108 protein-coding genes (1 of these 108 running past the window's edge) are annotated in these 109306 nt (G+C 70.8%); 65 read left to right on the plus strand and 43 right to left on the minus strand.

The annotated features are described in order from the left end of the window. Both BMZ47_RS02975 and BMZ47_RS02980 read right to left on the minus strand, forming a co-directional pair. On the minus strand, window positions 1-129 hold the 5' portion of the coding sequence (locus BMZ47_RS02975; RefSeq protein ID WP_091858458.1) for a prephenate dehydratase. 729 nt of this gene lie to the left of the window's left edge; 129 of the gene's 858 nt are visible here — the first part of the coding sequence; its start codon is at window positions 127-129; its stop codon lies off the left edge, out of view. Between the two features lie 12 nt (window positions 130-141). Beyond that, a complete protein-coding gene (locus BMZ47_RS02980; RefSeq protein ID WP_091858462.1) occupies window positions 142-885 on the minus strand; it encodes a 3-deoxy-manno-octulosonate cytidylyltransferase in 744 nt (247 codons plus the stop codon). Between the two features lie 293 nt (window positions 886-1178). Here BMZ47_RS02980 and BMZ47_RS02985 point away from each other — a divergent pair, with 293 nt between their 5' ends. After that, window positions 1179-2153 carry a c-type cytochrome gene (locus BMZ47_RS02985; protein WP_091858465.1) on the plus strand — a complete coding sequence of 325 codons (975 nt, stop codon included), beginning with the start codon at window positions 1179-1181 and terminating at the stop codon, window positions 2151-2153. Between the two features lie 58 nt (window positions 2154-2211). Next, on the plus strand, window positions 2212-3429 hold the full coding sequence (locus BMZ47_RS02990) for a multidrug effflux MFS transporter (RefSeq protein ID WP_091858468.1): 1218 nt from the start codon (window positions 2212-2214) through the stop codon (window positions 3427-3429). A gap of 87 nt (window positions 3430-3516) precedes the next feature. Here the strand turns inward: BMZ47_RS02990 and BMZ47_RS02995 are convergent, their stop codons facing one another. Further along, window positions 3517-3726 (minus strand): hypothetical protein, encoded by a 210-nt coding sequence (locus tag BMZ47_RS02995; RefSeq protein WP_091858471.1) that lies wholly within the window; start codon window positions 3724-3726, stop codon window positions 3517-3519. A gap of 172 nt (window positions 3727-3898) precedes the next feature. Between BMZ47_RS02995 and BMZ47_RS03000 the strand changes: the two genes are divergently transcribed. Both BMZ47_RS03000 and BMZ47_RS03005 read left to right on the plus strand, forming a co-directional pair. Beyond that, window positions 3899-4153, plus strand: a complete 255-nt coding sequence (locus tag BMZ47_RS03000) for a hypothetical protein (protein WP_091858474.1) — start codon at window positions 3899-3901, stop codon at window positions 4151-4153. A gap of 199 nt (window positions 4154-4352) precedes the next feature. Beyond that, the gene (locus BMZ47_RS03005) at window positions 4353-5081 is read left to right on the plus strand and encodes a Crp/Fnr family transcriptional regulator (RefSeq protein WP_007559527.1); all 729 of its coding nucleotides are present in this window, start codon (window positions 4353-4355) and stop codon (window positions 5079-5081) included. A 16-nt stretch (window positions 5082-5097) separates the two neighbouring features. Here the strand turns inward: BMZ47_RS03005 and BMZ47_RS03010 are convergent, their stop codons facing one another. Continuing rightward, window positions 5098-5601 (minus strand): GNAT family N-acetyltransferase, encoded by a 504-nt coding sequence (locus BMZ47_RS03010; RefSeq protein ID WP_091858477.1) that lies wholly within the window; start codon window positions 5599-5601, stop codon window positions 5098-5100. 251 nt (window positions 5602-5852) lie between these two features. Here BMZ47_RS03010 and BMZ47_RS03015 point away from each other — a divergent pair, with 251 nt between their 5' ends. Then, window positions 5853-6356, plus strand: coding sequence for a MarR family winged helix-turn-helix transcriptional regulator (locus tag BMZ47_RS03015; protein WP_091858481.1), 504 nt, complete (start codon window positions 5853-5855; stop codon window positions 6354-6356). A 1-nt stretch (window position 6357) separates the two neighbouring features. Further along, window positions 6358-6732 (plus strand): antibiotic biosynthesis monooxygenase family protein, encoded by a 375-nt coding sequence (locus tag BMZ47_RS03020; protein WP_091858485.1) that lies wholly within the window; start codon window positions 6358-6360, stop codon window positions 6730-6732. 14 nt (window positions 6733-6746) lie between these two features. Here the strand turns inward: BMZ47_RS03020 and BMZ47_RS03025 are convergent, their stop codons facing one another. Beyond that, window positions 6747-7943: an MFS transporter gene (locus tag BMZ47_RS03025; protein ID WP_091858487.1), complete on the minus strand. Its 1197-nt coding sequence runs from the start codon at window positions 7941-7943 to the stop codon at window positions 6747-6749. A gap of 62 nt (window positions 7944-8005) precedes the next feature. Here BMZ47_RS03025 and BMZ47_RS03030 point away from each other — a divergent pair, with 62 nt between their 5' ends. Further along, window positions 8006-8794 (plus strand): helix-turn-helix domain-containing protein, encoded by a 789-nt coding sequence (locus tag BMZ47_RS03030; protein WP_091858491.1) that lies wholly within the window; start codon window positions 8006-8008, stop codon window positions 8792-8794. A gap of 38 nt (window positions 8795-8832) precedes the next feature. Here the strand turns inward: BMZ47_RS03030 and BMZ47_RS03035 are convergent, their stop codons facing one another. The 8 genes from BMZ47_RS03035 to BMZ47_RS03075 all read right to left on the minus strand — a co-directional run bounded on the left by BMZ47_RS03035 (window position 8833) and on the right by BMZ47_RS03075 (window position 22063). Further along, window positions 8833-9369, minus strand: coding sequence for a DUF2059 domain-containing protein (locus BMZ47_RS03035; protein WP_091858492.1), 537 nt, complete (start codon window positions 9367-9369; stop codon window positions 8833-8835). A 429-nt stretch (window positions 9370-9798) separates the two neighbouring features. Next, window positions 9799-10902 (minus strand): microcin C ABC transporter permease YejB, encoded by a 1104-nt coding sequence (locus BMZ47_RS03040; RefSeq protein WP_091858495.1) that lies wholly within the window; start codon window positions 10900-10902, stop codon window positions 9799-9801. Between the two features lie 4 nt (window positions 10903-10906). Beyond that, window positions 10907-12721, minus strand: coding sequence for an extracellular solute-binding protein (locus tag BMZ47_RS03045; RefSeq protein WP_167368991.1), 1815 nt, complete (start codon window positions 12719-12721; stop codon window positions 10907-10909). Between the two features lie 35 nt (window positions 12722-12756). Then, complete coding sequence (locus BMZ47_RS03050) at window positions 12757-14658, minus strand: extracellular solute-binding protein (RefSeq protein ID WP_091858501.1); 1902 nt, start codon at window positions 14656-14658, stop codon at window positions 12757-12759. A gap of 264 nt (window positions 14659-14922) precedes the next feature. Next, window positions 14923-17007, minus strand: coding sequence for a hypothetical protein (locus BMZ47_RS03055; RefSeq protein WP_091858504.1), 2085 nt, complete (start codon window positions 17005-17007; stop codon window positions 14923-14925). A 310-nt stretch (window positions 17008-17317) separates the two neighbouring features. Beyond that, a complete protein-coding gene (locus tag BMZ47_RS03065) occupies window positions 17318-20137 on the minus strand; it encodes a DUF4159 domain-containing protein (RefSeq protein WP_091858511.1) in 2820 nt (939 codons plus the stop codon). Between the two features lie 7 nt (window positions 20138-20144). Then, on the minus strand, window positions 20145-21056 hold the full coding sequence (locus BMZ47_RS03070; protein WP_091858514.1) for a DUF58 domain-containing protein: 912 nt from the start codon (window positions 21054-21056) through the stop codon (window positions 20145-20147). Between the two features lie 2 nt (window positions 21057-21058). Continuing rightward, window positions 21059-22063 carry an AAA family ATPase gene (locus BMZ47_RS03075; RefSeq protein ID WP_039902257.1) on the minus strand — a complete coding sequence of 335 codons (1005 nt, stop codon included), beginning with the start codon at window positions 22061-22063 and terminating at the stop codon, window positions 21059-21061. Between the two features lie 291 nt (window positions 22064-22354). On the opposite strand from BMZ47_RS03075, the gene BMZ47_RS03080 reads away from it, so the two are divergent. Further along, window positions 22355-25462, plus strand: a complete 3108-nt coding sequence (locus tag BMZ47_RS03080) for a rhamnan synthesis F family protein (protein ID WP_091858517.1) — start codon at window positions 22355-22357, stop codon at window positions 25460-25462. Between the two features lie 19 nt (window positions 25463-25481). Next, a complete protein-coding gene (locus BMZ47_RS03085) occupies window positions 25482-27008 on the plus strand; it encodes a glycosyltransferase family 2 protein (protein ID WP_091858520.1) in 1527 nt (508 codons plus the stop codon). A gap of 1 nt (window position 27009) precedes the next feature. On the opposite strand, the gene BMZ47_RS03090 is transcribed toward BMZ47_RS03085, so the two are convergent. After that, complete coding sequence (locus BMZ47_RS03090; protein ID WP_091858523.1) at window positions 27010-28281, minus strand: FAD-dependent monooxygenase; 1272 nt, start codon at window positions 28279-28281, stop codon at window positions 27010-27012. Between the two features lie 95 nt (window positions 28282-28376). On the opposite strand from BMZ47_RS03090, the gene tesB reads away from it, so the two are divergent. The 3 genes from tesB (at window position 28377) to BMZ47_RS03105 (ending at window position 31728) form a co-directional block, all read left to right on the plus strand. Further along, on the plus strand, window positions 28377-29276 hold the full coding sequence (gene tesB / locus BMZ47_RS03095) for an acyl-CoA thioesterase II (protein ID WP_091858526.1): 900 nt from the start codon (window positions 28377-28379) through the stop codon (window positions 29274-29276). 535 nt (window positions 29277-29811) lie between these two features. Beyond that, entirely contained in the window at window positions 29812-30150 is a 339-nt protein-coding gene (locus BMZ47_RS03100; RefSeq protein WP_007559495.1) for a P-II family nitrogen regulator, read from the plus strand. 66 nt (window positions 30151-30216) lie between these two features. After that, a complete protein-coding gene (locus BMZ47_RS03105) occupies window positions 30217-31728 on the plus strand; it encodes an ammonium transporter (protein WP_007559493.1) in 1512 nt (503 codons plus the stop codon). 323 nt (window positions 31729-32051) lie between these two features. Here BMZ47_RS03105 and BMZ47_RS03110 read toward each other — a convergent pair whose 3' ends face one another. Beyond that, a complete protein-coding gene (locus BMZ47_RS03110; RefSeq protein WP_091858964.1) occupies window positions 32052-33218 on the minus strand; it encodes a phosphoserine transaminase in 1167 nt (388 codons plus the stop codon). Window positions 33219-33430: 212 nt separating this feature from the next. Between BMZ47_RS03110 and BMZ47_RS03115 the strand changes: the two genes are divergently transcribed. Next, entirely contained in the window at window positions 33431-33610 is a 180-nt protein-coding gene (locus tag BMZ47_RS03115; protein WP_007559489.1) for a hypothetical protein, read from the plus strand. Here the strand turns inward: BMZ47_RS03115 and trmD are convergent. Beyond that, window positions 33568-34296 carry a tRNA (guanosine(37)-N1)-methyltransferase TrmD gene (trmD, locus tag BMZ47_RS03120; RefSeq protein WP_091858530.1) on the minus strand — a complete coding sequence of 243 codons (729 nt, stop codon included), beginning with the start codon at window positions 34294-34296 and terminating at the stop codon, window positions 33568-33570. The genes BMZ47_RS03115 and trmD overlap by 43 nt on opposite strands. A gap of 75 nt (window positions 34297-34371) precedes the next feature. Between trmD and BMZ47_RS03125 the strand changes: the two genes are divergently transcribed. After that, entirely contained in the window at window positions 34372-35091 is a 720-nt protein-coding gene (locus BMZ47_RS03125; RefSeq protein WP_091858967.1) for a class I SAM-dependent methyltransferase, read from the plus strand. Window positions 35092-35107: 16 nt separating this feature from the next. Here the strand turns inward: BMZ47_RS03125 and BMZ47_RS03130 are convergent, their stop codons facing one another. After that, the gene (locus tag BMZ47_RS03130; protein WP_091858533.1) at window positions 35108-35914 is read right to left on the minus strand and encodes an NAD(P)H-dependent oxidoreductase; all 807 of its coding nucleotides are present in this window, start codon (window positions 35912-35914) and stop codon (window positions 35108-35110) included. 91 nt (window positions 35915-36005) lie between these two features. Between BMZ47_RS03130 and BMZ47_RS03135 the strand changes: the two genes are divergently transcribed. Beyond that, window positions 36006-36926 carry a LysR family transcriptional regulator gene (locus BMZ47_RS03135; protein ID WP_091858536.1) on the plus strand — a complete coding sequence of 307 codons (921 nt, stop codon included), beginning with the start codon at window positions 36006-36008 and terminating at the stop codon, window positions 36924-36926. Window positions 36927-36960: 34 nt separating this feature from the next. Here the strand turns inward: BMZ47_RS03135 and rimM are convergent, their stop codons facing one another. From rimM to BMZ47_RS03160, 5 genes are read right to left on the minus strand one after another with little or no spacing between them, the layout of a single operon-like run. After that, window positions 36961-37656 (minus strand): ribosome maturation factor RimM, encoded by a 696-nt coding sequence (rimM, locus tag BMZ47_RS03140; protein WP_091858539.1) that lies wholly within the window; start codon window positions 37654-37656, stop codon window positions 36961-36963. Window positions 37657-37668: 12 nt separating this feature from the next. Further along, on the minus strand, window positions 37669-38031 hold the full coding sequence (gene rpsP, locus BMZ47_RS03145) for a 30S ribosomal protein S16 (protein ID WP_007559476.1): 363 nt from the start codon (window positions 38029-38031) through the stop codon (window positions 37669-37671). 4 nt (window positions 38032-38035) lie between these two features. Next, on the minus strand, window positions 38036-38371 hold the full coding sequence (locus BMZ47_RS03150) for a chorismate mutase (protein WP_007559474.1): 336 nt from the start codon (window positions 38369-38371) through the stop codon (window positions 38036-38038). After that, complete coding sequence (gene ffh, locus BMZ47_RS03155) at window positions 38368-39939, minus strand: signal recognition particle protein (protein WP_091858542.1); 1572 nt, start codon at window positions 39937-39939, stop codon at window positions 38368-38370. The genes BMZ47_RS03150 and ffh overlap by 4 nt, the downstream gene beginning before the upstream one ends. Before the next feature lie 18 nt (window positions 39940-39957). After that, a complete protein-coding gene (locus BMZ47_RS03160; protein WP_007568778.1) occupies window positions 39958-40185 on the minus strand; it encodes a hypothetical protein in 228 nt (75 codons plus the stop codon). A gap of 295 nt (window positions 40186-40480) precedes the next feature. Between BMZ47_RS03160 and BMZ47_RS03165 the strand changes: the two genes are divergently transcribed. The 8 genes from BMZ47_RS03165 (at window position 40481) to BMZ47_RS03200 (ending at window position 47349) form a co-directional block, all read left to right on the plus strand. Continuing rightward, window positions 40481-41110 (plus strand): ATPase, encoded by a 630-nt coding sequence (locus BMZ47_RS03165; RefSeq protein ID WP_091858545.1) that lies wholly within the window; start codon window positions 40481-40483, stop codon window positions 41108-41110. A 308-nt stretch (window positions 41111-41418) separates the two neighbouring features. Further along, window positions 41419-42540 (plus strand): aromatic ring-hydroxylating oxygenase subunit alpha, encoded by a 1122-nt coding sequence (locus BMZ47_RS03170; protein ID WP_091858547.1) that lies wholly within the window; start codon window positions 41419-41421, stop codon window positions 42538-42540. A gap of 106 nt (window positions 42541-42646) precedes the next feature. Beyond that, entirely contained in the window at window positions 42647-42883 is a 237-nt protein-coding gene (locus BMZ47_RS03175; RefSeq protein WP_007568781.1) for a DUF6894 family protein, read from the plus strand. A 76-nt stretch (window positions 42884-42959) separates the two neighbouring features. Beyond that, window positions 42960-44021, plus strand: coding sequence for an MBL fold metallo-hydrolase (locus BMZ47_RS03180; protein WP_091858549.1), 1062 nt, complete (start codon window positions 42960-42962; stop codon window positions 44019-44021). Between the two features lie 127 nt (window positions 44022-44148). Next, window positions 44149-45768: an ABC transporter substrate-binding protein gene (locus BMZ47_RS03185; RefSeq protein WP_091858551.1), complete on the plus strand. Its 1620-nt coding sequence runs from the start codon at window positions 44149-44151 to the stop codon at window positions 45766-45768. 100 nt (window positions 45769-45868) lie between these two features. Then, a complete protein-coding gene (locus BMZ47_RS03190; protein ID WP_007568784.1) occupies window positions 45869-46120 on the plus strand; it encodes a hypothetical protein in 252 nt (83 codons plus the stop codon). A 178-nt stretch (window positions 46121-46298) separates the two neighbouring features. Beyond that, window positions 46299-46712 carry a lanmodulin LanM gene (gene lanM, locus BMZ47_RS03195; protein ID WP_091858554.1) on the plus strand — a complete coding sequence of 138 codons (414 nt, stop codon included), beginning with the start codon at window positions 46299-46301 and terminating at the stop codon, window positions 46710-46712. A 301-nt stretch (window positions 46713-47013) separates the two neighbouring features. Next, the gene (locus tag BMZ47_RS03200; RefSeq protein WP_139220922.1) at window positions 47014-47349 is read left to right on the plus strand and encodes a hypothetical protein; all 336 of its coding nucleotides are present in this window, start codon (window positions 47014-47016) and stop codon (window positions 47347-47349) included. 95 nt (window positions 47350-47444) lie between these two features. Here BMZ47_RS03200 and pcaD read toward each other — a convergent pair whose 3' ends face one another. Then, entirely contained in the window at window positions 47445-48245 is an 801-nt protein-coding gene (gene pcaD / locus BMZ47_RS03205) for a 3-oxoadipate enol-lactonase (RefSeq protein WP_091858560.1), read from the minus strand. Window positions 48246-48306: 61 nt separating this feature from the next. Then, on the minus strand, window positions 48307-48660 hold the full coding sequence (locus BMZ47_RS03210; protein ID WP_091858564.1) for a hypothetical protein: 354 nt from the start codon (window positions 48658-48660) through the stop codon (window positions 48307-48309). A gap of 92 nt (window positions 48661-48752) precedes the next feature. Between BMZ47_RS03210 and BMZ47_RS03215 the strand changes: the two genes are divergently transcribed. Beyond that, complete coding sequence (locus BMZ47_RS03215; RefSeq protein ID WP_091858567.1) at window positions 48753-49181, plus strand: DUF1810 domain-containing protein; 429 nt, start codon at window positions 48753-48755, stop codon at window positions 49179-49181. Window positions 49182-49185: 4 nt separating this feature from the next. Here BMZ47_RS03215 and BMZ47_RS03220 read toward each other — a convergent pair whose 3' ends face one another. Further along, window positions 49186-51633, minus strand: a complete 2448-nt coding sequence (locus tag BMZ47_RS03220) for a PBP1A family penicillin-binding protein (RefSeq protein ID WP_091858570.1) — start codon at window positions 51631-51633, stop codon at window positions 49186-49188. A gap of 169 nt (window positions 51634-51802) precedes the next feature. Further along, window positions 51803-52450 (minus strand): HdeD family acid-resistance protein, encoded by a 648-nt coding sequence (locus BMZ47_RS03225; protein WP_007568798.1) that lies wholly within the window; start codon window positions 52448-52450, stop codon window positions 51803-51805. A gap of 199 nt (window positions 52451-52649) precedes the next feature. On the opposite strand from BMZ47_RS03225, the gene BMZ47_RS03230 reads away from it, so the two are divergent. Both BMZ47_RS03230 and BMZ47_RS03235 read left to right on the plus strand, forming a co-directional pair. Next, the gene (locus BMZ47_RS03230) at window positions 52650-53909 is read left to right on the plus strand and encodes an HlyD family secretion protein (RefSeq protein ID WP_091858573.1); all 1260 of its coding nucleotides are present in this window, start codon (window positions 52650-52652) and stop codon (window positions 53907-53909) included. Window positions 53910-53914: 5 nt separating this feature from the next. Continuing rightward, complete coding sequence (locus tag BMZ47_RS03235; protein WP_091858576.1) at window positions 53915-55534, plus strand: DHA2 family efflux MFS transporter permease subunit; 1620 nt, start codon at window positions 53915-53917, stop codon at window positions 55532-55534. A 12-nt stretch (window positions 55535-55546) separates the two neighbouring features. Here the strand turns inward: BMZ47_RS03235 and BMZ47_RS03240 are convergent, their stop codons facing one another. Continuing rightward, window positions 55547-56815: a transglycosylase SLT domain-containing protein gene (locus BMZ47_RS03240; protein WP_091858579.1), complete on the minus strand. Its 1269-nt coding sequence runs from the start codon at window positions 56813-56815 to the stop codon at window positions 55547-55549. A gap of 324 nt (window positions 56816-57139) precedes the next feature. On the opposite strand from BMZ47_RS03240, the gene BMZ47_RS03245 reads away from it, so the two are divergent. The 11 genes from BMZ47_RS03245 to BMZ47_RS03295 all read left to right on the plus strand — a co-directional run bounded on the left by BMZ47_RS03245 (window position 57140) and on the right by BMZ47_RS03295 (window position 69478). Beyond that, window positions 57140-58330 (plus strand): inositol-3-phosphate synthase, encoded by a 1191-nt coding sequence (locus tag BMZ47_RS03245; protein WP_007568803.1) that lies wholly within the window; start codon window positions 57140-57142, stop codon window positions 58328-58330. After that, on the plus strand, window positions 58330-59235 hold the full coding sequence (locus BMZ47_RS03250) for an HD domain-containing protein (protein WP_091858582.1): 906 nt from the start codon (window positions 58330-58332) through the stop codon (window positions 59233-59235). The genes BMZ47_RS03245 and BMZ47_RS03250 overlap by 1 nt, the downstream gene beginning before the upstream one ends. A 62-nt stretch (window positions 59236-59297) precedes the next feature. Next, window positions 59298-60479: a class I SAM-dependent methyltransferase gene (locus tag BMZ47_RS03255; RefSeq protein ID WP_091858584.1), complete on the plus strand. Its 1182-nt coding sequence runs from the start codon at window positions 59298-59300 to the stop codon at window positions 60477-60479. Continuing rightward, window positions 60479-61474, plus strand: coding sequence for a Gfo/Idh/MocA family protein (locus tag BMZ47_RS03260; protein WP_091858587.1), 996 nt, complete (start codon window positions 60479-60481; stop codon window positions 61472-61474). The genes BMZ47_RS03255 and BMZ47_RS03260 overlap by 1 nt, the downstream gene beginning before the upstream one ends. A 224-nt stretch (window positions 61475-61698) precedes the next feature. Next, window positions 61699-63300, plus strand: coding sequence for a YcaO-like family protein (locus BMZ47_RS03265; protein WP_091858590.1), 1602 nt, complete (start codon window positions 61699-61701; stop codon window positions 63298-63300). Beyond that, window positions 63297-64169, plus strand: coding sequence for a sugar phosphate isomerase/epimerase family protein (locus BMZ47_RS03270; protein ID WP_091858595.1), 873 nt, complete (start codon window positions 63297-63299; stop codon window positions 64167-64169). Before BMZ47_RS03265 ends, BMZ47_RS03270 begins: the two co-directional genes overlap by 4 nt. A 148-nt stretch (window positions 64170-64317) precedes the next feature. Further along, a complete protein-coding gene (locus tag BMZ47_RS03275) occupies window positions 64318-65556 on the plus strand; it encodes a glycosyltransferase family 4 protein (RefSeq protein WP_091858598.1) in 1239 nt (412 codons plus the stop codon). Between the two features lie 17 nt (window positions 65557-65573). Further along, window positions 65574-66332, plus strand: a complete 759-nt coding sequence (locus BMZ47_RS03280) for a PIG-L deacetylase family protein (RefSeq protein ID WP_091858601.1) — start codon at window positions 65574-65576, stop codon at window positions 66330-66332. Further along, entirely contained in the window at window positions 66322-66951 is a 630-nt protein-coding gene (locus tag BMZ47_RS03285) for a uracil-DNA glycosylase (RefSeq protein WP_091858605.1), read from the plus strand. The genes BMZ47_RS03280 and BMZ47_RS03285 overlap by 11 nt, the downstream gene beginning before the upstream one ends. 150 nt (window positions 66952-67101) lie before the next feature. Next, window positions 67102-68190, plus strand: coding sequence for a lysylphosphatidylglycerol synthase domain-containing protein (locus BMZ47_RS03290; protein ID WP_007568817.1), 1089 nt, complete (start codon window positions 67102-67104; stop codon window positions 68188-68190). Between the two features lie 22 nt (window positions 68191-68212). Further along, window positions 68213-69478 carry an ATP-binding protein gene (locus BMZ47_RS03295; protein ID WP_091858609.1) on the plus strand — a complete coding sequence of 422 codons (1266 nt, stop codon included), beginning with the start codon at window positions 68213-68215 and terminating at the stop codon, window positions 69476-69478. On the opposite strand, the gene BMZ47_RS03300 is transcribed toward BMZ47_RS03295, so the two are convergent. Further along, a complete protein-coding gene (locus BMZ47_RS03300; protein ID WP_091858613.1) occupies window positions 69469-70071 on the minus strand; it encodes a glutathione S-transferase family protein in 603 nt (200 codons plus the stop codon). The two genes, BMZ47_RS03295 and BMZ47_RS03300, sit on opposite strands and share 10 nt — an antisense overlap. A 111-nt stretch (window positions 70072-70182) precedes the next feature. On the opposite strand from BMZ47_RS03300, the gene BMZ47_RS03305 reads away from it, so the two are divergent. The 4 genes from BMZ47_RS03305 to chrA all read left to right on the plus strand — a co-directional run bounded on the left by BMZ47_RS03305 (window position 70183) and on the right by chrA (window position 75770). Continuing rightward, window positions 70183-72684, plus strand: coding sequence for a heavy metal translocating P-type ATPase (locus tag BMZ47_RS03305; protein ID WP_091858616.1), 2502 nt, complete (start codon window positions 70183-70185; stop codon window positions 72682-72684). Next, a complete protein-coding gene (gene cueR / locus BMZ47_RS03310; protein ID WP_091858619.1) occupies window positions 72681-73172 on the plus strand; it encodes a Cu(I)-responsive transcriptional regulator in 492 nt (163 codons plus the stop codon). Before BMZ47_RS03305 ends, cueR begins: the two co-directional genes overlap by 4 nt. Before the next feature lie 64 nt (window positions 73173-73236). Continuing rightward, a complete protein-coding gene (locus tag BMZ47_RS03315; RefSeq protein ID WP_007568828.1) occupies window positions 73237-74409 on the plus strand; it encodes a M20 aminoacylase family protein in 1173 nt (390 codons plus the stop codon). Further along, complete coding sequence (chrA, locus tag BMZ47_RS03320; protein ID WP_091858622.1) at window positions 74406-75770, plus strand: chromate efflux transporter; 1365 nt, start codon at window positions 74406-74408, stop codon at window positions 75768-75770. Before BMZ47_RS03315 ends, chrA begins: the two co-directional genes overlap by 4 nt. Before the next feature lie 10 nt (window positions 75771-75780). Here chrA and BMZ47_RS03325 read toward each other — a convergent pair whose 3' ends face one another. Next, complete coding sequence (locus BMZ47_RS03325; protein WP_091858625.1) at window positions 75781-77181, minus strand: leucyl aminopeptidase family protein; 1401 nt, start codon at window positions 77179-77181, stop codon at window positions 75781-75783. A 129-nt stretch (window positions 77182-77310) separates the two neighbouring features. On the opposite strand from BMZ47_RS03325, the gene BMZ47_RS03330 reads away from it, so the two are divergent. The 4 genes from BMZ47_RS03330 to BMZ47_RS03345 all read left to right on the plus strand — a co-directional run bounded on the left by BMZ47_RS03330 (window position 77311) and on the right by BMZ47_RS03345 (window position 84147). Next, the gene (locus BMZ47_RS03330) at window positions 77311-78135 is read left to right on the plus strand and encodes a CDC27 family protein (RefSeq protein WP_091858971.1); all 825 of its coding nucleotides are present in this window, start codon (window positions 77311-77313) and stop codon (window positions 78133-78135) included. A 310-nt stretch (window positions 78136-78445) separates the two neighbouring features. Next, window positions 78446-81145 (plus strand): aconitate hydratase AcnA, encoded by a 2700-nt coding sequence (acnA, locus tag BMZ47_RS03335; protein WP_007568836.1) that lies wholly within the window; start codon window positions 78446-78448, stop codon window positions 81143-81145. Between the two features lie 180 nt (window positions 81146-81325). Beyond that, a complete protein-coding gene (locus tag BMZ47_RS03340) occupies window positions 81326-82012 on the plus strand; it encodes a metal ABC transporter permease (RefSeq protein ID WP_091858629.1) in 687 nt (228 codons plus the stop codon). 437 nt (window positions 82013-82449) lie between these two features. Then, a complete protein-coding gene (locus tag BMZ47_RS03345; protein ID WP_091858632.1) occupies window positions 82450-84147 on the plus strand; it encodes a methyl-accepting chemotaxis protein in 1698 nt (565 codons plus the stop codon). A 66-nt stretch (window positions 84148-84213) separates the two neighbouring features. On the opposite strand, the gene BMZ47_RS03350 is transcribed toward BMZ47_RS03345, so the two are convergent. Beyond that, the gene (locus BMZ47_RS03350) at window positions 84214-84876 is read right to left on the minus strand and encodes a CoA transferase subunit B (protein WP_007568842.1); all 663 of its coding nucleotides are present in this window, start codon (window positions 84874-84876) and stop codon (window positions 84214-84216) included. 21 nt (window positions 84877-84897) lie between these two features. Next, window positions 84898-85638 carry a CoA transferase subunit A gene (locus tag BMZ47_RS03355; protein WP_007568844.1) on the minus strand — a complete coding sequence of 247 codons (741 nt, stop codon included), beginning with the start codon at window positions 85636-85638 and terminating at the stop codon, window positions 84898-84900. Between the two features lie 314 nt (window positions 85639-85952). On the opposite strand from BMZ47_RS03355, the gene BMZ47_RS03360 reads away from it, so the two are divergent. Beyond that, window positions 85953-87755: an AsmA family protein gene (locus BMZ47_RS03360; RefSeq protein ID WP_091858975.1), complete on the plus strand. Its 1803-nt coding sequence runs from the start codon at window positions 85953-85955 to the stop codon at window positions 87753-87755. 65 nt (window positions 87756-87820) lie between these two features. Next, entirely contained in the window at window positions 87821-88600 is a 780-nt protein-coding gene (locus BMZ47_RS03365) for a DUF1499 domain-containing protein (protein ID WP_007568848.1), read from the plus strand. Between the two features lie 11 nt (window positions 88601-88611). Here BMZ47_RS03365 and BMZ47_RS03370 read toward each other — a convergent pair whose 3' ends face one another. Further along, complete coding sequence (locus BMZ47_RS03370) at window positions 88612-89532, minus strand: MBL fold metallo-hydrolase (protein WP_091858978.1); 921 nt, start codon at window positions 89530-89532, stop codon at window positions 88612-88614. Window positions 89533-89717: 185 nt separating this feature from the next. Next, window positions 89718-89900 (minus strand): hypothetical protein, encoded by a 183-nt coding sequence (locus tag BMZ47_RS03375; RefSeq protein WP_091858635.1) that lies wholly within the window; start codon window positions 89898-89900, stop codon window positions 89718-89720. A gap of 204 nt (window positions 89901-90104) precedes the next feature. Between BMZ47_RS03375 and BMZ47_RS03380 the strand changes: the two genes are divergently transcribed. Beyond that, on the plus strand, window positions 90105-90281 hold the full coding sequence (locus BMZ47_RS03380; RefSeq protein ID WP_007568853.1) for a DUF1328 domain-containing protein: 177 nt from the start codon (window positions 90105-90107) through the stop codon (window positions 90279-90281). A 122-nt stretch (window positions 90282-90403) separates the two neighbouring features. Here BMZ47_RS03380 and BMZ47_RS03385 read toward each other — a convergent pair whose 3' ends face one another. Then, window positions 90404-90691 (minus strand): NepR family anti-sigma factor, encoded by a 288-nt coding sequence (locus BMZ47_RS03385; RefSeq protein WP_007568854.1) that lies wholly within the window; start codon window positions 90689-90691, stop codon window positions 90404-90406. A 233-nt stretch (window positions 90692-90924) separates the two neighbouring features. Between BMZ47_RS03385 and BMZ47_RS03390 the strand changes: the two genes are divergently transcribed. The 3 genes from BMZ47_RS03390 (at window position 90925) to BMZ47_RS03395 (ending at window position 92531) form a co-directional block, all read left to right on the plus strand. Beyond that, window positions 90925-91728, plus strand: a complete 804-nt coding sequence (locus BMZ47_RS03390; protein WP_007568855.1) for a response regulator — start codon at window positions 90925-90927, stop codon at window positions 91726-91728. Between the two features lie 286 nt (window positions 91729-92014). After that, window positions 92015-92143 (plus strand): hypothetical protein, encoded by a 129-nt coding sequence (locus BMZ47_RS29100; RefSeq protein WP_280142708.1) that lies wholly within the window; start codon window positions 92015-92017, stop codon window positions 92141-92143. Window positions 92144-92156: 13 nt separating this feature from the next. Next, window positions 92157-92531, plus strand: coding sequence for a hypothetical protein (locus BMZ47_RS03395; protein ID WP_091858638.1), 375 nt, complete (start codon window positions 92157-92159; stop codon window positions 92529-92531). Window positions 92532-92681: 150 nt separating this feature from the next. Here the strand turns inward: BMZ47_RS03395 and BMZ47_RS03400 are convergent, their stop codons facing one another. Continuing rightward, entirely contained in the window at window positions 92682-92870 is a 189-nt protein-coding gene (locus BMZ47_RS03400; RefSeq protein WP_007568857.1) for a con-10 family general stress protein, read from the minus strand. 248 nt (window positions 92871-93118) lie between these two features. Between BMZ47_RS03400 and BMZ47_RS03405 the strand changes: the two genes are divergently transcribed. Next, window positions 93119-93325, plus strand: coding sequence for a hypothetical protein (locus tag BMZ47_RS03405; RefSeq protein WP_091858641.1), 207 nt, complete (start codon window positions 93119-93121; stop codon window positions 93323-93325). Window positions 93326-93337: 12 nt separating this feature from the next. Here BMZ47_RS03405 and BMZ47_RS03410 read toward each other — a convergent pair whose 3' ends face one another. Continuing rightward, window positions 93338-94201 (minus strand): SCO family protein, encoded by an 864-nt coding sequence (locus BMZ47_RS03410; protein ID WP_208601007.1) that lies wholly within the window; start codon window positions 94199-94201, stop codon window positions 93338-93340. A 52-nt stretch (window positions 94202-94253) separates the two neighbouring features. Here BMZ47_RS03410 and BMZ47_RS03415 point away from each other — a divergent pair, with 52 nt between their 5' ends. After that, complete coding sequence (locus BMZ47_RS03415; RefSeq protein ID WP_007568861.1) at window positions 94254-94697, plus strand: cyclic nucleotide-binding domain-containing protein; 444 nt, start codon at window positions 94254-94256, stop codon at window positions 94695-94697. Between the two features lie 2 nt (window positions 94698-94699). Here the strand turns inward: BMZ47_RS03415 and BMZ47_RS03420 are convergent, their stop codons facing one another. Continuing rightward, the gene (locus tag BMZ47_RS03420) at window positions 94700-95143 is read right to left on the minus strand and encodes a VOC family protein (RefSeq protein ID WP_091858649.1); all 444 of its coding nucleotides are present in this window, start codon (window positions 95141-95143) and stop codon (window positions 94700-94702) included. A gap of 160 nt (window positions 95144-95303) precedes the next feature. Between BMZ47_RS03420 and BMZ47_RS03425 the strand changes: the two genes are divergently transcribed. Continuing rightward, a complete protein-coding gene (locus BMZ47_RS03425; RefSeq protein WP_425285052.1) occupies window positions 95304-95996 on the plus strand; it encodes a L,D-transpeptidase in 693 nt (230 codons plus the stop codon). Between the two features lie 386 nt (window positions 95997-96382). After that, complete coding sequence (locus BMZ47_RS03430) at window positions 96383-96886, plus strand: thermonuclease family protein (RefSeq protein WP_091858981.1); 504 nt, start codon at window positions 96383-96385, stop codon at window positions 96884-96886. Window positions 96887-96892: 6 nt separating this feature from the next. Here the strand turns inward: BMZ47_RS03430 and BMZ47_RS03435 are convergent, their stop codons facing one another. Next, on the minus strand, window positions 96893-98005 hold the full coding sequence (locus BMZ47_RS03435) for an AI-2E family transporter (RefSeq protein ID WP_091858655.1): 1113 nt from the start codon (window positions 98003-98005) through the stop codon (window positions 96893-96895). 292 nt (window positions 98006-98297) lie between these two features. Here BMZ47_RS03435 and BMZ47_RS03440 point away from each other — a divergent pair, with 292 nt between their 5' ends. From BMZ47_RS03440 to BMZ47_RS03465, 6 genes are all read left to right on the plus strand, one after another. Next, complete coding sequence (locus BMZ47_RS03440; protein WP_007568871.1) at window positions 98298-98606, plus strand: acyl carrier protein; 309 nt, start codon at window positions 98298-98300, stop codon at window positions 98604-98606. Between the two features lie 23 nt (window positions 98607-98629). Beyond that, entirely contained in the window at window positions 98630-99097 is a 468-nt protein-coding gene (locus BMZ47_RS03445) for a 3-hydroxyacyl-ACP dehydratase FabZ family protein (protein ID WP_091858658.1), read from the plus strand. Next, complete coding sequence (locus BMZ47_RS03450) at window positions 99094-100233, plus strand: beta-ketoacyl-ACP synthase (protein ID WP_091858661.1); 1140 nt, start codon at window positions 99094-99096, stop codon at window positions 100231-100233. Before BMZ47_RS03445 ends, BMZ47_RS03450 begins: the two co-directional genes overlap by 4 nt. 345 nt (window positions 100234-100578) lie before the next feature. Further along, window positions 100579-100788 (plus strand): cold-shock protein, encoded by a 210-nt coding sequence (locus BMZ47_RS03455; protein ID WP_007568877.1) that lies wholly within the window; start codon window positions 100579-100581, stop codon window positions 100786-100788. A 110-nt stretch (window positions 100789-100898) separates the two neighbouring features. Further along, window positions 100899-101267 carry a DUF6481 family protein gene (locus BMZ47_RS03460; RefSeq protein WP_007568880.1) on the plus strand — a complete coding sequence of 123 codons (369 nt, stop codon included), beginning with the start codon at window positions 100899-100901 and terminating at the stop codon, window positions 101265-101267. Window positions 101268-101491: 224 nt separating this feature from the next. After that, the gene (locus BMZ47_RS03465) at window positions 101492-101692 is read left to right on the plus strand and encodes a hypothetical protein (protein WP_007568882.1); all 201 of its coding nucleotides are present in this window, start codon (window positions 101492-101494) and stop codon (window positions 101690-101692) included. Between the two features lie 12 nt (window positions 101693-101704). Here BMZ47_RS03465 and BMZ47_RS03470 read toward each other — a convergent pair whose 3' ends face one another. Next, entirely contained in the window at window positions 101705-102187 is a 483-nt protein-coding gene (locus BMZ47_RS03470; RefSeq protein WP_091858984.1) for a GNAT family N-acetyltransferase, read from the minus strand. Window positions 102188-102189: 2 nt separating this feature from the next. Then, window positions 102190-102957 carry an NAD kinase gene (locus BMZ47_RS03475; RefSeq protein ID WP_007568887.1) on the minus strand — a complete coding sequence of 256 codons (768 nt, stop codon included), beginning with the start codon at window positions 102955-102957 and terminating at the stop codon, window positions 102190-102192. A 146-nt stretch (window positions 102958-103103) separates the two neighbouring features. Here BMZ47_RS03475 and cutA point away from each other — a divergent pair, with 146 nt between their 5' ends. From cutA to BMZ47_RS03495, 4 genes are all read left to right on the plus strand, one after another. Next, window positions 103104-103457, plus strand: coding sequence for a divalent-cation tolerance protein CutA (cutA, locus tag BMZ47_RS03480; RefSeq protein ID WP_091858664.1), 354 nt, complete (start codon window positions 103104-103106; stop codon window positions 103455-103457). 190 nt (window positions 103458-103647) lie between these two features. Continuing rightward, window positions 103648-104139 (plus strand): lipocalin-like domain-containing protein, encoded by a 492-nt coding sequence (locus tag BMZ47_RS03485; RefSeq protein ID WP_091858667.1) that lies wholly within the window; start codon window positions 103648-103650, stop codon window positions 104137-104139. A 25-nt stretch (window positions 104140-104164) separates the two neighbouring features. Continuing rightward, window positions 104165-104596 (plus strand): YybH family protein, encoded by a 432-nt coding sequence (locus tag BMZ47_RS03490; RefSeq protein ID WP_091858670.1) that lies wholly within the window; start codon window positions 104165-104167, stop codon window positions 104594-104596. Window positions 104597-104861: 265 nt separating this feature from the next. After that, entirely contained in the window at window positions 104862-105521 is a 660-nt protein-coding gene (locus BMZ47_RS03495) for a cupin domain-containing protein (RefSeq protein WP_244536722.1), read from the plus strand. 68 nt (window positions 105522-105589) lie between these two features. Here the strand turns inward: BMZ47_RS03495 and BMZ47_RS03500 are convergent, their stop codons facing one another. The 3 genes from BMZ47_RS03500 to BMZ47_RS03510 all read right to left on the minus strand — a co-directional run bounded on the left by BMZ47_RS03500 (window position 105590) and on the right by BMZ47_RS03510 (window position 109250). Beyond that, a complete protein-coding gene (locus BMZ47_RS03500; protein ID WP_091858673.1) occupies window positions 105590-106726 on the minus strand; it encodes a glycosyltransferase family 2 protein in 1137 nt (378 codons plus the stop codon). Continuing rightward, complete coding sequence (locus BMZ47_RS03505) at window positions 106723-107478, minus strand: lysophospholipid acyltransferase family protein (RefSeq protein ID WP_091858676.1); 756 nt, start codon at window positions 107476-107478, stop codon at window positions 106723-106725. Before BMZ47_RS03505 ends, BMZ47_RS03500 begins: the two co-directional genes overlap by 4 nt. Window positions 107479-107720: 242 nt before the next feature. Then, complete coding sequence (locus tag BMZ47_RS03510) at window positions 107721-109250, minus strand: phytoene desaturase family protein (protein ID WP_091858679.1); 1530 nt, start codon at window positions 109248-109250, stop codon at window positions 107721-107723. Between the last annotated feature and the right edge of the window lie 56 nt (window positions 109251-109306).

Below are 109306 nucleotides of genomic sequence, written 5' to 3' on the forward strand. Positions count from 1 at the left end.
CGTGACCGCCGCGAAGGCGTCCTCGAAGGTCGGGCAGGGCAGGGGCGTCCAGTCCGGAAACGCCGCGGCGCAGATGATGTGCGAGTTGGCCCCGGGCTCGCCCTGGTACGAGATGGTGCGGTCGGTCATCGGGAATGCGGTTCAGTTCAGGCGGCGGGCCTGGAGGAGGGCGCGGGCGCGCTCCAGGTCGGCGGGGGTGTCGACGCCCAGCGGCAGGTCGTCGACGATGACGGCATCGATGCACATGCCGGCCTCCAGCGCGCGCAGCTGCTCGAGCTTCTCCCGGGTCTCCAGCTCCCCGGGGGGCAGGGCGACGAAGCGGGTCAGCGCGGTGCGGCGATAGGCGTAGAGGCCGATATGGTGCCAGAGCGGACCCTCACCCCAGGGGGCGCGGGCGCGGGTGAAGTAGAGCGCGCGCAGGCGGCCCGGGCCGACGCTGTGGCCCACGAGCTTGACCACGTTGGGGTTGTCGGCCTCGTGCGCGTCGGTGATCGGCGCGCAGAGCGTGACGATGTCCACGGTCCGGTCCGAGAGCGGGCCGATCGAGGCGCCGATGATCGCCGGGTCGATGGTCGGCAGGTCGCCCTGGACGTTGACCACCACGTCGTGGCGTCCCTCGGGGTCGATGGTCTCCAGCGCCTCGGCGAGCCGGTCCGAGCCGGACGGGTGGTCGGCCCGGGTCATCACCGCGATGCCGCCGGCCGCCTCGACGGCCTGGGCGATCTCGGCGGTGTCGGTCGCCACCACCACGGGGCCGATCCCGGCCTCCATGGCCCGGCGCCAGACATGGACGATCATCGCTTCGCCGGCGATCTCGGCCAGCGGCTTGTTCGGCAGGCGCGTCGCGGCCAGGCGGGCCGGAATCAGGACGAGGGGATCGGACATCGGGGATCGGCGATCGGGCGGGGGCTCGCGGCGGAGCGCGGCTGCTTAACAGGCCTGTCGGCGGTTGTCGTCCCTGGCGCGGGCGGGGCTCCGCGTCTCGCGATCCGGCAAAATGATGCCGCTGGGTGACAAGCTGGGCGATTTGGCACGGGGGTTTTGCCCCGCGACGGTACGGATCCCCCCACCACCATTGTCAAGATCGTGCCGGAACGGCTAAGCACCCTTGAAATCTTCCAAGGTCCTGTGTCCCGGCGTGTCTGCCTGTGACGGCACGGGCAGATCGAGAGAAGAGCATGAACTCGTTCGAAGTGAACAAAGTGCTTGGTGCCGTGCTCGGTGCCCTGTTGTTCGCGGCTGGATCGGGTTTCGTCGCCGAGCTGATCTACCATCCGAGACCTGCGGGCAAAGCCGGCTACGACCTGCCCGAGCCGGAGCCGCAGACCGCTGCCGCGACCCCGGAGGCCAAGGTCGAGCCGATCGCCGTGCGGCTGGCCAGCGCCAACGTCGAGAAGGGCGAGGCCGGCACCAAGGCCTGCCGGGCCTGCCACAATTTCGAGAAGGGCGGCCCGAACAAGGTCGGCCCGGACCTCTACGGCGTGGTCGAGCGCCCGAAGGGCGGCCATGCCGGTTTCGAGTACTCGGCGGCCCTGAAGGGCAAGGGTGGCACCTGGACCTACGACGACCTGGACGCCTTTCTGGCCAGCCCGAAGGGCTACGCCCCGGGCACCAAGATGGCGTTCGCCGGCATCGCCTCGCCGCAGGAGCGCGCCAACGTCATCGCCTACCTGAACAAGAACGCCGACAGCCCCAAGCCGCTGCCCGCCGTGGAGAAGACCGAGGCGAAGCCCGAGGCCGCCCCGGCGGCCGCCAAGCCCGAGGACAAGCCCGCGCCCGCGCCCGCCGCCGAGGACAAGCCCACCGCCGCCAAGCCGGCCGCCGGCAAGGGCTCCGAGGGCAAGGACAGCCCGGCCAAGCCTGCCGACGTCAACACGGCCAAGCCGGTCGAGGAGAAATCCGCCGGCAGCCCCCGCGCGCCGAGCGAATCGAGCGACCGCAACGCCCCGGCCCCGCCGGCGGGCGCCCATGATGGCGACCAGCAGGGCACGCCGTCGAGCGCGATCCCGGCCGAGCCGACGGCCCCGTCCGCCCCGGCCGCCAAGGAGCCGCCGGCCCAGGCCAATCCCGAGGCGGTGGACCGGGCCAAGAACCTTGAGGTCGACGGCCCGACCAAGGACCTGAACGCGCCGCTGCCGACGCCGAAGGAGTAGCGGCGGCGCACCGGCCGGGCCTCAGGCCCGGCCTTTGCCTTTAGGCGTCCGCGACCCGATGTCCGTCCGGGTCAGACACCGCGAAGGAATCCGCTTGCCCGATCGACGTCTGGATCCGGAGGGGCGCCGGGCGCCCCTGCCGCTGCTCGTTGCCGTGACCATGACCGGCACGGTGGCGCTGCACATCTTCGTGCCCGCGCTCGCCACCGCCGCCGCCGACCTCGGCACCACGACGGCCGCCGCGCAGCTCACCATCACGGTCTACCTGATCGGGCTCGCGGGCGGCCAGCTCCTGTACGGCCCGCTCTCCGACCGGTTCGGGCGGCGTCCGATCCTGATTGGCGGTCTCGGCCTCTACTTGGCCGGGCTGCTGCTGGCGATCCCGGCCCAGAGCATCGGCGTGCTGCTGGTGGCGCGGGTGCTGCAATCGCTCGGTGCCTGCGGCTCCCTGGTGATCGGCCGGGCGATGGTGCGGGACGTCTCCACCCGCGAGGACGCGGCCAGGAAGCTCGCGATCCTCACCACCGCCATGACCCTCACCCCCGCCCTGGCCCCGGCGATCGGCGGCGTGGTGAACGAGGTGTTCGGCTGGCGCGCGGTGTTCGTGGTGCTCGCCGGGATCGTCGCCCTGCTGGGCGCCCTGGTGGTGTTCACCCTGCCGGAGACCAACCGGCACAAGGTGGCGCTGCCCGGCTTCGTGGCGATCCTGGCGGGCTATCTCCGGCTGGTGAAGATCCCGGCCTTCCGCGCCTACCTGGTGGCCGGGTCCTGCGGCGGCACCAGCCTCTACGCCTTCCTGGCGGTGGCGCCCTTCCTGCTGGTCGACCGGCTCGGGCGTTCCTCGCAGGAGGTGGGGTTCGATTGCCTGATCGTGGTGTTCGGCATGGTCGGGGGTGCGGTTCTGGCGAGCCGGCTCGCGAGCCGCGTGCCGATCCGCAAGGCCGCGCGCAGCGGCAACCTGCTCTGCATCGCATCCGCCCTGGCGCTGCTGCTGGTCGACCGGACCGGGATGCTCGGCGTCGTCAGCCTGATCGTGCCGCTCTTCGCCTACGCGGTCGGGGTCGGCCTGCTGAGCCCCAACGCGGTGGCCGGATTGATGAACGTCGATCCGCACGCGGCGGGCTCGGCCTCCAGCCTCTACGGCTTCACGCAGATGACCTTCGGGGCCCTGTTCACGGCCGCGGCCTCGGCCTGGCCCGCGACCTCGGCGACCCCCGTGGCCCTGGCGCTGCTCACCGCCGGGGTGATCGCCGCCCTGGCGCTGCGGCGGGCGTGACTGTCTGGGGTAGCGACCGATCGCGGGTTCGAGCCCTGCGCGGTCGCGTCGCGTAAGCCGGCCTTGGCCGGCCGGGCCTCGAAACGATCAGGCCCCCATGTCGCGTTCCGGTGAACCCTCGGGCGTCCCGTCGTCCGCGCGCTCCCTTCGCTCCAGATCCTGCACGATCTCCCGGCCGACGATGTGCAGCAGCACCCGGATCAGCATCTTCATCTGCGGCGTGCCGTGATCGGCGATGACGGCGTAGGCGGCGATACACGCATCCGCCACGGCATCCAGATCGGTGGCCCGACTCATTGCATATCCAACGTCTAACATGTCGAAGACGGGTTGCGGAGTGTAAAACTTTTACATTCCGGTCGCCTTCATTCGAATAATTGTATTTTTATTACCGTATTGCAACCGATGTTGTGGTGATAAGAGCTGTTCATCGTTGTTGTGGGGGCGAATTATCGATGGAGCCGCTGCGATGGACATGAAGACCCCCACCATCCCGGGTTCGGCCGCAAGCCCTCGGGCCCTGGGGAAGCTCGAAGACCTCGCCGAGGTGCTCGGCTGTTCGACGGATCTGTTCTTCGCGGCTTCTGACGGGCCTTCGACCGGCCAGACGGCTCAGCTTCTCCAGATGTGGCTCGCGATCCGGAATCCCGAGGATCGCCAGACGGTGTTCGCCTGCGTCCGCGAAGTCCTGAAGGCGCAGTCCGACGGTCATCGCGAACGATAGGCGGCGGAGTCTCTAACGGGCGTCGCCGGTACGCGTAGTATTGATCGAGATCAGTTTTCAGTCGGCGGTAATATTCTTGCGTTTTTTGAGCAACACTTGCGGTTTTCGTTGCAAATACCATTTTCTTGTCATCGCCGGCCATTGGTCGGGCGCTGGTGATTGAGGGACGCCGTGTGCTCTTGCCCCACAGGCGACCCTCATGGCCCCCCTCCAGCAAGCCGATATCCGCAACCGCCTCCTCCGGGCTCTCCCGCCGGAGGATTTCGCGGTTCTGCAGCCGGCTTTGCGGGCCCAGGCGATGCGCCTGCGGCATGTCCTGATCGCGTCCCACACGACGATCGAGACGGTCTATTTCCCGGAAGACGGGTTCGTCTCGATCACCAGCGATGCGCCAAGCGGCCGGGTCGAGATCGGGCTGATCGGCCGGGAAGGTCTGGTCGGTGCCGCCCCGATCCTGCTCGATGACGACCGCAGCCCGCACACCCACTTCGTGCAGATGGCCGGGCACATGCTGAGCATCGACGTGCCGCGGCTGCGGGCCGAGGTGGAGCGGCGCCCGGCGCTGCGGCGGCTCCTGCAGCGCTTCATCCAGGCGCAATTCGTCCAGACCGCCCAGACGGCCTTCGTCAACGCCCGGGGCAACACCGCGACCCGCCTCGCCCGGTGGTTGCTGATGTGCCACGACCGCGTCGATGGCGACCAGATCACGGTCACGCAGGATTTCATGTCGTTCATGCTGGGCGTCGAGCGGCCGGGCGTGACGGCGGCGTTGCGAAGCCTGGAGATGGCCGGCTCGGTGCGCAAGCGCCGCGGCAGCGTCGAGATCACCGATCGCGATGGGCTGCTCGACTATGCCGGGGACGGCTACGGCGTGGCGGAGGCCGAATATGCGCGCCTGATCGAGGGACGCGCCGAGCCGCAGGCCTAGCACGCGGCGCGGAGCTTCAGGCGCGCACCGCCTCGACCAGGCCCGACACGCCCGCGCAGAACCCAGTCCGCAGCTCCAGCCACAGCAGCCGAGCGGGATCCACCGGTCCCGGCAGGGTCAGGCGGCCGGGCGGGACCGGAGCGAATCCGAACCGGGTGTAATAGGGCGCGTCACCCACCAGGATTACCAGGCCCTCGCCCGCTTGCCGGGCGGCCTCGAGCGCCGCGCGGGTCAGGGTGCCGCCGATGCCGCGTCCGGCGAAGCTCGGATCCACCGCCAGCGGTCCGAGCATGACGAAGGCCGACGGTCCGGCCCGCACCGGCCCCATCCGCACCGAGCCCACCAGGAAGCTGCCGACCGAGGCGGTGACCCCGAGATCCATCCGCTCGGCCGCGCCCTCGCGCAACCGGTAGGCGGTGCGGGCGAAGCGTCCGGGGCCGAAGGCGCGGGCCTGGAGCCGGTCGATCGCGGGGGCGTCCTCCGGCCGCTCGGGCCGGATGACGAGGGAGAGTGTGGTCACGGCGGGCTCACGGCTCGGAACCGTGGCCGCGTAGCAGCGGAGGCCCGGGGCGGCAAACCGCTCGGCGCTCGCATCATGGGTGGTGCGCGATTGGTTCGATCCGCGACCGGGCGGGATTCGATTCGCGCGCCCGACCGAGACCTACCTCCATGCTCACACAAACGGAGTCGCCTGTTCGCGCCGAATTGACAAGATGCTGTCGAATTGACATCTGGTTGCGATCGCCTATCGTTGGGGGCATGACATTAGCGATGCCTGCTGCTGCCCAGCCTACTGTCCGGTGCCGAGACGCGCTGACGGACCTCGTCATCGATGTATTCCGGTTGAACGGCGCCTTGCTTGCTTCAGGTGACGCTCTGGTTGCAGATCTTGGGTTGACCAGCGCCCGCTGGCAGGTGCTCGGCGCCATCGCGTTCTCACCGGTTCCGCTGCCGGTGGCGCACATCGCCCGCAACATGGGGCTGACCCGGCAGGCAGTGCAGCGCTCCGTCGATGAGATGCGCGTGGATGGTCTCGTCCGCCTGGATCCGAACCCGCATCATCGGCGCGCGTCCCTGGTCCGAATGACCGAGCAGGGAGAGGCCGCCTATCGAGCCGCCAGCCTGCGCCAGGAATCCTGGGCGGATGCCCTAGCCGCTGATCTCTCTTCCGAGGACATCGAGGCGGCGCGTGACCTGCTGCGCCTGCTGCAGCGCCGCCTTCACGGTTCCGCCGCCCCAACCCCCACCGCGCACGGTTCGAAGGAGACCTGCTGACATGCCGACCTTTATTGAGATCGACCGCACCGTCACGCTGGCCGACCAGCTCAAGGATGAGGCTGCCGCCGGGCCGGTGGTTCTCGTGAACACATTCGTCGTACCGCCCGAGGAGGCCGAGCGTTTGCTTGCCGCTTGGAGCGCCGACGCCGCGATCATGAAGCGGCAGCCGGGTTTCATCTCGACCCAGCTGCATCGCGGCATCGCTGGCAGCGGTGCGTTCCTGAACTACGCCGTCTGGGAATCGGTTGCCCATTTCCGGTCGGCGTTCGCCAACCCGGAGTTCCGGGCCAGCCTCTCTGCCTATCCGGAGGACGCGACCGTCAGTCCGCACTTGTTCCGGCCGATCGCTGTCCCGGGCATCTGCGTCGCGTAGGGCAAGACTCTGACCTATTCCGCCGCCGCCAGCTCGGCCCTGGGGCCGCCCTGCGTCACCTTCAGGAAGCCGAGCGCCGAGAGCCAGATCACCGCGCCGCAGGCGGCCGCGATGCCGAGCACCAGCGCGAAGCCGCCGCGATCATGCAGCACCGCGATCGCCGGGACCACGAAGCCGCTGGCGGTGAATCCGACGAAGTAGCGCACGCTGTAGGCCCGGGCCCGGTAGGCCGGGGGCACGTAGCGGGCGATCATCGCGTCGTTGATCACCACCTGTCCGTAGATCGCCGTCATGGCCAGCATCAGCCCGACGAGCAGCGGCATACCGGTGGTCAGCGCCGCGATCCCGAGGCCCAGCGGCTGCAGCACCGACAGGGTCACGAACAGGAACGGCAGGCTGAACCGGTCGATCAGCCGGCCCATGGCGAGCTGCATCACCGCGCCGAACAGGAAGACCACGGTCGCGAGCGAGCCGATCAGCGTCAGCGGCAGCGCCTGGCCGACGCCCTCGTCGATCACCTTGGGCAGGCTGATCGTCGTGAGGTTGAAGGTGACGCCGCCGGCGAAGATCGCCAGGGCGTAGAGAGTCATCAGCATCCAGGGTCGGCTCACCGCGATCGCGGCCGCGCCCCCGGCCTTCTTGCCGCCGGCCTCGCCGTCGCCCGGGACCAGCGCCAGGAAGGCGGCGCCGCAGGCGAGGCAGACGAGGCCCGGGACCACGAAGGCGGCGCCCCAGCCGACATTGGCGGCAAGCAGCGCGGTCACCCCCGAGGCGGAGGCGGCGCCGAGATTGCCCCAGACACCGTTGACCCCGAGGTCGCGGCCGAGCCGGCGCGCGTGGGTCACCAGCATGGTCGAGCCGACCGGGTGGTAGATCGCCGAGGCGAGGCCGAGCACGCACAGCCAGAGCGCGAAGCTCAGCGGCGTCGTGGCGCTCGCCACCCCCAGGCAGGAGAGGCCGTAGCCGAGGAAGAACACCGCCAGCATGTTGCGCCGGCCGAACCGGTCCGCCAGCCAGCCCATCGGCAGCGAGCACAGGCCGAAGGCCACGAAGGCGCCGGTGGCCAGCCCGATCAGCTCGCCGTAGCCGAGCCCGGTCTGGGCCGCGATGGCGATCACCGCGGTCGGGTAGATCAGCAGCACGAAATGGTCGAGGGCGTGCGCGACGTTGACGAAGCGCAGCGTGCGTCGGGAGAGGGTTTCGGAATCCATCGCGGCCTGTCCTCCGGGATCGCCCCCTGATACCCTGGCCCGATGGAGGATTCGGGCCGGATATGTATGCGAACGGGCCAAAATCGGTGGTGGCGCCGCGGTCGACCGCCGCGGCCGATTATCAGCATGTGCCGCGGCCGGTCGCGGTCGTGCGCAAGCCGCTGCCGGCCGGGAGCGGCACGGGCCTGCATTTTCATGTCCGGGCGCAGCTTCTCTACGCGACGGCGGGGCTGATGAGCGCTTCGGCCGAGGACGGCACCTGGGTCGTGCCGGAGGGGCACGCCCTCTGGATCCCGCCCCGGCTGCCGCATGCCACGGTGACCCACGGGCCAGTGGCCCTGTGCACGGCCTATCTCGACCCCGCCGCCGTGGCGGCGTTTCCGGCGTCCTGCCGGGTGATCGCGGTCTCGCCGCTCCTGTCCTCGGCCCTGACCGCCCTCGCGGAGGAGCCGGTTCTGTACGACGAGGCCGGCCGTGGCGGCCACCTCGCCGCCCTGGTGCTCGACGAGATCGGCCGCGCCCCCGAGACGCCGCTCACCCTGCCGCTGCCGCGGGATGCCCGCCTGCGCCGGGTCTGCCTCGGCCTGATCGCGGATCCCGCCGCCGCGGAGGATCTCGATGCCTGGGCCGACCGCGCCGGGGCGAGCCGGCGCACGCTGACCCGCCGGTTCCGCACCGAGACCGGGCTCAGCTTCGGCGACTGGCGGGCGCGGGCCCGGGTGATCCGGGCGCTCGCGCTCGCCGCGGAGGGCCGCCCGCCCGGCGCCGTGGCGGCGGCGGTGGGCTACCGGAGCGCACAGGCTCTGCGCAGCACGGTGGCGCGGGTGCTAGGCGGCGAGGGAACGCCGTAAGCCGCCCGCGCGGTTCTCCGTCGAACCGGATCAGCCGGTCACTTCGGCTTGGCTTGGCCGCCCGGACCCCAGCCATGGGCCTGGACCGCCTTGACGATCTTGGCCTGCATCTCGGGCGCCACCGCCTGCATCCATTGCTGCATGCCGGCCAGCTGGATCTGGGCGAGCTGCGGCTGGGCGGCTGCGAGGCGTTTGCCGGTGGGCGTGGCGTAGAACGCCGCGATCGCCTGCAGGTCGTCCTTGCCGAGGATCGTGGCGAAGCCGCGGGCCTGGATGTCGAGAAGCTCGTCGTAATGCTCGGACAGGGTCGGCATCACGACCTCCTGGACCAGCACCTGCGCCTTGTCGGGCTCCTTGATGCCGATCTGCTGCATCATGCCGACCATCGGGGCCGCCATCGAGCCGAGCGTGGCGGCGCGATCCCCCTGCATCTGCGCGACCGTCTCCCGGGCGACCTTCAGCAGGGCCGGATCCGGGGCCGCGGCCGGCGCGGGTTTCTGGGGCGCCTGCGCCAGCACGGCGCCGGGCAGCGCGGTTCCGAGACAGAGGCCGACGAGGAGGGTCGAGATACGCATGGGTGCTCCGATCACGATCGCCGCACGATTCAGCGTTGCACGGCCCGCGCAGTGCTATCGCAATCGTGAACGGGATCAATGACGGTGGGGCCCGCGCGGTGACAATCGGTCGACGCGGACCCGGCCCGGGCAGGGGCCGGGGCGTGGGCTCCGGATGGGGGCAGCGGATTGTTCCGCTCGCGCGACGGCGCAGGTTCTTCGCAGGGACCGCTCGAACAAAAACCCCGTCATCCCGCTGCCGCGATGCCCGGGATGACGGGGTGGATGTCGCGCGTCCGAGCGCAGTCGTGCTCGGTGACCGGGCAGGTCTCCCCGCAGATCAGAGAGGTCTCACCCATCCCCGCAAGATGAGCGGGCGATCCGGATGTCCGTGGAGTGGGAGCTTCCACCTGCCGCAAGCCCAAGGCGGGAACCGGACGCGTCCGGCCCTCACGTCGCCCGCGCCGAAAAGTCGATCCGCGGGTCGATCCAGACGTAGATCAGGTCCGAGAGCAGGTTCACCGCCAGCCCGAGCAGGGAGAAGATGTAGAGGGTCGCGAACACCACCGGGTAGTCGCGGCCGACGATCGCCCGGAACGACAACTCGCCGAGGCCGTCCAGGGAGAAGATCGTCTCGATCAGCAGCGAGCCGGTGAAGAAGGCCGAGATGAACGCGCCCGGGAAGCCGGCGATGACGATCAGCATGGCGTTGCGGAAGACGTGGCCGTAGAGCACGCGGCGCTCGGACAGGCCCTTCATCCGGGCGGTCAGCACGTATTGCTTGCGGATCTCGTCGAGGAACGAGTTCTTGGTGAGCAGGGTCGAGGTCGCGAAGGCGCCGATCACCAGGGCGGTGAGCGGCAGCGCCAGGTGCCAGGCGTAATCGGTGAGCTTGTGCCAAGTGGAGAAGGTCTCCCAGCCCTCGCTGGTCAGGCCGCGCAGCGGGAACCACTGGTAGAACGAGCCGCCCGCGAACAGGATGATCAGCATCAGCCCGAACATGAAGCCCGGGATCGCGTAACCGATGATCACCACGAAGGAGGTCCAGCGGTCGAAGCGCTCGCCGTCCTTGACGGCCTTGCGGATGCCGAGCGGGATCGAGATTGCGTAGGAGAGGAGCGTCATCCACAGGCCGAGCGAGATCGAGACCGGCAGGCGCTCCTTGATCAGCTGGATGACCGTGACGTCGCGGAAATAGCTCCGGCCGAAATCGAACCGCACGTAGTCCCAGAGCATCTTGGCGAAGCGCTCCGGGGCCGGCTTGTCGAAGCCGAACTGCTTCTCCAGCTTGGCGATGAAGTCGGGGCTCAGCCCCTGCGCGCCGCGGTAGCGGGAATTGCCCTCGCCGCCGCCTGCCGCCCGGCCGCCGCCGCCGAGGTCGCCCGCCCCGCCTGTGACCCGCGACAGGGTGCCGTCGCCCTGGCCCTTCATCTGCGACAGCACCCGCTCCACCGGGCCGCCGGGGGCGAATTGCACGATCGTGAAGGTGATCAGCATGATCCCGAACAGGGTCGGGATCATCAGGCCGATGCGGCGCAGGATGTAGCCGAGCATCGGCTCAGTCCCGCCCGATCCGCTTGGCCTTGTCGGCCTCGTACCACCAGGTGCCGGGGGCGCCGAGGTCGTATTTCGGCGGGTTGGCGGGCCGGCCGTAGATGTCCCACAGGGCGAGGCGGTGGGCGCCGGAATACCACATCGGCACCCAGAGGCGCCGGGCCCGAAGCACCCGGTCGAGGGCCCGGCAGGCGGTGGTCAGCGCGGCCCGGGACCGGGCATCCGCGATGGCGGTGAGCAGGGCGTCGATGGCCGGGTCGGCCACGCCCGAGAGGTTGTTGGAGCCCTTGGTGGCGGCCGCCTTGGAGCCGTAGAGCTCGCGCAGCTCCGTGCCCGGGGTGACGCCGCCGGAGAAGCGGCGGGACGTGACGTCGAAGTCGAAATCGTTGACCCGCGCCTGGTACTGCGACGGGTCGACGGTGCGGTGGCTCGCCTTGATCCCGAGCAGGCCGAGATTGCGGATGAACGGCTGGGTCACCGCCTGGAAGACCGGGTCGTCGTCCAGGAACTCGATGGAAAGGGGCTTGCCCCCCGGCAGCAGGAGGCCGCCGCCCTGGCGGGTGCAGCCGGCCTCGCGCAGCAGCGCGTCCGCACGCTTGAGCAGCGCCCGGTCCTGGCCGGACCCGTCCGAGACCGGGGGCATCCAGGCCTCGCCGAACACCTCCGGCGGCAGGTCCTTGAACGGCTCCAGCAGGGCCAGCTCCTCGGCCGAGGGCTTGCCGGTGGCCTTGAGGTCGGAATTCTCGAAGAACGAGGCGGTGCGCGTATAGGCGCCGTACATCAGGTTGCGGTTCGACCATTCGAAGTCGAAGCACAGGCCGATCGCCTCGCGGATGCGCAGGTCGCGGAACGGCTCGCGGCGGGTGTTGATCCACCAGCCCTGGGTGCCGCTCGGCCGCGCATCCGGCACGGTCTGGCGGATGACGCGCCCCTCGGTGGCGGCGGGGAAGTCGTAGCCGGTGGCCCAGACCCGGGCGGTGAATTCCTCGCGGAACGTGAAGGCGCCGCTCTTGAACGCCTCGAAGGCCACGGTGCGATCACGAAAGTACTCGTAGCGGATCGCGTCGAAATTGTTCTGCCCGACCGTCACGGCGAGGTCGGCCGCCCAGTAATCCGGCACCCGGTCGAGCCCGATCGAGCGGCCGGGATCGACCGCGCCGACCTGGTAGGGACCGGAGCCGAGCGGCGCCTCAAGGCTCGCGGCCTCGAAGTCGCGGTTGGCGTAGTAGGTCGCGGAGAAGATCGGCAGCTGGGCCACGAACAGCGGCAGGTCGCGGGCGCGGCCCTCCGCGAAGGTGACGACCAGGGTATCGTCGCCCTCGGCCCGGGCGTCGGTCATCGGCCGGATCACCTCGGAGATCGAGGGATGGCCCTTGTCGCGCAGGAGCTTGAGGCTGAAGGCGGCGTCCCGGGCGGTCAGCCGCGAGCCGTCGTGAAACCGGGCCTGCGGGCGAAGCGCGAAGGTGTAGGTCAGGCCGTCCGGGCTCACCGTCACGGCGCGCGCCACCAGCCCGTAGACCGAATCCGGCTCGTCCAGCGCCCGGACCATCAGGCTGTCGAAGGTCAGGTCCAGCCCGGCTGCGCCGTCGCCGCGCAGGACGTAGATGTTGAGCGTGTTGAAGGTGTTGAGCGCCTGGTTGCCGGTCGTGCTCGCGAGCTGGGTCGAGAACCGGCCGCCCTTCGGGGCGATCGGGTTCACGTAGTCGAAATGCTCGAAGCCGGGGCCGTATTTCAGCTCGCCGAAGCTCGACAGGCCGTGGCGCTCCTCGCCTGCGGCCCGGGCGGGACGGACCGCCGCCAGGGCGCCGGCGCCCAACATGAGGCCGCGCCGGCTCGGCCGCCAGGGCCGGCCGGTCACCGCGGGGCTCCGGTCTTGGCGGCGCGCGTCGCGTCGTACCACCAGGTCGTCGGGAAGCCGGAGCCGGCATAGCGCGGCAGCACGGCGGGGTGGCCGAACCGGTTCCAGCGTAGGGTCCGCTGCTCGCTCGCCGACCATTGCGGCACGACGTATTCGTGGGCGAGCAGCACCCGGTCGAGGGCCTTGGTGGCGGCGATCACGCCGGCCCGGTCATGGGCGTAGATGACCTTGTCGATCAGGGCGTCGATGCCGGGATCCTTGATCCCGATCAGGTTGCGCGAGCCCGGCTTGTCGGCCGCCGCCGAGCCCCAGAATTCCCGCTGCTCGTTGCCCGGCGAGAGCGATTCGCCCCAGCCGTTGGTGGTGATGTCGAAGTCGAAGTCGCGGATCCGGTTCTGGTACTGCGCGGCGTCGATCACCCGCATCGAGGCGTCGATGCCGATGAGCTTCAGCTGCGCCGCGAAGGGCAGGATCACCCGCTCGAAGGCGTTCTGGAATTCCAGGAACTCGACGGTCAGGGGCTCGCCGGTCGCCTTGTTGACCATCTTGCCGCCGCGCAGCTCGTAGCCGGCCTCGCGCAGCAGCCCCACGGCCTCGCGCAGGTTCTTGCGCACGGCGTCCGGGGTGTCGTTGACCGGGTTGGCGTAGGGCGTGGTGAAGACCGAGGCCGGGATCTTGTCCTTGACGCTCTCTAGGATCGCCTTCTCCTGGCCCTCCGGCAGGCCCGAGGAGGCCAGTTCCGAGCCGAAGAAGTAGGAGTCGATCCGCTTGTAGAGGCCGTAGAACAGGTTCTTGTTCATCTCCTCGAAGTTCAGCGCCAGGTTGAAGGCCCGGCGCACCCGCGGATCCTTGAACTTGTCCCGGCGGGTGTTGAACGCGAAGGCCTGCATGATGCCCATGCCGCGCTCCGGGAACGCCTCCTTGATCAGGCGTCCCTCCTTCACGGCCGGGAAGTCGTCGTAGGCGGTCGCCCAGTTGCGGGCGATGTTCTCGGACCGGAAGTCGTAGAGGTCGCCCTTCAGGGCCTCGACCAGCACGGTGCCGTCGCGAAAATACTCGTGGCGCTCGGTGTCGAAGTTGTAGCGCCCGACATTCACCGGCAGGTCCTTGCCCCAATAATCCGGCACGCGGGTGTAGGTGACGCTGCGGCCGGGCTCGAACTTGGCCAGCCGATAGGGGCCGGAGCCGAGCGGCGGCTCCAGGGTGGTCTCGGTGGGGTTGCGCGGCTTGCCGCTGGCGTCCTTGCCCTCCCACCAGTGCTTGGGCAGCACCCGCAGCTGGCCAATCACCTGCGGCAGCTCGCGGTTGCCCTTCTCGCTGAACGTGAAGGTCACCTCGTGCGGCCCGGTCGCCTCGGCCTTGGCGACGGTCTGGTAATAGGCGGCGTAGAACGGGCTGTTGGCCTTCAGCACGCCGTAGGACCAGACCACGTCCTCGGGGGTGATCGGCTTCCCGTCATGCCAGCGGGCTTCGTCGCGCAGGCGGTACGACACCGAACCGAGATCGGGGGCGACCCGCACCGCCTCGGCCAGCAGGCCGTAGGAGGTGAACGGCTCGTCCGAGGATTCGGTCATGAGCGTATCGTAGAGCTGCAGCACGCCGCCCTCGAGATCGCCCTTCAGGCCGGAGACGATCATGTTGAAGTTGTCGAACCCGCCCTGCATGCCCAGCCGGACGAGCCCGCCCTTGGGCGCGGCCGGGTCGGCATAGTCGAAATGCTTGAAGCCCGGGCCGTATTTCGGCTCGCCCATCAACGTGATGGCGTGGGTCCACTGGCCGGTGGCAGCCGGGATCGTCGCCTCCGTGGCGGCCGCGCTCGCGGCCGGTTCCTGCGCGCGGGCGGGGGCGAACTGGAGGCAGGCGATGCAGAGCGTGGCGGCGAGGAGGCGTCCAGTCACAGGCAGGCTATCTCCATGTCATCGCACCCCACGGGGCGGGCATTGGGGTGTCCGAAGGGTCTTAGGCCGGGTGTGGCCCGGGCGTCGAGGTCACATGTTGCCGGTCGGTGCGCGAACGCGGCGTGACGCCCGGCACGGGGCTTCTTGAGGCGGGCCGGATCCGCGCCATTCCCTCCCCCGCGGAGGAGGGGGGAAAGCGTCGCGGCTGTTGGATGCGGGTGAGCCCAGAACGCCCCCCGCCGAGCCCCCAACTCGAACAAAAACTCAAGCCGCACGCCCGCGGCGTCCCTCGACCAGCCACATGGCGAGCACGGCCGCCGCGAGGGCCGCCAGGGCGGCGAGGCCCAGCGCCAGCGGGTAGACCTCGACGCCGCGGATGTTGGCGCTGTCGCTCGGGCGGAAGCCGATCCAGTCGCCGCCGGCCAGCCGGCCGCTCCGCACGGTGGCGAGGCGCGGCACCTGGGTTGTGCCGCCGGCATCCGCGACCCGGCGGATCGAGCCGCCGGAGCCCTCCGCCACCGCCTTCAGGCGCTCTGTATCGCTGAACACGTCGGCGAGCTCGCGCGGGTTGGCCGGGCCGACGCTGACGAAGGCCACGAGGTTGCCCGAGCGCAGGGTGTGAAGTCCCAGGGTCTCCGCGTCGAAGGCGGCGGTGAACAGGCCGGGCTCGCCGGGCTTGAGGGTGAGCGTCGTCACCTTGCCGGTCGGGCCGGTGACGGTGACCGGCTCGACCTGCTCGGCCATGGTCTGGCGCTCGACCCGGACCTCCCGGCCGCGACCGGTGGTCTGCGCCCGCAGGGCCTCCTCTTCGAGGGCCGGCTCCTTCATCAGCCAGTGCGCCAGGCGGCGCAGCAGGTCGAGATAGGGGCCGCCCTCCTGGTAGCCCCGCGCCCAGAGCCAGGCATGGTCGGACAGGAGCAGCGCGACGCGGCCCTTGTCCTCCCGGGACAGGGCGAGCAGCGGCAGCCCTTCCGCGCCGGACAGGATTGGCTGGATGCCGGGCCGGGTGCGAGCTTGGACGATGCGCAGCCAGTCGCCCCAGGCGGGCGGGTTGGCATCCGAGCCCGGCAGGTCGCGGGTGACCGGGTGGCGCTGGCCCACCTGGGTCGGCGTCGCCTTGTAGGGGCGCTCGACCACGCGCCCGTCCGGGTCGCCCGGCAGGATGCCGGCCAGCCGCGTGCGGGCCAGGCTCGCCGGCCCGGCATATTCGGGGCCGGCGGCGACGAGCAGCGCCCCGCCCTCGCGGACGTAACGGACGATGTTGTCGAAATAGGCCTGCGGCAGCACGCTCTGGTTGGCGTAGCGGTCGAAGATGATCAGGTCGAAGTCCTTGATCTTCTGGACGAACAGCTCGCGGGTCGGGAACGCGATCAGCGACAATTCTGAGATCGGCGTGCCGTCCTGCTTTTCGGGCGGGCGCAGGATGGTGAAATGCACGAGGTCGACGTTGGCGTCGGACTTCAGGAGGTTGCGCCAGGTCCGCTCGCCCTGGTGCGGCTCGCCGGAGACCAGCAGCACCCGCAGCTTCTCGCGGATGCCCTCGATCGGCAGCACCGCGCGGTTGTTGACCGTGGTGAGCTCGCCCGGCAGCGGCTCGACCTCGATCTCGACGACGTTCGGCCCGCCATGCTCGATCCGGGTGGTCAGCGCGAACGGCTTGTCGGTGGCCACGTCGCGCCGGCCGATCTCCTCGCCGTCGCGGCGGATGGTGACGACGGCGTGGCCGGTGCCGCCGCGCTCCATCACCTCGGCGCGGATCGTGAGATCCTTGCCGACGATGCCGAAGCGGGGCGCCTCCAGGAGCTTGATCTGCCGGTCGCGCTCGTCCGGATGGCCGGTGACCAGGACGTGGAGCGGCGCCTTGATGCCGAGCTGGGCCATCGCGGCCGGGATGTCGTGGACCACGCCGTCGGTGAGCATCACGATGCCGGCGAGCCGCTCAGGCGGCACGTCGGCCAGAGCCTGGCCCAGCGCCGTGAACAGCTTGGTGCCGTCGTCGCCGTCCTTGGCGTCGGGCACGTCGATGAAGCGCGGCTCGATATTGGTGAGCGCGCCGAAGCGGCGCTGCAGCTCGGCCCGCACCGCGTCGGTCATCTGCGGCCGGTCGCCGAGCGCCTGCGAGCCGGAGCGATCGACCACGATCGCCGCGATGTCCTTCACGGGCTCGCGATCCTCGCGCACCAGAGCGGGGTTGGCGAGGGCCGCCAGAACCAGGGCGAGCACCAGGGCGCGCAGCAGCGCCGTCCGGCCCCGGGCCACGAAGGCGAGCAGAGCCAGGACGACAACGATCAGCCCGAGGGCGGCCAGGACCGGCCAGGGGAGGAGGGGGGTGAAGCTGAGGCTCAGCATGGGGCGGAGCGCTCCGGTTCCGTGATGTGACGGCGTCTTTCACCGGCCGAGCTGCAGCCCTGGCAGGTTTTGACCGGTGCAGTCGCCGGGGCGTGAGCGCGGAAAGCGCGGGTCCCCTCTCCCGTGCGGGAGAGGGACAGGGTGAGGGGTGCGACCGTTCCGGAAAAACCGGGTCCCTCACCCCAACCCTCTCCCGCACGGGAGAGGGGGCGCGTCGCGGCCTGCAACAGCGCCCGCGCATCGAACTCATGTCGCCCGCAATTCGCAGAGCGGGGAGGGGAACCGGTGCTTCGCTGGGTGTCCGAAAAAATCACTGCCCCAGCCGCTCCAGCAGCGCGGGCACGTGGACCTGGTCCGCCTTGTAGTTTCCGGTCAGCGTGTAGACCACGATGTTCACGCCGCCCCGGAAGGCCATCTCGCGTTGGCGCTGGTCGCCGCCGACCACCGGGTAGAGCGGCTCGCCCCGGCGGCCCACTGCCCAGGCGGCGGCGAGGTCGTTGCCGGTGATGATGATCGGGCTGACGCCGTCGCCGGCCCGGGCCGGGCGGCGCTCAGTGCCCTCCGCGGCGGGGGGCAGGGCCTCCACCCAGGTCTGGCCCGTGGCGTAGCGGCCGGGGAAGCTGTCGACCAGGTAGAACGCCTTGGTCAGCACGTGGTCGAGGGGCACCGGCTCCAGCTCCGGCACTTCGAGGGTCGCCAGCATCTTGCGCAGGTAGGCCGCCTCGGGGGAGGGCGGGCCGCCCGGGCGGGCGGTGAGCGCGTCGCGCGTGTCGAACAGGACCGTGCCGCCGTTGCGCATGAACGCGTCGATCTTGCGGATCGCCGTCTCCGAGGGCTGGGGCCGGGACGGCGCGATCGGCCAGTAGATCAGCGGGTAGAAGGCGAGCTCGTCCTTGGCCGGGTCGATCCCAGCGGGCTCGCCCGGTTCGAGGGCGGTGCGCGAGGCGAGCATCTGGGTCAGGCCGGTCAGCCCGGTCCGGCTGGCCTCGTCGACGGCGGCGTCGCCGGTGATCACGTAGGCGAGCCGCGTGACCAGGGCCGATTCGATGCCGTTCGGCCGGTTGGGCGCGGGCTCCTCGGCGCGCAGGGGCTGCGCCGGCAGGGCGGCGAACAGCAGGAGGCCCGAGACGGCCAGCGCCGCCGGGCGTCCGCGCAGGCGGCTCGCCCAGGCGGAGCGGCGCAGGAAGCCGCCGAGCCACAGGCCCGCCAGGGTGTCGAGGGCGAGCAGCAGCAGCGCCAGGGTGAACAGGATCGGGCGCAAATCCAGGGTCTCGGCTCCGGCGAGGCTTCCGATCCGGGCGCCCTCGAGCGCCGCGGTATCGAGGGGTTTCAGGCGGTCGTCGGGCTTCAGGGCGTTGACGCTGATGCCGCCATCGGCCGGCCCGTAGAAGCCCGGCGGGTGCTCGGCATTCCCCCGGTCGGCATAGTCGGCCGCCACCGCGGTGGCCGAGGCCGGGGGCGAGCCGAGGGCGCCGAACCCGTCCAGCGTCGCCCGGGGGGCGAGCACCACGGCGGAGGCGCGATTGGCCTCACCCGCGGGCGGCGCAGAGGTGCCAGCGAGCCCGACCACGCGCCGGAGCATGTCGATGAACAGGCCCGAGAGCGGCAGGTTCGACCAGGTCGTGTCGGCGGTGACGTGGAACAGCACCAGCGTGCCCTGGCCACGCTTCTGCGCGGTGACGATCGGCGTGCCGTCCTGCAGGGAGGCCCAGGTCCGGTTCGGTAGGTCACCGTCCGGCTCGGCCAGGATCTGGCGGCGCACGCCGATATCGGCCGGCGGGGTCAGGCCGGCGAAGGGGCTCTCGGGCGGGAACGGTGCCAGGGTCTTGGGGCTGTCCCAGGACAGGGTGCCGCCCAGCGTCCGGTTGCCCCGGCGCAGGCGGACCGGCACCAGCGGGTCGTTGCCGGCGGCGAGCCGCGGCCCGGCGAAGCGCAGCAGCATGCCGCCGGCCTTCACGAAACTCTCGACGCGGGCGGTGGTCCGCTCGTCCAGCGCGCCGACATCGGCCAGCACCAGCACCGAGACCTGGTTGTCGAGGAGCTGGTTGATCGACTCCGCCGTCCCCTTGGCGCCGCGCGCCTCCTGCACGTCCGCGAAGGGCTGGAGCGCCCGGGCGAGGTAATAGGTCGGCGCCAGCAGGGGCTGGGCCTGGTCGAGGGTGCCGCCGAAGACGAGGCCGACCCGGCGGCGCTTGCCGCGCTCGTCCTGGAGCACCACGGCCCCGGCCGAGCGCTCGCCCGCGATCTCCAGGCGGCTGATGCTGTTGCGCAGCTCCACGGGCATCTCGAAGGCGGCCGTGGCCTCGGTGGCGTCGCCCGCGAAGGCGAAATCGCGCTCGGCGAGCGGCAGGCCCTTCTGGTCGAGGGCCCGGATCACGCCGGTGTCGCGCCCGTTCGGCGCCGCCCGCTGCGCCCGGGCCGTGAGGGTGCCGCCGGTCTCGGTGGCGGTGAGCGCCAGGGCCGGCGGCCTGTCGGCACGCAGCACGGTCAGGGCGGCGCCGCTGCCGCCGACAAGGTCGGCCAGGCCCTTGGCGAAGCGCTCGTCGCTGGCGCCGGCAACGCCGTCGCTGATCCAGACGAGGCCGGCGCCGCGGTTCTTCTCCAGGAACGCGCCGATGCTGGCCAGATGCGTGTCGCGGGTCGGCAGGATCGGGCGCGGCGCCAGGGCGCGCAGGCGCTCCAGGGCGGCGGCCGGGGTCTTGGCCTCGAAGGCCGCGGCCGGCTCGGCGAGGCCGATCACTGCCACGGGCCGTCCGTCCCGGGCCGCGCCCTCGATCGCGTCGTTGGCGACCCGCAGCCGGTCGCGCCAATCGTGGGCGGCCGGGAAGCCGTTGTCGAGGAGGACGAGGAGCGCGCTGCGCCCGCCGCCGGCCCCGACGCCGCCGGGGTTCCAGACCGGGCCGGCCACGGCCAGGATCAGGGCGGCGGCGATGAGCAGGCGCAGGAGCAGCAGCCAGGGCGGGGTGCGCGCCGGCGTCTGCCGCTGCGGGATCAGGTCGGCGACGAGCTTGAGCGGCGGAAACGCGATCCGGCGCGGGCGCGGCGGGGTCACCCGCAGCAGGAACCACAGGGCCGGCAAGCCGATCAGGGCGGCGAGCGCCAGGGGCGCCGCGAAGGTCAGACCCAGCATGGCGGCCTCACTCCGGGCCGCGCGCGGCGATCAGCGTGGCGAGCCGCAGGGCCGCCTCGCTCGCCGGGCGGTCGGTGCGGTGGATGGTGAGCGTCCAGCCCTGCTGGCGGGCGATTCCCTGCAAGGCGGCGCGGTGCTCGGCGATGCGGGCGCGGTAGCGGTCGCCCCAGGCGCCGGCATCGCCGATGTCGAGGTTGAGCCCGCCTTCGAGGTCGTGCAGCACGGCCTGGCCGGTGAACGGGAAGGTCTCCTCGATCGGATCGACCACCATCAGCAGATGGCCGCGGCTGCCCCGCCCGGCGAGGCTTTGCACGGCGGTCGCGATCCGGTCGGGATCGGTGAGGAAGTCGCCGATCAGCACCACCTCGTCGAACCGGGCCGGGCTCGCCCGCGGCGGCAGATCCTGCTCCAACCCGGCCTTGTCGGCGACCAGCGCCTGGATCATCCGCTCGACGATGCCCCGCGAGGCGGTGGCCCGGGTCAGCCCCAGGAGCCCGACCCGCTCGCCGCCCTCGACGAAAGCGTCGGCGAGCGCCAGCCCGAGGACCAGGGCCCGCTCGACCTTGGAGGCCGAGGCCAGATCCGACGCGAACCCCATCGAGGCGGAGCGGTCGATCCAGAGCCAGATGTTGTGGGCCGCCTCCCATTCGCGCTCGCGCACGTAGAGCCGGTCGTCCCGGGCGGAGCGGCGCCAATCGACCCGCGCGGCGGCCTCGCCGGTGACGAAGGGGCGGAACTGCCAGAAACTCTCGCCCGGCCCCGCCCGGCGCCGGCCGTGCAGGCCATGGGCCAGCAGGCTCGACACCCGCCGCGCCTCCAGGACGAGGCGGGGCATTTTTTCGGACAGGGCGGTCGCGCCCTCGCTCTCGCGCCTGCCGGGGGTGCGCCGTTCGGAGCCGAGGGCGTGTGTCCCGACCAAGGCTAAAGCTTCTCCGCGAGCTTGCCGATCAGGCCCTCGATGGTCTCGCCGTCGGCGCGGGCGGTGTAGCTGAGCGCCATCCGGTGCTTGAGCACCGGCTCGGCCAAGGCCTTCACGTCGGCCACGGAAGGCGCGACGCGGCCTTCGATCAGCGCCCGGGCGCGGGCGGCGAGCGTCAGCGCCTGGCTGGCGCGGGGGCCGGGACCCCAGAGCAGCTTGTCCTTGACGAGCGGATCGCCACCGTCGGGCCGGGCGGCGCGCACGAGGTCGAGGATCGCCTCGACCACGGCCTCGCCCACGGGCAGCCGGCGCACCAGGCGCTGGGCGGTGAGCAGCTGTTCGGTGGACATCACCGCGTGCGGGCGCACCTCGTCGACGCCGGTGGTCTCGATCAGGATCCGGCGCTCGGCGGCGCGGTCGGGATAGCCGACGTCGATCTCGAGCAGGAAGCGGTCGAGCTGGGCCTCGGGCAGGGGATAGGTGCCCTCCTGCTCGATCGGGTTCTGGGTGGCGAGCACGTGGAACGGCCGCGGCAGGTCGTGGCGGGCGCCGGCCACCGAGACGTGGCCCTCCTGCATCGCCTGGAGCAGGGCCGATTGCGTCCGCGGGCTCGCCCGGTTGATCTCGTCGGCCATCAGCAGCTGGGTGAAGACCGGCCCCTGCACGAAGCGGAACGCCCGTCGGCGCTCGGCATCCTCCTCGAGGATCTCGGTGCCGAGGATGTCGGACGGCATCAGGTCCGGGGTGAACTGCACGCGCCGCGCATCGAGGCCGAGCACGGTGCCCAGCGTCTCCACGAGCTTGGTCTTGGCGAGCCCCGGCAGGCCGACGAGCAGGCCGTGGCCGCCCGCCAGGATCGTCACCAGGGCGAGGTCGACGACCTTCTCCTGCCCGAAGATCACCCCGTGGATCGCGTCGCGCGCCTGACCCACCGCGGCGAGGCAGGTCTCCGCGGTCGCCACGATGCCGTCGTCGAGGCTGGTGGCCGGGCTGATCGCCTGCGTCATGCGGTTGTCCGTCTCCTGTCCGGGGCTCCGGGGAACCCCGTCGGTCATCCGGCCAATGTGGGGCCGTTCGCACCAGGCTGGCAAGGTCGGGATCGCCGCACGCGGTTTTGACGCCCGGAACACCGGGGTTTCACGCCGCCGCGCGGCGGCCCCACGACACGGCCCTTGGCGCGGGCCGGCCGGACCATTAGGAAGGCGCGCGAGCCGGGGCGGCCGGCTGAACCTCCTGATGTCTCTCGCGGATTGCGGCGTAGGCAGCACAGCGGGCCTCCCGCGTATCCGGTACACACCATGCGCCTTCGAGATGTGTTCGTCGCCGGGCCCGCGCGGTCCCTCACGCGCCCGCTGGCCCGGCGCCTGAAGCGGCGGCGGACGAACGAGCCCCGCCAGGCGGATCTCGTGGCGGCCGTGAAGGCCTCCGGCCTGTTCGACCCGGCCTGGTACGCCAGGCGCTATCCCGATGTCGTCGGCGAGGGGATCGACCCGGTCGTCCACTACGCGGTCCATGGCGGGCGCGAGGGCCGCTGGCCGTCGCCCTTGTTCCACGGCGACCGCTATCTCGACGCCGTCCCGGGCCTGCGCGCCGAGGGCGTGAACCCGCTGATCCACTATGTCGAGCGCGGCGCCGATGCCGGCATCGCCCCAAACCCGCTGTTCGACCCCGACTGGTACGCGGAGCGCTATCTCGGCGGTGCCGACGCCCGCGCCCGGGCGTTCTTCCACTTCGTGAAGAGCCCCGACACCGACCCGTCGCCGCTGTTCGATTCCGCCTGGTACCGGTCGCGCTACCCGGATGCCCGGGAGGCCGGCGGCATCGCGCTGGCGCATTACTACGAGACCGGCCGCAAGCAGGGCTACCTGCGCAATCCCGAGGAATTCGCCGGGCTGTCGCGGCATGTCGATCTGATCCGCCGCTCGGGCATCTTCGACGCCGAGTTCTATCGTGGGCGCTGCCCCGAGGCCGAGACCAGCGGGCTCGAGCCCCTGGAGCATTACGTGATGGCCGGCGGCTATCGCCGCTACGCCCCGCATCCCCTGTTCGATCCCGACTGGTATGCGGCGCAATCGGCGGTGGTGCGGGCCGACAGCCTCAACCCGCTGGTGCATTTCCTGGAGCACGGCGCCCGGGAGGGGCTGGATCCCGGACCCTGGTTCGACACGCGCTGGTACACCAAGACCTACCTCGCCGACGACGAGACCGAGGCGAACCCGCTCGCGCATTTCCTGGCCGACAACGGCCGGCGCACGAGCCCGTCGCCGCGCTTCGACGCGCCCTGGTACCTCGCCCGCTACCCGAAGGTCGCCGCGCTCGGCCTCAATCCCCTGGTCGACTACGTCACCACCGGCCTGGAGGCGGGGCGCCTGACCCGCCGGGTCGCCGGCGCCGCGGTGCCCGAGGCCGCGGATGCCCGCCTGTCCTGCCTGAAGCGGGAGCCGCGCCGGCACGGCCGCACGGCCCTGTTCATCACCCACGCGCCGGAGGGGCGCATCCGCGGCCATGTCGAGCCCTACCTGCGGGCGTTTGCCGAGAACGGCATCGACATCGTGCTGATCGTCGCGGCCGACCAGCACAAGACCGTGGTGCCGGAGGCGATCCTGAGGCTCTGCGCCTCGGCCTACCTGCGCGAGAACACGGGCTTCGATTTCGCGGCCTGGGCGCATGTCCTCCTGGAGGACGACGACCTGCTCGATTCCGAGACCCTGTATCTCGCCAACGACAGCCTGGTCGGGCCCCTCGACAGCGGCGACTTCGCCGGGCTGCTGGCGAAGATCGAGTCCTACCCGGAGGCGGTGATCGGGCTCGCCGACAACTTCTACTACAGTCACCATCTCCAGAGCTTCTTCCTGGCCCTGAAGAAGCGCTGCCTGTCCTCCTACGCGTTCAACCACTTCATCCAGGCGGTGGCGAACTGGCCGGACAAGAACAGCGTCATCACCGAGTACGAGCTGACCTTCTCCGGGCGGATGCGGGCCGCCGGGCTCGGGGTGCGCAGCCTGTTCTCGGCCCAGAACAAGCACATGACGCTGGTCAACGACCCGCGCAACAACCGCACCCTGTTCGACTGGGAGAACATGCTCAGCCAGGGCTTCCCGTTCGTGAAGCGCTCGCTCCTGGGCGAGCACGCCGCGATCGGCGGCGCGGCGGTGCGCGCGGCGATCGAGGAGCGCGGCTTCGACCTCGACCGGCTCGACCAGACCTTCACCTATCCCGGCCCCAAGATCTGGGCCGACCTGCGCAGGCCCCAGGCACCGGAGCGGCCGCTGCGGGTCTCCTACGTCTCGCCGATGAACTACGCCAACGGGCTCGGCGTCGCGGCGCGCAGCTACGTGCGGGCGCTGCACCGGGCGCCCTTCGCCCTGAACGTGCATCCGATGGAGCGGTCGTTCCACGTCCATGCCCGGGTCGGGCCGGGCTGGCAGGCCCGGACCTTCTCGGGGGCGCCGGACGTCGCCCTGGTGCATTTCAACGGCGACAGCTGGCACTCGCTGATGAGCGCGCGGCAGCTCGACATCGCCGCGCGCGCGCGGCTCAAGATCGGGCTGTTCGTCTGGGAGACCTCGCACGTGCCCGGGGGCTGGCTGCCCACCGTGGACGGCCTCGACGCGATCTGGGCGCCCACCGAGTTCTGCGCCGCGATCTTCCGCCAGATCACCGACATCCCGGTCGATGTCGTGCCCTACGTGGTCGAGAACGAGCCCGGTGAGCCGGCGAGCGCCGCCGCCAAGGCCAACCTGCGCAAGGCGTTCTCCATCGACCCGGCGAAGAAGATCATTCTCTACGCCTTTGACGGGTCGAGCTACCTCGCCCGCAAGAACCCGCACGCGCTGATCCGGGCGTTCCGGGCCGCGGGGCTGGCGCAATCCGGCTGGCAGCTCGTGCTCAAGACCAAGCACGTGTTCGACCTGCCCGACGAGGGCAAGAAGCTGCTCGACCTCGTCGGCAAGACCGGCGACGTGGTGGTGATCGACCAGCCGCTCTCCCAGAACGAGCTCGGCGCCCTGTTCGAGCTCTGCGCGGTCTACGCCTCGTCGCATTCCTCGGAAGGCTTCGGCCTGACGATCGCCGAGGCGATGGAGATGGGCAAGGTCGTGGTCGCCACCGATTACGGCGGCAGCCGCGACTTCCTCGACGCCACCTGTGGCTTCCCGGTGAAGGCCGAGATCGCCGCCCTGGACCAGACCTACGGGCCGTATCTGCGCGGCGCCGAATGGGGCCAGGTGGACGAGGCCGACCTCGCCCGCGCGCTCACCGACGCCGCCCGGGCGGTGACCGGCGGCGACGCCGCGCGGATCGGCGCCGCCGCCCGCGCCCGGATCCGCGAGCGCCTGTCGATCGGCGCGGTGGCCGCCGCCATGGAGGCGAGCGTCAGCCGGCTCCTCGCAGCCGAACGCATTTGACGCCCGGGAGACGCGATCCGTGCTGAACAAAAAACCGGTCCCGGCCCCGTCGGCCTCGTGGAGCGCGCGCGCCTGGCCGGACGCGCTCCTGCCGCTGCCCCTCGACGAGCGCTTCCACCCGATCGACGAGCGCAAGCTCGGCCAGGTCGCCGCCGGCGCGCTTCCTGCCTGCCGAGCGGTGTTCGTGGCCCCGGCAGCGTCCGAGCTGCACCCGGACCTGTTCGAACCGATCCTCGCCGCGATGGCCGAGCGGCCGGATATCGGCATCTTCTACGGCGACGACGCCGTGGTGGACGGCGCGGGCCAGGTCCGCAGCGTCCATTGCAAGCCGGCCTTCAACCCGGCCCTGCTCATGGCCGACGATTACATCGGCTTCCCGCTGGTGATCCGCGTCTCGGCCCTGGCGAGCCTCACCCCGGATTTCGGCCGGCGCACCGGCAACGCCGCCTGGTTCCGGCTGCTGCTCGACGCGATCGCGGCGGGCATCGGCATCGACCGGATCCCGCAAACGCTGATCGCCTCGCCGCTCGCCCGCCCGAAGGCGAAGCGCGCCGCCCGGGCCGACGTGCTCGACCGCTGGTTCCAGGGCTCGGGCTCCCCCCTGCGGACCGCCCCCGGCCTGACCCCGGACACGCTGGAGATCCGCCGCAGCCTGGATGCGCGCCCGCCCGTGACCCTGGTGGTGCCGACCAACCAGAGCCGGCCCCGGGGCGAGGATGGGCGCGCGATCGACGGGGCAAAGCCCCACATCGTCAACCTGCTCGACAGCCTCGGCCGCAGCAGCTACCCGGCCGACCGGATCCGGGTGCTGATCGGCGACGACAAGGCGGACGACGCGATCTACCGGGGCCGCTCCGATCGGTTCGCGGTGACGCGCCTGCTCACCGCGCGGCCCGAGGGCGCGCCGTTCAACTACGCGGCCAAGATGAACACCCTCTGGCGCGCCGCCGAGACCGACCTCGTCATCCTGATGAACGACGACCTCGTGGTGCGCCGCCCCGGCTGGATCGAGGCGCTCCTGACCTTCGCGCTCGACCGCGGCGTCGGCGGCGTCGGCGGGCGGCTGCTGTTCCCGAGCGGCAAGATCCAGCATGCCGGCATGTTCGGCGGCATCTTCGATGTCTGCGCCCATCCCTGGTACAACCGCGACGCGGCCGAGCCGACCTACGGCGACTGGGCGCTGGCGCAGCGCGACTGCTCGTCGGTGACCGGCGCCCTGTTCGCCACCCGCAAGGCGGTGCTGGAGGCGGTGAACGGCTTCGACGAGAGCTTCGCCCTCGACTTCAACGACGTCGACCTGTGCTTCAAGCTGCGGATGCTCGGCTACCGCATCGTCTACACGCCGTTCGCCGAGATGGCGCACCACGAGAGCGCCTCCCGGCAGACCAGCTTCGCCCCGGGCTCGCAGATCTCGAGCTTCCTGCGCCGCTGGCACGACGTGCTCACCGACGACCCGGCCTACAGCCCGCAGCTGCGCACCGACACCGACGTGGTCGCCCCCCGGGCCGATGCCGCCCGCTGGGTGACCGAGCGCCGGCCAGCCTGAGTCACAGCGCCTCGCCGCGCATCAGCCGGGGCCGGGTGCCCCGGGAGGCGGCGGCCTCGCCGATGAAGAACCGCTTGAGGCCGGGCAGCCGGTCGACGATCCCGAGGCCGAGATCGCGGGCGAGCCGCAGCGGCAGGGCGTCGTTGGAGAACAGCCGGTTCAGCCCGTCGGTCGCCGCCGCCATGGCGAAGCTGTCGAACCGGCGGGCGCGCTCGTAGGCGCGCAGCACGTCCGGGCTGCCGGGATCGAGCCCGAGACGCAGGGCCCCGGTCACCGCCTCGGCCAGCGCCGCGGCGTCGGCCAGGCCGAGATTGAGGCCCTGCCCGGCGATCGGGTGGATCACGTGCGCCGAATCCCCCAGCAGCGCCAGGCGTTCGGCCCGGAACGCCCGGGCGATGCCGAAGGCCAGCGGATGCCGGCTCGGGCCGTGCTCCAGGGCCAGCTTGCCCAGGTCGAGGGTGAACCGGCGCTCGATCTCGGCCAGCACCTCGTCGGGCTCGCCCGAGAGCAGCGCGTCGGCTTCGTCGGCCCGCTCGGTCCAGACGATCGAGGAGCGGTGGCCGAGGGAGCCGCCGTCCCGCAGCGGCAGGATCGCGAAGGGGCCGGCCGGCAGGAAGTGCTCGAAGGCACGGCCGTGGTGCGGCCGGGCATGCCCGATCGTGGCCACGATCCCGACCTGCGGATAGGACCAGCCGACCCAGCCGATCCGCGCCGCCTCGCGCAGCCGCGAGCGCGCCCCGTCGGCGGCCACCAGCAGGTCGGCCTTGAGGCTCACGCCGGTGGTCAGCTCCGCCCGGATCGCCGCGCCCTCCGGCACCGCCCGCACCACGCCCCCGGTGACAACCTCGACGCCGGCGTCCCGGCAGGCCTCGGCGAGCGCCCGCGCAAGGGGCTCGGCCTCGACCATGTGGGCGAAGGGCTCGCCCGCCGCCCGGTCGGGCTGGTCCTCCTCTTCCCGCCCGAAGGTCAGGAAGACCGGCCGCACCGGGTCGGCGATTCGGCTGTCGGAGATCACCATCTCGGCTATCGGCTCGGCGGCGGCCGCGATCCCGTCCCACAGCCCGAGCTGCGTCAGCATCCGCCGTCCGCCCGCCGCCAGCGCGTAGGCGCGGCCGCGGTGCCGGACGGGATCGGCGCCGTGGGGGTCGATCACGGTCACCGCGAGCGCCGGCCCGTGGGCCTGCTTGAGCGCGTAGGCCAGGGCGAGGCTGGCGAGGCCGCCGCCTGCGATCAGGAGGCTGCGGCTGCCGGGGCGGGGCGTCTGGGCCGTCATCGTCACGGATCTCCGATCTGGGGGCCGAGCGCGTGGATCGCTCCGCCCGAAAGGCCTATGTCGCGTTTGGACGACGAACGGAAACCCCGCGACTCATGACCGACGCCACCACCGACGCGATGACCGACGCGGTCGCCGAGCTCATCGCCATCCTCGACCTCGAGCGCCTCGAGGTCGACCTGTTCCGCGGCCAGAACCCCAAGACCGGCTGGCGCCGCGTTTTCGGCGGCCAGGTGGTGGCCCAGGCCCTGGTGGCTGCCACCCGCACGGTGCCGGACGACCGGCCGGCCCATTCGCTCCACGCCTATTTCATGCTCCCCGGCGATCCCCGCGCGCCGATCGTCTACGAGGTCGAGCGCATCCGCGACGGCCGCAGCTTCACCACACGGCGGGTCAAGGCGATCCAGCACGGCCGGGCGATCTTCGCCACCACGATCTCCTACCAGGTCTCCGAGGGCGGGTTCGAGCACCAGCCGGCGATGCCGGATGTCGCGGGGCCGGACGGCCTCCTCGACGGCAAGGCGCTGGCGGCCTCCGGCGCCACCGGCATGCCCGAGGCGGTCGCCGCCTATTTCGGCCGGGAGCGCCCGATCGAGCTGCGGCCGGTCGATCTCGACCGCTACATCGCTCGCCGCAAGGACGGTGCCCCGCCGGAGCCGGTCTTCAATGTCTGGCTGCGGGCGGCCTCCGCGCTGCCGGACGATCCGGCCCTGCACCGGGCAGTGCTGGCCTACGCGTCCGACATGACCCTGCTCGACGTGTCGCTCATCCCGCATGCCAGCTCGGTGTTCGATCCGAACATCCAGGCGGCCAGCCTCGACCACGCCCTCTGGTTCCACCGCCCGGTCCGGGTCGACGACTGGCTGCTCTACGCCCAGGACAGCCCGGCCGCGGGCGGCGCCCGTGGCTTCGCCCGCGGCCAGATCTTCGACCGCGCCGGCAACCTCGTCGCCTCGGTGGCGCAGGAGGGCCTGATTCGGCCGCACGGGGGATGAGGTCACGGCGCGGAACGGCTCCTCCTTCGATTCGCGCGGGGTCGGCCGGCTGACCCGCACCGTCATCCCGGGGCGCCGAAGGCGAGCCCGGGATCCAGAGCCGCCGACCATGCCAGGGCGAGAACCTGGATTCCGGGCTCCGCTTCGCGGCCGCGGAATGGCGGGGTAGGTGCAGAATGCGATGGCGTTCCCTCAGACCCTGCGGTCGACGATATCGCTCATCGCCCCCGGATTAGAATGCCGTCTCCGACGTGCGTTGCAGAATTGCACCACGGCGGAGTGCCCATTTTCCAACCGTTTGCGCGCTGTCTAGGCACCGACTCCGCGCCGCATGCCCAAGGCTTCGCCCGATCCGGCTATTTCCTGGGCATAACGGGCCCTGCGCGAAAAGTTCCCGGTTCCGGCGGCGTGGCATAGTCCTTGAATAGCCCCGCTCAACCGCGGGCCAGCCCGGCTCGACGGGCGGCCCGATGGGTCGCCGCGTGGATCGGGCGACGGCATCGGTTCCCAGGGACTCGGTAAGGGGGCGCCGCCCATGAAGATCGTGATGGCCATCATCAAGCCGTTCAAGCTGGAGGAGGTGCGCGACGCGCTCACCGGCATCGGCGTCCACGGGCTGACGGTGACGGAAGTGAAGGGCTACGGCCGCCAGAAGGGCCACACCGAGATCTACCGGGGCGCGGAATACGCCGTGAGCTTCCTGCCCAAGCTCAAGATCGAGGTCGCGGTTGCTTCCGACCTGACCGCCAGCGTCATCGACGCCATCGCGGGTGCGGCGCGCACCGGCCAGATCGGCGACGGCAAGATCTTCGTGCTGCCCCTCGAGAAGGCGGTGCGCATCCGGACTGGCGAGACCGACGCCGACGCCCTCTGAGCCGGCCCGCCGACAGCTTCAACCTTTACGCAACGCGCAACGAATCGTGACCGGAGCCACCTGTCCATGAAAGTCCGTAATGCCCTGATGCTCGGCTTGGGAGGCGCGGCGCTCGCCGCCCTCCTGATCGAGCCGTCCCTGGCGCAGACCCCGGCGCCGGAAGCCGCCTCCGCGGCGCCGGCCGCCACGGCCGTGCCGCTGCCCAACAAGGGCGACACCGCCTGGATGCTGATCTCCTCGGCGCTGGTGCTGATGATGAGCGTGCCGGGCCTGGCCCTGTTCTACGGCGGCCTCGTGCGCACCAAGAACATGCTCTCGGTCCTGACCCAGGTCTTCGCGATCGTCTCGATCGTCGGCCTGCTCTGGGTGTTCTACGGCTATAGCCTCGCCTTCACCAACGGCGGCGGCATCAACGACTTCGTCGGCGGCCTGTCCAAGGCATTCCTGAAGGGCATCGACGCCAACTCGACGGTGGCAACCTTCTCAAACGGCGTCGTGATCCCCGAATACGTCTATCTGTGCTTCCAGATGACCTTCGCAATGATCACCCCGGCGCTGATCGTCGGCGCCTTCGCCGAGCGGATGAAGTTCTCCGCCCTGGTGGTGTTCACGATCCTCTGGGTCACGCTGATCTATTTCCCGATGGCCCACATGGTCTGGTACTGGGGCGGCCCGGATGCGGTCGGCAACGCCGCCAAGGCGCTGGCCGCCGCCACCGACGACGCCTCGAAGGCGACCGCCCAGGCGGCCCTCGACGCGGTCAACAAGGATGCGGGCTTCCTCTTCCAGAAGGGCGCCCTCGACTTCGCCGGCGGCACCGTGGTGCACATCAACGCGGGCATCGCCGGCTTCGTCGGCTGCCTGATCATGGGCAAGCGCATCGGCTACGGCCGCGACCTGCTCGCCCCGCACTCGCTGACCATGACCATGATCGGCGCCTCGCTGCTGTGGGTCGGCTGGTTCGGCTTCAACGCCGGCTCGAACCTCGAGGCCAACGGCACCGCCGCCCTGGCGATGCTCAACACCTTCGTGGCGACCTGCGCCGCCGCGGTGGCCTGGCTGTTCGCCGAGTGGGCGCTGAAGGGCAAGCCGTCGCTGCTCGGCATGCTCTCGGGCGCGGTGGCCGGCCTCGTGGCCGTCACCCCGGCCTCGGGCTTCGCCGGCCCGATGGGCTCGATCGTGCTCGGCCTGGTGGCCGGCGTGGTCTGCTTCGTGATGTGCTCCTCCGTGAAGAACGCGCTCGGCTACGACGACTCGCTCGACGTGTTCGGCGTGCACTGCGTCGGCGGCATCCTGGGCGCCCTGGCGACCGGCATCCTGGTCGACCCGAATCTCGGCGGCGTCGGCATCCCCGACTACACCTCGAAGCCGGGCGAGCTGGCCGTGGGCGCCTACGACATGATGAGCCAGCTCATCGTCCAGGCGGAAGCGGTCGGCCTCACCCTGCTGTGGTCCGGCATCGGCTCGGCGATCCTCTACAAGCTCGTCGACCTGACGATCGGCCTGCGGGTGACCCAGGAAGAGGAGCGCGAGGGCCTCGACATCGCCGATCACGGCGAGCGCGCCTACAACTACTGAGAGCGACCGGCGCGGCCCTCCGGGGCCGCGCCGCGGACATGGAAAACCCCGGCTCCGTAAGGGCTGGGGTTTTTCGTTTTTCCGCTCACGCCGTCATTGCGGGTGGAACGAAGCAGCCCAGGGACACGCCACATCCGGGGATCGCGCGCAGCACTGGGTTGGTTCGCTCCGCTCGCAATGACGGGAGCGCAGCGCCTATCCCGGGGGATGTTTCGCTCGCTCCCGCTCATCCTGAAGCGATGCAGCGCGGGCCTCGAAGGAGAGCTCCTTCGAAGCGCGCCTTCGCCTCCACCTCAAAGTGCGGCGGTGGGGGCGGTGAAGCGCTACGCCGCCCGGCTCAGCGCCGCCTTCTCCTCGGCGAACGCCCAGTCCAGCCACGGCGTCAGCGCCTCGAGATCGGCGGTCTCGACGGTGGCACCGCACCAGATCCGCAGGCCCGCCGGGGCGTCGCGGTAGGCGCCGATGTCGAGGGCGACGCCCTCGCGGTCGAGGCGCGCGACGATGCCCGAGGCGAGCGCCGCCACCGCCGCGTCGCCGCGGGCGAGCACGTCCGGGTCGGCGATCACCAGGCAGACGCCGGTGTTCGAGTAGGTCGCGGGGTCGACCGCCAGCGGCGCGATCCACGGGGTCCGGGCGACCCAGTCGTAGATCACGCGGGCGTTGGCGTCGGCCCGGGCGTGGAGCGCCGGCAGGCCGCCGATCCGGACCGCCCAGTCCAGGGTGTCGAGGTAATCCTCCACGGCAAGCATCGAGGGCGTGTTGATCGTGTCGCCCTTAAAGATGCCCTCGATCAGCTTGCCGTCCTTGGTGAGCCGGAACACCTTCGGCAGCGGCCAGGCCGGGACGTAACTTTCCAGCCGCGCGACCGCCCGGGGCGAGAGCACCAGCATGCCGTGCGCCGCCTCGCCGCCCATCACCTTCTGCCAAGAGAAGGTGACGACATCGAGCTTGTCCCAGGGGAGCGGCTGCGCGAAGGCCGCCGAGGTGGCGTCGCAGATCGTCAGGCCGGCGCGGTCGGCGGCGATCCAGTCGCCGTCCGGGACCTTCACCCCGGCGGCGGTGCCGTTCCAGGTGAAGACCACGTCGCTGTTCCGGGTGTCGATCGCCGCGAGGTCCGGCAGCACGCCGTAGGGGGTCTGGTGGATCTTGGGTGCGATCTTGAGCTGCTTGAGCGCGTCGGTGACCCACTCCTTGCCGAACGCCTCCCAGGCGGCGACCTCCACGGGCCGCGGGCCCAGCAGGGTCCACATCGCCATCTCGACGGCGCCGGTGTCGGAGGCCGGCACGATGCCGATCCGGTACGCGTCGGGCACCTGCAGCACGGACCGCGTCAGGTCGATCGCCCGGCCGAGCTTGGCCTTGCCGATCGCGGAGCGGTGCGAGCGACCGAGCGCGGCGTCGGCCAGGGCCGACGGCGTCCAGTCCGGACGCTTGGCGCAGGGGCCGGACGAGAAATGGGGAACGCGCGGGCGCCTGTCGGGTCGGCTCATCGTCGGATCCATCCTTGCAGATGGGCGCTCCTCGACGGGGAGGAGTGTCCCGGGCCGGGGATGCGCCGAAACCCGCTGGCTGGCAAGACAATGCGCAGGGTCTGCGACGGGCCACGCCCGGGGCGGGACAGATCCGCCGAAGGGACGGAACAGTCGATTAAGCCTGCGCGGCTAGGTTCGACGGCGTGCCGAGTTGCGTTCGAGGTACGCCGATGTCTGTCGACAGCGCCGCGTTCGTGGCGATCTGGTTCCTGTTGCTTGCCGTGATCCTGGCCGCGGCCTCCCGCACCCGCTTTCCCGGACGCCTCGACCGTCCGATCCCGCAGCCGCTGCGGCTCGATCCGGTGGATTACGATGTCGACGGGCCGGTGATCGACCTGGAACCGGCCTGAAGGTCGGGCCGCCGCTCGGCGGTGATGCGCTCCGCCTCCGCCCGCCGCCACCGGGCGATCGCCCCGTGATTGCCGCCCGACAGCACCTCCGGGATCACCCGCCCCTCCCAGTCCCGCGGCCGGGTGTAGTGCGGATATTCGAGGAGCCCGCCCTCGAAACTCTCCTCGATTCCCGATTCCGCCTTGCCCATCACCCCGGGCAGGAGCCGGACGCAGGCATCGAGCACCACCAGGGCGGCGATCTCGCCCCCGGAGAGCACGTAATCGCCGATCGAGACCTCTTCCAGGCCGCGGCCGGCGATCACCCGCTCGTCCACCCCCTCGAACCGGCCGCAGACGATCAGCGCCCCCGGCCCGGCGGCGAGTTCCCGCACCCGGGCCTGGCTCAACGGCTTTCCGCGCGGCGACATCAGCAGCCGGGGACGCGGGTCGTCAGGCCCGGCGGCGGCGTCGATGGCGGCGGCGAGCACGTCGCAGCGCAGCACCATCCCGGCCCCGCCCCCGGCCGGCGTATCGTCCACCGCCCGGTGGCGGCCGAGCCCGTGCTCGCGGATGTTGCGGGCCTCCAGGCTCCAGTCGCCCCGGGCGAGGGCGTCGCCCGACAGGGACACGCCGAGCGGCCCCGGGAACATCTCCGGGTAGAGGGTGAGGATCGTGGCCCGCCAGGGCGTTTCCGCGCGCGTCATGGCGCTTGATCGCGCGTGGGGTGCGGCACGGTCAACGGCCCGGGCACCGTTCGGCCCCGCGGCGGGTTGTCGGCGATGATCCGGCACATCCTCCTCCTCACCGCCCTGCTGGCGGGACCGGCCCTCGCGGCGGAGCCGCTGGCGCCTCCGGGCGCGCCCGCGAGCGCGTTCCCGAAGCCCGACCGGCCGGTGGCCGAGATCGTGGCGCCGCAATGGTCCTCGGAGGCCGAGCGGGACAAGGCCGGCGAGTTCGACGCCGTCGCCCGCGGGATGGGCATCGCTCCGGGCGAGACCGTGGCCGATATCGGCGCCGGCAGCGGCTACTACGTGACCCGTCTGAGCCCGCGGGTCGGGCCCGGCGGCAAGGTCCTGGCCGAGGACGTCACCCCTGCCTACCTGGCGAGCCTGGAGCGGCGGGTGAAGGGGCTCGACAACGTCACCGTGGTGCGCGGCGAGCCCCACGACCCGCGCCTGCCCGCGGCCTCCGTCGATGCCGCGATCCTCGTGCACATGTATCACGAGATCGCCCAGCCCTTCGGCCTGCTGCACAACCTCGCCCCGGCGATGCGGCCCGGCGGTCGGGTCGGCATCGTCGATGCCGACGACATCCCGTCGCGGCACGGCACCCCGCCGGCGCTCCTGCGTTGCGAGCTCGCCGCCGCGGGCTACCGCGAGACCGGCTTCCATCCGCTGAAGGGCGGCGCCTATCTGGCGGTGTTCGCGGCCCCCGCCCCGGAGGACCGCCCAAGCCCGGAATCGATCCGCCCCTGCCGGGATACCGCGACGGCCCGCTGAACGGTTCGGCGCGCGCTCAGGGTGCGCCGCCGGTGCTCGGCTGCGCCGTGTCCAGATGGGCCGCGAAACCGGTGCGGTGCGGGGCGAGATCCGGGCGCAACGTCATGGACGGGATCGCGTAATCGCCGCCGTTCTGCCGCCGGAACGGGATGGGGGCCGTGCTGAACAGGGTGCGCATCCGCGCCCGCAGGCCCTCCGCCGTGACCGCGAAGGCGCTCTCGGTCAGGCCGTCGGCCCGGTAGACGACAAACGGCGGGAGCACGGCGTAGCCCGGGTAGAACAGCACCCCGTGATGGATCGGGAACAGCAGGTCGTCGATCGGCCCGTTGATCCCCCGGGGGCCGTAATGCGTCTCCCAGCCGCCGGCCGTCACCACCAGCATCGCGCGCTTGCCGGCGAGGGTGCCCTCTCCATAGCGGTCGCCCCAGCGGGTCTCGTTGTGTGCGCCCACGCCGTAGGCGAAGCCGTAGGCGTAGACCCGGTCGACCCAGCCTTTCAGGATCGCCGGCATGGAGAACCACCACAGGGGGAACGCCAGGATCAGCGCGTCCGCCCAGAGCAGCTTGGCCTGTTCGGCGGTCACGTCGTCGGTCAGGGTCCCGGTGGTGAAGGCCGCGCTGGACGCGGCCGGGACACGCAGGCGCGCCGCGTCCGGCAGGGCCGGGAAATCGGCCCGATCGACGGCACTCTTCCAGTCCGCGGCGTAGAGGTCGGTGACGCGGACCTCGTGTCCGTCTGCTTCCAATTGCTCCACCGCCACGCCGCGCAACGCGTTCGTCAGCGAGGCCGGATCGGGATGGGCTGAGACGACGAGGATCTTCATGGTGCGGGCTCACGGGGGGAGGGAGCCGCGAAGCTAGGCGGCCGCCGATCCATCCGGTAGACGGTAGGGCGGGATAGGATTGTTCCGCGCCATGGATAGATCGAACGTCACGCTGGAGCGGATGCGCAGCTTCGTTCGCGTGGTCGAGCGCGGCAGCCTGTCCGCGGTGGCGCGGGAGGAGGGCGTCGGGCAATCGACCGTCAGCCGGCACGTGGCCGAGCTCGAGGCCGCCCTCGGGGCGAGCCTGCTGAGCCGGACCACGCGGCGCCTCACCCTCACCGACGAAGGACGGCGCTTCCACGCGGAGGCGCGCACCATCCTGCGGCTGGTGGACGAGGCGACGGACGGGGTCCGGAACGCCGGGGGTGGTCTGACCGGGACCGTACGCGTGTCCTGCACGGCCGCGTTGGGCGTGCGCCATGTCTGCCGGGCGCTGTTCGCGCTCCAGGACCGCTATCCGGGGATCAGCATCGATCTCAGCCTGACCGATGAGCGGATCGACCTCGTGCGCGAGGCGACGGATGTTGCGATCCGGTTGGGGCAGTTGGCGGAGAGCAGCCTGCAGCGCAAGGCCATTGGCCGTTCCCGCCGGATCCTGGTGGCGTCGCGGGGCTATCTCGCGGATCACGGCCGGCCGCAGCATCCGGCCGACCTGTCGCGGCATCCGGCGATCCGCATGAGCAACGTCGCCGGCAGCGATACGCTGTGCCTGCACGGGCCGGACGGCACCACGGCGCGCATTCCCGTAGGTGGCAACCTGCTGGTCGATCACGGCCTGGCCGCGCGCGAGGCCCTGGCGGAGGGGCGCGGGATCGCGGCCGCCCATGTCTGGCTCGTCGACGATCTCCTGGCGGCGGGCGCGATCGAACGGGTCCTGCCGGACCACGCGCCCGAGCCCGTCCCGCTCTCGATCCTGGTCGTGCCCGGCCGCATCCGCATCAAGCGCGTCCGCCTGGTGGTCGACGCCCTGGCGGCCGCTTTGGCCGAGCTGCCCGGCCTCGACAGGCCGTGAGCCAGCGGGTCACGCCAGGGTCGGCATGCGGCTGTCAGTCCGGCTCGTCGGCGGGCTTCTCGCCCACCGGCGCGAAGAAATCGTCCGGCAGCACGACGGTCACCCGCCGCTGCGGGAGATCCAGCACCGGCACGAACGCCTTGGTGAACGGCAGGAGCGCGGTGGCGCCACCCGCGGCGGGGCGGAGTTCGAGCAGGTCGCCGCCGCCGTAATTCGGAACCGCGACGACCGTGCCGACGACGGTCCCGGCCTCGTCCACCGCGGTGGCGCCGACCAGGTCGGCGGCGTAGACCTCGTCGTCATCCTCGGGCTCCGCCAGGCGGTCCCGGGGGATGAACAGGGCGACCCGGTTGAGCGCCTCGGCGGCGTTGCGGCCGCCGATATCCTTGACCCGGGCGATCAACATGTCGGGGGACGAGCCGGGGGCGGTGCGCACCCCGGACAAGGTCAGCGTACGCCCGTCCGAGGTCAGGAGCGGGCCGTAGCCGGCGATCGCGAGGGGATCGCCGGTGTAGGATTTGAGCCGGATCTCGCCGTTCAGCCCATGCGCCCGCCCGAACTCGCCCAGCAGGACGAGGTTCGGGTCGGGCGGCACGGGCGGAGCCGCCGGCTTGGGGGCCGGCGCCTTGGGCGAGGTTGCGGCTTCCGGCGCGATGGCGCCGATAGCCTTGCCGGCGCGGCCGCGGCGACCGCCGTCGCGGGAGAATGAACCTGCGGGGCGGCGCGCCATGGCGCAGCCGCCTTACGCGGCGGCGTCCTCGGCGGGCGCCGCGGCCTTCTCGGCGCGCTTGGTCGCGCGCTCCTTGGCCTTCTCGCCCGGCTCGGCCTTCTGCGGGTTGTTGCGCGTCGGGCGCTTGGCCAGGCCGGCCTGGTCGAGGAAGCGCAGGACGCGGTCGGTCGGCTGCGCGCCCTTGGCGAGCCAGCCCTGGATCTTCTCGGCGTCGAGCTGGATCCGGGCCGGATCGTCCTTGGCCTTCATCGGGTCGTAGGCGCCGACCTTGTCGATGAAGCGGCCATCGCGGGGGGCGCGGGCGTCGGCGACGACGATGCGGTAGTACGGACGCTTCTTGGCGCCACCGCGCGTGAGACGGATCTTCAGGGCCATTGTCTTAGGACTTTCTCTCGTTGTCGATCGCCGACTCGTGCGTCGCCGCGATCGTCTGGTGGTGCCGGATGACTTCCTTGACCACGAAGGCCAGGAACTTCTCGGCGAAATCGGGGTCGAGCTTGGCCTCGACCGCGAGCTTGCGGAGCCGGGCGACCTGACGGGCCTCCCGGTCCGGATCGGAAGGGGGGATCCCCTTTCGGGCCTTGAGCTCGCCGACCCGCTGCGTGCAGCGGAAGCGCTCGGCGAGCAGGTGGATCAGCGCCGCATCGAAATTGTCGATGCTGTCGCGCAGGCGGGCGAGTTCGGGATCGACCGCTTGGGCCGCCAGCACGCTCATTTCTTCTTCCCCGGCATGAAGCCACCGAGACCGGGCAGCTTCGGGCCGCCGAGGCCGGGAAGCCCCGGCATCTTCGGCATCCCGCCCAGCCCGCCCCCGCCGAGGCCCGGCGGCATCGGCGGCAGCTTGCCGCCGAATTGCTTCTCGATCTGCGCGATCTGCTCGGGCGTCGGCTCGGGCATGCCGGGCGGAAGGCCGGGCATGCCACCACCCATGCCGCCGCCGCCGAGCCCGAACATCGAGCCGAGCGCCTGGCCGATCCCGCGTTTCCCGGAGCCCATCGCCTTCATCATGTCGGCCATGGTCCGGTGCATCTTCAGGAGCTTGTTGATCTCCGAGACGTCGACCCCCGAACCCGCCGCGATGCGCTTCTTGCGGGAATTCTTCAGCAGGTCCGGGTTCTTGCGCTCCTGCGGGGTCATCGACGAGATGATCGCCCGCTGGCGCTTGAACATCTTCTCGTCGAGGTTGGCGCCCTCGACCTGCTTCTTGATCGCGCCCATGCCGGGCAGCATGCCCATCAGGCCGCCGATGCCGCCCATCTTCTCCATCTGGGCGAGCTGCATGGACAAGTCCTCGAGATCGAACTTGCCCTTGCGCATCTTCTCCGCGGTGCGGAGCGCCTGCTCGTGGTCGATGGTCTCGGCGGCCTTCTCGACCAGGGAGACGATGTCGCCCATGCCGAGGATGCGGTTGGCGACGCGGGCCGGGTGGAACTCCTCCAGCGCGTCGACCTTCTCGCCGGTGCCGACGAGCTTGATCGGCTTGCCGGTGACGGCCCGCATCGAGAGCGCCGCACCGCCGCGGGAATCGCCGTCCATGCGGGTCAGCACGATGCCGGAGACGCCGAGCCGCTCGTCGAAGGCGCGGGCGGTGTTGACGGCGTCCTGGCCGGTCAGCGCGTCGGCGACCAGCAGCACCTCGTGGGGCCGGGTCGCGGCCTTCACCTCGGCCGCCTCGACCATCAGCGCCTCGTCGACCGTGGTGCGGCCGGCGGTGTCGAGCATCACCACGTCGAAGCCGCCGAGCCGGGCCGCCTCCATGGCGCGCTTGGCGATCTGAACCGCCGACTGGCCGGCCACGATCGGCAGGCTCTCGACGCCGACCTGCTTGGCCAGCACCGCGAGCTGCTCCATGGCGGCCGGGCGACGAGTGTCGAGCGAGGCGAGCAGCACCTTCCGCTTCTCACGCTCCGACAGGCGCCGGGCGATCTTGGCGGTGGTGGTGGTCTTGCCCGAGCCCTGAAGGCCGACCATCAGGATCGGCACCGGGGCGGGGGCGTTGAGGTCGATCACCTCGGCATCCGTGCCGAGCATCGCCACCAGCTCGTCGTTGACGATCTTGACGACCATCTGGCCGGGGGTGACCGACTTGAGCACGACGGCGCCGACCGCCTTCTCCTTCACCCGGTCGGTGAAGCCGCGCACGACCTCCAGGGCGACGTCGGCTTCCAGCAGGGCGCGGCGGACCTCGCGCATCGCCGCGGTGACGTCGGCTTCCGTCAGGGCGCCCCGGCGGGTGAGCCCCGAGAGGATGCCGGAGAGGCGGTCGGACAGGCCTTCGAACATGGTTTTTCGGACCCGCGCTTACTGCTCGAGGCCGGCGCGCTCGACACGGCGCGCCTGGAGGGCGGCCTCGAAGCTGCGCACGGCGCTCGCGAATTTGTCCCGGCATTCCGGATTGCAGAAGCCGACGACGGCGCCGTTATAGAGCGTCAGCGAGTCGGCCGAAATCGGCTTGCCCGACCAGGGGCAGGTCTCGTTGATCGCGTCCGCAATGTTCAATGCGGCTGGAGTCACGGCGTCTTGGGGCATGCGGAGGCCTCGACCGGCGGAGTCCGGCGAAGCGGATCGACCCAACACAGATCGCGCCCGAGGGCGCGGACGCGCTGTCGGGCGTTGACCTCCGGCCTCGGGGACCGGTCGGCTTCGTGTCGTCGCGATCTGCTACGGATCGGAAGCGCGGGGGGTAGCGGCAGCGGCCGCAAAAGTCAATTTTCGGTGTCCTCGTCCGCGAACCACCCCAGGGTTGAGGCCGCCCATTAACTTTTACGGATCGTTAAGCATGTTTGGTCTCTGATCCGGCAGCACCCGTTCAGGACGACCGCCGATGTCGGAACCCGCCCGCACCATTCCGCCACACGAGGCCGGCAGCCGCGCCGCCCCCGGTCCGCTGCGGGACTGGCTCGCGACGATGAAGACCCATAGCCCGGCCGAGCCGCGCAGCGACGCGCGGCCGCAGGAGGCCCAGCCCGATGCCAGGACGCCCCGGGGTGCCGAGGCGGCCTGGTCGCCCCGGCTCGTCTCCCCGCCGGACGGTCCCCGGGCGGGCTCGGAGGACGCGGATGTGTCCGAGCTGATGGCCGAGAACCTCATGCTCAAGGCCAAGCTGCGCCTGGAGGCCGACCGCCAGGACGAGCTGCAGGCGATCCTGGCCGAGGAGATCCGGACCCTGCGCGAGCATATCCGTGAGGAGATCGGCTCGATCGAGGATCTGCGCGCCGAGCAGGAGGAGGTTCGCGCCGAGCGCGAGGAGTTCCGGAGCGAGCGCGAACGGTTCCGGCAGGAGCGCGAGCACATGCGGATCGAGCGCGACCGGGCCGTCGCCGAGCGCGACGCGCTGCGGGCCGAGCGCCACGCCATCGCGGCCGAGCGCGATGCCCTGCGCGAGGAGCGTGATCTGTGGCGGGCGCGGACCGAGGCCCTGGCGCAGCCGCTGTTCCAGTCGCCGAAGCGCTGAAGAATTCGGGTCCCGAAAAGCCGAAGGGCCACCCGTGAGGGTGGCCCTTCCATTGCCGAACCGTCATGTCCGGCGGAACTGTCCCGAAATCGGGGCTCTGACGCGTCTTAGAGAGACGCGCCGGAGGCGACGGTCCAGGTCCGGTAAGCCGAGACTGACGGCTGATGACAATGAGACACTGGATCACCTCCTTTCGTTCGTTGCGGGTGAAGCGAAGGTAGGTGGCTCACGGCCGCTTGTGAAGCCCCGCGGCTGCGCCCGTTTGTCCTCCCCGGGAAGGCCGCTTCCGCCCCCGGGCTGCCGGGCGTATGACGGGCGCACCGAGGCCAGCCCGAAAACCCTTGACCGCTCCCGTCACGTCCCTGCCGCGTCCCGCCGAGGATGCCGCCCTCGATCCCGAGGCCATGCGCCAGCCCCTGGGCAACGCGTGGTACTGCGTCGGCCAATCCCGCAGCGTCGGGCGCACGGGGCTTCGGGCCGTCGAGCTGAACGGCGAGCAGATCGTGCTGGGCCGCGCACCCGACGGAACGCCGTTCGCCCTGCGCGACCGCTGCCCCCATCGCGGCATGGCCCTGTCCAAGGGCCGGTTCGACGGCGACACGCTGATGTGCCCGTTCCACGGCTGGCGCTTCGGCACGGATGGGCGCTGCCGCGACGTTCCGACCCTCTCCGAGCACGACGCCGCCGATTTCTCCCGCATCCAGGTGCAGCGCTTCCCCGTCCGCGAGAGCGCGGGGTTCCTCTGGGTGAACCCGCATCTCGGCCCTGCTTCCGGCGCGGTGCCCGCGGTGCCGGAGCTGGATTTCGAGCCGGCGGGGTCGCTCGTCGTCGAGCTCGTGGTCGAGGCCTCCTACGACCTCACGACGTTGAGCCTCGTCGATCCCGGCCACGTCGCCTTCGTGCATGACAGCTGGTGGTTCCGCCCCTCGAAGCAGCTGCGCGAGAAGGTGAAGACCTTCCAGCCGGTGCCGCACGGCTTCGTCATGACGAGCCACGCCACCACGACCAGCGCGCCGGTCTACCGCCTGCTCGGCGGCGTGCCGGAGGTCGAGATCGAGTTCCGCCTGCCCGGGGTCCGGCTGGAGCGGATCCGCGCCGGCGCGAAGCGCGTGGCCAACTACACCTTCGCGACCCCGCTCACGCCGGATCGCACCCTGCTCACCAATGCCCTCTACTGGAGCATGCCGGCGCTGAACCTGCTCAAGCCCGTCGCCCGACCGCTGATGCGGCAGTTCCTCACCCAGGACCAGCAGGTGCTCCAGCACGCCCAGGACGGCCTCGACCGCAAGCCGACCATGGTGCTGTTCGGCCAGGGCGATCTGCCCTCGCAATGGTATTTCCGGCTCAAACGCGAGGCCCTGGAATCGGCCCGGGCCGGACGCCCGTTCGTGAACCCGCTGGAACAGCGCGAACTGCGCTGGCGCTCGTGATTTGTAGAGCCGGTATAGATCACTATTCAAGGCGGTTAACGCATCATTAACTGTAATTTGCGTACGGATGTCGGCGAATTAGTATTCCTCGAGACGCCGCGCGCCGATGCCCCGCTACTTCATCGACCTCCATGATGGTTCCCAGCCAGTCCGCGACGAGGTCGGTTTCGACCTGCCGGACCTGCCGGCCGCACGCGCCAAGGTCACCCGGATCATGTCGGCGATCGCCCGCGACATGCTGCCCGACGTGGAGCGTCAGGACTACGTAGCCTGCGTGCGCGACACGGTCGGCAAGGTGGTGTTTCGTGCGCGCCTGTCGCTCGCGGCGGAAGCCGTCGAGTGAGGCCGAGACGACCCTGAGGCTCCCCGTCGCGGCCGGGAGAGCTTGACCACGGCGCCGGGCCGGCCATCTCCCCTCCATGAAACGGCGCAGCCTGCTCACGGTCGCGAGTGCGGCCACGGTGATGACGCTCGGCGGCGTCGGCTATGCCGCCCACCGCCGGGGCAAGAACCCGTATTATCGCGGTCCGAAATCCGACCATTTCGACGGGCTGCGGTTCTTCCTGCCGGACCAAGCCACCGACAAGTCGCTGCCGGACGTGCTGCGCTGGCAGGCCAAGCGGCAGCGCGAGCCCTGGCCCAAGAGCTATCCGAGCCCGTTCCCCGCCGACCGGCCGCCCGAGCGCAGCGGCGCGCTGCGCGTCGTCCTGATCGGCCACGCGAGCTATCTGGTGCAGGTCGCCGGCCGCAACATCCTGATCGATCCGGTCTTCGCCAAGCGGGCCAGCCCGGTCCGCTTCGCCGGCCCGAAGCGGGTCAACCCGCCGGGGATCGCGTTCGGCGACCTGCCGCCGATCGATGCGGTCCTGATCACCCACAACCACTACGACCATCTCGACGGGCCGAGCCTCGCCCGGATCTGGCAGGCCCACCAGCCGCTGATCGTCGCGCCGCTCGGCAACGACACGATCCTGCGCAACTACGACGACACGATGCATGTCGAGACCCGCGACTGGGGCGAGTCGGTGGATCTCGGCGACGGCCTGACCGTCCACCTGACCCCTGCCAATCACTGGTCCGCCCGCGGCGTGCAGGACCGGCGCATGGCCCTGTGGTGCGCCTTCGTGCTCACCGCGGCCCAGGGCGTCCATTACCATGTGGGCGATACCGGCTTCGGCGATGGCGGCCTCTTCCGCGACATCCGCGCCCGGTTCGGCGCGCCCCGGCTCGCGACCCTGCCGATCGGCGCCTACGAGCCGCGCTGGTTCATGCAGGCCCAGCACGTGAACCCGGCCGAGGCGGTCGAGGCCTTCGCGCTCCTCGGGGCCGACCAGGCGCTCGGCCACCATTGGGGCACGTTCCAGCTCACCGACGAGGGGATCGAGCGGCCCGTAGAGGCGCTGACGGCGGCGCTGGAGGCGCAGGGCATCGCCTCCGAGCGTTTCCTGGCCCTGAGGCCCGGACAGGTCTGGGCCGGCTGAGGGGCGGAATACCGGCAGCCGCGGCGTTGGGCACGATGCATGCAAGATACCGTATGCGGCCTGCGGCGGCACTTCTCGACGGAGGGGGCGCTGACGGGCGGTGCGTCCCCTACTGCCGAGAGACACGATGGACTCGATCAAGCCGACACGCCGCGCGCTCATGGCCGGGGGCGCGGCCCTGGCGGCCCTGGGCACGGTCGGCCGGGCCGGCGCCCAGGGCGGAAGTGCCGGCAGCCTGACCTACGGCATCTCGATGACCGACCTGCCGCTCACCACCGGTCAGCCGGACCGGGGCGCCGGCGGCTACCAGTTCACCGGCCTGACGCTCTACGATCCCCTGGTCGCCTGGGATCTCGGGATCGCCGACCGGCCCGGCACGATGATCCCCGGCCTCGCCACGTCCTGGGAGGTCGACAAGGCGGATCCGAAGATCTGGATCTTCCACCTGCGCGAAGGCGTGACATTCCATGACGGCTCGGCCTTCGATGCCGACGCAGTGATCTGGAACTTCGACAAGGTCCTCAACAAGGAGGCGCCGCATTTCGACCAGCGGCAGGCCGCCCAGGTCCGCCCGCGGCTGCCGGGTGTCGCGAACTACCGGAAGCTCGACGCCAAGACCGTCCAGGTGACCACGAAGAATCCCGACAGCCTGTTCCCCTACCAGATGCTGTGGTTCCTGATCTCCTCGCCGGCGCAATACGAGGCGGTCGGGCGCGACTGGGCGAAGTTCGCGTTCCAGCCCTCGGGCACCGGCCCGTTCAAGATGGGTCAGCTGGTCCCCCGGGTCCGCCTCGAACTGCTGCCGAATGCCGGCTACTGGAACCCGAAGCGGGTGCCGAAGCTCGCCAAGCTGACGCTGACCTGCGTGCCCGAGGATCTCGCCCGGGTGAACGCGCTGCTCTCCGGCAATGTCGACCTGATCGAGGCGCCGGCCCCGGACGCGGTGCCCCGCCTGAAGGCGTCCGGCATCCGCGTCGTCGGCAACGACACCCCGCATGTCTGGAACTACCACCTGTCGATGCTGGAGGGCTCCCCCTGGCGGGACCTGCGCCTGCGCAAGGCCGCCAACCTCGCCATCGATCGCGCGGGCGTCGTCCAGCTTCTGGGCGGTCTCGCCCAGCCGGCCGCCGGTCAGATGCAGGCGTCGAGCCCGTGGTTCGGCAAGCCCAGCTTCCAGATCAAGACCGACGTCGAACAGGCGCGCAAGCTCGTGCAGGAGGCCGGCTTCTCGGTGCAGAACCCGGTGAAGGCGACGATCATGATCCCCACCGGCGGCACCGGGCAGATGCTGTCCCTGCCGATCAACGAATTCGTCCAGCAGAGCTGGGCCGAGATCGGCATCCAGGTCGAGTTCAAGACCGTGGAGCTGGAGGTGGCCTACACGGCCTGGCGCCAGGGTGCCGCGGATCCCAGCCTCAAGGGCATCACCGCCGGCAACATCGCCTACGTCACCTCGGACCCGTTCTACGCGATCCTGCGCTTCTACGATTCGAAGCAGATCGCCCCGGGCGGCGTGAACTGGAGCCATTACCGCAACCCGGAGGTCGATGCGCTCTGCGACAAGGTGAAGGCGAGCCTGGATCCGGATGAGCAGAACAAACTGCTGGCCCGCATCCATGAAATCATCGTCGACGACGCGGTGCAGGTCTGGGTGGTCCACGACACCAATCCCCACGCCTTGTCGCCGCGGGTGAAGGATTACGTGCAGGCTCAGCACTGGTTTCAGGATCTCTCGACGCTGGCCTGAGACCGCCTCAATCCATGCGGAGGTTCGGGGAAAGCCTGGGCGAATCAGGAACGATCGTCGCGAGACTGTGTTGGGACCCCAACGCACGAAGGAGTGTCCCATGAAGACCCTGCTCGCCGGCGCCATCCTGGCCGCCTCCCTCGCGACCGTCGTCCCGGCCTCGGCCCAGCGCATCGATATCGGACCCGACGGTCCCAGCGTCGACCTGCGCTCGCGCGGCCAGCGGGAACGCGACTTCCGGCGCGAGGAATATCGCCGGGATCGCGACCGGGCCGATGACGAGGACCGGATGTATCGCCGGCAGCGTTTCGAGGACGACCGCCCCGTGGTCCGTCGCGGCTACGGCTACTGAGTCAGCCGGCTGACCGCCTTGTAGGGCGCGATGATTTTGGAAGGGGTCGGCATGTGCCGGCCCCTTTTCTCATCGCGTCTGGCGTTGGAAGCTGCGCTGCACCGCCAAACTTCGCACTTGCAGCAGCGCTGGCGCGCGACTAGGAAGATCGCGCATCACGTTTCGGGAGAATTTGGCAATGACCCTTCGTTTCATCAGTGGTTTCGCGGCGGTTGCGTTTGCCGTGTCCGGCCTTTCGGTCCCCGCCGCCCTGGCCAAGCCGGTGAGCGGAGCCAGCGCCGTGAAGATGATCGACACCGATAACGACGGCACCGTCGATCTCAAGGAGGTCGAAGCCGTGGCCTCCGCCACCTTCGATCGCCTGGAGAAGGATGCCGACGGCACCCTCGATGCCAAGGAGCTGAAGGGCCGCCTCAGCAAGGTCGGCCTGAAGCAGGCCGATCCGGACAACGACGGCACCATCGACAAGAACGAGTACCTCGCTGCCGTCGCCGACCGCTTCAAGGCGGCCGACCCGGATGGCGACGGCACCCTCGATGCCAAGGAGCTGAACTCCAAGGCCGGCAAGGCGCTGCTCGCCCTGATCAAGTAACGTTTTGCGGGCACACCCTGCCCGTATCGACGAACGGCAACGCCCTCGTGGATGTATCCACGGGGGCGTTCTTGCGTTTCAGTCGCGAATATGAGGCTGATACACAGATTTTGCACGCGCGTGCTTATCGCCCTTCGGTTGTATGCCCCGAATCATGAATGTTGCATTCGGTTGCGTTGCGAAGAGATCGACCGTGCGACGGATGGGCAATAATCTACAGATGCGCGGAAGATGTGCAGGTTGGCGGTTGACGGATCGCAACCTGTAGGTGCAGTTTGGGGTCGGTTGGGGGGCCGACACCATGCGAAACGACACGCCGGAAGACGCGACGAGTCTGGAACTGCTCGCGGAAATGCGGGCGATGATCGACGCGGCGCGCGAGGTCATCGAAGTGTCGCAGGCCACGCGCGACCAGCCGGCCGAGGACCTGGCTTCGGAACCGGAGCCCGTGGAGTCTGCGATCGATTCGTCGGACCTGCTCGGGGATATCAGCGACAACCTGCTCGTGGCCTATCAGCTGGCCAAGCATGACGGCGATCCGCTCACCGTGGCGCTGATCGAGAAGGTGCTGTTCCATGTCGGGCGCCGGCTGGCGCGGGGCATGTCGCCGGCTGATGCCGGCATTCCCTGCCACTAGAGCGCTCGGCGCCGAAGCGGGACACTGCTCGGCGTCGGCGGGCGCGATCGGGAGCGGCGTCTGGACGTCGCCCCGAATGGCCACCTCTGAGAGGCTCAGAGGCGGCCTGTCTCGATACGGTCGAGGAAGGCGCGCAGGTAGAGGCCGGCCGCGTCGGCGCGCTCCACGGCGAGGAGATGCGCCGCCCGGGGGAGCACGACGAGTTCCGCTTGGGCGATGCCGGCGCAGATCGCCTCCGCCATGGCGGGCGGCGTCGAAGGGTCGTCGCGCCCGGCCATCACCAGGGTCGGAGCCGTGATCGCCGACAGGGCCGGGCGCAGATCCATGCGCCCGATCGCCTCGCAGCACACCGCGTAGCCCGCCCGGTCACAGGCGATGAAGCGTTCGCGGACCGCCTGGACGGTTTCGGGCGCATGCTGCGCGAAGGCCGGGGTGAACCAGCGCGCCAGGGTGGCGTCCACCAGAGCGCCGGTGCCCTGGCTCCGGGCCGTCGCGGCGCGCGCGTTCCAGGTCTGCGCAGTCGGGAGATGGGCCGCCGTCGCCATCAGGGTCGCGCTCACGGCACGCTCGGGCTCGGCGCTCGCCAGCGCCTGCACGGTCATGCCGCCCAGCGAGAGGCCGACCAGATGGGCGCGGCCGATCCCGAGGGCGTCGAGCAGTCCCGCGAGGTCGCCCGCCAGATCCGCGATCTCGGTCGGCCGGTCGCGCGTTTCCGAGCCGCCATGGCCGCGTGTGTCGTAGCGCAGGGTCCGGAAGCGGCCGGCCAGGGCCGGCAGCAGGGCGTCCCACATCTCCAGGGTGGCGCCCAGCGAGTTCGAGAAGGCCACGACGGGCGCGTCGTCCGGGCCTTCGAGAACGTAGCGGAGCTCGAGCCCCCGGACGGCGATCTGCGGCATCAAGCGTCTCCGTGTTCGGCTATGCGTGTCATCCGCCCAGATAGGTCGCGTGCGCGCCTGATCAGCGCCCCCGCACGCTCCGGAGACGCAGCAGAATCATCGCGCCCGCGATTGCCCAGGCGGCGCAGGTCGGCGCCAGCCATTGCTGAAGGTTCGGCAGGGACCAGCCGTACAGGAATTCGGCGCCCAGATGCGCTTGGACTGCGTCCCAGCCGGCATGCTTGATGTCGTGCTCGCGCTGCCCGGCCTCGCGGCCGAAATAGTAGGTCGAGACCACCAGCGCCGCGGTCGCCTCGGGACGGGGTGCGCGCAGCCCGATCATCGCGGCGGCGACGCCGGCGGTCTCGGGCAGGGCCGTGAGGGCGTGGCTCGTCGCCGGGTTGGCGATCATGAAGCCGAGGAGCGCGTCGAGCATCCGGTGAGGTTACACGATCCGCCGCCCGGCGTCGGCCGCGCGCATCCGAATGCCGGCCGCGGGGTTGATCCCCTGCAGACCGGAGCGGGACCATGGCCGAACCGTACACTCTCGAGCGTTTCGTCGCCGCGCAGGAGGGCGTCTACGAGCGGGCGCTGGCCGAGCTGCGCGCCGGGGAGAAGCGCAGCCACTGGATGTGGTTCATCTTCCCGCAGATCGCCGGTCTGGGCTCCAGCCCGATGGCCCAGCGCTACGCGATCGGCTCCCTCGACGAGGCCAAGGCTTACCTGGCCCATCCCGTGCTCGGCGACCGTCTGCGCGCCTGCACGGCGGCGGTGAACGGCGTCACCGCCCGCTCGGCGCACGCGATCTTCGGTTCGCCCGACGACGTGAAGTTCCGCTCGAGCATGACCCTGTTCACGCGCGCCGCGCCGGAGGAGCCGCTCTTCGCTGAGGCGCTGGCGCGGTATTTCGACGGCCAGCCCGATCCGCTGACGCTCGCCAAGCTCGGTGCGGGCTAGGGGGTCACCGCCCCCATAGGCCGACACGCTCGGCCCGGGCCTGCTCCTCGGCGCCGAGCAGGTCCGGCGGGGCGTCTTCCGCTGCGCGCGCGCCGCCGGCCGTGAGGATCAGGGCGGCGAGGTCGTCGCCCTCGATCCGGCAGCGGGCCGTGGCCCCGTCGGCGAGGCTGCAGACTACCTCCCGGCGGCGCAGGTAGTTCGCGAGCTGGCGGGCGAGATGGCCGCGCTCGCCGACGACGCCGAGCAGGCGCACGGTCCGCCCGCGCAGCGACAGGGTCCCGGTGTCGATCACCTCGGGCACGCCCCGGATCTCCGCGGACGCGACCGGGGCCGGCGGGGCCGAGGCGGCGGCCGGCGCCGGCTCGGCCCGTTCCGCCGAAGGGCGGGGCTTGCCCTTGGCCAGCTGCGCCGAGGCGCGCTGGACGAAATCGTGGAAGATGCCGGCCGGCATCTCGCCGCCGAACATCCGGTTCATCGGGCTGTCGTCGTCGTTGCCGATCCACACCCCGACCACGAGGTCCGGGGTCATGCCGACGAACCAGGCGTCCCGGAAATCCTGGCTGGTGCCGGTCTTGCCGCCGATGATCTGGCCCGGCACCCGCGCCGCCCGGCCGGTGCCGGATTCGACCACCGCCTGAAGCGAATCGAGCATCATCTGGCGCGGCTCCTGCGCCAAGGGGGCGGTCTGGGCCGGATCGGCCCGCACGTAGAGCGGCTGCGGGGCGGCGCCGCGGATCGCGTGGATGCCGAAGGCCTGGAGCGGGGCACGGCCCGAGAGCACCGAGCCGTAGGCGCGGGTGATCTCCAGGAGGCTTACGGCGCCGGAGCCGAGGACGAGGCTCGGCACGTTCGGCAGCTCGGACTGGATCCCGAGCTTGCGGGCGGTGGCGATCACCGCCGGGATGCCGACATCCTGCCCGAGCTGGGCCGCCACCGTGTTGATCGAGAGCGCGAAGGCGGTCCGCAGCGGCACCGGCCCGCGATAGCGCCCGTCGTCGTTCTCGGGCTCCCAGTCGCCGATCCGCACCGGGCGATCGTCCATCACGGTCTCGGGCGTGAGGCCCTGCTCGTAGGCCGTCAGGTAGACGAGGAGCTTGAACAGCGAGCCCGGCTGCCGCTTGGCCTGGACGGCGCGGTTGAACTGGCTGTCCTCGTAATCCCGACCGCCGACCATCGCGAGGATCGCGCCGGCCTTCGACAGCACCACCATGGCCGCTTGGCCGACCTTGCGCTTGGCGCCGTCCTTGTCGAGGCGGCGGGCGACCACGCCCTCGGCGAGGCTCTGCAGGTCGAGATTGAGGGTCGAGCGCACGGTCATGTCGCCGTCGGTGCCGGCCAGACGCTTCACGTCGCCGGCGATCATGTCGAGGAAGTAGTTGGTGCCGGGGGGCGCCTCGGGGGGCGACTTCAGGCTCACGCTCTGCTTGCGCGCGGCGTCGGCCTCTCCCTGCGTGATCGCGCCGGTCTCGACCATGGCCTGCAGCACCACGTCGGCCCGTTCCTTGGCGCCGCCGAGGTTGCGGGTCGGGGCGAGCTGCGAGGGCGCCCGCACCAGCCCGGCCAGCATGGCCGCCTCGGGCAGGGTCAGGGCCTTGGCGGGCTTGCCGAAATAGCGCCGCGCCGCCGCATCCGCCCCGTAGGCGCCGGCACCGAAATAGGCGGCGTCGAGATAGCCGAGCAGGATCTCGTCCTTGCTCATGGTCGACTCGACCCGCAAGGCCAGGAACGCCTCCTGGACTTTGCGCCAGAGCGTCTTCTCCTGGTTGAGCGAGGTCAGGCGGACATATTGCTGCGTGATCGTCGAGCCGCCCTCGCGCACGCCGCCGCCCGCGACATTGCGCCAGGCGGCACGGCCGAGGCCGCGCAGGTCGATGCCCCAGTGGCTGTAGAAGCGGCGATCCTCGATCGCCACGATCGCCTTGGCGAGGTTCGGCGGCAGGTCGGCGGCGGTGAGCTTCTGGCCGCGAAAGCTGCCCCGGGTGGCGAAGACCCGCCCGTCATCCGCCTCGACGGTGATCGCCCGCTGGCCGGTATCGACGACCGCGCCCCCGAGCGGCGGCAGGGTCAGGAGGGCGGCGAGCAGGTAGATCGCCAGCGCCAGGACCGGCAGCAGGATCGCCGCACCGACGGCGAGCAGCACCGGCTTGCGGTTCAGGCGCGCGAAACGCGCGGAGGCGGGGGCAGGTGAGGCGCCAACCGACTGTTCCGTCGCTTCCGGTCCCACGCGATCGCGCCGACGGGCGAGGCTCGCGGCGAGCCGGGCGAAGGCCGATTGCCCGAGCCCCAGGAGGCCGCGTCCACCGGCAGCGATCAGGATCCATAGGTGGCGGAACAGGTCGCGGGCGGCCCGCCCGGCCTCGCGCGCCGCCCTGCGCGGGTCCGACGTGTCCGCCCCGGGGCTCCGCGCGGGATCCGGGTCGGTCGGGGCGCGCTCCGGCGCGTCTGGCGTCATCGCGATACGTGTTCCGGGACCGGCCGATCCGATCGACGGAGGGTTCTAAGCTGCATTCGCCTGCGAGTCCCACCGACAAAGCGATGAGGCCGGCCTGCCGGAGACGATCGCGCCCGAGCGTGTGACGCGCGCCACGCGGTCCGGTCTCGAACCGCGGGCGGGCGGCGGCTTACCGCCCCGCGGCCGTGTGCCGGCTGCGTAGCTGGAAGGCCAGGATCAGCAGGAGCACGCCGAACGCGATCGTGTAGGCGCCGATCCACCAGGTGAGCACCAGGGCCGACATGCCCGGCTCCAGGGCCAGCGCGATGCCGAACAGGATCGAGACCAGGCCGCCGAGCCCGAGCCACCAGCGTCCGTAATGGAGGTGCAGTCGGAAGGCGGCCGCGATCATCAGGCCGCCGGTCACGAGCGCCCAGGCGGCGAGCAGCAGCACGAACGCCCAGACAGCCGCGCCCGGGACGAGCACGGCGGCCACGGCCACGATGATGTCGACGAGGCCTTCGAGCAGCAGGAAGCCCCAGCGCTCGTGCCGCTGCGCGGCGCGTACGGCGCCGACGATCGCGAAGGCGCCGTCGACCAGGGTGTAGGCGGCGAACAGCAGCACGAGCGAGAGCACGAAGGCCCCGGGCGCCGCGAAGGCGACGATGCCGAACAGGATCGCTACGACGCCGCGCAGGGCGATGAGCCACCAGTTCCGGGCGAGCGCCGCGCTCATCGCATCGAGGCGCGCGCTGCCGGTGAGCGGGATGCCGGAGGGCGATGTCGCGGTCGAGCCGGAGCCCGAGCCCTGCGGGTTGGGTGATTGGGTGCTGGTCATGGCGGAACTCCGAAACGCGCCGGGCCCGCCGGCCCGGTCAATCCGCCCGCAGAACGCTGCACTGCGACAAGCGTTCCTGAGGCCGGCCGCGGGCCGGGTGGAACCTTGGTGCAATCCCTGACTTTTGCTGACCGAGGCGGGCACGCGTACAGCCCGGCTGCCGTGCGGCGGCCGGTCCATCCAGTGGTGATGAGACGCCATGTTTGACGAGCAGCGGCAGGCCGCCGAGCCCGCATCACGTCCGCTGTCGGTCGAGGGACCGCCCGAGGCGCCCCAGCGCGACATTCTGGATCTCGGCGGCGACAGGTCCCGACGGACAGGCGAGACCGCGCGCAAGCCCAACACAGACGACGATCCGGGTTCCTCCGACGCGGAGGGCCGGGACGACGATGCCCGAAAGGAGGACGAGCCCGAGGACGAGGAGCAACGCCCGAACATCCTGCGGCGCCACCCTTGGGCCTTCCTGCTCGGAGGCCTCGCGGTGGTCGCGCTGTGCGTCGGCGTGTTCTTCTACTGGCTCCTGTACATGCATCCCTATGAGAGCACCGACGACGCGTTCGTCGATGCCCGCAGCATCGCGGTCCAGCCGAAGGTCGGCGGATACCTGGTCGAGGTTCCGGTCACCGACAACCAGCATGTCGAGGCCGGACAGATGCTGTTCCAGATCGATCAGCGCGACTACCGGATCGCCCTCGAGCAAGCGAAAGCTCAGGTCGCGGCCGACGAGGCGGCGATCACGAATATCGACGCCCAGATCCAGGCCCAGTACGCCAATATCGACGTGTCCAAGGCCCAGGTCGCCACCGCCGAGGCGGCCCTGAAGTTCGCCCAGGAGGATGCGGCCCGCTACAAGGACCTCGCGGAGTGGGGCTCGGGCTCGGTCCAGCAATCCCAGTCGGCGACCTCGACGCTGCAGCAGCGCCAGGCCTCGGTGCAGAGCGCGAATGCGAGCGTCGTCGCCGCGCAGAAGCAGATCGGTGCGCTCCAGGCCCAGAAGGCCTCGACCCAGGCGCAGATGGCCCGGGACAAGGCCCAGGTCGAGCAGGCGGAGTTGAACCTCGGCTACACGACGATCCGGGCGGTGCAGCCCGGGCGGGTCGTGCGGCTGACGGGCGGTATCGGGGCGCTGGCGCAGGCCGGGCAGAGCCTGTCGATGTTCGTGCCGGACGACATCTGGGTCACGGCGAACTACAAGGAGACGCAGATCACCGACATGCGTCCCGGCCAGCCGGTGGACCTCGTGATCGATGCCTATCCGGGTCGCACGATCCACGGCACCGTGGCCTCCGTCCAGCCGGGTTCGGGCACCGCCTTCAGCCTGCTGCCGGCCCAGAACGCCACCGGCAATTACGTGAAGGTCACGCAGCGCATCCCCGTGAAGATCGTGGTCAAGGATTGGCCGACGGACGTCTCGATCGGCCCGGGCATGTCGGTCGTCCCCACCGTCACGGTGCGGTGACCGCGATGGCCGGGACCGGCCGGGCTTCCGCCGGCAAATCGTCCGCCGCCAAGGCGCCGGGCGGGCACAATCCGTGGCTGATCGCCTGCGTGGTGGCGCTGGCGACCTTCATGGAGGTGCTCGACACCACCATCGCCAACGTGGCGCTCCGCTACATCTCCGGGGGGCTCGCGGTCGGGCCCGACGAGGCGGCCTGGGTGGTGACCAGCTACCTCGTGGCCAACGCGATCACGCTGACGGCGTCGAGCTTCCTGGCCAAGCGCTACGGCCGCAAGGCCTTCTTCATGTGGTCGGTGGCGCTGTTCACCGTCGCGTCGATCCTGTGCGGCTTCGCCTGGAGCCTCGAATCGCTGCTGCTGTTCCGGGTGCTGCAGGGGCTCGGCGGCGGCGGCATGGCCCCGCTGGCGCAATCGATCCTGGCCGATTCCTTCCCGCCCGAGAAGCGCGGCCAGGCCTTCGCGCTCTACGGCGTCGCCATCGTGGTCGCGCCGGTGATCGGCCCGACTTTGGGCGGCTGGCTCTCCGACAACGCCTCCTGGCACTGGTGCTTCCTGATCAACGGGCCGATCGGCGTGATCGCGCTCGGGCTGATGTACTGGCTGATCGAGGACAGCGACGCGGCCAAGAAGGAGCGCCGCGCCCTGGTGCGCAAGGGTATCCGGTTCGACATCTTCGGCTTCCTGCTGGTCGCCGTGTTCCTCGGCTCGTTGGAGGTCATTCTCGACGAAGGCCAGCGGAAGGACTGGTTCGGCACGTCGACCCTGATGAACGTCTCCGGCCTGCTCATGGTCGTCTCGTTCATCGCCATGATCCCCTGGCTCCTGACCCGGAAGAACCCGGCGGTGGACCTGCGCCTGATCGGCAATCGCCAGTTCGGCTCCTGCTTCCTGGTGATGATGTTCACCGGGGCGATCCTGATCGCCACCACGCAGTTCATCCCGCAGATCACGCAGGAATATTACGGCTACACCGCCACCCTGTCGGGCCTCGTGCTCGGCCCCGGGGGCATGGTCACGGTGGTGATGATGTTCCTCACCGGCCGGGTCTCGGCCTACGTGCAGCCGAAATGGCTGATCGCGGCCGGCATGACCATCGTGGCGCTGGGCATGTACGACCTGACCCGGCTCAACGGCACGACGACGTTCTCGTTCTTCGCGTGGTCGCGGGTCTATATCGGCATCGGCCTGCCGATGGTGTTCCTGTCGATCACCTCGGCCTCCTACGAGGGCCTGCGCAAGGACCAGACCGACCAGGCTTCGGCCCTGATCAACGTCGCCCGCAACGTCGGCGGCTCGATGGGCGTGTCGCTCGCCCAGAACATGCTGGCCTATCGCAGCCAGTTCCACCAGAGCCGGCTGGTCGAGAGCGTCAACCCGGCCGCGCCCGCCTACCAGGAGACCATGCGGCAGGCGACGCAGTACTTCTCCGAGCACGGCTATGCCGGCGTCGAGGCCCAGAGCCAGGCGACCGCCTGGATCGGCAGCGTGCTCCAGACGCAGGTGGCCTACTGGGCCTATATCGACGTGTTCTGGGTGATGGGCCTGGTCGCCGCCTGCGCGGTGCCCCTCGCGCTGAGCCTGAAATCGGTCAAGCTCGGCGGCGGTGCCCCGGCTGGCGGGCACTGACGCGGGTTGGCATCAGACGCCGTCCGGGGGCAGCGCCTCCGTCACCTCGACGCGACGGTTGTCCGGCGCCTGGTCAACCGCGTTGGACGCGGTCTCGGTCGGGGCGGGCAACTTGTCGGCAATGACCGCCCCGGTCACCGCGGCGACGCCCTGGTAGCGGGTCAGGCGGCGGTCGATCATGTCGTCGATCCGCCCGTGCAACTCGGCCACGGTCAGGCTGCGGCGCTTGCCGCCGGTCTTGGCGGTGAACAGGCTGCGATTGGCGCGCGCCGCGCTGCGGAACTCGCGTCCGGCCATCTCGTCGGGCTTCTCGGAGGAGAGCGACAGGAAGCGCCCGGCGCTGGCGCTGCCCAGGAAATGGGCGAGATAGAGCTCGGTGGTGGTGAGCGCCCGCCCGACCTTCGCCTCGATCCGCTCGCGGTCGCGCTTGATCAGCTCGGCCGCCATCAAGGCGGCGACGCGGGGGTCGTTGCGCAGGCCGAGCACGCGGGCCCGCATGGGGCCGGCGACGGTGATCGCGGAGCCGCGGCCCTTCACGGCGGCGGCCTCCTCGGCCAGGCCGTAGCGGGCGCCGTAATCGCGGATCATCTCCAGCCAGGTGCGGGTGACGAACTGGAACAGGCCCTGCGCCGAGGAAGTCCCGGCCTTGGCATCCGTGTCGAAGCTCGATTCCTTGTCGGCCAGAGCCATCATGTAGACCGGGTCGACGCCGGCCTCGTCGGAGGCCTTCACGATCGTGTCGACCACCTTGCGCGGCACGCTGCGCTCGCCGAACCGGACCGCATCCTCGCCCTGCTCCTGGGTCACCCGCGGCAGGGTCGCGAGATCGTCCTGGATCAGTGCGGTGGTCGCGGGCTCCTGGTCCTCGACGGGCAGTCCGGTCCAGGCATCCGGGCTCTCCGCCGGGGGCGTGTCCGTGAAACCGGCGCGCAGGCCTTGCTCGGAGCCGCCGGCCTGCATCCAGCCGGACTCGCTGCCGGCGGCGAGCGCCCGGGCCGCGCGCGGGCTGGTGTCGATCCGGTCATGGGCCTGCGCGGATGGCGCGAAAACGGCCGGCGCGAAGGCCGCCTGCGGCAGACCGAACCCGGCGATGACGCCCAGGGCCAGGGTCCCGGTGAGGCGGCGCAGGCCGTTGCGGCCCATGCGGCGAAGTGACCGGCGCCCGTTCCCGCGTCCGGCCCGCGGCAGCCACGCCACGGTCTCAGTCTCACAAAAGCTCGCGCTGGGCACGAGTCGGCTCACGTCGTCGGCGCAATGCGCCGGCTCCGGGAAAACCCCCATCACTGGTCCTTCTCTAGATTGTCCCTTGCGTCGGCCCGGCGTCTGGCGGCCGGGTTCTCTCAGACGGCGGCCCTATCGGCACCGGCCGTGACCAGAATGGGACGGCCCCGTGATTCAACCGTGGCACGGTCAACGAAGGGTTAACCCTGCTTTTTGAGGCCGCGTTAACGCCGTGATCCGGCCGCGCTTCACGTCGATTGGGCGCAAAGTTGTCGCATTCGACTTGGAACGGGCCACGGTTGAGCCAGTTAGGTATCGCCCCGGGGGGGTCGACTACTCTTTCCCCAGACGCGACGCGCGTCCCCACAAGGACAGTATTTTCCGATGAGCATGCAGACCGGTCGCCGCGTCGGCGTCGCGTTCGTTGGCATGGGTGGCGCTGTCGCCACCACCGCCATCGCCGGCATCGAAATGATCAAATCCGGATCGAACCGGCTCGACGGACTGCCGCTCGCCGGCCTCTCCGTGGCGGGCATGGCCGACTACAAGGACCTCGTGTTCGGCGGCTGGGATCTGAACGGCGACGACCTCGCCTCGGCCGCGGCCGGCCATGGCGTCCTGTCGAAGGACGACATCGAAGACGGCGCCAAGGCGCTGAAGGGCATCACGCCCTGGCCCGCGGTCGGCAGCGCCAAGTTCTGCAAGAACATTGACGGCAGCAACCGCATCGTCGCCGCCGGGCACCGCGAGGCGGTCTCGATCATCGCCAGCGACCTGCGGCGCTTCCAGCAGGAGAGCAACCTCGACGAGGTCGTGGTCGTGAACCTCGCCTCCACCGAGCGCTGGCCCGACCTGTCCGACCCGACCCTGAATTCCTCGGACGCGTTCGAGAAGGGCCTGGATTCCAGCGACGAGTCGATCTCACCCGCGATGCTCTACGCCTATGCGGCGATCAAGAGCGGCGTCCCCTACGCCAACTTCACCCCGAGCATCGCCGCCGATGTGCCGGCCCTGCTCGAATTGGCCAAGGAGATGAACGTCCCGGTCGCCGGCAAGGACGGCAAGACCGGCCAGACCATGATGAAGACGGTGCTGGCACCGGCCTTCAAGGCCCGCGCGCTCCACGTCGACGGCTGGTTCTCGACCAACATCCTCGGCAATCGCGACGGGCTCGCCCTGAACGACCCGAACTCGCTGCAGTCGAAGCTCAACACCAAGGGCACGGTGCTCGACTCGATCCTCGGCTACCCGGTCGAGGACCACCTCGTGCACATCCACTATTACCGCCCGCGCGGCGACGACAAGGAGGCCTGGGACAACATCGACGTCACCGGCTTCATGGGCCAGCGCATGCAGATCAAGGTCAACTTCCTCTGCAAGGACTCGATCCTGGCGGCGCCCCTGGTGATCGAGATCGCCCGTGTGCTCGACCTCGCGAAGAAGCGCGGCGACGGCGGCGTGCAGGAGCAGCTCTCGACCTTCTTCAAGGCCCCGATGGTGAAGAACGGCCATGGGCCGGAGCACGCCTTCGGCAAGCAGGAAGCGATGCTTCTCGACTGGCTCGGCGTTCACTGATGTCCGACGCGGCGGCGCCGGCCGCTCTGCGCGAACTCTTCGTCGAGATGAACGATCTCAAGCGCGTCCGTTCGGCGGGCCGCGACGGATCGATCGCCGAACGGCTGTTCGCGCAGGGGTGGGGCCTGCTCACCGGCGGGGCCTCCCCGGAGGATGTCGCCCTCGACATCAGCGCCACGACGCTGGCCGCGACACGGCTCTGCGACCTCGACGCCGCCTTCCTGGCGGCGGCGGGGCTCTCGGACGCGGCGGCCTCCGCCGTGCTGGTCGCGGGCTTCGATGCCGTGACCGGCGACCTCGACCCGGACCTCCGGGATCGCCTGCGCGCGCGGCTCAGGCCGCGCCCGCCGGGCCGGCCCGGACCGGTGCCGTCCTTCGTGGCGGCCCTGGCGAAGCAGCCCCGGGCGGGCGTCACCTGCCCCGGCCGCGCCCGGATCCTGCTGGAGCCGCCGGAGAACCACGCGGAGCATTGCCTGATCGTGGCGGTCTACGGCGTCTGCCTGAGCCCGTTCTATCGGGCGGATCCCGGGACTGTGTTCCTGGCCGCGATGGCCCACCATTTCCACAATGCCGCGATGCCCGATGCCGGCTTCACCGGCGAGATGCTGCTTGGCGACCATCTCGGCCCGATCATGGCCGTGACCACCGGCTGGGCGATGTCCGAGCTCGACGCGCCGTTGCGCGGTCACGTCGAGCGTGCCCGGGCGGTGCTGCCGGACGACGCCACCGCGGAGGGTCGTGCCTTGCACGCGGCGGATTGCGTCGACCGGGTCCTGCAGATCGCCCAGCATCTGCGCGGCGCCTCGACCACGATGGCGGCGGTGCTCGATGAGTGGGAGCTGGTCCATGCCGGGCCGGTGAAGGGGTTCCACGACCGTGTCCTGCGCGACATGCGCATCCCTTAGGACCAGATTCGCGTTGTCCGTCAGACCCGGTCGCCCATCTGACGGGGCGGTCCCGAGAGCCCATGATCCCGTTCGAACTCAGATCGCCGCAGACCGGCAACCCGCTGAAGCCCGACGCGCCGCACGCCCTGCGTGACGCCGGCACCGGGGCGCGCTGGCCCGTCATCGACGGGATCCCGTACCTCCGGGTCGGCCGCGAGGCGCTGGTCGAGCGGGTGCTGGCCCATCTCGACGCGGGCGAGCCCAATGAGGCCCTGGCCGCCCTGCTGGTCGATCAGGACGATTGGTGGAACGGCCCCCCGGCGGACCCGGCCGAGATCATCCGGTTGATCAAGGACCGCCGCGACGCGACCCTGCGGGATGCGGTCCACCGCCTCGGCTGGGGCCGCGTCGGCGATTATTTCCTGCATCGCTGGAGCGATCCGACCTTCCTGGCCGGCCTGACCCTGCTCGAGGCCCATTGGAACGAGCCGCGCTGCGTCTTCGAATTCGCCTGCGGCATCGGCCACTACCTCCGGGAGCTCGAGCGCCGCGGCTGCAAGACCGCCGGGGCCGACGTGGTCTTCGCGAAGCTCTGGGTCGCCCGCCACTGGGTCGTGGGGCCCAAGCCGCAGCTCGTCTGCTTCGATGCCGGCTCGCCGCATTGGCCGATCCCCGACGCGCCGGTCGATCTGGTGGTGTGCAACGACGCCTTCTACTTCCTCGACGACAAGACGGCCCTGCTCGAGAACCTGCGCCAGAATGCCGGCGACGATGGCTGGCTCGCCCTGAGCCACATCCACAATCGCGAGTGCCCCGGTTTCTCGGCCGGCCGGGCCGTCACCGCCGAGGACATCGCCGAGCTTTTTCCCGACGCCCTCGTGTACGACGACGCCGAGCTGACCCGCGCCCTGGTCGAGGCCCGGGCGCCTGTCCCCCAGGAGCCGGCCGCCTTGAGGACCTGCGAGGCGTTCTCGGTGGTCGCCGGCCCCGGCATGCGCCCGGCGCCCCGGGCGGTGGTGGATGGCCTGACCCTGCCGAAGGCCGGCACGGTCGTGCGGCTCAACCCGCTCTATCAGCCCGGCGGCGAGGGCCACGCGATCCGCTGGCCCTCCGAGCGCTACCGGGAGGAATACGCCCCCCGCGCGACCTACCCGATGCAGTCGTCGGGGCCCGAACAGCTCACCTTCGACGGCCGAATCGACGGTGCCGATACGCAGCGCGTCCGCGCCCGCGAATATGTCGATCTGCCGGAGCGCTGGTGATGGACGCGGTCGGTTGGGGCATCGTCGGCTACGGCTGGGTCGCCCGCGATTACATGGCCCCCGGCATCCGGGCCGCCGGGCACCGTCTCGTGGCGGTCAGCGACCCGAACCCGGAGAGCCGCGCGGCGGCCGAGCGCGAGGGCGCCCGCGCCCATGCCGACCTCGCCGGTCTCCTCGCGGAGCCCGAGGTCGAGGCGGTCTACGTCGCGACCCCGAACCACCTCCATCGGGGCGCCGTCGAGGCGCTCGCCGCCGCCGGCAAGGCGATCCTGTGCGAGAAGCCGATGGCGGCGACGCTGTCCGACGCCGAAGCGATCGTGCGGGCGGTGGAGTCCACGACGATCTTCTACGGCACCGCCTTCGATCAGCGCCACCACCCGGCCCACCGGGCGATCCGCGCGCAGGTCGCGGCCGGACGGCTCGGCACCGTGACGGCGGTCCGGATCGTCTATGCCTGCTGGCTCGGGCGCGACTGGTCGGAGGCCGGCCAGCCCAATTGGCGGATCGACGCCGCGCAGGCCGGCGGCGGCGCGCTCATGGATCTCGCCCCCCACGGCCTCGACCTCGTGGATTTCCTGCTCGGCGAGCCCATTGCCGACATCGCGGCCCTGACGCAGATCCGCGCCCAGGATTATGCCGTCGATGACGGCGCCCTGCTGATCGGCCGCACCGCCGGCGGCGCCCTGGCGAGCCTGCACGTCGCCTACAATTGTCCCGACGCGCTGCCCCGCCGCCGTTTGGAAGTCGTCGGCACCAAGGGTCAGCTCACCGCCATCGACACGATGGGGCAGACGGCGGGCGGGTCCCTGACCTTCACCGACGGCGCGAGCGGACGCGCGGAGCCGCTGGCCTTCGATACCGACAGTTCGCCCTTCACCGACCAGGTGCGGGCCTTCGGCTCGGCGCTGCGCCGGCCCGAGGAGCGCGCCGCCTATTCGGCCTCCCGAGACCTCCACACGATGCGACTCGTCGCCCGTGCCTACGGGCAGGGGTAGCGGCCCCAAGACAGGATGATCGACCGCCGAGCCAAACCCCGGGATCTCCCACCCCCACCCTCATCCTGAGGTGCCCGCGTCAGCGGGCCTCGAAGGAGCCCTCCAGAGACCTCTGCGCTTTCTGGAAGCCTCCTTCGAGGCCTTCGCTGCGCTTCGGCACCTCAGGATGAGGGGGACGGGTGGGATGGGGCGGCAAAGCGGTTCAAGGCAGACGGGAATACGACTTGACCGACACAGCTCTCAGTCACGACCAGGACGACCGCGCCCGCCACGAGCGGATCAAGGCGCCGCGGCCCTATCGCTTCGGCGCCAAGCGCCGGATCGAGGGCCTGCCTGAGGCGCTGCCCGATCCGGTACGCGCCTATCTCGACGTGCTGCCGGAGGGGCGCATCGTCGGATTCCCGCTGGCGCCGCTGGACCGGACCGGCGTGCCGGTCTGGTTCGTCGCTCTGTTCCTCGATGATCCGTTCTTCGTGGGCGCGATGCCGTCGGGCATCGGCTACGGCGCCACTGACGAGGAGGCGCTGATCGGCGCCGTGGCGGAGATCGCCGAGAACCTGATGCCCTCGCTCGCGGTCCTGCCGCGGGCCAAGGAGCGCGCGAGCTACGCCGACCTCGTGCGGGTCTATGGGCCGAAATCGGTCGCCGACCCGCTCACCCTGTGCCTGCCGGCGGGCTCCCCGGTCGGGCGGGACACGGTGCTCGAATGGACGCCGGCGGTCCGGCACGGGACCGGCGAGATCGTGCTGATGCCGCTCGATGTCGCCGCCACCGACTATTTCGAATTGTCGGAGGGCTACCGGCCCTTCACCAACCTGATCACCAACGGCCTCGGCGCCGGGCCGGACGTGCCCTTCGCGCTGGGCCACGGCGTGCTCGAACTGCTCCAGCGCGACGGCAACGGCCTGCTGTTCCGGGCCCTCGACCAGGGCGTCATGCTCGATCTCGACGGGATCGGCCCGGAGAACGCCGCGATGCTGGCGCGGTTGAAGGAATTGGGCATCCGCGCCCTGCCGAAATTCGCCACCGATCAATTCGGCCTGACCAATCTCTACGTCGTCGGCTACGACGAGGATCCCGCCCGGGCGCCGGCGCCGATCGCCCTCTCGGCCTGCGGCGAGGCCTGCGATCCGGACCGCGAGCGGGCCCTGCGCAAGGCGCTGCTCGAATTCCAGGCCGCCCGGGTGCGCAAGACCTTCGGGCACGGTCCGCTCGACCTCGCTGCCACGGTGACGCCACCCGGCTACGTCGATGCCTTCATCCAGAAGGCGCTTCCCAGCCTCGACCTCGAGGAGAGCCGCGCCCTGCAGGCGATGCTCGCCTGGATCGAGCTGCCGGCCGTCGATCTCCGGAGCGTGCTCGCCGATACCGTGTACAGCGAGCGCAGCACCAAGCGGTTCTCGGACCTGCCGTCCACCGAGGCGGCCGACGGGCATGCTCGGGGCAAGATCGCCTGCGACCGGCTCACCGAGGCCGGGTTCGACCTGCTCTACGTCGATTGCTCGCCGCTCGGCGGCAGCGTCGGCGTGGTCAAGGCGATCGTGCCCGGGCTCGAGGTCGAGACCATGAGCTATTACCGGATCGGCGAGCGCAACACACGCAAGCTCCTCGACCGCGACCACCCGCTGATCCGTTTCGGCACCGAGAGCGAGACCCTGCGGCCGGTTCGCCTCACCCCGGAGGCCCTGGAGCGGTTCGGCGGCCAGCCGCTGTTCGACACCGCGCTCGCCGAGCAGATCGTCGGCCGGCATTATCCGCTTTACCGCGAGCCCGAATCGCATCACGCGCCGTTCCGGCTCGCGCAGAAGCAGGGGAGGGCGGCGTGACCCTCCGCTTCGCCTACAACACCAATGGCGCGGCCAACCACCGCCTCGACGACGCCCTCCACCTGATCAAGGCGGCGGGCTACGACGGCGTGGCCCTGACCCTCGACATCCACCATCTCGACCCCTTCGCCGAGACCTGGGCGGCGGAGGCCGGCCGCGTGGCGAGCCTGCTGGAGAAGCTGGAACTCGGGTGCGTCATCGAGACCGGCGCCCGCTTCCTGCTCGATCCCACCGCCAAGCACGAGCCGACCCTGGTGACGGCGGATGCGGCGGGCCGGGCCCGCCGGGTCGGCTTCCTCAAACGCGCGGTCGAGATCGGCGCGATGCTGTCGGCCGAGGCCGTGTCGTTCTGGGCCGGCGTGCCGAAGCCCGGTGTCGACCACGGCGAAGCGCGCCGCTGGCTGACCGAGGGGCTGCACGAGGTCGCGGCCTTCGCCAGCCAGGCCGGAATCGTGCCCTGCCTGGAGCCCGAGCCCGGCATGCTGATCGAGACCCTGGACGATTTCGTTGCGCTGGATGTGCCGGGCCTCAAGCTCGCCCTCGATACCGGCCACTGCCTCGTCACCGGCGAGCGCGACCCGGCCGAGGCCGTGCGCGAGTTCGCCGATCGGATCGGCACGGTGGCGATCGAGGACATGAAGCGCGGCAGCCATATCCACCTGCCCTTCGGCGAGGGCGACATGGATGTCCCGGGCGTGCTCGCGGTGCTGGAAGAGGTCGGCTTCGGCAAGCTGGTCTGCGTCGAGCTGTCCCGCGAGAGCCACCGGGCCGACGTGATGATCCCGCAAGCCCTCGAATATCTGCGCGGCTGCCGCCGCCCCGGCCCGGAACTCGCCGGCGAGCAGGAGACGCGGCGGCAATGGCAGTGATGGGACGCGCGCACCTCTCCTTCCCCTTGCGGGGAGGAGCCGGAGGTGGGGGTGGTGCAGGATCGAGCGCCCCGGTGCCGTCTGCGCCACCCCCACCCCTACCCCGCCCCGCGAGGGGGAGGGGATCCTGGCCGTCCGGTGCTGCCCGATGAGAATCCTGTTCCTCAGCCGCCGCTACTTCCCGGCGATATCGGGCATGAGCGTCTACGCGCAGAACCTGCTGCGCGAGCTGGTCGGGGCCGGCCACGATGTGACGATGATCTCCCAGTACCGGGGCGATGCCTTCGGCACCCGCGTCTATGGCGGTGGGCCGCCGCCGCCGGTGCCGGGCGTCCGGGTGATCGGCCTGGAGCAGCTCGGCGAGCAGAGTTCGGGCGATTTCGAGCGCGACATCGCCACCATGGTCGAGGCGATCTGCCGGGAGCACGCCGACAAGCCGTTCGACGTGCTGCACGCGCAATACGGCTATCCGACGGGCTGGGCGGTCCTGCTCGCCGCCAGGAAACTCGGGGTGCCGAGCGTGGTCTCGATCCAGGGTGGCGACGGCCACTGGGTCGGATCCTGCTGCGAGACCCACCGGGTCGCCATGTGCGAGGTGCTGGCCCATGCCAACGCGCTGCTGATCGGCGGCGCCTCGTTCGTGGATGAGGTCTGCGAGCGGCTGGGTTCCGATCCGGCCCGCTTCACCATCGTGCCCGGCGCGGTCGACACCGAACGATTCGCGCAAGGCACGCCCGACGGGCTGCCGACGCCGCATGCCGGACCGGTGCGGCTGTTCTACCACGGCCGGGTCGACCGCCGGAAAGGCGTGCTCGACTTCATCGCCGCCCTGGCGATCCTGCGCGAGCAGGGCACGCCCTTCGTGGCCACGATCTCGGGGATCGGGCCGGACGTGGAGCCCGCGCAGGCGATGGCCGCCGACCTCGCCTTCTCCCCGCGGGAGATCGCCTTCACCGGCTATGCCGAGTACGGCCAGGTGCCGGACCTCTATCGCCGGGCCGACGTGTTCGTCTCGCCGACCTACGCGGAAGGCTTCTCCAACACGATCCTGGAAGCCATGGCGGCCGGTCTCGCGGTGGTCTCCTGCCACGCGGTCGGCGTCTCGGATTGCCTGCGCGACGGCGAGAACGGCCTGCTGGTGAATCCGGGCGACATCCCGGCGCTGGCCGGCGCGCTCACCCGCATCGTCACGGATACGGTGCTGCGCCGCGGCCTGGCGGAGGCGGGGCTCGAGGAGTGCCGGCGGGTCTATTCCTGGAGCGCCGTCGGCCGGCAGATCATGGGCGTCTACGAGCGCGTGCGCCACGAGCGCCCGGCCACGGACTTCTCCGTCGACCTGCCCGAGGACCCGACCTGCCGGTTCCGCGCCGAACCGCATCTCCTCTGACCGAGAAGCCGCGCCGCGTGCCGACAGCCCTCGCCCTCTCGCCCCATCTCGACGATGCGGCCTTCTCCTGCGGCGGGCTGCTGGCGAGCCTGGCCGGGAAGGGCTGGCGGGTGGTGATGGCGACGCTGTTTACCGGCAGCGTCGCCGATCCGAAGGGGTTCGCGCTCGCCTGCCAGCTCGACAAGGGCCTGCCGGCCGAGATCGACTACATGGCTCTGCGCCGGGCCGAGGATGTCCTGGCCGCCGAAGAACTCGCGATCGCGCCGCCGCTGCACCTGCCGTTCCGCGAGGCGCCGCACCGCGGCTACGGCTCGGCGCCGGAGCTGTTTTCCGCCCCCCGCGCCGATGACGGCATCGCCGCCGATCTGGCGCCGGCCCTCGCCGAGCTCGTCGCCGCGGAGAGGCCGGACCTCATCCTTGCTCCGCAAGCGGTCGGCGGCCATGTCGACCATGTCCAGGCGGTCCGCGCCCTGACGAGCCTCGCCGTGCCGATCCCGATCCTGTGGTGGCGCGACTTCCCCTACACGGTCCGCGAGGCCACGCCCCGGGAGCCCCTGGCCGACCTGTTCGCTGCCCTGCCGGTGCGGCGGATCGCCCTCGATCCCGGGGCTCGGGCGCGCAAACGCGCGGCCTGCGCGGCCTATACGAGCCAGATCGGCTTCCAGTTCGGCGGCGTGGCGGGTCTCGATGCGCGGCTCGCCCGCGAGGAGGGGATCGAGGGCTTCCGCCTCGCGGGCCGGCTCGGAGCGCCGATCCCCGGCCTCGATGCCGACTGAGCCGCAGGCGCCGAAATCCCTGGCCGACCCGGAGGCGCTCGCCGCCCGCCGCGCCCTGATCACCGCGCCGCATATCGCCCCGATCCGGGCCCTGGCCGAGCGGATTTCCGCGGAGCGGGGCGCGCCGGTTCCGGTGCCCGACCCCCTCGACGGCGGCGTCGCGGCGCGGATGCTGCTGCTTCTGGAAACGCCGGGTCCGGCGGTGCTGCGCACCGGCTTCGTCACCCGCGACAGCGCGAACGGCACCGCCGCCAACCTGTTCCGGTTCCTCCGGGAGGCCGGCATCCCGCGAGCCGACACCCTGATCTGGAACGCGGTGCCCTGGCTGATCCACGCCGCGGGCGCGCTGAACCGGGCGCCGCGCCGGGCGGAGGTCGCTGCGGCCGCGCCCTATCTGGCACCGCTGCTGGACCTGCTGCCGCGGCTGAGCGTGGCGGTCCTGGCCGGGCGCTTCGCCGGCGGGGCGGCGCCGGCGATCGCGGCCCTGCGCCCCGGCCTGCCGCTGATCGCCATTCCCCATCCGAGTCCGACCTATGTCTGCACCTCGCCGGAGGTGCCCGCGCGGATCCGGCAGGGCCTGTCGGAGGCCGCGGCGCTCCTGCGCCGCACCGATCCGTGAGCAGAGCGTGCCCGCCCCCGCCCGGCCTTCCCTGGCCTTGAGCGCCGGTTCGGCCTACATGCGGGGCAACGGGCCGCGGTCCGGGAACATCCGGCACGGGCGCAGGCCTTCGGCCGGGCCGCGCAGCCGGAAGGGCGGACGCCGAACGGCATGAACTTTCAGGGACAGCACCGGGGACCGGCAGAGCCGGTCGAGCCGGTCGAGCACGACGCTGCCGCGGGCACCTCGCGGAAGAGCTGGCGCGGCCGGTATGCCTGGATCGGCACGGCCGCCAGCATCGTGCTGTTCGCGGTCTCGCTCGGCGTGCTGTGGAAGCTCGTCCAGAGCGTGAGCTGGGCGGAGGTCCGCGCGGCCGTGGCGGCGGCGACCGCCGAGCAGCTCGGCCTCGCCTTCCTGTTCGTCGGCATCAGCTACCTGTTCCTCACGGGCTACGACGCGCTGGCCCTGCGTCAGCTCCGGATCAAGGTGCCCTACCGGATCACCGCGCTCGCCTCGTTCACCAGCTACGCGGTGAGCTTCACCCTCGGCTTCCCGCTGCTGACCGCCGGCACGATCCGCTACTGGATCTATGCCCGGCAGGGCCTGTCCACGGCCAAGATCGCGGCGCTCACGGTCATCGCCGGCTTCACCTTCTGGCTCGGCATGGGCGTCGTGCTCGGCCTCAGCCTGATCATCGAGGCCGGCCAGCTCGCCGGGCTCGCCTTCACGTCGATCCGGATCAACCAGGGCGTCGGGCTCGCAGCGCTGGCCCTGGTGCTCGGCTACCTCGCCTGGGTCTCGGCCAAGAAGCGCAGCATCACCGTCAAGCAGTGGCGGCTGGAACTGCCCGGCGCCTCGGTCTCGATCGGGCAGATGCTCGTCGGGATCGGCGATGTCTGCGCGGCGGCGGCCGTGCTCTACGTCCTGCTGCCGCAGGAGACGACGCTGGGCTTCACCACCTTCCTGGCGATCTACGTGCTGGCCGCCATGCTGGGCATCGCGTCCAACGCGCCCGGGGGGATCGGGGTGTTCGAGGCCACGATCCTGCTCGCTTTGTCGAGCCTGCCGCGCAACGAGGTGCTGACCTCGCTGCTGCTGTTCCGGGGCTGCTACTACATCGTGCCGTTCATGACCGCCCTGGCGATGCTCGGCCTCTACGAGATCGTGAAGCGGGCCGGGGGCGCGCGCGATCCCGGGCCGCCGGAGGGGATTGCCGGCCCGTCCGGGCGGCCGCGGCCCGACGACACCGGATCCCGGTAACCGGTCCGGCGCGCCCTCGACCATGTCCGACCGTCCGCGCAGTTCCCAATCCTGGATGGGCGCCGCGATCGCGGTCGGCCTGTTCGGCATCGCCGTGGCACTCTCCGGCCGTCTCGAACTCCCGCTGATCCTCGTCGGCCTCGGTGCCGTCTGCATCGGCGGCTGGCTCGGCGGCCGCGGCCAGGAGGCGCCGCGCCCGCGACCGGCGGCGACCGCCCAGCGCCACGCGATCGCCGAGGCGCTCCTCGCCCACGTTCCCGACCCGGTCATCCTGGTGGACCGCCGCACCCTCGTGGTGGAGGCCAACCCGGCGGCCCGGGCGCTCCTGCCGGCCCTGCATCAGGCGCGGCCCCTGTCCTTCGCTCTGCGCAGCCCGGAAGTCCTCGACGGGGTCGAAGCGGTCCTCAGCTCGGGCATGCCCCGCCGCGTTCCCCTGGCGACCCGGGTGCCCCTGGAGCGGACCTTCGAGGTCCAGATCGGCGCCCTGCCGATGCCGGACGGATCGGGGGTGAGCGCCGTGCTGTTCCTGCGCGACCTGACCTCGGCCCGGCGCCTGGAGGCGATGCGGGTCGATTTCGTGGCCAATGCCAGCCACGAGCTGCGCACCCCGCTCGCCACGCTGATCGGCTTCATCGAGACCCTGCAGGGGCCGGCCCGCGAGGATGCGCAGGCCCGCGAGCGGTTCCTGGAGATCATGCGCGTCCAGGCCCTGCGCATGACCCGGCTGATCGACGACCTGCTGTCGCTGTCGCGGATCGAGCTGCGCGAGCACGTCGCGCCCACCACCGTGGTCGATCTCGGAGCGCTCGCCCGCCAGATGGTCGACGCGCAGGGGCCGCCCGCCGAGGCGCGGGGCGCCACGGTGCAGTTCGAGGACGGGGCCGGGCCGTATCCGGTCCCCGGCGATGCCGACGAGCTCGCCCGGGTGATCGAGAACCTGATCGAGAACGCCGTGAAATACGGGGGCGGCCATGTCGGCGTCGCCCTGTCCCGGGAAGAGGATCCCCGGCTCGGGCGCCGGATCGTCCTGTCCGTGACGGATGACGGCCCCGGCATCCCGCCCGAGCACATCCCGCGCCTGACCGAGCGCTTTTACCGGGTCGACGTGGCCTCGAGCCGCGCCCGGGGCGGCACGGGCCTCGGCCTCGCCATCGTCAAGCACAGCCTCAACCGCCACCGCGGCCGCCTCGCGATCGAGAGCACGGTCGGGCAGGGGACCACCGTGCGCGTCAGCCTGCCGGAATACGGCGCCACCGCCGAGCTGCCGCGCGCGGCCGATCAGACGTAGGGGCCGATCCCGAGCGCCGTCTCCACGCGGGTGATCCAGGGGCGGAGGGCCGGGTAGGGCGCCAGGTCGAAGCCGCCCTCGTGGGCCATGCGCGTGTAGGCGACCAGGGCCACGTCGGCGAGCGTCAGCGCGTCGCCGACCATGAAGGCGGAGCGTTCGAGCGTCCCCTGCATCAGCCGAAGGGCGTCCGCGCCGCGTTCCGCGAGCCTCGGATCGAGCGTGTCCGGCGCCCGCTTCAGGTAATGGAGCTGGTAGCGGCGGACCGCGATGTAGGGCTCGTGGCTGTACTGCTCCCAGAACATCCATTGCAGCATGCGGGCGCGGGCGCGCGCCGCCTCGGGAATGAGGCCCGAGCCTTCCGCGAGATGGAGGATGATCGCGTTCGATTCCGACAGCGTCTCGCCATCGGGAAACACCAGGAGCGGGACCCGGCCGGCGGGGTTCAGCGCCAGGAAGGCCGGTTCCCGCGTCCCGCCGCCCGGCACATCGACGGTGCGCCAGACCGAGGGAATGCCGAGATGATCGGCCACCCATTTGACCTTGAGGCAATTCCCGGAGCCGGGATCGCCGTAAAGGGTCAGGGGTTCCGTCATCGGATCTCTCGCGCGTGGTGCGCAGGAAATCTGTCGGGCGCGTCGCGATTTGGCAATGCGATTCGGCTGGCCCTTGACCTTCCCATCATGGGAAGCCCCATCTGAGCCGGCATGGATGCCCCGATCGGAACCGCCCCCGTGCCCGAACACGTCTCCTTGAGCTTCCCCGTCGAGGGGATGTCCTGCGCGTCCTGCGTCGGCCGCGTCGAGCGCGCCCTTAAAGCCCTGCCCGGCGCCCGGGACGTGGCGGTCAACCTCGCCACCCACCGCGCCAGCCTCGTCCTCGACGGTGGCGCGCGCCCGGCCGACGCCGCCGCGGCGCTGGCCGAGGCCGGCTACCCGGTCCCGGAGACGCAGAGCGTGATCGCCGTCGAGGGGATGTCCTGCGCCTCCTGCGTCGGCCGGGTCGAGCGCGCGCTCGCAGCCGTGCCGGGCGTGAGCGGCGCCAGCGTCAACCTCGTCACCGGCCAGGCCGCGATCCGCCATCCGGAGGGGCTGGTGGCGACCTCCGATCTCGTCGCGGCGGTGGAGGCGGCCGGCTACGAGGCGCGCCTGCTCGATGACGGGCCGCGGATCGACCCTGCGGCCCGGCAGGAGGCCGAGGGCCGAGCCCTGCGGCGCGACGCCATCGCGGCGGCGTTGCTCTCCGCCCCCGTGGTCGTCCTCGATATGGGCGGCCACATCCTGCCGCAGCTCCATGGTGGCTCGGTCACGGCCCTGGTCCAGGCCGCCCTGGCCACCCTGGTCCTCGCCTGGCCCGGGCGGCGCTTCTTCCTGCGCGGCGTACCGGGGCTGCTGCGCGGCCACCCGGACATGAACGCCCTCGTCGCCCTCGGGGCCGGGGCCGCCTACCTCTATTCGCTGGTCTCGGCCCTGGCGCCGGGCCTGCTGCCCGCAGGTGCCGCGCATCTCTATTTCGAGGCCAGCGTGCTGATCGTCACGCTGATCCTGCTCGGGCGAACCCTGGAAGCCGGCGCCCGGGGCCGGACCGGCCAGGCCATCGCCCGGCTGATGGATCTGGCGCCCAAGACCGCCCGCGTCGTCCGCGACGGTACCGAGGTCGAGGTGGGGCTGGCGGAGCTGCGCATCGGCGACGTGGTCCGCGTCCGGCCCGGGGAGCGGGTCGCCGCGGACGGCGCGGTCCTGTCCGGCACGAGCCACGTCGACGAGAGCATGGTCACGGGCGAGGCGGTTCCCGTGCGCAAGGGGCCGGGAGACCGGATGGTCGGCGGCACCCTCAACGGGCGCGGCAGCCTCGACCTGCGGGTCGATGCGGTCGGCGCCGCCACGGTGCTCGCGCAGATCGCCGCCATGGTCGAGCGGGCACAGGGCGGCAAGCTGCCGATCCAGGCGCTGGTCGATCGCGTCACCGGGCGCTTCGTGCCGGCGGTGATCGGGATCGCCCTCGCGACCTTCCTGGGCTGGCTGGTCCTCGCCCCGGCGCCCGCCCTCGGGCCGGCCCTGGTCAACGCCGTGGCCGTGCTGATCATCGCCTGCCCCTGCGCCATGGGGCTCGCCACGCCCACCGCCATCATGGTCGGGACCGGCCGCGCCGCGAGTCGCGGCATCCTGTTCCGCGACGGCGCGGCGCTGCAGCGCCTGCGCGACGTGCGCGTCGTGGCCTTCGACAAGACCGGGACCCTCACCGAGGGCCGCCCGCGGGTGACGGATGTCGTGGCAGGGCCGGGCCTCACGGAGGACGCGGTGCTGACCCTGGCTGCCGGGCTCGAGAGCCGGTCCGAGCACCCGCTCGCCGGCGCCGTCGTGGCCGCGGCCCGGGCCCGGGGGCTCACCATCGCCGATCCGGCCGACTTCGAGGCCCTGGACGGTTTCGGCGTCTCCGGCGAAGTCGCCGGGCGGAGCCTCGCCCTCGGCGCGCCACGCTATCTCGACAGGCTCGGCATTGCTCGGGACCCGGACCTCACGGCCCGGGCCGAGCGCCTCGCACGCGCGGGCAAGAGCCCGATCCATCTCGCCCTCGACGGTCGCCATGCCGCCCTTCTGGCCGTGGCCGACCCGGTGAAGGCCGGAGCCCGCGAGACCGTGGCCGCGCTGAGGGCGCAAGGCCTCGTGGTGGCGATGGTGACGGGCGACGACCCTCACACCGCTGCCGGGGTCGCGACGAGCCTCGGGATCGCCGAGGTCGCGGCCGGGATCCTGCCCGGCGGCAAGGTCGAGACGGTCAGGGCTTTCCGGTCGGCGCACGGGCCCGTGGCCTACGTGGGCGACGGCATCAACGATGCCCCGGCCCTCGCGGAGGCGGGTGTCGGCCTGGCCATCGGCACCGGCACGGACATCGCCGTCGAGAGCGCCGACGTGGTGCTGATGTCGGGGGATCCGCAGGCGCTCGTGGAGGCGCTGGCCCTGTCCCGGGCGGTGATGGCCAACATCCGGCAGAACCTGTTCTGGGCCTTCGCCTACAACGCCGCGCTGATCCCGGTGGCCGCGGGGCTGCTGGTGCCGTTCGGCGGCCCGGCCCTGTCGCCGGTGCTGGCCGCCGGCGCGATGGCCTTCTCGAGCGTCTTCGTGCTCGGGAATGCCCTGCGGCTGCGCCGGGCCGGCGGGCGGCCCTTACCCGCCGAGCAGCCGGCGCTGGCGCCGAGGGCCGCATGAGCGAGGGAGCCATCACGATCGGCGAGGCGGCGCGGCGCACGGGCGTCTCGGCCAAGATGATCCGCTGGTACGAGGCGACCGGCCTGCTGCCGCAGGCGACCCGCTCCGAATCGGGCTACCGCCACTATGACGAGGCGGATCTGCACACCCTGCGGTTCGTCCGCCGTGCCCGCGACCTCGGCTTCAGCGTCGAGGCCATCGCGGATTTGCTCGCGCTCTGGCGCGACCGCGCCCGGCCCAGTGCTGGCGTGAAGGCGATCGCCGAGGAACAGATCGCGGATCTGCGTCGCCGCATCACCGAGCTGGAGGGCATGGCCCGGACCCTGGAGCGCCTGGCCGAGAGCTGCTGCGGCGACGACCGGCCCGAATGCCCGATTCTCGACGACCTCGCGACGGAGGACAGGCCGCCTGCGCCGCGCCGGCAAACCTCGCCCTTGGCGGCTCTGGGGCCCCGCTCGGCCCACCGGCGCGACAAGCGTGGCCGTTGACGGCGCGACTGGCCCCGGCTTTGCTGGTCCGGCACCGACCTGAAGGCCACGAAAGCCCGGACTCATGCCCGTCCTCGAACGGATCCGCGATTTCGCCGACACGATGAAGGCGTGGCGGCACGATCTGCACGCCCACCCGGAGCTGCTCTACGACGTGGAGCGGACCGCGGGGTTCGTGGCCGATCGGCTCCGCGACTTCGGCTGCGATTCGGTGGAGACCGGCATCGGCCGGACCGGCGTGGTCGGGGTGATCCGCGGCAACGGCCGGAACTCGAACCGCGCCATCGGGCTGCGTGCCGACATGGACGCCCTGCCGATCCAGGAGGTCCGGGACCTGCCCTACCGCTCCACGGTGCCGGGCAAGATGCACGCCTGCGGCCACGACGGGCACACCACGATGCTGCTCGGGGCGGCCAAGTACCTCGCCGAGACCCGGGATTTCGACGGCGCCGCGGTGCTGATCTTCCAGCCCGCCGAGGAGGGCGGTGGCGGCGGCGAGGCGATGGTCGAGGACGGCCTGATGGAGCGGTTCGGGATCGAATCGGTCTACGGGATGCACAACATCCCCGGGATGGCGGTGGGCACCTTCGCGATCCGTCCGGGGCCGATCATGGCCTCGACCGACCGTTTCACCATCACGATCGAGGGTCGGGGCGGCCATGCGGCCCTGCCGCAGAACGCCGTCGACAGCGTGCTGGTGGCGAGCCACGTGATCATCGCCCTGCAGAGCATCGTGTCGCGCAACCTCCATCCGCTGGAATCGGCCGTCGTCTCGGTCTGCGCGCTCGATGCCGGCGAGGCGTTCAACGTGCTGCCGCAGAGCGTCACCATGCGCGGCACCATGCGGACTTTGTCCCAGGCGGTGCGCAGCCAGATCAAGGCGCGGATCGAGACCCTGGTGGCGGAGATCGCCGGCGGCTTCGGCGCGAAGGGCGTCGTGGAATACGGCTCGAGCTATCCGGTGACCGAGAATCACCCGGCCGAGACGGACTTCATGGCCGGCGTGGCCGAGGCGCTGGTCGGGCCGGAGAATGTCGACCGGACCGTCGCGCCGATGATGACGGCGGAGGACTTCTCCTACATGCTCGGCCGCCGCCCCGGCGCCTACATGTTCATCGGTAACGGCGACAGTGCCTCGCTCCACCACCCTCATTACGACTTCAACGACGCCGCGACCCCGTACGGGGCTTCGCTGTGGGCGCGTCTGATCGAGACGGCGCTGCCCCTGACGGCGTGAGCCCGGCGGGCGCCCCCGGCCTTCCGAATCCGACCCTGAGACAGGCCGTCCCGGTCTGGCTGCGGGTTGCGGCGCTGTCCTTCGGCGGGCCGGCCGGCCAGATCGCCGTGATGCACCGGATCCTCGTGGAGGAGCGACGCTGGATCTCCGAGCGGCGCTTCCTGCACGGGCTCGGCTTCTGCACGCTTTTGCCCGGCCCGGAGGCGCAGCAACTCGCCACCTATATCGGCTGGCTGATGCACGGGCCCGCCGGTGGCCTGGTCGCGGGCGGGCTGTTCGTGATGCCCGGGCTCCTGGCCCTGATGGGCCTGAGCTGGCTCTACGTCCTGTACGGCACGATCGATCTGGTCGCCGGCCTGTTCTTCGGGCTCAAGGCAGCGGTGCTCGCCATCGTGCTGCACGCGCTCTGGCGCCTCGGCGGCCGGGCCTTGCGTGGGCGGACGGACCGCCTCATCGCGGGCGCCGCCTTCGTGGCGATCTTCGCCCTCGCCGTACCCTTCCCCCTGGTCGTCGTGGTGGCGGGCGTGCTCGGCCTCGTGCTGGGGCGGAAGCCCGCGCCGGCTCCGACCCCCGCGGAGGCCGCGGCGTCTGGCGAGGCCGGATTCCTGATCGGCGAGGCGATGCTGCCGCGGGAGCGCGCGGGGCCGGCGGATTCGCTGCGCGTCGGCGCCCTCTGGCTGGCGATCTGGCTCCTGCCGGTGGTGGCGCTGCTGGTTCTGCCCGGCCCGGCCCCGGTCTTCGGGCAGGTCGCGCTGTTCTTCTCGAAGATGGCGGTGGTGACCTTCGGGGGCGCCTACGCGGCGCTCGCCTATGTCGCCCAGCAGGCGGTGGAGCATTACGGCTGGCTGCGGCCGGGCGAGATGCTCGACGGGCTGGGGCTCGCTGAGACGACGCCCGGGCCACTGATCATGGTGCTCCAGTTCGTCGGCTTCCTGGCCGGCTACCGGGCGCCCGGCACCCTGCCGCCGCTGCTGGCCGGAACGCTGGCCGGCCTGCTCACCACCTGGGTCACCTTCGCGCCCTGCTTCCTCTGGATCTTCGCCGGAGCGCCGCTGATCGGGCGTCTGCGCGGCAGCCGGCTGCTCGCCGGGGCCCTGTCGGCGATCACCGCCGCGGTGGCGGGCGTGATCCTCAACCTCGCGGTCTGGTTCGGGCTGCGGACGCTGTTCGGCGCGGTTCGGACGGTGCCGCTGGGGCCGCTGCGCCTGGACGTGCCCGTGCTCGCGAGCCTCGATCCCGCCGCCCTCGTGCTGACGCTGCTGGCGGTCCTGGCGGTCTTCCGGCTGAATCTCGGGGCGCTGCCGACCCTGGCGCTCTGCGCCGGGGCCGGGATGCTGCTGCGGCTGTCGGGCCTGGCCTGACGGGCGCCGCTCAGGTCCCGTAGCGGGCCTTGAGCAGTGCGTAGGTCAGGCGCGCGGTCTGGACCTCGCCGCCCTCCGGCCGGGCCGGCTTGGTCGAGGGATTCCAGCCGTAGAGGTCGAAATGGCCGTGCGCCTTCGTCTTGGGCGCGAAGCGGCGCAGGAACAGCGCCGCGGTGATCGCGCCGGCGAACGGGCCCCCGGACACGTTGTTGAGGTCCGCCACCTTGGAGTCGAGCAGGCTCGCGTAGGGGGCGTGCAGCGGCATCCGCCAGATCGGGTCGATCGCCGTCCGCCCGGCCTCCGCGACGGAGGCGGCCAGGCCCTCGTCCTCGGTGAAGAACGCCGGGAGATCGGGACCGAGCGCCACCCGGGCCGCGCCCGTCAGCGTCGAGAAGTCGAGGATCAGCTCGGGCCCCTCCGCGTCGGCGAGCGCCAGCGCGTCGGCGAGGATCAGCCGGCCTTCGGCGTCGGTGTTGCCGATCTCGACGCTGAGCCCCGCCCGGCTGGGCAGCACGTCGCTGGGACGGAAGGCGTTGCCGGAGACCGCGTTCTCCACTGCCGGGATCAGCACGCGCAGGCGGATCCTGAGGCCGGCGCCCATGATCATGTCGGCGGCGGCCAGCGCCACCGCGGCGCCGCCCATATCCTTCTTCATCAGCAGCATGGCGGAGGAGGGCTTGATGTCGAGCCCGCCGGTGTCGAAGGCGACGCCCTTGCCGACCAGGGTCACGCGCGGCGCTTCTTCCGGCCCCCAGCTCAGGTCGATCAGGCGCGGCGCCCGCGGCGAAGCGGCGCCGACCGCGTGGACCAGAGGGAATTCCCGGGCCAGCGCGTCGCCCTGCGTCACCGCGATCGCGGCGCCATGGCGCTCGGCCAGGGCCCGGGCCGCAGCCTCGATCTCGGCCGGTCCGAGATCGTTGGCGGGGGTGTTGATCAGGTCGCGGCCCATCGCGACCGCGGCGGCGATCCGCCCGATCTCGTCGCTGTCGATCCCAGCGGGCGCCACCAGGCGCGCCTTCGTGCCGCCGGCGGAGCGGTAGCGGCCGAAGCGGTAGCTCCCCATCAGCCAGGCCAGCGCGGCCTCGGCGGGGTCGGGGGCGTTCTCCAGGCGGAAGTTTCCGTCCGGCAGCAGGCCCGGCAGCTTCCCGGCGATCAGGCGGTCATAGGCCGGCGCCGCGGTATCGCCGAGGCCGAACAGCACCCGGGCGAGATTGCCGTCCGGGCCCGGCAGCAATGCGAGGCTCCCGGCCTTCGGCTTGAAGCCGAGCGAACGGGCGAAGCTGCTGTGGGCCGGGTCCAGGGCGGCCTCGGCCTCGGACCAGGACGCCGTCGTCACGAGGGTGACCGGCACGGCGGGCGTGTCGCCGGGCAGAAGGGCGGGATGCGTCGCGGAAGCGTCGGCCTGGGTCATGTGCCTCTCGTGGGGCGGTCGGGCCGGCAGCGGCTTAACCGGTGGTTAGGGTTAACGCTCTATCACCGGCCGGCCGGGAGCGTGAAGCGCGAGCCAGAGCCCGCCCGGCCTGTGCCGGCGGAGCGCATCATGAAGACGGCCCCGATCCGGGTCTCCCGAACCCTGGCTTCCAACGTCCGCCGGGCAGGCCTCGCCGCCGCGGCCCTCACGGCGCTGGGTCTTGCCGGCTGCAACACCCGCTCGCCCGAGACCACCGGCTCGATCGGCGATCTGGGCGGGCGCCAGACGGCCGCGCGCCAGGACGCGCCCTCGCGCCAGGATCTCGAGGCCCTGGCCGAGCGGTTCAACGCCAATCCCGGCGACGGGCGGGCGGCCATCGCGTATGCCCGCGCCCTGCGGGTGAACGATCAGGCTGCCCAGGCCTCCGCGGTGCTGCAGCAGGCGGCCCTGCGCAACCCGCGCGACACGTTCATCCTCGGCGCCTACGGCAAGTCGCTGGTCGAGGCCGGCCGCTACCGCGAGGCGATCGACGTGCTCGCCAACGCCCATTCCCCGGCCTCGCCCGATTGGCGGATCCTGTCGGCCCAGGGCTCGGCCTCCGCGCAGCTCGGCGAGCAGGCCCGGGCGCAGAGCTTCTACGAGGCCGCGCTGAAGATCCGGCCGAACGAGCCCTCGCTGCTGTCGAATCTCGGCCTGTCCTACGCCCTGTCGCGCAACCTCGATCAGGCCGAGCAGACCTTGCGGCTCGCGGCCGACCAGCCCGGCGCCGATGCGCGCGTCCGGGCGAACCTCGCCCTCGTGCTCGGCCTCAAGGGTCGATTCGCCGATGCCGAAGCGATTCTGCGCCGGGACATGAGCCCGGAGGAGGCCGCGACCAACGTCGCGTCCCTGCGCAAGCTCGCCGCCCAGCCGAATCGCTTCAAGACGCTGCCGGGCGCGCCGCAGCAGGGCTGATGACAGAGGCGCCGACGCGCTCCGTCCGCGTCTCAGGATGCACCGCGCCATCGAGGCATCCCAGCAGGCCCGACAGGGCCGCGCGGCTGTCATCGCAACCCGGTAGCGGCCAGATTCGAAAAGTTCTATATCGCTTCCTGGCTGCGCCGCGCGGCTCCACGGGCGTCCAAATCGCCCCCGCGCATCGTCCTGCCCGGGCACTCCCGGGGCGGCGCGCGCCCGTCGGGCGCTACACAGGCCGAACACAGACTTCGTAGCGCAGGTCTTGCCTGCGCGTGTTCGACAACCCGCAGCGAGGATAGAACCAGCCGTGCCATCACTCGACAGCTTCAAGGCCCGCCAGACGCTCGAAGCCGGCGGCAAGACCTACACCTATTATTCGATCCCCGAGGCCGAGAAGAACGGCCTCGCCTCCGCCACCGCGCTGCCCTTCTCGATGAAGGTCCTGCTGGAGAACCTGCTGCGCTTCGAGGATGATCGCTCGGTCCGCAAGGCCGACATCGAGGCGACGGTCGGCTGGCTCGCCGAGAAGGGCAAGGCCGAGGTCGAGATCGCGTTCCGGCCCGCCCGCGTGCTGATGCAGGACTTCACCGGCGTCCCGGCCGTGGTCGATCTGGCGGCCATGCGCGACGCCATGGTGGCGCTCGGCGGCGACCCGCAGAAGATCAACCCGCTGGTGCCGGTCGATCTCGTCATCGACCACTCGGTGATCGTCGACGAGTTCGGCACCCCGAAGGCGCTCGCCGACAACGTTGCCCTGGAATACTCGCGCAACGGCGAGCGCTACACCTTCCTGAAGTGGGGCCAGTCGGCCTTCGACAACTTCTCGGTGGTCCCCCCGGGCACCGGCATCTGCCACCAGGTGAACCTGGAATACCTGGCCCAGACCGTCTGGACGAAGTCCGAGGACGGGACCGAGGTCGCCTATCCCGATTCGCTGGTCGGCACCGACTCGCACACCACCATGGTCAACGGCATGGCGGTGCTGGGCTGGGGCGTCGGCGGCATCGAGGCCGAGGCGGCCATGCTCGGCCAGCCGCTCTCGATGCTGATCCCCGAGGTCGTGGGCTTCAAGCTCTCCGGCAAGCTGCCCGAGGGCACCACCGCCACCGATCTCGTGCTCACCGTCACGCAGATGCTGCGCAAGAAGGGCGTGGTCGGCAAGTTCGTGGAGTTCTACGGCCCCGGCCTCGACGACATGGCGGTCGCCGACCGGGCCACCATCTCCAACATGGCCCCGGAATACGGCGCCACCTGCGGCTTCTTCCCGATCGACCAGCGGACCATCGACTTCCTGAAGGTCACCGGCCGCTCCGACGACCGGATCGCCCTGGTGGAGGCCTACGCCAAGGCGCAGGGCATGTGGCGCGACGCCAAGACGCCCGACCCGGTCTTCACCGACACGCTGCATCTCGACATGGGCGAGGTCCGCCCCTCGCTCGCCGGCCCGAAGCGCCCACAGGACCGGGTTCTGCTCGATGCCGCCAAGCCCGGCTTCGCGACCTCGATGGAGACCGAGTTCAAGAAGGCCGCCGATCTCGCCAGCCGCTACCCGGTCGAGGGCACGAATTTCGACATCGGCCACGGCGACGTGGTGATCGCGGCGATCACCAGCTGCACCAACACCTCGAACCCGTCGGTGATGATCGGCGCGGGCCTGCTCGCCCGCAACGCCGTGGCCAAGGGCCTGCGCTCGAAGCCCTGGGTGAAGACCTCGCTGGCCCCCGGCTCGCAGGTCGTCGGCGAGTATCTCGAGAAGTCCGGCCTTCAGGAGCCCCTCGACGCGCTGGGCTTCAACCTCGTCGGCTTCGGCTGCACCACCTGCATCGGCAATTCCGGCCCGCTGCCGGAGGCGATCTCCAAGGCGATCAACGACAACGACGTCGTGGCCGCCGCGGTGCTCTCGGGCAACCGCAACTTCGAGGGCCGGGTGAACCCCGACGTGCGGGCGAACTACCTCGCCTCGCCGCCTTTGGTCGTGGCCTACGCGCTGGCCGGCTCGATGCAGATCGACATCACCACCGAGCCGCTGGGCCAGGGCTCCGACGGCAAGCCGGTCTACCTCCGGGACATCTGGCCGTCCTCGGCGGAGGTCCAGCAGTTCATCGAGGAGAACATCACCTCGGAGCTGTTCAAGCGCCGCTACGCCGACGTGTTCGGCGGCGACGAGAACTGGAAGAACGTCGAGGTCACCGAGGCCGAGACCTTCGCGTGGAACCCCGGCTCCACCTACGTGCAGAACCCCCCGTACTTCGTCGGCATGGAGAAGACGCCCAAGCCCGTGGAGGACATCGAGAACGCCCGAATCCTCGGGCTCTTCCTCGACTCGATCACCACCGACCACATCTCGCCCGCGGGCAACATCCGGGCGGCCTCGCCGGCCGGCGAGTACCTGCAGGCGCACCAGGTCCGCGTGCAGGATTTCAACCAGTACGGCACGCGGCGCGGCAACCACGAGGTAATGATGCGGGGCACCTTCGCCAATATCCGCATCAAGAACCAGATGGTCCGGGACCCGTCCGGCAACGTGGTCGAGGGTGGCTGGACGCTGTTCCAGCCGTCGGGTGAGAAGATGTTCATCTACGACGCGGCGCAGAAATACGCCGCGCAGGGTACCCCGCTCGTCGTCTTCGCCGGCAAGGAATACGGCACCGGTTCCTCGCGCGACTGGGCAGCCAAGGGCACCAAGCTCCTGGGCATCCGGGCCGTGGTCGCCGAGAGCTTCGAGCGTATCCACCGCTCGAACCTCGTCGGCATGGGCGTGGTGCCGCTGGTCTTCCAGGGCGACACGTCCTGGGCGTCCCTGGGCCTCAAGGGCGACGAGACCGTCACCATCAGGGGGCTGTCCGGCGAGCTGAAGCCGCGCCAGACCCTGATCGCGGAGATCACCGCGTCGGACGGGTCGAAGAAGGAGGTGCCGCTCACCTGCCGGATCGATACGCTCGACGAGCTGGAATACTTCCGCAACGGCGGCATCCTGCCCTACGTGCTGCGCTCGCTCGCGGCCTGAACCCTCGGCCAGGCGACCCCCGCAGGGTCGCCTGAACCGTATCGAGGCGGCGCCGATCCGGCGCCGCCTTTTTCATGCGCGGCGTCAGGCTGCGCATCCTGACGGGATTGTCTTGCGCACAACCTTGTTTCGCGCCCGCGGCGCCCCATAACCCGGCTCCCGAAGCAGGACCGGAACCCGATGAAGCATCTCAGCAAGACCCTCGCCGCCGCCGGACTGACAGCTCTGCTGTCGAGCGCAGCCTTCGCCGCGCAGGTCGAGCGCGTCCGCGGCACGATCGACAAGGCCGAGGGCAGCACGCTCACGATCAAGACCGAGGACGGCAAGTCCGAGACCGTCGATGTCGGCGGCGCTAAGTTCGCCTGGGTGGTTCCGTCGAGCCTCGACCAGATCAAGGACGGCGTCTTCATCGGCACCGCCACCAAGGGCGAGAACCCGATGACCGCCCTCGAAGTCGTGCTCTTCCCCGAGTCGATGCGCGGCACCGGCGAGGGCCATTACGGCTGGGACGCGATCACCGACCAGACCGGCGGCGCCGGCTCGAAGGTGAAGAGTGCCATGACCAACGGCACCGTGAAGGCCGAGACCGCCAACGCCCCCAAGGTGAAGAGCGCGATGACCAACGGCACCGTGAAGGCCGATGCGAGCGCCGCCGGCGGCGCCCGCACCCTGACGGTGAGCTACGGCAAGGACGGGTCCAAGGAGATCGTGGTGCCGTCCTCGGCGCCGATCGTCGCCTTCGAGCCGGCCGATAAGACGATTCTGGCCCCCGGCTCCAAGGTCTTCGCCGTCGTCGCCAAGGACGGCGCCAAGGCCGAGGGCAAGCTCGTGGCGGTCGGCAAGGACGGCCTCACCCCGCCGATGTAAGGTTTGGACGTGCGCCCCGGGGTCGGCAGGGCCGTTCCCGGGGCGTGGCCGCCTTCGCGAAGCCTGTGTTTTCGCGTCCGGAGCCCGGGGTTGGGCCCGCCATCCTGCTCTGTCCGCGAGGACGACGCACGCACGTGCACAAATCCTCGGCATGATCGGGCGCTTCGCGCAGGCCGCAGAATCGGGTCGAGTTCTGCAACGGTCCGAACAAGCGGGATATATCGCGCGTGAGGAAGGTAAATTTGCGGACTATTTTGCTTTTTATAGTATATTATGTCTCATTTTAATAATATATACAACCAATTTATCTTGATGCTAAATTGGTCTGTGCCTGTATGGTTTGCTGGCAGGGTAGCGCACAGGGCTTTCGCCGTTGATGTTTCCGTGGTCAAGCTGGAGGATCAGGGATCTAGCTTGCACGATGCGGGGCCGGCGCGATGAAGTTCTTGCGTGACGCAAAAATTCTCGTGAAACTTGCGATCCCGCTTCTGATCGTCGCTCTCGCCGCCGGTGGATTCATTCTCTACGCCCGTGCGAGCCTGATCGCGCAGTCGGAGCAGACGCGTCACATCATCGACGTGCAGGCCAAGCGGCTCGCGCTGATCCTCGGTCTCCAGATCGATGTCAGCGAGATGTCCGTCCAGGCCCGGAACCTCGTCCTCGAGACGCGGGACTCGCAGCTGGCGGGATACGAGACGCGCATCAAGCAGGCAAAGGCGCATGCCTTCGGCCAGATCGACACCCTCGGAAAGCTCGCCGACACGCCCGAGCGGCGCGCGGCCAACGCGGAGCTGAGTCAGACCCTGACGGCGCTCGGGGCGGTCATCGACCGGGTCATCGCCAGCGCGGAGGAGGGCAACAGCGAACTCGGCCGCGACATCCTGCTGAGCGACGGCAATCCGCTGCGTGCGAAGCTCTGGGAGCTGGCCCAGGCGCGGATCGACGTGCTGACGGCCGAACTGCAGCGGGAGCGCGACGCGTCCGAGCAATCCGCGGCCCGCGCGACCCTGACGCTGGTCGCGGCGGCGTCCAGCGGGCTCGTCGCCGCCATCGGGGCGGGCGTCGCCGTCGTCGTCCTCGGCGTGACGGCGCCGCTCAAACGCCTGGTCCGGACCCTCGAGCGCATGGGGCACGGCGAGATCGACAGCGAGATCGCCGAGGCCGCCCGCGGCGATGAGATCGGCGCCGTCGGGCGCGCGGTCGAGGGGATCAAGCGCATGGTCGCCGCGGAGGCGGCCGAGCAGGCCGAGATGCGGCGCCGGGCCGATGCCGCGGCCTCGGCCGAGCGCAGGCGCGCCCGGGCCGAACTGGCCGACAGCTTCGAGCAGGCCATGGTCGGCATCGTCGGCGCCGTGTCGAGCTCGGCGGTCGAGCTGCAGACAGCCGCCCAGGGCATGACCGATACCGCCAGCATCGCGGCGATGCAGGCCGCGACCGTCGCGGCGGCGGCGGAGGAAGCCGCCGCCAATGTCCAGACGGTTGCCGCAGCCGCCGAGGAACTCGGCACCTCGGTCCGGGAGATCGGCCGCCAGGTCACCGGATCGGCCGCGCTGACCCGGACGGCGGCCCAGGAGGCCGGCGAGACGACCCAGCTCGTGCAGGCCCTGAACCAGACATCGGCCAAGATCGGTGAGATGGTCGGGTTGATCGCCAACATCGCCAGCCAGACCAACCTTCTGGCCCTGAACGCCACCATCGAGGCGGCCCGGGCCGGGGAGGCGGGGCGCGGCTTCGCCGTCGTCGCCTCGGAGGTGAAGGAACTCGCCGGCCAGACCGCCCGTGTCACGGACGAGATCACCGGTCAGATCGGCGCGATCCGGGCGGTGACCGAGAACGCCGTGGCGGCCATCGGGGGGATCACCAACCGGATCGGCGAGATCGACGGGGTGACCGCCAGTATCGCGGCGGCGGTCGAGGAGCAGGGCGCGGCGACCCAGGAGATCGTGCGCAACGTCGCCCAGGCCGCCTCCGGCACCGGCGAGGTCACGAGCAATATCGTCGGGGTCGCGGAGGCGTCCGAGGCGACCGGGGCCGCCGCCGCCCAGGTTCTGGGGGCGGCCGCGGCGCTCTCGGACCAGTCCGGGCTCCTGAATGCCGAGGTGGCCCGCTTCCTCAATGGCATCCGGGCCGCCTGAGGCGGCCCCGACCGATCGGCCGGGTCATCCCGGAAGCCGGATGTCGGCTCCCGGGATGATGCGCGATCAGGCTGCGAGCGCGACGGTGTAATCCGCCTCGGTCTTCTTGCGGATCTCCGCCTCGGAGACGCCGTCGGCGAGCTCGATCAGCTTCATGCCGCCGTCGCCCTTCTTGTCGATCTCGAAGACGCCGAGGTCGGTGATCACCAGATCGACCACCCGGGTCCCGGTCAGCGGCAGGTCGCAGGCCTTGAGCAGCTTGGGGCTCTCGGTGCCGTCCTTGTTCTTGGCGACGTGCTCCATCACGACGATGACGCGCTTCACGCCGGCGACGAGGTCCATCGCGCCGCCCATCCCCTTCACCATCTTGCCGGGGATCATCCAGTTGGCGAGGTCGCCGTTTCCGGCCACCTGCATCGCCCCCAGGATCGACAGGTTGATGTGCCCGCCCCGGATCATCCCGAAGGAATCCGCCGAGGAGAAGTAGCTGGTCGTCGGCAGGGCCGTGATCGTCTGCTTGCCGGCGTTGATCAGGTCCGGGTCCTCCTCGCCCTCGTACGGGAAGGGGCCCATGCCGAGCATGCCGTTCTCGGATTGCAGCTGCACCGACATGCCCTCGGGGATGTAGTTCGACACCAGCGTCGGGATGCCGATACCGAGGTTCACGTAGAAGCCGTCTTCCAGCTCCTTGGCGGCGCGCGCCGCCATCTGCTCGCGGGTCCAGGCCATCGTTCTACTCCCTTCCCTCGATCAGTGCGTGCCGCCGCCGGCGGCGGCCGCCGGCGTGGTCTCGGAGCGCTTGCGCGTGGTGCGCTGCTCGATCCGCTTCTCGCGCACGCCGACCTCGATGATCCGCTTCACGAAGATCCCGGGCGTGTGGATCGTGTCCGGGTCGATCTCGCCCGGCTGCACGAGATGCTCGACCTGCGCCACCGTCATCGTGGCGGCCGTCGCCATCATCGGGTTGAAGTTGCGGGCGGTCATCCGGTAGCGGAGGTTGCCCTCGGTATCGCCGGTATGGGCGTGCACGATCGCGAGGTCGGCAAACAGGCCGCGCTCCATCACGTATTGTTCGCCGTCGAACTCCCGCACCTCCTTGCCCTCGGCGACCTTGGTGCCGACGCCGGTCTTGGTGAAGAAGGCCGGAATGCCGGCGCCGCCCGCGCGGATGCGCTCGGCGAGCGTCCCCTGCGGGTTGAACTCGATCTCCAGCTCGCCCCCGAGATACTGCCGGGCGAACTCCTTGTTCTCGCCGACATAGGACGAGATCATCTTGCGCACCTGTCGCGTGTCCAGGAGCTTGCCGAGGCCGACGCCGTCGATGCCGGCATTGTTCGAGACGATGGTCAGGCCCTTGACCCCCGAAGCGCGCACCGCCTCGATCAGCTCGTCGGGGATGCCGCAGAGGCCGAAGCCGCCGCACATCACCATCATGTCGTCGCGCAGCAGGCCGGCCAAGGCCGCGGTGGGATCCGTGTAGACCTTCTTCATCGAACCGTCCTTTTCCCGCCCGGTCTGGCCCGGCCGAAATCTTGGGAAGCGCGTTTCCTCGGGCTTGCTGTCCCCGATTCCGCGACCGAAATCCAGTACCGCGATCCCCCGCCCACATGGTGTCCGGGGCGATCCGTAACCCGCGCCGCCCTGGGGAGAGCCCGACCGCAGCGCCGGAGCCCCGCAGACAAGGCGGCCTGAGCGCGCTATGAGATGAATTCGACGAGCAGACCCTACCGGGCCGCGACGGCTTGAGGGGGCTGGCGCCGCACCCGGCCTTCGGCCGCATCTGCGGCTCGCCCATCCGGAGCATGATGTCGCCGCGCCGCCCAATCCTCGCTCTCGCCCTCGCGGGCCTCATCCTCGCGGGCCTCGGCCTTCAGGACTGGTCGGTCGATGGCCGCCGGGCGACGCGTTTCGCGGCCCATGCGCTGGACGATTACGGACTCGCGCTGACCACGCAGGGGACCGCTCAACTCCGACTCCTGCCCCTGCCGCGCCTGACCCTCGGCCAGGTGCGCCTTGCCGCCGGACCCAACGGGCCGACCCTTGCGGAGGGTGGCCGCTTGACCATCGACCTCGATCCGCTCGGGTTGCTGGTCGGGCGGGCGGATCTGGGCGGGCTCCGGCTGGAGGATGCACGCCTGTCCGCGGATGCCGCCGCCTGGCGCGAGCCGCTCACGCAGCTGGCCGGCCGCATGCGCTCGGGTCTGACGCAGCGTCCGCGCTGGATCGCCCTGAGCGGGGCCCGCATCGACGGGGGCGCGGACGCGCGGGATATCGCAATCGACCTCGCCTGGCCGTTCTGGAGCGCCTCCGCCGAGGCCCATGCCAGCCTGACCTGGCGGGGCGTGCCGATGCGGGTGGCGCTGACCCATCTTCTGCCGGCCTACATCGCACAGGGGCTGCGCACACCGTTCACGGCTTGGGTGACCTGGCCGGATGGCAGCCTCGCGCTCGACGGGACGGCGGGACCTCCGCCGGATGGAAGCACAATGCCGGCCCTGGCCGGGCGAGCCCGGTTCGAGAGCCGCGCGCTCCCGGAAACCCTGGCCTGGCTCGGGCGCGACGCACCGCTCGCATCGCTCGCCGGCGCCTTCTCGCTCGACGGACGTTTCGAGACGTCGGACAAATCCGTGTCCTGGCCGAGCCTGCGGGTCGGCCTCGGCGACGACGTTCTGGAGGGGGCCGGTGCCGTGGCCCTCGGTCCGGGCACCCCGCAGCGCCTCTCGGTCCAGGCGACCCTGGCGGCCGAGACGCTCAACCTGGCGCCGCTGATGGGCGATCTGGTCAAGCTGTTCGAGGCGGAGCCGACGCCCCTGGCGCTGGCGCCACTGACCAGGGGCGATCTCGATCTGCGCCTGTCGGCGGCCGAGGGCCGGGTCGGGCTGGTTCAGGTCCAGGACCTGGCCGCCAGCATCCTAGTCCGGGATGCCGCCGTGGAAGTGGCGGTGAACCGCGCGCGCCTTCAGGACGGCACGCTCAAGGGGCGCGTCACCCTGGCGAGCGGTGCGGATCCGGCCGAGACCGAGGTGCGGGTGCAGGGCAGCCTCGATCGGGTCGATCTCAGCACCCTGCTGGGCGAGATCGGGACCGGGCGCTGGATGAGCGGCCCGCTGCAGGGGCAGTTCTCCCTCGAGGGCAGCGCCCGCGACAGCGCCGGCCTGCTCGCCCATCTCGGCGGTCGCGCGACGCTGTCGGTCGACGGTGGTGCGATCGCGGGTCTCGATTTGGCCGAGCTCGTTCACCGCAACGGCGTCGTCCCCGCCGGAGCGCTCGCGCGCCGCAACGGCCGGACCGCCTTCGAGCGCGCCGCGATCACGCTCCGCTTCGCCGACGGGGTCGGTGAATTCGCCGAATCGGGCCTGCGGGGGCCGAGCGTCGGGGCCAGCCTGCAAGGTCGGGTCTCGCTGCCGACGCGGCGGATCGAGGCCCGGGGCGATCTGGCGCTCCGCGCAGCGGCCGATCCGTCCCGCGGGCTCCTGTTCGAGGTCTCGGGTCCATGGGATGCGCCGACCGCGCAGGTCGTGCCCCAGGGCGAGGCGATGCTGCCCGACCCGTTCAAGGTTCCCGCCGTGCTCGGGCTGAGCGGTAACGCCCGCGCCTACGCGCCGTGACGCCGGTGATGGCGTCCGTTCGTGCCCGCTTTTAAGCTCCGGCTTCAAACCTGTTCGTGACCCCCATGCGCCGCCTGCCACTTGAGGAACCGATCACCCGTGCCGGGCCGCTGTCGCGGCAGCTCGCGGTGTTCGCCATCATCGCCACGGGGCTCGCTCTGATCGTGGTCCGCGACCCGCGCGCGGATACCGACGCGGCGCTGGTCGCGCTCGCGGCCGGGCTCTGCGTCGCCCTGGCCGCGGCGGTCGCGGCGGTTTTCGCGTTCGTGCATGTCTGGCGCGAGGGCGCGCGGGGACTGGGGGCGGCGCTAGCCGGATTGCTTCTGGCGCTCCTCCTGCTGGGCTACCCGGCCTATCTCGGCCTGCGCGGCCTACGCCTGCCGGCCCTGTCGGACATCACCACCGACATCGACAACCCGCCGGCCTTCTCGCGCTCGCGGGCCGCCTTCGCGGCGCGGGGCGGGCGCTACCCGCCGGATCCGGGCCCCGCGATCCGCGAGCGCCAGCGCGGCGCCTATCCGCAGATCGCGCCCCTCACCCTCGATATCGGCGCCGACGAGGCGTTCGAGTTGGCGCGCAAGGCGGCGCTCAACCGGCATTGGCAGATCGTCGAGGCGATCCGTCCGGGGGGACGCACCGGCAATGGCCGGATCGAAGCCGTGGCCCGCGGCCTCATCCTCAATCTGCCCGACGACGTGACCGTGCGGATCCGCCCCCGGGCCGACGGCGCCCGGATCGACGTGCGCTCGGCCTCGCGGATCGGGGGCCGGGATTTCGGCAGCAATGCCGACCGCATCCGCGCCTATCTCGACGACGTCGCCAACCTCGCGCTGGCGGTGAAGTAGGCGAGCGCCGGTCAGGCCGGGGCGTAGGCGCTGTCGAGGCGCGGCGGCCCATCGCAGGCCACGAGCCCGCGCCCGACGAGATCTTCCAGATGGGCGAACACCGACAGAGCGGCGGCGCCCCGCAGCCGCGGGTCGAGCCCCTGGTAGATCGCCGCGACGACCTCCGGAATGCGTGAATCCCCGGCGGCCAGCCGAGCGCGGATCGCCGCCTCCCGCTGACGGCGATGGCCGAGGAGGCAGCGGACGAGGCGCGCGGGCTCGCGGACCGGGCCGCCATGTCCCGGCCAGTACATCGTCTCGCTGCGCCCGCGCAGCTTCTCGAGCGAGGCCATGTAGGCCCGCATCTCGCCGTCCGGGGGGGCGACGATCGTCGTGTTCCAGGCCATCACGTGGTCGCCCGAGAACAGCGCCTCGCCCTCCGGCAACGCGAAGGCGAGGTGATTCATCGTATGGCCGGGGGTCTCGACCGCCACGAGCGTCCATCCCGGACCCGAGACGGTCTCGCCCTCCGCCATCACGCGCGCCGGGGCGTGGGCTTGGTCGGAACTGGCATCCAACATCGGGGCCTCGCCCTCCGCGAGGGCCCGGGCCGCCCGATGCGGGCCGCAACCGACGATCGACGCGCCGGTCCGGGCCGCCAGGAGACGCGCCCCGGGCGAATGGTCCCGATGCGTGTGGGTCACCACGATGACCTCGACCTGTTCGTCGCCGAGGTCTGCGAGCAAAGCGTCGATATGGTTGGATTCGTCCGGGCCGGGATCGATGATGGCGACGCGCCCGTGGCCGACCACATAGGTGCAGGTGCCTGTCGCCGTGAACGGCCCGCCATTCGGAGCAATTCGCCGCCGGATCAGCGGTGCGACCTGCTCCATATGCCCGCTCTCGGGCAGCGACCGATCGAAGGTCGGCTTGCTCTCGTCCTCACCCGCCATCACCACCCCGTCCCTGTCCGGGGGTGGTTCTAAAGCCGCGTCCGACCGCGGTGCAAACGGGGCCGAACTTTAGACGGCTCCGTTGAACGCGCCGCGGTCTCGGGGCTCAGCCCATCGTCCCACGGGTGTGGGCTGAGTCCCAGCCGGTGGGCGGTCAGCCCCCGCGTCCCTCGTCGCGTCGCGAATCAACCGGCCCGGTGGGACCGGCCGGCGCGGACGCGGACAGGCACCGGCACGGGGGCCGGCATGACGCCGAGGCCGAGGGCCGCCGCCCGCGCCGCATCGGCAGCCCCATCGACGATCTCCGTCACGCGTGTCGCCAGGGCGGCGACCTTGGATCGAACGGCTCTCTTTGCAGCTTGCAGCATCGCGGATCCCGGTTCGGACCTAATGACCTATCATCGAACGCTACCGTCAGGCTCCCGTTCCGTCACGCAACGTCGCGGGCAGATCCGCGAGCGAGACGAATCGCGCCTCCCTTGTCAAGTGCGCGGAACCAGAGCGAAACCTTGGCGTTTTCGAGTCCAGAACGACGCGGCCACCCGCGCCGGTACTTTTAAAGGATCCGCACAATGCTCGGTTGGGCCGTAACCTTCCTCGTCGTCGCTCTGGTCGCCGCTCTGCTCGGTTTCGGTGGTATTGCCGGGACCGCCATGGAAGCAGCCAAGCTGGTGTTCTTCGTTGCGATCGTCCTGTTCGCGATCTCGGCCGTCGTCGGCCTGATGCGCGGCCGCTCGCCAACTCTGTAAAGCGGTCGTAACCACTGGCGCTGGCGCCAGGCTGTGGACCGAATTGGGGAGAGCCGCCGTCATCCACGGCGGCTTTTCCATCTTTGAGGCCTCTCGAAGGTCTGAAGACCGTCGGCCGCCGCTCACGCCTTCTCGCGATCCCCGCCATCGAGTTTGGCGATGAGTTCGGCGAAGCGATCCGGCACCGGTTGAAGCGCCACGGTGTCGTACATCGCGCGCAACTGCGCGGCGAGGCGGTTGCGGGTGTGATCGCTCAGGGCGCCGCGACCGCCGGGCCGGTCTCCCGACGCGGGAGCGGCATCCGCGGGATCGCCCGATGCAGTCATCGGGGCTTGGGCCGAAGGGGCTGAAGCGGTTCCGGCATACGGATCTCCGGCGCGGAGGTCCGCATCCTTGCCCTGGTCCGCCATTCACACGCCCCTTATTGCCGAAGTCCGCTGGGCCGCATTGTACTGCGGCTCGACATACGCCATGGCTGCGGCTGCAACGCCCGCCCGCCGGATCGGTTCCGCTGGGGGCGGAACGGAGTGCGGGCCTCCGCGTTGGGCGGTAGGCTGCGCAGGATACAAGCCGGCCCCGGCACGACCTCGGTCGAGGACCGAGGCATCGCGGCCGGGCAACACGGCGAGGCACAGGGGATCGAATGTCGACATCGCAACTCGTGGTACAGCACCTGCCGTACCTGCGCCGCTACGCGCGGGCGCTCACGGGGAGCCAAGTGGCGGGCGACGCCTATGTCGCCGCCACCCTGGAAACCCTCGTCAACGAGCCGGATACGCTCGGCCGCAGCACCAATATCAAGGCGGACCTGTTCCGGGTCTTCACCCGGATCTGGAACTCCCTGTCGGTGAACGGGCGCAGCGAGCAGGTCCAGCACGATTTGCCGGCTGAAGTCCGTCTCGGCCAGATCACCCCGCTGCCGCGGCAGGCCTTCCTGCTGTCCTGCCTCGAGGGCTTCTCGGAGGAAGATGCGGCCATCATCCTGGCCGTCGATGTCTCCGAGGTCCGTGACCTGGTGGACGAGGCCGGCCGCGAGCTCGCCGCCGACATGGCCACCGAAATCCTCATCATCGAGGACGAGCCGCTGATCGCCATGGATCTCGAGGCGCTGGTCGAGGGCCTCGGCCACAACGTCATCGGTGTCGCCCGCACCCGGACCGAGGCGATCAAGATCGCCAGCGAGGGCAAGCGCCCGGGTCTGATCCTGGCCGACATCCAGCTGGCCGACGGCTCCTCGGGCCTCGACGCGGTGAACGACCTGCTGAAGACCTTCGAGGTGCCGGTGATCTTCATCACCGCCTATCCGGAGCGGTTCCTCACGGGCGAGCGCCCCGAGCCGGCCTTCCTCATTGCCAAGCCGTTCCAGCCGGCGAATGTGTCGGCGGTGATCAGCCAGGCCCTGTTCTTCCAGCAGACCGCGCGTCGCCGGGAAGCCAAGACCGCCTGATCCCTGAGGGCACCGGAGCGGCTGGCCCCTCCGGACCGACTCATCGAGTTCAAAAAACCCCGGTGCGAGCCGGGGTTTTTTGTTGCGCTACGTTCGGCGCGAACGCGCGCAAAAAAACGGGCTGGAGATGGCTCCAGCCCGTCGAAGAGGTTCCGGCCGATGCACAAGGGGAATGCGGGGAGGACCAGGTGGCCGGGTCCTGATGTAACGAGCGCGGCCTCGGGATGTTCCGGAAAATGCGCTTTTTGCGCGAGCGTGCCATTTTCAGCACAGGGGATGGTTGTGGATGACCGGGGTGCGCCGCCGCACCAACAGCCAGCCCGTTGACGAATACTCAGTGATCACAGGAACGGGACTGTTGTGGAACCTGCGATTGCAGGCCGCGTTGTTCGAACATCCTGTCAAGCTCTCGTGATGAGGTCGGGGCAATGCTGCGGTCTGGTTTCATTCTGGGCGTGAGTGCTCCCGCGGCTCTTCTCACCGTGCTCCTGCAGCCGGTGGTTCGCGAGACGGCCGACAATTGGTCGCCGCCCGTCATCGCCGCCACGGCGTCCGCGCCCGCATCGCTGCCGGGGATGCGTCCGGCCTCCCTGGCGCTGAGCCCGACCCGCGTCGCCGGCGTCCAGCGCACCGAGAGCCGCCCGGTTCCGGTCGCGGAAGAGGGGCAAGAGATCGGCATCCGGCCGATCCTCAAGCCGCCGGCGCAGCCGCGCCGCCTGGTCCGCGAGGGCTGCGAGACCGCACTCAGCTCCCTGGTCGGTCCCGAGGCGCGCCGCATGACCCCGGGCCGCTGCATCTCCTGATCCCGAAAGCCTGTTCGGCCCAAAGCAAAAGGCCCCGCCACTCTGGCGGGGCCTTTTGCTTTGGGTCGGTTGTCTGAAACGGCTCTGAAAACAAGGACGGCGCCGGTCTGAGGACACGGCGCCGTTACGCAACACGATGGTTCTGGTGCGTCACTCGGCGCGGCCAGTCCCGGTCGATTGTCCACCCTTGCGGCCCGCCGAAGAAGCCAGCTCACGGTCCTGCGAGAAGGAGCGCTTCTCGGCCGGCACACTGCGTCCGCCCTTGCTGGCGATCTCGCGCTGCCGCGACAGGTCCATCGAGGCAAAGCCCCGCTTCGAGGTTGAATTCCCGGATGCCATCAGTTCCTCCTCAGGCTTCGCTTCACCCCGCAACAACCTTCAGCAATAACCAAGGTTCCTGTGACGAGACCTGGCCAAGTTTGGCAAAGCTAAGCTTGGCAGCAACCGCCGTCTGTGTGCGGCGTTGATCCGGGATTGATCTGCGCGCACCGCCACGGGCGCCTCAGGCGCGCCGCCTTGGGCCGGCCTTCTCTCGAAGGGCGCCCGCGGGGATCTGCGATGCAGGTCGGGAAAAAGGGTTTTGGGTGATGACGAACCGCGACATGGTGAAGATCAGGCCCGGGGCGGCGCCGAGCGTCGAGCCGAACACGCCTCCGCTACCGCCGATGCCCGCCCCCGAGGATTCCCCGACACCGACGACGCGCGAGGAGCCGGTCGACTCGCCGCACCTGAATGCCAGCCTGAAGCGTCCGGCCCCCGGTCCCGGCGAGCAGGGCCTGTCGACGAAGCGCTGAGCCGGCTCGGCCTCAGCCGGCGCGCAGGCGCGTCCGGCGGGTCAGGCCGACGATCAGCAGACCGATTCCCAGGATCGTCGCGATCCCGGCTACCGTCAGGATCCGCTGCACGAGGGGTGTGTAGAGGCCGCGTGCGGCATCGTAGCCGTAGCAGAGCAGCGTGAGGCGATCGGCCAGGCTTCCGACCCGCCCCTCGCCGGCCTCCGTCAGGGCGAGGCGAAGATCCCGCCCGGTCAGCGCCAGCGGCGACAGCACGCGGGCGACCCGGCCGTCGCCGGCAAGCAGCATCGCGGCGGCGGGATGGGCGAAGCTGTCCGTCCCGGCATCGTAGACCGCGCTGTAACCCAGGGCGCCGGTCAAGGCCGCGAGGGCGGCGTCGGAGACGAGCAGGGGGCGGATGCCGGCCGCGCGGTCGCCCAACGTCTCCGCGAGCATGCGACGCGCCGCCGCGGCATCGTCCCGCGGATCGATGCCGACGAGCACAAATGCGTAGTCCTCCGCGGCGAGGCCGGTGGCCGCCAATGCGTCCGCCGCCATCGACACCATCGGGTCGCAGACATTGCCGCAGGTATAGTCCACCGGCAGCAACAGGGCGGCGCGCCCGCCGAGGGCCTGCTCCAGCGTCGTCGCCCGCCCGGTCCGGGCATCCGTGACGGCGAGCTCCAAGGGGACCCTGGCACTCGGCGGGGGAGCGACCGCGACGCGGGCCAGATCGGCCTGGACCAGCCGGGCCCGGGCCGGCACCGGACCGACCAGAAGCCCGCCCAGGATCGTGAGCAGGGCGGCGATCAGGCTGCGGACGGTCCGGTCTGCGCCGGGGCTGGGACTGGACAAGCGCTTGACGAACCGCATGGATGTGTGGGCCGGTGCGGCCATCTGAAGACCATCCATGCCCGCGAGGGCGTGAAACCCCTCGCGGAGCCCGCGAATGACCCTCGATACCGAGGTTTCCTCTTTAAGGCAGGTTCCGCTGTTCCGCGAGGTGGAGCCGGCGCGCCTGAAGCTTCTGGCCTTCACGAGCGAGCGCGTGCATTTCGAGCCGGGGCAACGCTTCTTCGCCCGGGGCGACGTGGCGGATGCGGCCTACGTGATCCTCAAGGGCAGTGCCGAGGTGAGCATCGACGGCCCGGCCGGCCCGGTCAGGCTCGCCTTGCTCGGACAGGACGCCCTGGTCGGCGAGATGGGCATCCTGGCCGACCAGCCCCGCTCCGCCACCGTGACGGCGGAATCGGCCGTGACGGCGCTGCGCATCGATCGCGGCGTCTTCCTGGAGCTGCTGGCGCAATTCCCACAGATCAGCATCGCGCTGATGCGGGTGCTCGCCCTGCGGCTCGAGCAGACCAACCAGGCGCTGGCCGAGAGCCGGGGCTGACCTCACGCAGTCGGGTAGGTGATGAATTCGAGAAGCGAGCCGTCCGGATCGCGGAAATAGACGCTGAGGCCGGCTCCGGCAGCGCCGTGCCGCTCGACCGGGCCGAGTTCGACGGCCACCCCGGCGGCCTCGAGATGCGCCATCGCGTCCTCGATCGGGCCGGACCAGCGAAAGCACAGGTCGCTGTTTCCCGGCAGCACCGGCTTGGCTGCCACCGGCTCCGCCTTCACGCCGGGGCCGTGGCAATTGAGCTGAACGCCGCCGAACCGGTAGGCGAAGCCGTTCCCGCGCGCGATCACCTCGGCGCCGACCACATCACGGTAAAAGGCGTTGGACTGCGCCCAATCGGTGACGTGGATCACGCAATGGTCGAGGTGGATCGCCGGGCGCAGCGGCACCTCGGGCGCGACCGCCGCGTCGGTCGCAAGCGTCTCGGTCTCGGCCATGACTCACCTCCACGCCGGCCGGGCTGGCCCCCGGTCCCGCATTCTCAATTAGGGCGCAACCGTGGCCGCGGCAGCGGGCGCTCGCGCGCCGCTGCGGCGCAAAAGCTACATCGTCGCCGGCGGGGAGACGGTAGGCATGGGGTCCAGGACCGTATCCCGCATGTCAGGACCCATGATCGCAACACGCCCATCGGCCTGGAGCCGAATTCGCCGGCTCCTGCTCTCGCGAATTCTGCTCGCCGTGGTGGCGATCGCGCCGCTGGCGGCCTGCCAGACGCGCCAGGCCCAGCTCGCGCAGGACGATGAAGCGGCCTGGTACATCGGGACGAAGCCCGACAAGCCCTACGACATTCCCCTGGTCGACACGTCGAAGCTCGACCCGAAGTACCGCCGCCAGCAGGTCGGCTACAACGGCCCGGAGAAGCCCGGGACGATCCTGGTCGATATCGACCAGCGCCAGCTCCTCCTGGTCCAGGCGGACGGCACCGCGATGCAGTACGGCGTCGGCGTTGGCAAGGCCGGCTTCTCCTGGAAGGGTGAGGCGCGGGTCGGCCGCAAGGGTGTCTGGCCGGATTGGAGCCCGACCGTCACGATGGTCTCGCTCAACCCCGACCTGCCGCGGACCCGCAAGGGCGGGGTCGACAATCCGCTCGGCGCCCGCGCCCTCTACTTGTACCAGGGCAACCGCGACATCCTGTTCCGCATCCACGGCACCAACGAGCCCTGGAGCATCGGCGAGCAGATGTCGTCCGGCTGCGTCCGGATGCTCAACGAGGACATCGCCGACCTGTACGAGCGCGTGCCGGTGGGCGCCCGGGTGCTGGTCAAGCGCAACGGCAAGTACCGGGTCTGACGCCCGATCATCGCGGGGCCTGCGCTTCGGACAGCGCCGGCCCCGCCGTCGTTTCCCGAACGCGCGATCTCGGCGGGAAATCGCAGCTATCGGGCAGGCGACGATGCGAAGCGTCCGCTGCCGAAAGCCCAACGTTGCGGCGATCCGGGCTGCGCTGAACGCTTTTGCCAAGCGCCATTTGCGGCGTATCGGCCGGGAACCCTTTCGCAACCTATCGGCGCCACCCTCGGGTGAGCCTGCACGCGCCGGTATCGCGGGCGCATCAAGTCCGACGGGACGCCCCGGGCGGCCTCAGGCGCATAGCTTAGCTGGCAAAAACGCCACAATGGCCGCCGATCCTGCGCGCTCCTGACAAGTTCTGCCGCCCCTTCGTGGACAGCTTTCTGATGACAAGATCGATGCTCGCCCTGCTTCTCCTCTGTAGCCCCGCCGCTGCGGCCGGGACGATCAGCGGGCCGGCGACGGTGATCGACGGCGACACGATCGAGGTGCACGGCACCCGCATCAACCTCTACGGGATCGACGCGCCCGAGACGGCGCAGAGCTGCCAGACCGTGACCGGGCAGGATTACCGCTGCGGCCGTGAGGCCGCGCAGGCGCTGAGCGCCCATATCGGCAGCGGCGTCGTCACCTGCGAGCGTCGTGAGAGCACGGCCGCGGGCGGCCTGGCCGGGCTCTGCCTCGCGCATGGCGAGGATCTGTCCGCCTGGATGGTGGCGAAGGGCTACGCGCTCGCCAGCCGCCAGGTGATGCCCGCCTATACCCGCCAGGAAGGCCAGGCCTGGGCGACGCGTCGCGGCCTCTGGGCCGGGACCTTCGAGAAGCCGGCCGATTGGCGCCAGGACCGCCGCCGCATGGAGGCTTCGGCCGGGGCGAGCGCGGCCGACTAGGCCCGCTCACGCCGTCTTGTCGCGACCCTCGGTGAATTCCCGCCAGAGCAGGACCAGGGCCGCCATGACGGCCGGGCCGACGAACAGGCCCAGCAGACCGAAGGTCTCGACGCCCCCGAGGATGCCGAGCAGCACCCACAGGAACGGCAGCTTCGTGGTGCCGCCGATCAGGGCCGGCCGGACGAAGTGGTCGGCCACGAAGGTGACGACGAAGCCGGCCACCGCCACGACGATCGCCGCCTTCACCGACCCCGCCGCGACCAGCAGCAGGGCCGCGATCGCGATGGCGAGCGCCGCGCCGAACGGGATCATGGCGGCGACGGCCGTGAAGGCCCCGAGCAGCACCGGGTGCGGCACGCCGGCGAAATAATAGACCACCCCGAGGATGAAGCCCTCGCCGAGGCCGACCAGGACGAGCCCGTCGACGGTGCCGTGCACCGAGGCCACCATCTGCCGCGCCACGCGCTCGCCCCGGGGGCCGAACAAGCGGTCGCAGGCGACCCGGGCCTGCTCCGTCACCGTCCGCCAGTCGCGGAACAGGAAGAACAGGGCCACCAGGCTGAAGCCGAACAGGACGATCCGGTGCAACACCTCGCGGCCGAAGTTGCGCGAGGCGCCGACCACCGAGTGGTTCTCGAACCGGTGCAGCAGCTCGGAGCCGGCCTGGGCGTGCCCGAGATTGTCGTTCCACCAGGCGGTGGCCTGGGCGGCCCCGTAGGGCAGGTGCTGGAGGAATTCGGGGGCCGGGACGCCGTTCGCCTCGGCGCTGCGCACGAACTCGGCGACGTCATGGGCTTCGCGCGCCGCCTGCACGCCGAGGATCGCCAGGGGGGCGAGGAAGACCAGGGCCACAGCGGCGGTCATCAGCGTCGGCAGCAGCAGGTTGTGTCGGCCCGGCGGGAAGCTCCGTTCCAGCCGGGCGTAGAGCGGCCACAGGGCGATCGCCAGCACCACCGCCCAGGCCAGGGCCGGCAGGAAGCCGTGCAGGATCCACAGGCCGAGCCCGGAGAGCGCCAGGACGAGCACGACCCGGGCCGCGCCCTGCGAGCGCGCCTGCTCCGGCGGGGGCGGGGGACCGATATGAGTCGGAGGCGGGACGGGATGGGCCGTGGGTAACATCCGTTTCGTCTCCTGAAGGCCGCGCGCAGGGAGCGTCCGAGGAAGGGCGCAAGAGATCGCGTCGCTGCGAAGAAGGCCGTTCAGGACCGCGAACCAGCGCTGCAACGCGCTGGGAACCGTCGCGGTTGCCGCCTCCGACCCCCTCGTGTAGAGGTCGCGGCCGTCCGACGGGCCCGCAGCGCGAGCCCCGTACGCGTATTGGTGGCCGCGCGGGGCGTGAGCGCCGGGTCGCCCGGCATCGAGGGGGCTCCCCGCCCGACCGATCCGGAAACCGAACAGCCCGCGAGAAGACATGTCCGACGAGCCCGCCCACGGCAGCGCCACCTTCCAGCGCGTGGCCGACATCATTGCCGAGACCGCCGACATCCCGCGGGACAAGATCACCCCGGAGAGCCACGCCATCGACGACCTCGGCATCGACAGCCTGGCCTTCCTCGACATCGCCTTCGCGGTCGACAAGGCCTTCGGGATCAAGCTGCCGCTCGAGCGCTGGACCCAGGAGGTCAACGAGGGCAAGGTCCCGGCCGAGCAGTATTTCGTCCTCAAGAACCTGTGTGCGCGCATCGACGCCCTGGTGGCCGAGAAGGCCGCAAAGGTCTGACGCGCTAGAGCCCGACGCCCCCCATGCGCCTCGAATATTTCGAGATGATCGATGCCGTGCGGCACCTCGACCGGGCCGCCGGCCGGATCGAGGCGCTCGCCCGGGTGCCGCTGGAGAGCCCCGTCTTCGAGGGGCACTTTCCGGGCCATCCGCTGGTGCCGGGCGTGCTCCTGACCGAGACCATGGCGCAGGCTTCCGGCTACCTCGTGCTCGCCCATCTCGATTTCACCCGGATGCCGTTCCTCACCGGGGTCGACAAGGCCCGGTTCCGGTCCTTCGTCGGGCCCGGCGCGGAGCTGGTCGTCACCGCCACGCTGGAGCATGACGGTTCGGGCTACGCGGTGACCAAGGCCGCGATCAGCCATGCCGGCAAGCCGCTCTGCGACGCCGAGCTGCGCTTCCGCACCATGCCGTTCCCGGACGGGCTCGACGCGCCGATGCGCGAGCGCGCCCGGACCATCGGCCTGTTCCCGGATCCGGTGCAGGCATGACCCGCCCGGTCCTCGTCACCGGCCTCGGCCTCGTCTCTTGCGCGGGGGAGGGGATCGCGGCGCATCTCGCGGCCCTCGACAGTGACGCGGCGCCCCGGACCGACACCGAGACCTTCGCGCCCTATTGCGTGCATCCGGCGCCGCCGATCGCCTGGGACGGGCAGATCCCGAAGCGCAGCGATCAGCGCCAGATGGAGGCGTGGCAGCGGCTCGGCGTCTACGCCGCGGGCCTCGCCCTCGACTCCGCCGGCGTGAAGGACGACGCCGCCCTCAAGCAGGCGCTCCACCTCGTGGTCGCGGCGGGGGGCGGCGAGCGCGACTACGCGGTGGACGGCGCGATCCTGACCGGCCTGCGCGATGCCGCCGATCCGGGCGCCTACCTGAACGAGCGGCTGCAGAACGACCTGCGGCCGACCCTGTTCCTGGCCCAGCTCTCGAACCTGCTCGCCGGCAACATCGCCATCGTGCACGGGGTCACGGGGGCCTCACGCACTTTCATGGGCGAGGAATCGTCCGGCGTGGATGCGCTGCGGATCGCGCAGGCGCGCGTCGCGTCGGGCCAGATCGACGCGATCCTGGTCGGCGGCTCCTACAGCGCCGAGCGGCCGGACGTGCTCGTGATCCACGAGATGGGCGGCTACCTCGCCCGATCGCCCTATCGCCCCGTATTCGAGCGCGGCGGACCGGGCGATGGGGATACCGGTTTCATCCTCGGGAGCTGCGCGGCCTTCCTGATGCTGGAATCCGAGGACCACGCGGCCGCCCGCGGGGCCCGGGCGCTCGCCCGGCTCGACCGGGTGGCGAGCGATCGCACACGGCGCACCCCCGGGAGCGTCGCCGGCAGCCTCGAAACCCTCTGGCCGCAGGCCGGCCTGTCGGCACCGGATCGCGTCCTGTCCGGGGCCACCGGGGTCGCGCCGATCACCGCGGAAGAGCACGCGACGCTGAGGCGGCTCGCGCCGGCGGCGCGGATCCGGGCGCTCGGCGACGTGATCGGGCACGGGCTCGAGGTCGTCGCCCCGTTCGGAGCCGCACTCGCGGCCGGCCTCGTCGCCGCCGGATCGGCCCGCGAGGTGGCGGTGACGACGATCGGCCATCGTCGCGGCGAAGGCGTGCTGCGTCTGGTTCAGGCCTGACCGGCACCCGGGGCTGGGCTGGCGGCAGGACGCCGCGAACTCATCCGGGTTTGCGCGGCCCCGGCTATCTGTCTGACGACGCGCAACTTCCCAGCCCGTCGCGCTTCTACTGTCCGGGATAAAGCCGGCGCCGCGTCGATCTTGGAATCCGTCGAAATATTTCTTCGGACTTGCCAATGCGTCGATGAAGGTCTATCCCAGTTTTATCGGCACGTGTCCGGATATCTTGGACCGTTACGCCTTCGCAGGGCGGTTCTGACTTTCCTATCGCTATCGGTCGATACCGGTATCCGCTTTCCGAGCGGCTGCCATCTCTCACTACGCCTGCGAAGATCGAGGAATTCCATGAGCACCGGAACCGTCAAGTGGTTCAACGAGACCAAGGGCTACGGCTTCATCCAGCCGGATGACGGCGGCAAGGACGTGTTCGTTCACGTCTCGGCTGTCGAGCGCGCCGGCCTGCGTGGCCTGAACGAGGGCCAGAAGGTCTCCTACGAGCTGGAAACCGACCGCCGCAGCGGCAAGGAATCCGCTGGCCAGCTCCAGACGGTCTGATCGCCGCTCCGACGGCCATTGTCGAAGCCGCTCTCGAGGGAGCGGCTTCTTCGTATCTACATTCGATTTCGGGACGACGGCGGCCCGCCGCGCCCAACACAGGAGTGTCTGTGAGCTTTCCGAATAAGCAAGGTGTCGTCGATCGACTGGAGGCCGCTGCCAAGGCGCGGTCCGAGATGCTGGCCCGCTTCCGGGCTCGCCCGACTGCCGATGATCCGGCCGTCCTCGCCCGTCAATCCGCGCGCCGCGCCGTGGTCGATGCCCGCGAGGCCCGCGCGGCCGAGCGTGCCGCCCAGCGCGAAGCGGAACTCGCCCGTGCCGCCGCCCAGGCCGAGGCCGAGCGTCAGGCCGAGGCCGAGCGCAAGCTCGCCGAGCAGCTCGCCGCCCAGGAGCGTGCCAAGGCCCTCCAGGCCGAGCAGAAGCTCCAGCGCGATGCGCGCTACCTCGCTCGCAAGGCCAAGGCGCAGAAGCGGCGCTAAGGGCCTCTCACGAAACTCCCGCCGCACCGTCGCGTGCGAAGGGAGGGCTCCCGGGAACCGGGAGTTTTGTGAGATGCTCTCGGACGTTTGCGGCCGAACCGGAGCCCGGTTCGGCGCGAGCGGGCGCCCCAGATCACCGATTCGGAGCCGTCTCCGGCCGCTTGGCGGTCGGACGCTGCCCCGGAGGCGCCGCCCCTTCGAAACCACGCCCCAGGAGCCCTGGCATGACCCACAAATTCAAGATCGGCCAGCGCGTCTGCCGGGTGCAGCTCGGACTTCCCGGCGACAAGGGCGGCGGCGAGGTGTTCGAGATCCTGCGCCTCATGCCGGAGGATCAGACCGGCGAGCGCTCCTACCGGATCCGGACGGAAGCCGGCGAGCGTGCGATCCGCGAGAGCGAGCTGGTCGCGGTCAGCTCCCTCTGAACGAGCCGCGTCTCAGAGCGTCCTGAACATCACCAGGGCGTCGACGACGCCGAGACCCGGATGCCGGAAGGCCCCCGGGAGCCGGCCGACCTCCGCGAAGCCGAGGCTCCGCCAGAGCTTCACGGCGCGCTGGTTGGTCGAGACCACGAAATTGAACTGCATCGCCGAGAAGCCGCGCTCACGCGCTCGATCGAGGGCGTGCTCGCCCATGGCCCGGCCGATGCCGCGCCCGGCTGCGGCCGCGCCGGTCATGAAGCCGCAATTGGCGACATGGGCCCCGCCGCCCGCCTGATTGGCGCGCAGATAATAGGTGCCGAGCACCACTCCATCCTGCTCCGCCACGAAGGTCTCGCGGTCCGCGCCGGTCCAGTAGGCGACGGCCTCGGCCTCGCTGAGCCCCGGATCGAGCGCGTAGGTCTCGCCGGCCCGGATGGTCGGCAGGATGGTCCGGGCGATCGCCGGGTGGTCGGACGCCCTTGCTGGCCGGATCTCCAGGCTCACCCGAACTGCTCCCGCAGGATGCGCTCGTCGAGGCTGTGCCCGGGATCGTGCAGCAGCACGAGCTCGGTGGCGCGGTCGAGCGAGGTCTCAACCGTGCACACCCGGCGGAACTCGGTGTGGTCGGCCACCGCCGCCACGGGACGGTGCGGGGCGTCGAGCACGTCGATCCGGATCTTGGCGTAGTCCGGCAGCAGCGCACCGCGCCAGCGCCGGGGGCGGAAGGCTGAGATCGGGGTGAGTGCCAGCAGCTTCGCGTCGAGCGGCAGGATCGGGCCGCCCACCGAGAGGTTGTAGGCGGTGGAGCCCGCCGCCGTGGCGACCAGCACCCCGTCGGCGATCAGCAGGTCCAGCCGGACATGCCCGTCCACGGCGATCTTAAGCTTGGCGGTCTGATGCGTCTGGCGCAGCAGGTAGACCTCGTTGATCGCCCGGGCCCGGTGGCTGCGGCCCTCGGTATCGACCACATCCATCACCAGCGGGTGGATGACGCTGCGCTGGGCCGCTTCCAGATGCTCCAGCAGGTCGTCGTCCCGGAACTCGTTCATCAGGAAGCCGACCGTGCCGCGGTTCATCCCGTAGATCGGCTTCGGGTGATCCATGAACCGGTGCAGTACCTGCAGCATCAGCCCGTCGCCGCCCAGCGCGACGACGACATCCGCCTCTTCCGGCGGGACGTGATCGTAGCGCCGCATCAGGGCGGCGGCGGCTTCCCGGGCGTAGCCGGTCGGACTCGCCACGAATGCGATCTTCTTGAATGTCGGCATGGCGTCAGGCGGTGCCTGGCAGGCGCGTCGAGGTCGCGTCGGGGGTCACGTCACGGCTCCAATCTGATGAGCGAACCGCCCGGTTGACGTCGGTGCCCCGCATGCGTCTGACTCGCCGGGTACATGCGCGATCCCGGAGGCATAGCATGGAGCGTCCGCTCCTCGTCTACACCACCTTTCCCGATGCCGCCTCCGCGCTGAATATCGGCGAGGCCCTGGTGCGCGAGCGCCTGATCGCTTGCATCAACGTCCTGCCCGGGATGCAGTCGGTCTACAGCTGGAAGGGGGCCGTGGAGCGCGGGGAGGAGGTCGCCGCGATCCTCAAGAGCCGCGAGGGCCTGGCCGACGTCCTTTCGGCCGCCCTGAAGGCCCGCCACCCCTACGAGACGCCGATCATCCTGCACCTCCCGGTCGCCGGGGCCGATGCCGACACGGCGGCCTGGATCCTGGCCGAGACGCAGCCAGCCGACGCGACCCTCGCGGCGCCGCCGTCATCCTGATCGCCGCCGCGATACTGCCCTGCGGCGAAGCCTGTGCGGGCGCGAATGCAGCCCTTCAAGGCATTCATTGCGGCGCGCCGCGGTATGTCCGCAAATCGACGCCGATAACAATTGACTTCATGAAAATTCGATGCTGCATTACCGCGGTGCCGTAAATCGAATACGGCGCCGTGACTTGCGGTGGCGCGCAATGAGAGGATTGATTGCAATCCTTGCGATCGGGTTCGGCCTCCCGGCTGCGCAAGCCCTGGAAGCCGACGCGGTGGTCGGAACCTGGCGCCTCGTCACCGCCACGCGGACGATCGTCGAGACCGGCGAGGTCATCGACGCCTATGGCGGGCCCAGGCCCAATGGCTGGATCAGCTACGGGCGCGACGGGCGGATGATGGTCGTCTGCGCCTTCGAAGGACGCACGCGTCCCGCCGCCAACGACGCGATGTCCGACGCGGACAGGATCCACCTGCACAAGACCTTCTTCGCCTATGCGGGGACGTACAAGCTCGACACCGACCGCGTCACCCACACCATCGACACGTCCTGGAACGAGGTCTGGACGGGGACCTCTCAGGTCCGGCAAGTCCAGCAAACCGGACGGAAACTGATCTATACGACCACGCCGTTCAAGTTCAACGTCGACGGAAAGCTGAGCGTCATCACGCTGGTCTGGGAAAAATACCCCTGATCTTTGGCTCAATAGGGAGGACGACATGCCCCGAATGTATGGTCTGTCGGCGCTGGTTTTCGCCGCCGCCCTCATGCCCGTCCTGTGCCGTGCGGAGGCCCTGGAGGCGGACGCCCAGAGCGCGGCGACCAAGTGGGACGAGGCCTATAACCGCGACGACATGGATGCGCTGGGCAAGCTCTACACGCCCGACGCCCTCGTGGTCACCAAGGGCGGGACGCAGACCCGCGACGGCATCCCGAAGTTCTTCTCAGGACTCAAGGCCAAGGGCTGGGACGACCACAAGACGACGGTGAAGACCGCCGTGGCCAAGGACAAGCTGCTCATCGTCTCGGGGCGCTGGCAGATGACCGGCCCTGGGGACGGGGGCGCCAAGAAGACCTTCGAGGGCAATTGGGTGAACGTGCTCGAACGCCAGCCGGACGGCTGGCGGACGGTGCTGCACACGTGGAATTGAGATCGTTCGGAGCCCGGGCGACGGACGCGCCCTGACGGTCCCCCCACGGCGGGGTGCGACGCGGGCCAACGAGATGTGGATAGACCCGCGCGGTGTCGAGCGACCGATCGACTGGAAGAAAATCCTGTTGTCGTTCCGATGTGTTCGAAAACACATCCTGTTTCATACAGCCGACTTGATGATAGATGGCTGTTTTCGGATGTATTTCAAAGCATAGTGTCCGGATTTATAGTTCAATGCGTTGTGGGCGCGTCTCCGAACGACTATGAGCGCGCTGGCGCTGTTTCGGCGCCATCGGTTCGAGGACGTCGAGACCATGAAGGCATTCAAGATCGCCAGCCGCATCGCGATGGTGCTGCTGGCGTCCGGCGCGGGCGGAACGGCCGTCCTGGCGGCCGGCGGCAAGGCGAGCGAGCCGTTGATGACCATCGAGCCGGCCCCGTCGGGCCCGGCGGGCCTGACCGCAGCCAACCCGCCGGCGCTGCGCTACGGCGTCCTCTACGCCGACGCCAAGGGCCAGAGCCACGTCCAGTATTGCGACCTGAAGAACTTCCTCTTCAAGAGCTACGCGCCGCCGGCGGCGCCCCAGTATGTCGGCTTCCCGCCGGGGGATGTCGCCTCGATCAAGTACGCGATCCTGCCGGTCGGCTATGTCGGCACCTGGCACACCGCGCCCGGCCCGCAATGGGTGATCACCCTGTCGGGGCGCTGGTCGGTGGAGGCGACGGACGGCGCCGTGCTCGAGCAGGGGCCGGGCGAGGTCGAGTTCAACGCCGATACCGGAGCGACCCCGCAGGGGCCGGAGGGCCATGTCGGGCACCTCACCCGCCAGGTCGGCGATGTGCCGAACGTCCAGCTGATCGTGTCGCTGAAGCCCCGCACGGGCAAGCGCTCCACCGATCCGTGCCAGCCGACCGCGCGGTGAGGGCCGGGCCCGCCTGACGCTTGCGCGAGCCATCCGGCGGACAGGCTCCGCCGGACCTTCGAAAAAAGTCAGGCGCCGCTGACCGGGTAGGTGCGGCCCTTCCAGGTGGCCGCGCCGGCGCGGCCGCCCCGCAGCAGCACGTTCCACTGGATCGCGAGTGCCACCAGCACGGCCGCCGGGTGGAGCGGGATCGTCGCCAGCGGTGCCCGCACCGCCAGGGTGATCGCCGCCCGGCTCGCCAGCGACAGCACGCAGGCCGCGACGGACGCCGCCAGGGCTAAGGGCGAGATCAGTCCGAACAGGCCGGCCAAAACCAGGAGCGGCGGCAGGACCTGGCCGCAGCCGAGGAGCATTGTCCAGACCGGCAGGGCGCGGGGCGTCGCCATGCCCTCATGCGCGTTCTTGGAGAACCCCGCCCAGGCCTCCGAAAAACCCCGATACATCCGGCAGGTCGCGAGACCCGCCCCGGCCACGAGGTCGGTGCGGTAGCCGGCCGCGCGCAGGAGCCGGGGCAGGCGCACGCCGTCGTGCAGGAAGCCGCGGATCGCGCCGTGGCCGCCGATCGCCGCGTAGGCCGCGCGCTCGAACAGGATGAGCTGCCCGCAGGCCGCGCCCAAAGCCGGGTCGGGGCGGCGGCGCATCAGCGGCACCGGCAGGAAGCCGATGAGCAGGAAGTCGATCATCGGTACGGTGAGCATCTCGCCCAGCGTCCCGATGCTCTGTCGAGGCACGCCGCTGACCAGCGCAGCATCCGCGCGCCGGGCCTGCGCCACGAGCGACGCCGCGGCCTCGGGCTCCAGGCGGACATCGGCGTCGATGAACAGCAGGTGGCGGCCCTCGGCGAGCCCGGCGATCTGGGCGCAGGCGTGGTTCTTGCCGGTCCAGCCCTCGGGCAGCGGCGGCACCGGGACGACGCGCAGGCGCGGGTCGCCGAGGCCGCGCACGATCTCGGCGGTGCCGTCCGTGGAATGGTCGTCGCCGACGATCACCTCCACGGGCACGGCGGTGCTGGCGAGGGCGGCCCGCACGGTCCCGGCGATGTTGCCCGCCTCGTTGCGCGCCGGGATCAGGATCGAGACCAGGCCGGGATCGGCCTCCGGAGCGGGCCGGCGCAGGGCGAACAGGTTCACCGCCGTCAGGATTGCCGGCAGGGTGGCGGCGAGCAGGCAGAGGAGGGCCAGCGCCGTGAGGATCGGGTCGGTCATCGCCCGGGCTGCCCGTCGCCGGCCCGGTGGGCCGGATCGAAGCGGCGCCCGGCCAGCCGCGCGGACAGGCGCCGCCAGAGATCGTAGACGCCGCCGACGCCCTTGCGGCCCGCGACCAGGGCGCGGAAGCGCTCCGGCTCGCGGCTGACCACGTCGGCGCTCAAGCGGTCGAGGGTCGCGGTCAGGTCGCCCTCCAGGCGGGCGAGCCGGTCCGCCCGCGGCAGGGCCGCCAGTTCGGCGCCCGGAATCCCGGGCCCGAAGGCCGCGAAGGCCTCGGCCCCGCGCTCGTCCCAGAACGCGTATTCGAGGGCGAGCGGCACGAACAGCGCGTCGGGGGCGATCTCGGCGAGCCGGGCCACACCCGGGCGCAGGCCGAGGGGCCGGACCCGGACATCCACGAAGCGGCCCTGCGCGGTGATCCAGAGGGCCGTGCCGGATCGTGTCAGGATCGCCCGGGCGGCGGCCAGGAACTGGGCGGCGCCTCTCGGGCTGTCGAGATCGACCCCGAAGGCGCCGATCCGCTCGAACACCCGGTAGCGCGCCAGCATGGCGGCGTCGAACGGGGCCCGGTTCTCGCGGTTCGGATAGAGCCGGCCGGACAGCACGATGATCACCGCGGCGTCCCACCAGGCGGGGTGGTTGCAGTAGATCACCAGCGGGCCGGCATGATCCTGGGACGGCGGAGCGCTCCAATGCGGCAGGCGCAGGGCGTCGAAGTGCCGGTGCAGGTAGCGCTCGAACCACGCCTCCATGAAGCGGCGGATCAGGGGCGAGACCGGGCGCAGCGGATCGGGGGGCGGACGGCGCCGCTGTTTCCCTCCCCCCTCTGCGGGGGAGGGTGGCCCGCGAAGCGGGTCGGGAGAGGGGAGCGACGCGTCCGGAAAAGTCGCGACGATCGCCTCATCCCGTACCGTCGCACTGCCCCTCTCCCGACCCTTGCTGACGCGATGGCCACCCTCCCCCGCAGAGGGGGGAGGGGATGGCGGTGCAGGTGTCACGCCGAGGCGCGCAGCGTTCCGCGCGCGTCCTGATCGTGCGCGTCGGCGGCAATCCAGCCAGACATCATCACCATCGGCATGCCGGGGCCGGGATGGGCGGCGCCGCCGGCGAGATAGAGGCCGCGCACCTGACGCGAGCGGTTGCCGGGCTTGAACGCGCCCATCACCCGGCCGTGCGAGGCCAGGCCGTAGATCGCGCCGTTGAGCACCCGATAGCGCTCGTGGATGTCCTGCGGGGTCAGGTGGCGCTCGACGACGATGCGCTCCTCCAGGTCGGGCATACCGGCGGTGCGCTTGAGCTTGTCCAGGATGGTCCGGCGGTAGTTCTGGAACAGGGGGCCGTCCGGGCGCCAGTCGTGGTGCGGGCGCAGGTAGGGCGTGTGCACCAGGACGTAGAGCGCCTCGCCGCCCTCGGGGGCCACGCTCGGGTCGGTGGAGGAGGGGGCCGCCAGATAGGCGGTCGGGTCCGGGGCCGGCTCGCCCTTGTTGTAGATGTAGTCGAACTCCTCCTCGGGATCCCGGGAGAAGACGAAGTCGTGATGGTTCAGGTGCTCGTAGCGCTTGTTCAAGCCGAGATAGAGCACCACGCCGGAGCAGGCCGGCTCGGGGTTCTTCTTCGCGTAGGCCTTGCCGGCGGCGCCGCCGACGAGCTCGCGGTAGGTGCGGACCGAATCCATGTTGGAGATCACGGCGTCGAAGGGCGTCACGCCCTCGGCGGTGCGCACGCCCCGGACCGCACCGTTGGCGGTCTCGATCCCGGTCACCTCGGTGTCGGTCTTGCAGGTGGCGCCGAGTTCCTGGGCGAGCTTCGCCAGCCCCTCGGCCACCGCGCGGGTGCCGCCCATCGGGTACCAGACGCCGTCGGCCGTCTGCATGTGGGCGATGGCGCAGAGCACGGCCGGCGCGCCGTAGGGCGAGGAACCGACATATTGCACGAAGTGGTCGAGCATCTGCGCGAGGCGCGCATCCTTGACCTTTCCGCGGATGGTCGAGGCCACCGAGGCGTGCATGCGCAGGGACAGCACGTCGCGCAGGGTGCCCGGGTTCATGTTCGCCCGGATGTTGATCGTGTCGAACAGGTCCTCGACCGGCTTCCAGAAGAAGAACTTTTCCGAGACGCCGTGCAGGTGCTCGGAGATCGAGAGAAATTTCTTGTAGCCGTCGCCGCTGCCGGGGGCGAAGCGATCCATGTCGCCGGCCATCCGCTCGATGTCCTGCATCAGGTCGATGTGGGAGCCGTCGTCGAAGAAGCAGCGCCATTGCGGGTCGAGACGGCGCAGGTCCATGTAGTCGTGGACCGAGCGGCCGGCCTCGGAGAAGATCCGCTCCAGCACCCGCGGCACCGTCAGGATGGTCGGGCCCATGTCGAAGCGGAAGCCGCCCTCGTGCAGCACCGCCGCCTTGCCGCCGAGCCAGCCGTTCTTGTCGTAGACCGTGACGCGGTGGCCGCGCGCCGCGGCCACGCACGCGGCCGCGAGTCCGCCGAGCCCGCTGCCGATCACGGCGACCGTCGAATCCTGGCTCATCCTGATAGGTCGCTCCCCGGGCCCGTCACAGCGTTGCCCGCATCTCGAAGCTAGAC

Origin of the sequence: Methylobacterium brachiatum, assembly GCF_900113845.1 — a bacterium.
GTDB lineage: Bacteria > Pseudomonadota > Alphaproteobacteria > Rhizobiales > Beijerinckiaceae > Methylobacterium > Methylobacterium brachiatum.

What these genes read in the sequence shown, in the direction of transcription:
- BMZ47_RS03225 (WP_007568798.1), bottom strand. Translation starts at nt 52,450, where the DNA reads ATGACCAGCACCCAATCACCCAACCCGCAGGGCTCGGGCTCCGGCTCG.
- BMZ47_RS03020 (WP_091858485.1), top strand. Translation starts at nt 6,358, where the DNA reads ATGCCGACCTTTATTGAGATCGACCGCACCGTCACGCTGGCCGACCAG.
- BMZ47_RS03090 (WP_091858523.1), bottom strand. Translation starts at nt 28,281, where the DNA reads ATGACGGCCCAGACGCCCCGCCCCGGCAGCCGCAGCCTCCTGATCGCA.
- BMZ47_RS03290 (WP_007568817.1), top strand. Translation starts at nt 67,102, where the DNA reads ATGAACTTTCAGGGACAGCACCGGGGACCGGCAGAGCCGGTCGAGCCG.
- BMZ47_RS03390 (WP_007568855.1), top strand. Translation starts at nt 90,925, where the DNA reads ATGTCGACATCGCAACTCGTGGTACAGCACCTGCCGTACCTGCGCCGC.
- BMZ47_RS03445 (WP_091858658.1), top strand. Translation starts at nt 98,630, where the DNA reads ATGCGCCTCGAATATTTCGAGATGATCGATGCCGTGCGGCACCTCGAC.
- BMZ47_RS03220 (WP_091858570.1), bottom strand. Translation starts at nt 51,633, where the DNA reads ATGACGCCAGACGCGCCGGAGCGCGCCCCGACCGACCCGGATCCCGCG.
- BMZ47_RS03030 (WP_091858491.1), top strand. Translation starts at nt 8,006, where the DNA reads ATGTATGCGAACGGGCCAAAATCGGTGGTGGCGCCGCGGTCGACCGCC.
- BMZ47_RS03435 (WP_091858655.1), bottom strand. Translation starts at nt 98,005, where the DNA reads ATGTTACCCACGGCCCATCCCGTCCCGCCTCCGACTCATATCGGTCCC.
- BMZ47_RS03370 (WP_091858978.1), bottom strand. Translation starts at nt 89,532, where the DNA reads ATGGCGGGTGAGGACGAGAGCAAGCCGACCTTCGATCGGTCGCTGCCC.
- BMZ47_RS03115 (WP_007559489.1), top strand. Translation starts at nt 33,431, where the DNA reads ATGTCTGTCGACAGCGCCGCGTTCGTGGCGATCTGGTTCCTGTTGCTT.
- trmD (WP_091858530.1), bottom strand. Translation starts at nt 34,296, where the DNA reads ATGACGCGCGCGGAAACGCCCTGGCGGGCCACGATCCTCACCCTCTAC.
- BMZ47_RS03080 (WP_091858517.1), top strand. Translation starts at nt 22,355, where the DNA reads ATGCGCCTTCGAGATGTGTTCGTCGCCGGGCCCGCGCGGTCCCTCACG.
- BMZ47_RS03185 (WP_091858551.1), top strand. Translation starts at nt 44,149, where the DNA reads ATGGACTCGATCAAGCCGACACGCCGCGCGCTCATGGCCGGGGGCGCG.
- BMZ47_RS03015 (WP_091858481.1), top strand. Translation starts at nt 5,853, where the DNA reads ATGCCTGCTGCTGCCCAGCCTACTGTCCGGTGCCGAGACGCGCTGACG.
- BMZ47_RS03200 (WP_139220922.1), top strand. Translation starts at nt 47,014, where the DNA reads ATGCGAAACGACACGCCGGAAGACGCGACGAGTCTGGAACTGCTCGCG.
- BMZ47_RS02995 (WP_091858471.1), bottom strand. Translation starts at nt 3,726, where the DNA reads ATGAGTCGGGCCACCGATCTGGATGCCGTGGCGGATGCGTGTATCGCC.
- BMZ47_RS03450 (WP_091858661.1), top strand. Translation starts at nt 99,094, where the DNA reads ATGACCCGCCCGGTCCTCGTCACCGGCCTCGGCCTCGTCTCTTGCGCG.
- BMZ47_RS03315 (WP_007568828.1), top strand. Translation starts at nt 73,237, where the DNA reads ATGCCCGTCCTCGAACGGATCCGCGATTTCGCCGACACGATGAAGGCG.
- BMZ47_RS03190 (WP_007568784.1), top strand. Translation starts at nt 45,869, where the DNA reads ATGAAGACCCTGCTCGCCGGCGCCATCCTGGCCGCCTCCCTCGCGACC.
- BMZ47_RS03260 (WP_091858587.1), top strand. Translation starts at nt 60,479, where the DNA reads ATGGACGCGGTCGGTTGGGGCATCGTCGGCTACGGCTGGGTCGCCCGC.
- BMZ47_RS03250 (WP_091858582.1), top strand. Translation starts at nt 58,330, where the DNA reads ATGTCCGACGCGGCGGCGCCGGCCGCTCTGCGCGAACTCTTCGTCGAG.
- BMZ47_RS03165 (WP_091858545.1), top strand. Translation starts at nt 40,481, where the DNA reads ATGTCGGAACCCGCCCGCACCATTCCGCCACACGAGGCCGGCAGCCGC.
- BMZ47_RS29100 (WP_280142708.1), top strand. Translation starts at nt 92,015, where the DNA reads ATGACCGGGGTGCGCCGCCGCACCAACAGCCAGCCCGTTGACGAATAC.
- rimM (WP_091858539.1), bottom strand. Translation starts at nt 37,656, where the DNA reads ATGGCGCGCCGCCCCGCAGGTTCATTCTCCCGCGACGGCGGTCGCCGC.
- BMZ47_RS03355 (WP_007568844.1), bottom strand. Translation starts at nt 85,638, where the DNA reads ATGAAGAAGGTCTACACGGATCCCACCGCGGCCTTGGCCGGCCTGCTG.
- BMZ47_RS03360 (WP_091858975.1), top strand. Translation starts at nt 85,953, where the DNA reads ATGTCGCCGCGCCGCCCAATCCTCGCTCTCGCCCTCGCGGGCCTCATC.
- BMZ47_RS03455 (WP_007568877.1), top strand. Translation starts at nt 100,579, where the DNA reads ATGAGCACCGGAACCGTCAAGTGGTTCAACGAGACCAAGGGCTACGGC.
- BMZ47_RS03365 (WP_007568848.1), top strand. Translation starts at nt 87,821, where the DNA reads ATGCGCCGCCTGCCACTTGAGGAACCGATCACCCGTGCCGGGCCGCTG.
- BMZ47_RS03100 (WP_007559495.1), top strand. Translation starts at nt 29,812, where the DNA reads ATGAAGATCGTGATGGCCATCATCAAGCCGTTCAAGCTGGAGGAGGTG.
- BMZ47_RS03405 (WP_091858641.1), top strand. Translation starts at nt 93,119, where the DNA reads ATGACGAACCGCGACATGGTGAAGATCAGGCCCGGGGCGGCGCCGAGC.
- BMZ47_RS03465 (WP_007568882.1), top strand. Translation starts at nt 101,492, where the DNA reads ATGACCCACAAATTCAAGATCGGCCAGCGCGTCTGCCGGGTGCAGCTC.
- BMZ47_RS03305 (WP_091858616.1), top strand. Translation starts at nt 70,183, where the DNA reads ATGGATGCCCCGATCGGAACCGCCCCCGTGCCCGAACACGTCTCCTTG.
- BMZ47_RS03485 (WP_091858667.1), top strand. Translation starts at nt 103,648, where the DNA reads ATGAGAGGATTGATTGCAATCCTTGCGATCGGGTTCGGCCTCCCGGCT.
- BMZ47_RS03495 (WP_244536722.1), top strand. Translation starts at nt 104,862, where the DNA reads ATGAGCGCGCTGGCGCTGTTTCGGCGCCATCGGTTCGAGGACGTCGAG.
- BMZ47_RS03005 (WP_007559527.1), top strand. Translation starts at nt 4,353, where the DNA reads ATGGCCCCCCTCCAGCAAGCCGATATCCGCAACCGCCTCCTCCGGGCT.
- BMZ47_RS02990 (WP_091858468.1), top strand. Translation starts at nt 2,212, where the DNA reads ATGTCCGTCCGGGTCAGACACCGCGAAGGAATCCGCTTGCCCGATCGA.
- BMZ47_RS03135 (WP_091858536.1), top strand. Translation starts at nt 36,006, where the DNA reads ATGGATAGATCGAACGTCACGCTGGAGCGGATGCGCAGCTTCGTTCGC.
- BMZ47_RS03505 (WP_091858676.1), bottom strand. Translation starts at nt 107,478, where the DNA reads ATGGAGGCGTGGTTCGAGCGCTACCTGCACCGGCACTTCGACGCCCTG.
- BMZ47_RS03440 (WP_007568871.1), top strand. Translation starts at nt 98,298, where the DNA reads ATGTCCGACGAGCCCGCCCACGGCAGCGCCACCTTCCAGCGCGTGGCC.
- BMZ47_RS03420 (WP_091858649.1), bottom strand. Translation starts at nt 95,143, where the DNA reads ATGGCCGAGACCGAGACGCTTGCGACCGACGCGGCGGTCGCGCCCGAG.
- BMZ47_RS03215 (WP_091858567.1), top strand. Translation starts at nt 48,753, where the DNA reads ATGGCCGAACCGTACACTCTCGAGCGTTTCGTCGCCGCGCAGGAGGGC.
- BMZ47_RS03065 (WP_091858511.1), bottom strand. Translation starts at nt 20,137, where the DNA reads ATGCTGGGTCTGACCTTCGCGGCGCCCCTGGCGCTCGCCGCCCTGATC.
- BMZ47_RS03235 (WP_091858576.1), top strand. Translation starts at nt 53,915, where the DNA reads ATGGCCGGGACCGGCCGGGCTTCCGCCGGCAAATCGTCCGCCGCCAAG.
- BMZ47_RS03025 (WP_091858487.1), bottom strand. Translation starts at nt 7,943, where the DNA reads ATGGATTCCGAAACCCTCTCCCGACGCACGCTGCGCTTCGTCAACGTC.
- BMZ47_RS03045 (WP_167368991.1), bottom strand. Translation starts at nt 12,721, where the DNA reads ATGTTGGGCGCCGGCGCCCTGGCGGCGGTCCGTCCCGCCCGGGCCGCA.
- BMZ47_RS02980 (WP_091858462.1), bottom strand. Translation starts at nt 885, where the DNA reads ATGTCCGATCCCCTCGTCCTGATTCCGGCCCGCCTGGCCGCGACGCGC.
- BMZ47_RS03055 (WP_091858504.1), bottom strand. Translation starts at nt 17,007, where the DNA reads ATGCTGAGCCTCAGCTTCACCCCCCTCCTCCCCTGGCCGGTCCTGGCC.
- BMZ47_RS03400 (WP_007568857.1), bottom strand. Translation starts at nt 92,870, where the DNA reads ATGGCATCCGGGAATTCAACCTCGAAGCGGGGCTTTGCCTCGATGGAC.
- BMZ47_RS03130 (WP_091858533.1), bottom strand. Translation starts at nt 35,914, where the DNA reads ATGAAGATCCTCGTCGTCTCAGCCCATCCCGATCCGGCCTCGCTGACG.
- rpsP (WP_007559476.1), bottom strand. Translation starts at nt 38,031, where the DNA reads ATGGCCCTGAAGATCCGTCTCACGCGCGGTGGCGCCAAGAAGCGTCCG.
- BMZ47_RS03040 (WP_091858495.1), bottom strand. Translation starts at nt 10,902, where the DNA reads ATGCTCGGCTACATCCTGCGCCGCATCGGCCTGATGATCCCGACCCTG.
- BMZ47_RS03255 (WP_091858584.1), top strand. Translation starts at nt 59,298, where the DNA reads ATGATCCCGTTCGAACTCAGATCGCCGCAGACCGGCAACCCGCTGAAG.
- BMZ47_RS03245 (WP_007568803.1), top strand. Translation starts at nt 57,140, where the DNA reads ATGAGCATGCAGACCGGTCGCCGCGTCGGCGTCGCGTTCGTTGGCATG.
- BMZ47_RS03105 (WP_007559493.1), top strand. Translation starts at nt 30,217, where the DNA reads ATGAAAGTCCGTAATGCCCTGATGCTCGGCTTGGGAGGCGCGGCGCTC.
- BMZ47_RS03160 (WP_007568778.1), bottom strand. Translation starts at nt 40,185, where the DNA reads ATGCCCCAAGACGCCGTGACTCCAGCCGCATTGAACATTGCGGACGCG.
- BMZ47_RS03240 (WP_091858579.1), bottom strand. Translation starts at nt 56,815, where the DNA reads ATGGGGGTTTTCCCGGAGCCGGCGCATTGCGCCGACGACGTGAGCCGA.
- lanM (WP_091858554.1), top strand. Translation starts at nt 46,299, where the DNA reads ATGACCCTTCGTTTCATCAGTGGTTTCGCGGCGGTTGCGTTTGCCGTG.
- BMZ47_RS03170 (WP_091858547.1), top strand. Translation starts at nt 41,419, where the DNA reads ATGACGGGCGCACCGAGGCCAGCCCGAAAACCCTTGACCGCTCCCGTC.
- BMZ47_RS03425 (WP_425285052.1), top strand. Translation starts at nt 95,304, where the DNA reads ATGTCAGGACCCATGATCGCAACACGCCCATCGGCCTGGAGCCGAATT.
- BMZ47_RS02985 (WP_091858465.1), top strand. Translation starts at nt 1,179, where the DNA reads ATGAACTCGTTCGAAGTGAACAAAGTGCTTGGTGCCGTGCTCGGTGCC.
- BMZ47_RS03490 (WP_091858670.1), top strand. Translation starts at nt 104,165, where the DNA reads ATGCCCCGAATGTATGGTCTGTCGGCGCTGGTTTTCGCCGCCGCCCTC.
- BMZ47_RS03175 (WP_007568781.1), top strand. Translation starts at nt 42,647, where the DNA reads ATGCCCCGCTACTTCATCGACCTCCATGATGGTTCCCAGCCAGTCCGC.
- BMZ47_RS03340 (WP_091858629.1), top strand. Translation starts at nt 81,326, where the DNA reads ATGAAGCATCTCAGCAAGACCCTCGCCGCCGCCGGACTGACAGCTCTG.
- BMZ47_RS03295 (WP_091858609.1), top strand. Translation starts at nt 68,213, where the DNA reads ATGTCCGACCGTCCGCGCAGTTCCCAATCCTGGATGGGCGCCGCGATC.
- ffh (WP_091858542.1), bottom strand. Translation starts at nt 39,939, where the DNA reads ATGTTCGAAGGCCTGTCCGACCGCCTCTCCGGCATCCTCTCGGGGCTC.
- cutA (WP_091858664.1), top strand. Translation starts at nt 103,104, where the DNA reads ATGGAGCGTCCGCTCCTCGTCTACACCACCTTTCCCGATGCCGCCTCC.
- BMZ47_RS03035 (WP_091858492.1), bottom strand. Translation starts at nt 9,369, where the DNA reads ATGCGTATCTCGACCCTCCTCGTCGGCCTCTGTCTCGGAACCGCGCTG.
- BMZ47_RS03510 (WP_091858679.1), bottom strand. Translation starts at nt 109,250, where the DNA reads ATGAGCCAGGATTCGACGGTCGCCGTGATCGGCAGCGGGCTCGGCGGA.
- BMZ47_RS03210 (WP_091858564.1), bottom strand. Translation starts at nt 48,660, where the DNA reads ATGCTCGACGCGCTCCTCGGCTTCATGATCGCCAACCCGGCGACGAGC.
- BMZ47_RS03475 (WP_007568887.1), bottom strand. Translation starts at nt 102,957, where the DNA reads ATGCCGACATTCAAGAAGATCGCATTCGTGGCGAGTCCGACCGGCTAC.
- BMZ47_RS03395 (WP_091858638.1), top strand. Translation starts at nt 92,157, where the DNA reads ATGCTGCGGTCTGGTTTCATTCTGGGCGTGAGTGCTCCCGCGGCTCTT.
- BMZ47_RS03150 (WP_007559474.1), bottom strand. Translation starts at nt 38,371, where the DNA reads ATGAGCGTGCTGGCGGCCCAAGCGGTCGATCCCGAACTCGCCCGCCTG.
- BMZ47_RS03000 (WP_091858474.1), top strand. Translation starts at nt 3,899, where the DNA reads ATGGACATGAAGACCCCCACCATCCCGGGTTCGGCCGCAAGCCCTCGG.
- BMZ47_RS03375 (WP_091858635.1), bottom strand. Translation starts at nt 89,900, where the DNA reads ATGCTGCAAGCTGCAAAGAGAGCCGTTCGATCCAAGGTCGCCGCCCTG.
- BMZ47_RS03110 (WP_091858964.1), bottom strand. Translation starts at nt 33,218, where the DNA reads ATGAGCCGACCCGACAGGCGCCCGCGCGTTCCCCATTTCTCGTCCGGC.
- tesB (WP_091858526.1), top strand. Translation starts at nt 28,377, where the DNA reads ATGACCGACGCCACCACCGACGCGATGACCGACGCGGTCGCCGAGCTC.
- BMZ47_RS03230 (WP_091858573.1), top strand. Translation starts at nt 52,650, where the DNA reads ATGTTTGACGAGCAGCGGCAGGCCGCCGAGCCCGCATCACGTCCGCTG.
- BMZ47_RS03385 (WP_007568854.1), bottom strand. Translation starts at nt 90,691, where the DNA reads ATGGCGGACCAGGGCAAGGATGCGGACCTCCGCGCCGGAGATCCGTAT.
- BMZ47_RS03285 (WP_091858605.1), top strand. Translation starts at nt 66,322, where the DNA reads ATGCCGACTGAGCCGCAGGCGCCGAAATCCCTGGCCGACCCGGAGGCG.
- BMZ47_RS03075 (WP_039902257.1), bottom strand. Translation starts at nt 22,063, where the DNA reads ATGACGCAGGCGATCAGCCCGGCCACCAGCCTCGACGACGGCATCGTG.
- BMZ47_RS03325 (WP_091858625.1), bottom strand. Translation starts at nt 77,181, where the DNA reads ATGACCCAGGCCGACGCTTCCGCGACGCATCCCGCCCTTCTGCCCGGC.
- BMZ47_RS03380 (WP_007568853.1), top strand. Translation starts at nt 90,105, where the DNA reads ATGCTCGGTTGGGCCGTAACCTTCCTCGTCGTCGCTCTGGTCGCCGCT.
- BMZ47_RS03275 (WP_091858598.1), top strand. Translation starts at nt 64,318, where the DNA reads ATGAGAATCCTGTTCCTCAGCCGCCGCTACTTCCCGGCGATATCGGGC.
- BMZ47_RS03125 (WP_091858967.1), top strand. Translation starts at nt 34,372, where the DNA reads ATGATCCGGCACATCCTCCTCCTCACCGCCCTGCTGGCGGGACCGGCC.
- BMZ47_RS03300 (WP_091858613.1), bottom strand. Translation starts at nt 70,071, where the DNA reads ATGACGGAACCCCTGACCCTTTACGGCGATCCCGGCTCCGGGAATTGC.
- BMZ47_RS03330 (WP_091858971.1), top strand. Translation starts at nt 77,311, where the DNA reads ATGAAGACGGCCCCGATCCGGGTCTCCCGAACCCTGGCTTCCAACGTC.
- BMZ47_RS03350 (WP_007568842.1), bottom strand. Translation starts at nt 84,876, where the DNA reads ATGGCCTGGACCCGCGAGCAGATGGCGGCGCGCGCCGCCAAGGAGCTG.
- BMZ47_RS03430 (WP_091858981.1), top strand. Translation starts at nt 96,383, where the DNA reads ATGACAAGATCGATGCTCGCCCTGCTTCTCCTCTGTAGCCCCGCCGCT.
- cueR (WP_091858619.1), top strand. Translation starts at nt 72,681, where the DNA reads ATGAGCGAGGGAGCCATCACGATCGGCGAGGCGGCGCGGCGCACGGGC.
- BMZ47_RS03180 (WP_091858549.1), top strand. Translation starts at nt 42,960, where the DNA reads ATGAAACGGCGCAGCCTGCTCACGGTCGCGAGTGCGGCCACGGTGATG.
- BMZ47_RS03415 (WP_007568861.1), top strand. Translation starts at nt 94,254, where the DNA reads ATGACCCTCGATACCGAGGTTTCCTCTTTAAGGCAGGTTCCGCTGTTC.
- BMZ47_RS03410 (WP_208601007.1), bottom strand. Translation starts at nt 94,201, where the DNA reads ATGGCCGCACCGGCCCACACATCCATGCGGTTCGTCAAGCGCTTGTCC.
- BMZ47_RS03345 (WP_091858632.1), top strand. Translation starts at nt 82,450, where the DNA reads ATGAAGTTCTTGCGTGACGCAAAAATTCTCGTGAAACTTGCGATCCCG.
- BMZ47_RS03500 (WP_091858673.1), bottom strand. Translation starts at nt 106,726, where the DNA reads ATGACCGACCCGATCCTCACGGCGCTGGCCCTCCTCTGCCTGCTCGCC.
- pcaD (WP_091858560.1), bottom strand. Translation starts at nt 48,245, where the DNA reads ATGCCGCAGATCGCCGTCCGGGGGCTCGAGCTCCGCTACGTTCTCGAA.